Genomic DNA, 115343 nt, shown 5'->3' with positions numbered 1-115343 from the left:
TGTATTGCTGGCGGTGTGCTGTGCCATTAACAAAATTTCGGTTGCACAATTTCGAACCGGTGTACCAGGCGATAGCCTAAAGCGAGTACCAAAGTTCGGGTTTGGCCGTACTGTAGGAAAGGCAGAAATAGCCGAATGGGATATCGACGTGAGACCAGATGGAAAAGGCCTGCCTGCGGGAAAAGGTGATGTGGAAACGGGGCGTTTGATTTTTGTTAAAAAATGCACTGCCTGTCATGGAGCAGAAGGTAAGCAACCCCCTGGTGTAAAGCTTTTAGGCGGAGTGCTGGTGAGTGACACACTAAGCACCGGCAGGGTAAAAACTATCGGCAACTATTGGCCTTACGCCACAACGCTTTTCGATTACATCAGGCGGGCCATGCCTTATAATCTTCCGGGCTCACTGAGCAATGATGAAGTTTATGCGCTGAGCGCCTACCTGTTGCATGCCAACAAAATTATCGGGCAGACCGCAGTAATTGATGCGGGTAACCTCCCCAAAATTATTATGCCAGCAAGGAAAATGTTTGTGATGGACGATAGAACAGGCGGAAAGGAGATCAGGTAGTGCAAGAAGAGGATAAAATGTCCCAAAAATCAGGGAAGATAAGCAGGAGAACCTTACTTGGTGGAGTTATCGCTGCTGCGGTATTGCCCGTGGGCAACTTACTGGCTATCGGAAATTCAAAACCGCAACTACCTGCGGTTGCAGATGATCCGACAAAAACCCCCGGACCCGGGCCAAGTCCTCTTGGCAGGCGTTCGCCTTTTGAAAACCCGGTCAGAAAACCCTCGGATATCTCTTCACGAACGCCCCTGCAGGATATGCACAGTACCATTACGCCGGCCGATTTACATTTCGAACGGCATCATGCCGGTGTTCCAACGATAGATCCGGCAAAACATGAGCTGCTGATACATGGCCTGGTAGGTACAGCTATGAAATTTACCCTGGCTGATTTAAAAAAGTTTCCTTCGGTTACCCGAATCTGCTTTATTGAGTGTGCGGGTAATTTCAGAACAGGAAAAGAAGAAATGACCCCTCAGGATATACTCGGCCTTACCAGCCAGAGTGAATGGACCGGCGTAATGTTATCTACTATATTCAATGAAGTCGGGATCGATCCCACTGCAAAGTGGTTTCTGGCAGAAGGTTCTGATGCAGCGGTGATGACCCGAACCATTCCGCTTGCAAAGGCATGGGATGATGCGATGATTGTGTATGCGCAGAACGGCGAAGCCATCCGCCCCGAGCAAGGTTACCCGATGCGTTTGTTACTGCCTGGCTTTGAAGGGAATATGAACATTAAATGGCTTCGCAGAATCGAACTTTCTGAGGAGCCATATATGACCAGAGAGGAAACTTCAAAATACACTTATCCGGTTAAGGATAAAATAAGAATGTTTAGCTTTGAGCTAGATGCCCGTTCCATCATCACGTATCCATCGTATCCGGCAAAAATTGCTAAAGGTTATGTCCAGATACGTGGGCTTGCCTGGAGCGGCAGGGGTAAAGTGAATCAGGTTGAGGTTAGTACCGACAAGGGGCAAAGCTGGCAGAAAGCTGTGCTCCAGGAACCGGTTTTGAGCAAAGCCCATACCTATTTCAGATTCGACTGGGACTGGAATGGGGAGGCCACAGAAATACTGAGCCGGGTTACCGATGAAACAGGTTACCTGCAACCAACCTTAAAACAGCTAATTGAGGCTCGTGGGCCAAATATTGGTGGCTATCACATGAATCCGGTTACGACATGGCAAATTAAACAAGACGGTTCGGTATTATTTAAGCCCGAACCTTTAAAATAATTAAATGAAACTCGAAAAGCGTGATTACGATGCGGTGGTTGTTGGCTCTGGGCCGAACGGTTTAGCGGCTGCGATTTTAATGCAGCAACAAGGCTTGTCTGTGCTCATCATCGAGGGTAAAGATGATATCGGAGGGGGTCTGGCCTCGAGGGCGCTTACCCTACCCGGTTTTACCCATGATGTGTGTTCGGCTATTCATCCTATGGCCTTGGCATCCCCTTTCTTTAAAACGCTACCGCTAACTGATTATGGTTTGCAATACATTAATCCCCCGCTTTCTGCGGCACATCCATTTGATGACGGAAGCGCAGCAATACTCGATAAATCCATAGAAAATACGGCTAAGTACCTCGGGGAAGATGCCGGCATTTACGGTAAGCTGATGCAATCACTGCGCCGTACCTGGCCGCTGATTGATAAAGATGCCCTCGGGCCCCTGCATTTTCCCGGACATCCGCTTGAGATGGCAGGCTTTGGACTAAAGGGATTAACCAGCGCCAGCCATTTTGTTAACCGGTTTAAAGGTAAGCATGCCCGCGGGCTTTTTGCCGGGATGGCAGCACATTCGATTCAGCCCTTGAATAATCTGAGTACCACAGCCATTGCCCTTGTGTTAATGACGACCGGTCACTTACAGGGCTGGCCCATCCCCCGGGGTGGGTCGGTTGCTATAGCCAATGCCCTGGCAGGTTACTTTCAGGCTATCGGCGGTAAAATCGAAACAGGAACGTATGTTTCTTCGCTTGCCCAGTTACCCGCTGCTCATGCGCTGTTATTCGACGTTACTCCAAGGCAGTTGCTAAAAATTGCCGGACATCAGTTCTCTTCGATTTATAAATGGCAGCTCGAGCGTTACAGATATGGAATGGGCGTATTCAAAATTGATTGGGCACTGGATGGCCCGATTCCGTTCAGAGCTGAAGCCTGCAGGCAGGCCGGAACGTTACACCTCGGCAATACGTTCGAGGAAATTGCAGAAGGCGAATTGCAAACCAGTCGCGGAAGACAGTCTGAAAAACCTTTTGTACTGCTGGCTCAGCAGAGTCTTTTCGATCCCTCGCGCGCTCCCGATGGCAAGCAAACAGGCTGGGCCTATTGTCATGTTCCAAATGGCTCCACCCAGGATATGACCCAAGCGATAGAAAAACAGGTAGAACGATTTGCACCGGGATTCAGGGACCGGATCATCGGCAGGCATACTTTCAATACGAATCAACTGGAAACTTATAATCCTAATTATGTTGGTGGCGACATCAATGGCGGCGTACTGGATATCGGCCAGCTGTTTACCCGTCCGGTATTGCGTTTATCACCTTATAAAACCTCAAAAAAAGGTATATACCTCTGCTCATCTTCAACGCCCCCGGGTGGTGGCGTTCACGGAATGTGCGGCTATCATGCAGCCAAAGCTGCTTTAAAAGATATTTTTAAAATTAAAATCAGATAAAAACAAATCACATGTCAACAGAGAACACTGCTTTAAACAATTCGGCGGCACTTACAGATTCAGGAATTGTATCAGATAAGAAAACTTTTTTTCGGTCTATTACAGAAGACTGGTGGGCGTTAATCCTTGGATTTATCATTATCGGAGTGGTACTTTATTTAACCCGGAACGGAACCAATATCAGCTTGCCTGCTTATAAATGGACTAGCCAAACGGACCTGTTTGAGAAAATCCTGTCACCGGCAAACCTGCTGCTGATATTGGAAACTGGAATCGTTTTTTTGGTGCTGGCTGGTTTCGCCATATTTCTTTCAGGTGGAAATGTACTGCGTTTTACAGCAGGTTTTCTTTTTATTTACCTGCTTGCCACCATTTCCTTTATTATCGGGGGCAATAAGAATGTAGCATATTATGGCCTGGAATACGTGGTATTTGCCCTGCTGATTGGTATTCTGCTGGGTAACCTGATCGCCTTACCTGCCTGGCTAAAAGAGGCCGTGCGATCCGAATTTTACATCAAAACCGGACTGGTTATCCTGGGTACCAGCATTCTTTCTGCAGATCTAATCAAAGCAGGTTTGCCGGGCGTTATCCAGGCAGTTATCGTGGTGAGTGCCGTTTGGTTCTTTTCGTTATGGCTAAGCCGAAGATTAAAAGTCGACGATGAATTCGGGATTATCCTGGCTTCGGCGGTTTCCATTTGTGGGGTTTCGGCGGCTATTGTTGCCGCGGGTGTAATCAATGGCGATAAGCGTAAGTTATCATATGTTACAACTTTGGTGCTGATTATGGCCATTCCAATGATGGTGATATTGCCCTGGGCTGTTAAATATTTTCATATTCCGGAAGTCATCGGAGGTGCCTGGTTAGGGGGGACCTTAGATACCACCGCTACTGTTACTGCGGCAGGCGACCTGGTTGGTCCGGTGGCAGTAAAAGCTGGTGTTATTGCCAAGTTCTCACAAAATGTATTTATTGGTGTTGCGGCGTTTTTTATTGCCATCTGGTGGGCATATAAGAAACCCAAAAATAATGGTGAGCTTGCGGCATCCATTAAAGTAGAACGCCCCGGATTAAAAGTAGTTTGGGAGCGTTTTCCGAAATTCGTTTTGGGTTTCATCGTCGCGTCGCTTGTGTTCTCCTTTCTGTTGTCTGTAGATACGGCAAAGAGTGTAGCACCTGCACTAAATGGTCTTCGTACCATCTGGTTTGCTATTGCCTTTATCTCTATAGGTATGGAAGCTAAGTTTTCGTCGCTGGTAAAACTGCAGGGAGGTAAGCCGGCATTAACTTTTGTGGTTGCCCAGATTTTCAATATCTTCTGGACTTTGTTATGGTCATACATTCTCTTTGGTGGATATCTTTTACCTGTTCCGGACTTTAAATAGCAAGGATGCTATTATTCTTGAGGGAATAAAAGGAACAGCTTATAAAGAACTTTCTTATTTCACTTGCAAAAGGTCAATCACAACAAGTCGACCAAGCGTGAGATTATATAATCAAGAGAGCAGGCGTGAATTAAATACCTGCTCTTTTAATAATATTAATAAAGCAATGTTGTGCTTACTAACTAAATATAAATGCTTAATATGTAACCTAAACTGTCTGTCAGTTAATTCCCTCTGTGAGTTTTTGCATCAATGGTTTTACTTTTGAGACATACAAAGCTGACTTTTTTACAGTATAAATCCTATCTCAGAATACTTTACCCGATAAAAAAGGATGGGATACCTTGAACAGTCTGAATTTCGGTGAGCTGATAATCCATTAGGGGCTTTGTTAAAAAGTCCTTTACAAAATCAAATGTCAGCGATTTATGCCGCTCGCTGATGTCTGTAGAAGAAGTGAGCATGATAACGGATATATCCTGACGAAGCGGATGTGTTTCCAAAGCCTCCAGAAATTCCCAGCCGTTCATTCCGGGCATATTAATGTCGAGAAAAATAAGATACCGGCTTTCGCCGCCACCTTGTGTATTCAGGTGTTCAAGGGCAGAAAAAGCACTGTTAAAAGTCTCGGGAGAACTGCTTGCACCGAAGTCGGCAAGTATGGTAGAATGAAGAAAAAGTGCGATGTCATCGTCGTCAACTATAAGGATCTTGTAATTCATGTCTATATACACGTCTCTCTCAAATCCAAAGCCGGATCGTCGCGGCGTGTTGAATAAGAACAAAAATCTGCCTGTCTTGTTTGGCGACTAACAGCCTGATTTTTTACGATTCAGCCTGATTATGGCCTATATTCTCGACAATCTCCCGCACCGTAAGATCCAGTTTGGTGGCACTTTCCATGATCATTAAACATATTTTGCGAAGCTGCTCATCATCGGAACGTTTTTCGAGAATGGCGCTAAGGGAAAGAATGTTTGTTAAGGGCGCCCTGATCAGGTGAGACTGCTGAAAGGATATCTGCGTAAGTAGCGTAGCTGTTTTTTCTATCTTATCGATCGCACCTTCCAGGTTTTGCCTGTCGGCCACAAACTGGGTGATGTTGTAGCCAAGGCAGAATATGCCCTGTGGCATGTTTTCCTCATCGAACATCGCCTGGTATTCCCACTGCGTGTAAAGGTAGCCGCCCTTGCCGTCATGTTTTCTTATAACCGCCGGGAAGAGTTGCCCTGGATTCGCAAAACATTTGAGGGATACCTCCTCACATGTCTTCCGGTCATCTTCGTGCATGGTAATATAGTAAGGCTCGCCTACAAAGTTTTCGTGGATATAGGCAAATTCATCTGCATAATGCTGGTTAACATAGGAATAGTTTCCATTCATATCCGAAATTATGATGTAAAAGTATTTCGAAGATTCGAGCAGTGCTCTAGTTTCCTGCATATGTTTCATAGTCGAGGGAAATGTGCCTTAAATAATTCCGGCGTCTTAATATTCTGTTTCGATAATTATCTGTTTCGGGGAATGCCGAAATTTTTTAAACTTAACGAAAGTATTTCAGGAGATCAAGAAAATTGAAGCCCCTTAACAAAATGCTAAGAGGCTTCTTTGTAATTTAGACTATAAGGACTTTAACCAATCTACAACCTGTTCACGGGTTTTACCTGTTTTTTGTTGCAGTTTTCCATAAAGCTCATCATCTTTTCCTTCTTCGTACTTTAAATCATCTTCCGTCAAATCTGCGTAGGCCTGTTTAACTTTTCCTTTAAGTTCATTCCAGGCGCCTTTTAATTCTAATTTGTCCATTGTTATCTTATTTAATTGTATAATAATGTAATGCTGTTTTTTAACAGGAGCATTTAAGCCTGTGCTTCTATAGCGAAACTTAGCTCTTTTCAGTGTTCAGTTTCGTTTTATCAGGGTATTTCCTTCGAAGCATAAATACTGTCTACGACATACTTGCTAAACCCTCTCCAAGGAAGACCATGCTTATATTCCTTGTAATGCAGCTCGAAAAATTTTCCGCTATTGCCCATTAGCTGTTCTGTAATCTTAGCATCAGCTACCGAGAACTCAAACTCATTGTTTTGGAGTGTTCCTGTTTGTTTAGAGCGGACTCCGCTTTGAATCAGTTTTCCCTCATCAGTTTTGAAAATATAACCTTTCTTTACGATGTAGTTCAACTCCCCGGCTTTTACGCCCTCTCCAAAAATAAAAAAGTAGTTAAAGTAAATTAAGCCTGCAACCAGCAAAGTACCAATTATTGCAGCAATGGTTCCAATTTTCTTTCCAGTAGTCATCTTTTTTATTTTAATTAAATACCATTAAATTCTTTCTTCTGGCCTGTTCTCAATAATTGTAAGACGTTTTTTTGAGGCTACAAGGGCGCCAAAACTCGCGCTTACTGCACCTAATAGCATCCCGATAAAAGAGAAAATTGCGAATTTGGAAAGTGCCGATGCCATTTCATCACCAACTTCTCTTGCTTTATGTTCTGCCTGAGCTTTCACGTCTTTAATCTTTTCTTTAGCCGTCTTCAACGTAATTACCCAGTTTTCTACGATCTGTTTTGATTCTGCCTCACTTTTTCCGGTTCTGTTTTTAACAATGTTTACCAACGCCTCCTGATCTGCAGCATTGAAGGTAGAATCATTTTCAGAAAATAGTTTCGAAACCAAAGCATCAATTTTTTGCTGTGCCTCCTGTGGGTTTTCTAAAACAGCCTTTCCTGCTGATTTGCCCTGACCGGATGCCTGGTCAATTTTTTTATTTAAGGAACCGGGTTGAAGTTCTTTTTTCTCTGTTTGCTTTAATAATAACTCTGCCTCCTGTTTCATTTTTCCAAAGGTGTTTTTATCAATGCCCAATTGGTCTTTAATGAGATTTCCTGCCTCAGGAGCTGCGGCTTTAATCCCTTCACCGGCCAGTGAAAACCCTTTTGTAATTACAGTGCCAACGCCGCCTACAACTTTTCCAACTGATGAGGTAATTAAATACATGTTCAGGAAAGTAAGCAAACACCATGTAAGTAAGCCATGTAGAATCAGATCTGTTTTTTGGATGTGGTTAGAAAACCATCCGGCAACCCATCCTCCGGTAAATACCGAAATAAGCATTGTTACAATCCACCAGATCAATGCGCCCGTACCAAGACCACTGAATGGTTTAGCCTCGTCGAGCGGGTTTATGCTGCCAAAGCCTATCCCGAGACCTAGAAAACTAAGCAGAAGCTGTACGGCGATGGCGATGAATACTCCTGAAATTATTGCACTCCAGGATAGTCGACTGATAAATCCAATAGCGGACTTATCACTTATTTTATGAATTTTGCGTTCCATGTTTTGTTATAATTAATTGGATATTAGATTTCCCTTTTTTAAAAAAAAGAAACTGCTTTCCAGTCGGAAGCAGCTTCTGGATTTGAATAATTAATTGTTGATATCACTTTTAACTTTATTGGCTGTTCTTTTACCTGGAAGGTAGATTTGGAAACCAAATGAAAGGTTTAAATTGCTTTGCGTAGTAGAACTACCGAAACCAACAAGTCCGTTGTACTTTAGTAAAGTTTCTAAACCGATATTAGGTGTAATGAAGTATGCAAAACCAGGCCCAACACTTAGGTTTAATCCATTGGTGTTGCCACCACCTTTGCTCACGTTAACGCCGCCAATTCCTGCTGTTGCCTCTGCAAATAAACGTCCATGGCGAAAAACCTCTACATCTTTACCCGCGTAGTAACGACCCAATGCACCCACACCATAGCTGGTTGTTGTATTTGAATTTTTGGCTGTTTCCAACCCAAAGTTTACATAACCGCCCAGGGCAACATTATCCTGAATAAACCAGGCTGCTTTAGGTGAAATGTCTACGCTGAAGATTTTCGGGTCGTCAAAGCCAAGGTTTATGTTGGTTAAGTTTCCACCTACTAATACGTTTCCCTTCTGAATTTGGGCATTTGCGGCAAAGATTGTTGTTACCGATAAAATAATTGCTGTTAAAATATTTTTCATGATTGATTTAATATGTGTTTAATATAATGTGAATTCTACTCTTCTGTTTTCTTGACGACCGGCTGCAGTTTTATTGGTTGCAATTGGTTGGTCAGGTCCGTAACCAGTTGCTTCAACTCTTGATGCGTTCACACCCTGAGATACTAAATAAGCTTTTACGGATTCAGCTCTGTCTTTCGATAAGCGTAAGTTCAACTCTCTGCCACCTGTATTATCTGTATGGCCGGCTAATTTTAAGCTGAAGTTTTTCTCTACTAAAAGGTTAGCAACCCTGTTTAAAGTAGCATAAGATTTAGCACGGATAGTCGATTTACCTAAATCAAACTCTAAGTTAGAAATTGCATCCCTGACAACTTTGCGGTCTGCTTCGGTAACAACAGTAGTTTCTTTAATTACTTCACGTTGAACTTTGATAGGGCAACCTGCACCATCAACAACAGTTCCCGATACACTTCCCGGGCATTTATCAAATTTATTTGCAACACCATCGCTATCATCATCACCTAAATCTTTTGCATATTGTGCTCTGTCGTTCGCTGCATTTTCTTCTGCAGTTGATAATGCTTTTCTCAATTCCGCACTTTCTTCAGCACTTTGTTTACGTAAATCAGCTATAGCGCTGTAATTTTGCAATTGTGAATTTTCTTTGTTTCCTAAAGCAAATTCTAAACCTGCGTGAGCATAAGAAAATCTGCTTTCGTTGTAAGCACCTTTAACGGTTGGAGATGATTTGATGAAGTTAATGTCATAACCTAAATCGATGTTGATGCCTTTAGCTACACCGAATTTAAATCCGACACCTGTTGGGATATACCAGCCTTCTCTGTCTGAAAAAACCTGCGTATTTCCAACCTGCGAATCAGACGACATGTAACCGGCACCTGCTTTTACATATGGAATTAAAACTGCGTTTTCAGTATTTAAACTGAAGTTAGCAATGTTTAAAACAGCTGTTAACGACCCCGACCAGTTGATGCTATTTTTTTGTTCAATAGTACTGGTTGCATTTAATGTTTTAATCTCGCCACGTAAAAAGTCAGCTTGTAAACCTAAGGCCGGTAAAATCTGCTTTTTAATAAAAGCACCATAACCTATACTTTTAAACTCATCAGCTTTAACACTTCCGCCGCCCAGGAAAGTGTTTTGGCTAAGGATACCTCCGTGAGCACCGATGCTCCATGTTCTTAATGATTGCTTTCCAAATCTACCCGATGTAGTTGGTGTTTCTTGTGCAAATAATTGTGATGATAGGCCTAATAAGGCAATCAACATTGTTGATTTTGTAAATTTGATGTTCATTTTTTCTGTTTTTTGTTTTTCTTTACTTATGCTTCAAAGCAAATTTTACATCCTTTTAGAAAATGTAAATGCGCCCGATAGATTGGTAACCAGCGAAGCAAAATGTGTTCTCGGATCGAATGACTTAGCAGGGCTGAGGATACTTAGGGCTACCTAATTTAGTATGCACTTTTTTCCAGTGCTCCAAGACATTACAGTCACTATTGAATAAATAGGATCCGTTATGATTTATAAATATTTTTTTCATGGTCGTGTTAAATTATTAAGAGGGCTTGTGAGTCCTCTGTTTTAAACACTTCAAAGAAAGTTATTTGTATTTTCAGCAGAAAGTCCGTTCGGCAGAATGCCTTACCTGTCCGATAGAAAGTCAGATGTAAACGTCGAAAAGGAAATGGCGATTTGAAATTATAGCCAGGTTTTAAAATGTGATTTGAACTGCTGCCGATACTGATCGGTGACAGGTATTACTGCTTTTCCGATTTTGACGGTGTAGTGCTGAATGGCATCTATCTTATCTAATGCCACGATAAAGGATCTGTGAATGCGCATAAAACGATCTGCAGGTAATATACGCTCCATTGTTTTCATGGTAGACAGGGCAGTAATCATTTTTCCGCTTTTGGTGAAAACCTTGATGTAATCTTTCTGGCTTTCTCCATAAAGGATTTCATCGATAGGTACCCGGATTAATTCGTGCTCCACCTTAAGGAAGATAAATTCTTCTGCCTCATTTTTCTGAACTGTTGGCAAGGGATAATTTTTAGCTTTAAAAGCAGCTTTGAAAAAATCTTCGTAAGTAAAGGGCTTTAAAAGATAATCGATGGCATCTACTTTATAACCCTCTGAAGCGTGGTCACCTGAGCCGCTGATAAAGATTATCCTTGGCATATCCTTTCCATATTGCTCATAGAGCGTTTTAGCAAAACTCATCCCGTTTATTCCCGGAAGATTAATATCAAGTATAATCAAATCGATACCCGAGTTACCTAAAACATCAATGGCTTCTGCGGGACTGCTGTGTACAGAGACCAGATGGAGGAAAGAAGTTTCGCGAACAAACTCACTGACATAATTACTTACCTCAGGATCATCGTCAATAACAATACAGTTGAGTTTATTCCTCATGGAATTGACGGGTAGAAGTAATCTGAATCGTATAAGACATTTATCGTTATGCGCTTTAATTTTGCCTCAAAGGTAACTTTATCTTAGGGAAAAGGAAAGGTGAGGCTTTAAATATTTTACGGTAAGATAACCCTTACCTGCGTTTGCATACGATGCCGGCGATTGCATTTAATTTATCACAATTGATATTACAAATCGGACTTCACGAAAAAAGAAATGACTAATAATGACTAATAGGGTATCGAAAAACGGACCAAACAGCCCTGACCCTCATCACTTTCGAGTTCAATGGTGCCACCCTGGAGTTTTACCAGCTGGCGGCAAAGGTATAATCCCAATCCTGTTCCCCGCTTCTGGCCACCAGCCTGATAATAAGGAGAAAACAATCCCGCCTGTTTGTTTTTGGGAATGCCGGAACCTGTATCTTTTACGCTTACGGTAAGCAAAAACGAGGCGTTTCCTTTTTCCTGAAGTTTAGCAGATAAATTCACATGCCCTTTGTCGGTGTATTTAATAGCATTGCTTAATAAATTAATGAGCACCTGTTTAAGCCGTAAATCATCTCCATTTACGCTCAAATCATTTATGCCTTCAAATTCAAAATTTAAATCAATCCCTTTCTTTTCAGCCATAAAACGCATTGCCTCAACAGAATCGCTGATGGCCTGGTATGGAAGAAACGGATTTATCTTTAGTTCTGCAACGCTTTGTTCCAGTTTACTAACATCAAGTACATTGTTCACCGTCTCAAGGAGCAGAAAAGAAGATAAGTTGATAGAGCTAATTTTTTTCTCCTGTTCGGGCAATAATGTTGTTCTCTTCAGCATAAACACCGCACCGTTAATAGCCATTAATTTATTGCGGATCTCATGGCTCATAATGGCAAGTATCTCTGATTTTTGACCAGCCAGTCTGACCGCCCTCGAGTTTTCCATGATATACCGCCGCTCCGCGCCGGAAGCCTTTCTTATATAAATTATCAAGATTATGATAAATAACAATATGAACAGAGATGCTATTCCGGTAAATGTGTTTAAATCGCGGGAAGTAGACCGGTACTCCTCAAGTATTTCTTCGCGGCTTTTCTCATATGCTACCCGCTCGATAGCCTGAACATTTAGCAAGAGCTGCCGCAATTCGGTTAGCAGATTTAGATTGGCCAGAATCATTTCCTGGTTTGACTGGCCCAGGGCATCATACTGCTGTCCCAGTTCTTTTAATAGGTTGGTCTGATCGAGTTGAATGTTAGCTTTCTCCTGATTTTTGAGTTGCTTGATTGTGAGTACCTTTACATTAGAAGTATTTTTCACTGCATCTTTTAACCGCTTTATCAGACTACTTTTAGTCGGTTCCTTATAAACAGAAACTGAAGTATCAGTTTGCATATTCCCCCGCTCAAATCCTTTTGCAGACGACCGGTCATTAATTGAGCCTAATGTTGTCTTCTCAAGGAGCGATGTAAATCTTTTTTGAAGGTCAAATAGCTGTTGTGAAACCGCAATTTTTTGTTGAAGTGCAAGTGCAATTTGCTGTTTGCTTTTTGGTATGTTGCTGTTTCCATCGGCTTTATACCGTTGAATGATGTTCCCCATTTTTGCGAAAATATCCTTCAGGTGGTTTTTGTAAGCCTCCAAATCACTTACCTGCCCGTTCGCACTTGCCTGTTGGAAGCTATTTTCAGTCAGGTTCAAATCGACAAGCAGCCTGTTGATTGCCGGTTGCTGCCATGGCTCGTGTAGCTGACTGCTTAACCGATCTAATTTGGTGGTAATGGTATGGCGAAGTATAAATGATCCGGTTGTAACTATGAAGATAAATATCAGAAAAATAACAAATAGTTTTCTGATAATGCCGGTAAAACGTTCAGACTGGCGGTGATTGATCATCAGGGATTTATTTTCTTATTTGATTATGGGTAAAAAATATATGCCTCGCTCAAAAAGGTTTTTTTAAGTTAACGGGATTTAAACCTGAAGGTTTGTTCAAATTTTATCCTTTCGATACCTTAATCCAAATTTGTTTATTTGCTGGCTCTATCTTAAAAGAAAAAAAGTTTTTTTTTGTTTTATATGTACGAAATAATTTTTTAATAAAGGAGTATAACTAAGGTTTAGAAATACGAATTTACTTAGGGCGTGCATAAACATTACGCAAACAGTTTAATTAAGGAGCCTTCCCGTGATATGATCTATTACAAGTTAGCAAGAAAATCCGAAATGTGGAAAGTAAATCCCGCTCAGCGTATTAAAAAGGCATCTGAAAAGAAATATCAGGTGAATTTTTAATCCCATGTATGCAACGGACATAAAACCGGGCCCGGCGTATCGGTTGGGAAGCGGTTCAGAACAATTCAAAGTTTGCGGCGATGTCTGCCGGTAGCGGTTGTTCCGAAGCAATATGAGCCTGGTGCCCAGGGAAATAAGAAAGCGCTTTGTAGTGCCATGCCTTATCCAATACATTTACCTGTGCTTCCCGTATAATGAATGAATTTAAAGGCAATGACATACCGCGGCCATCTGCTTTAATTACCGCCTCTTTTATGGTCCAGTACTGGAAAAATTTTGAAATGGTGTCTTCAGAATCTGTAATATGCTGCCACTCAATTTTGGAAAACTGTGATTCGAAATGATGTAAATCAACCGGTCTGATTAGCTCTAAATCAATACCTACGGTCCCTTGCGTTGATACAGCGCAGGCAGCGTAGTTCCCGGAATGCGTAATGTTGAAATCAGGATATCCTTCAAGAAAAGGTCGTCCGTAAGTATTGTACTGAAGATTGGATAATGTGCTCTCATAACCAGAATCCTGTAAACCTTTTTTTAGAAGCAGTTTACCCAAAAGAGATCGTTGGATATCCTGCCAGTTTCGGAATTTCAGGATTTTGTTCTGAATTTCTGTTGGCAGCTGCCGGAGCATCTGGTGCAGCTTTTCGTCGTTAAATCGCTGTTCGAAACAGGCATAGTAAACTTTAATCATTTAATCATATATTTAAGTGTCCGGGCTTCAGTTCAGTTTTATTTATTACGAAAAATGATATCAATAAAGATTAAATGCTTTAAAATAAACTATTTGTATTAATTTGGATTTGCCAACTTGCAAATTAATTTGATAGCCGATAACTATTCTGAACACATAATTTTGATGAAAATAATTAAAATAACGCTTAAAACCTTAATACTTATCACAAAGCTATTGTTTATAGCAGCATCTTCGATCAGCTTTACCGGCAAAACCAGCATGCAATATTGCTGGTTCAGGATTAATACGCCATAGGGTTCGTAATTACCTTCAGTTTTGTAAAATTTGCAGGCATTATTAAAGCCTAAAACAACCAAATATAATATAGCAATGAATGATAACAATACGTTAGTCAGAGAACACTTTGAAATTCTTGATGGTTTAAGAGGGATAGCTGCAATTTTCGTTGTTGCCTTCCATTTTATGGAGATGACGATTTATGATTACAGTAAAATTTTAATAGGACATAGTTTCCTGGCTGTCGATTTTTTTTTCTGCCTGTCGGGATTTGTTATTGCATATAGTTATGACGGGCGTATCGAAAAACTGGGAACAGCTCGTTTTTTCAGATTAAGGCTCATCAGATTGCATCCCTTAGTCATTCTGGGCACTTTGCTGGGTTTGTTAAGTTTCTTGTTTGATCCTTTTTCAGCACCAGGCAAGCTACCCGGTTATGCGGATATTATACCGATGTTTATCAGTGGTATCCTGCTCATTCCTTTTCCTGTACTGGCAGAACGAGGATTTGCACTTTTTGCTTTTAATGCACCCGCATGGTCTCTTTTCTGGGAATATGTTGCCAATATTTTTTATGGCACCTTATTATACCGGATTAATCGTAAATACTTATCGGTATTAACATTGATTTCAGCAGTCTTGATCGGATGGGTGATTTTTAAATCTGGATCCTTAACCGGGGGCTGGGATAATAAGACTTTTTTGGATGGTGGGGCACGGGTGAGTTATTCTTTTCTGGCAGGAATACTGGTTTACCGCTTTAACTGGATAATAAAGAACCGGCTTGGATTTATAGGTGTGGCAGGTTTACTGATGTTGGCGTTTATCATGCCATTTTCAAAATGGAACTGGATTTCAGAACCTATCGTTGTACTATTTTATTTTCCATTACTTGTAGGTCTGGGTGCAGGGGCCACATTAGCTCCAAATTTCAAAGGCTTGTGTACATTCTCGGGTAAAATTTCTTATCCATTATATATGACGCACTATTCGGTTATCTGGATATTCCTGAATTTTTATAATCAATATAAACCTGTACCCTATATTAACCCTATTATCACACTTGCTGTACTGCTATTAATAGGCTTCGCATATTTGGTTCTGATAGGTTTTGATATACCCGTTAGGGCCTACTTGAAAAGAAAGGCGTCTTAGTCCCGTTTTAATACATCTTATCATATTTTCTATACCATAACGATTAATTCAAATTAAGGGTTTTAACATTACTGCGGTTTCTTAAAAAACTATCAGCCATAATGCTGCGATTATTTAATAAAACTGCTGAATTGTTGACTATTATCAATAAAATAATTGCAAAAAGGGTAATTTTGCTGTATGATTAATTAGCTTAATTTCTACATTTGTTACATGGAAATGCCAAACAGAAAATCTGATTTAAGTACTTTTTTGCAAAAAGTTAAACTATTGAGGGGTTTTGGTGATATGAACTCATATAGCCTGATTACTGAATTTAAAAATCTTGGAAACATTCCTGACTATAAAATAAAGAATATAATCGAAGATATGTCTTCACCACAGACATGGAATAATGGAAAATCAATTTTTATTGAAACTGTTTTAGAAAATATCGGTAGCAATTAGACTTATTACATAACTTACCAAAGGCCTTCATTATTAAATAGTGAAGGCCTTTTTTATGTAATTTTTTTAATATCCATAAAAACGACTACCTTGAATAAAAATTGATTTATATGAAAAAAGTTATCGCTATTTGTTTTTGTTTAACACTTGCATTTGGTGTTAAAGCACAGAGAACAGTACCTGAAATTAAAACGGGTACGGTTATGTATGCAACCGCATTTGTTCAGGGGCAGGAATTTCCATTATTGCTGACCATTAAAAGTACCACTGCACCGGTTAGTATTGGCTGGTCGGTAGATGGTTATGGAGAAGGTGCTTTTGAAATGAGTTCAAAATCTGTCGAAAGCGGAACTCAGCTTTTAGCCGTTTCACAACCGGCGTTAGGCGTTACCAAGATAGCGGATACTGAAACTTTTGGAATAATTTCTAAAGCGGCCTTCAAAACACTCGTTGATACTAAAACCTTTACATATGGCGGCGCAAAATTTAAAATTAAAACACCAGAAACTGCTGCTGTAAAAATCAATGGAAAAGAAGCAGATGTTTTTCATGTAATTAGTGAAGATGGTAAGCAGGAGTTATGGATTTTAAATAACGCTGCATTCCCACTTATCGTTCAATCAATTGGACAAGCAACTGATATCACCATATCAGAAATTAAATAGATTCTGATTATCAAAAAATAAAAAGCCCGAAAGGGCTTTTTTAATTTCAAAGCATTATTTTTACGCCAATTATGGAAAACGACAAAAAAGAAATATTCGATAACGTTGCACAACGTCTAAAAGTTGAAGGTTTTAATGTAGTAAACCGCGATGAAACCCGTCCTTGGGGAGGTTTTTTTGTAATAGATGAAGCACAGGCACAGCAATTTGCAGATACTTATTTTGATGGTTTGGATGTAGAAGGTTTAAAAATAGGCGGGAAGTTAAGCCCTAAAATTTTAATTGTTGCGCCAAATACCCGTCTTTCATGGCAGTATCACCATAGAAGAGCAGAAATCTGGCAGGTGGTTACCGGTACAGTTGGTATTAAAACCAGCCAGACGGATGAAGAAGGTGAACTAAAAAAATATGCACCGAAAGACCAGATCAAACTGCAGCAAGGTGAACGCCACCGTTTAATTGGCTTAGATGATTGGGGCGTCGTTGCAGAAATCTGGCAACATACCGATGCTGCAAACCCATCTGATGAAAGTGACATCGTAAGGGTTCAGGACGATTTCGGCAGGTAATTATTTAATTCAATACAAAAGGTGCGGACAAAATATCGATCGTGCCTTTTTTAACATATCTTTGTTCGTTTCAATAACGAATCTAAATAACGGAGGCAGATAAAAAACTAAAAGCCAATAAATTCCGTTTATAAAGCATATACATCATACATGATCATCCTAATTTTTTTTCTTTGCCATTGGTTTTTATCCTTATTTAGCCAGACTTTTTTCCTGCATCGCTATTCATCGCATAAGATGTTTAAAATGGAGCCATTCTGGGAAAGGGTTTTTTATTTAATTTTATTGATTTCTCAGGGTTCTTCGTTCTTAAATCCCCGGGCCTATGCCATCCTGCATCGTATGCACCATGCTTATAGTGATACGGAGAAAGATCCGCACTCGCCACATTTTTTTAAAGACGTATTTGGGATGATGATTGCCACGAAGAATATGTATATGAATTATTTACACTTCAAGATAGAACCCGAACCTGCTTTTCGGGGAAATTATCCTGAATGGCCTTTAATTGACAGAATTGGAGATTCATGGCTTTGGAGAATTGGCTGTGGTTTATTTTATATTGGTTTTTACCTGCTGTTTGCCAACCATTGGTGGTTATTTATTTTATTACCAATCCATTTTTTAATGGGTCCGTTACATGGTGCAATTGTAAACTGGTGCGGACATAAATATGGCTATTCAAATCATGATAATGAAGATCACAGTAAAAATTCCTTACCCTGGGATTTCTTGCTGATGGGTGAATTGTTTCAGAATAATCACCACAAAAAACCAAATAGTCCGAATTTTGCAACTAAATGGTGGGAGTTTGATCCAACTTATCCGGTGATGAAGGTATTGCATTGGATGAAGATTATTAAGATAAGAAAGGTATAGGTTCGTTTGTCATCCTGAGCTTGTCGAAGGATATACTTCAAATAATTTAATTACGCTTTAAGATTCCCGCCTGCGCGGGAAAGACGTGTTGAGGAGAAAGGTAGCTTTGGGGTGAATCGTTTGGTGTGGGCATTTCGTCATTCCCAACCCGATTGGGAATCCTAAAGCATTAACCATTGGCATTAAAATTCCGCCTGTGCGGGAAAGACGTTTTGAGGGGGAAAAGGGTTTGAGATAGAGCGTAAAGTCTCGGCGTTTCGTCATTCCCAACTTGATTGGGAATCGTAAAGCGTTAAATATATGCATTAAGATTCTGCTCGTGCTGGAATTACCTGGTATAAAAAGAACATTTTTTAAATAAATCTCATCCCATGATAAACTTTCTCAAAATCATTTTCGCTGCACTTTTCGTTTTCATGTGCTACAAAGTAATTTCCACTTCGCTGGAAAGTAATCTTTTCGAGCAATGGGATTTCCTGGGCAGCATTCCGTGGATGCGCGCCACCCTATGGGATTTTTATGCTAACATATTCATCATCACCTTGTGGATGTTTTATAAAGAAAAAAGCATTATTCTTAAAATCTCTATTGTAATTTTGTTCGTATGTTTGGGTAGTATAGCAACTTTAGCTTATGTTTTAGTTCACCTATTTAAACTAAAAGATGGCGAAGGTATTAAAGACTTACTGGTGAAAAGGTAGAAGGCGAAAGGTATAAGGCTAAAGGTAAACCTAAAGCGGAATGCATTTTCCTAAACCCTAAACATTAAACTCTAAACCTAACGATGGATTATAAACATCTGCTTTTTATTGCCCTCATATCCTTAATTGCTTGTTGCACCATTATGGCCTTGGTTTGGTTATGGGCAAAAAAAATAAGAAATGCCGGTGTTGTTGATGTTTTCTGGGCATTGAATTTTCCTGTAATTACCTTAATTACTTTCTTTTTATCAGAAGGATTTGAAACCAGAAAAATTTTAATCTGTACGATTTTCTTACTCGCTGAGTTAAGATTGGGCATCCATTTGTGGCAACGTGTAATTGGCCATTTAGATGAAGAGGAGGGAAGGTATATGCAACTCCGTAGCGAATGGGGCGATAAAGCTGATAGAAACTTTTTTATATTTTTTCAATTTCAAGCCATTTCAAATGTATTGCTGGCGATTCCATTTTTTATCATCACAGCCAATGCGTCAACAGAAATTTCAACTTTAGAATATGTTGGTTTGGTTATTTGGGTAATTGCCTTTACAGGCGAAATGATTGCCGACCAACAGCTTGCTGCCTTTAAAAAAGACCCAAAAAATAAAGGTAAGGTTTGCGATACCGGATTGTGGTATTACAGCAGGCACCCGAATTATTTTTCTGAATGGTTAACCTGGATGGCTTATTTTATTTTCGCACTGGCATCGCCATGGGGAATTTTGGCCATCATCAGTCCGGCAATTATTTTATATTTATTAACAAAAGTAACCGGCGTTCCGAATAATGAAGAACAAAATTTAAGGAGCAAACCAGTAGCTTATAAAAAATATCAACAAACAACTTCCTCCTTTTTTCCTTGGAGGAAAAAGTATGGATGATGGGAAATGTAAAATGGATAATGGGCAAAATCCATTAGTCTTTTTACATCGTAAATTATCCATTTTCCATCTTACATGAATTCCATCTTACATCTCAAAATATGTGGTACGATAAACTTTTAGAAAACGATAAACTTCCTGATACCGCATTGCGTTTAGGGATCAGAAAACTCTGCAAACAGCGCTTAGATGATGAAACTTTAGGTGATGAAGAGTTGCAGCAGGAAAAATTTATGGATTTGGTTGCTGAATTGAAGCAATCGCCTATTGCGGTGAATACGGCAGAAGCCAATGAGCAACACTACGAATTGCCAACTGAATTTTTTCAATATTGCCTGGGTAAAAACCTGAAATATAGCAGTGGTTACTGGAAACCTGGTGTAAAAGATATTGATACATCGGAAGATGATATGTTAGCTTTAACCTGCAAAAGGGCAGATTTGCAAGGCGGTCAGAATGTTTTAGAACTGGGCTGCGGTTGGGGTTCGCTATCATTGTATATGGCTGCAAAATTCCCCGACAGCACTTTTACAGTCGTTTCAAATTCGGCCACACAGAAAGTTTTTATCGACGAAACAGCAAAGCAAAGGGGCATTCAGAACTTAACGGTTTTAACGGCGGATATGAATACGTTTACCATTGCCGATACTTTCGACAGGATTGTTTCTGTTGAAATGTTTGAGCACATGCGTAACTATAAATTCCTGTTGAATAAAGTTGCTGGTTTCTTAAAGCCCGACGGTAAATTGTTCGTCCATATTTTTACGCACAAAACTTTAGCTTATAAGTTTGAGGTTATTGATGAAACAGACTGGATGAGTAAATATTTTTTTACGGGTGGCATTATGCCATCGAACCATTTATTTTTCTACTTCAATGACGATTTAAAAATTGATAAACATTGGGTCGTAAATGGAACCAATTACGGCAAAACTTCTGAGGCCTGGCTGAGTAATATGGATAAGCATAAAAAAGAAATCATGCCGATTCTGGAGAACACTTATGGTAAAGACCAGGCTGTAAAATGGTGGGTTTACTGGAGGTTGTTCTACATGTCTTGTGCTGAACTATTCAATTACAATCAAGGAAACGAATGGATGGTTTGTCACTATTTGTTCGAAAAGATCAAATAGTGATGGAAGAGGTAATGAGGTGAGATGGATGACGGGGACTGTGCGAATAGCCACAAGTTCATGTCAATTTTGCATTGTGCAACCCATCACCCATTTTCCATCTTACATCATCCATCTTTAATACATTTTACATCATGAAGAAGCTCGCCATTATTGGTTCTGGAATAGCAGGAATGGGTTGCGCCCATAAGCTGCAACATCAATATGATATTACAATTTTTGAGGAGGCCGATTATATTGGCGGCCACACCAATACGATTACGCTTGAGGAAGATGGAAAACCCATTTATCTCGATAGCGGTTTCATGGTTTTTAACTACCAGACCTATCCGAATCTAACCGAAATGTTTGCTGAAATTGATGCGCCCGTTATTAAAACGGATATGTCTTTCAGTGTTCAGTTTTTACCTAAAAAGCTCGAATACAGCGGCTCCAGTTTAAATCATTTATTTGCCCAGCGGAAAAATTTGTTTAATATTTCTTATTTAAAAATGCTGATGCAGATTAACCGTTTCAATAAGCAAAGTGTTGAGATTTTGGATAAACCAGCTTACCAGGATTATTCTATCGGCAGGTTTTTCAAGGAGTTTGGCTACAGCGATGATATGCTTTGGCAATACCTGATTCCAATGAGTGCTGCGGTTTGGAGCGCACCAATGGAACAGATTTTAGATTTCCCGGCAGTTACTTTAATTCGTTTTTTTAAAAATCATGGCTTCCTGGGTTTAGACACACAACATCAATGGTATACATTGCAAAACGGAAGTCAGGCTTACCGCGAAAAACTGATTGCGCCTTTTCGTAATCGAATTAAAATAAACAACAAAATCGTTTCCGTAAGAAGACTGGAGAACGGAAAGGTGAAGGTCGAAAATTCAAAAGGTGAACAGTTTGAGTTTGATAAGGTAATTATGGCGAGTCATGCCGACCAGACTTTCGAAATCGTTAAGGATAAAACGCCTTTAGAAACAGAATTGCTTTCCAGGTTTAGATACCAGCTTAACAGAGCCGTTGTTCATACCGATGAAAAACAAATGCCGGAAGCGAAACTGGCCTGGAGCAGCTGGAATTACCGCGTAGAAAAACAGGGTGATAAATTGCTGCCAAGCACGATTTATTGGATGAATAGTTTGCAGGGTGTTTCCAAGAAAACAAATTATTTTGTTTCTATAAATCCTACGGAAACATTAAATCCTGATAAAATTATTAAGGAAATTGATTATCATCATCCGCTTTTTGATGTTCCGGCCATGCAGGCGCAAGAACGTTTGCATGAGCTAAATGAAAATGGTCCCGTGTATTATTGCGGCAGTTATTTTAAATATGGTTTTCATGAAGATGCGTATAAAAGCGCAGTGGATTTATGCTTAATGATGGACGATGGAAGAGGTAAGATGGATGAGGGTAACGGAGGATGTTAAATGGGAGACGGAAAATGGTCGAAATATTTAAGTTCCATCAACCATTTTACATCCTTACATTTTACATTTTTTTTATTAGTTTTATTAAGTCATCCTTGGAGATTTTATGAATTTAATTTTTTTAAGATGAACGAAAAAACAACTCAACTATTAGAACGAACATTTCGCTTTGTCGTTGATGTTTTAAAATTTTTAAGCACACTTCCATATAATTTTATCTATAAGGTGCCAATGTTGCAGTTAAGTAGGTGTTCAACATCTATTGGAGCTAATTATGAAGAGGCGCAGGGTGCGGGGAGTAAAAGAGATTTCAGCTATAAAATTGGGATTTCTTATCGCGAAGCCAGAGAAAGCGTTTATTGGTTGAGAACATTGAATGCGCTTTACACTGACGAAAAATACCGGTCTGATTTCCAAAAATTTACGGAGGAAGCAATTGAACTAAAAAAAATATTTACCTCCATAAAAATATCATCCCGTAAATAGAATATGAAAAATTTGTTTTAGCGAACTAGGCTCCATCATCCATTATCCATCTTACATTTTACATGAATATTCCATCATCCATTCCACATCTTACATCTTGCATCTATACCGCTAAAGTAATGCATAACCGGCTTGCGCCGAAAAAGCACTCATTTTGGTATAATGTATACATGTTTTATATCGATTTGGATGAAATAGATTTGCTGGCAAAAAAGTTGAAATGGTTTAGCAGGGATAAGTTTAACTTGTTCTCTTTCAGAGATGCGGAGCATTTGCAATTGCCAAAAGAAAACCCGGATAAAACAAAAAATACACGCGAACATTTAGGGCTTTACCTCAAGGAAAATGGTATCGACGATTCAAATTTAAAAATCAAACTCCTCACCAACCTGAATGTTTTGGGCTATAATTTCAATCCGGTTTCTTTTTATTTCTGTTTTGACGGAAATGAAAATCCGGTTTGCTGCGTAGCCGAAATCAGCAATACCTATCGCGAAATGAAGCTTTTCTTTTTCGGAAAAGAAGAATTGGGTGGCGATACCTTTAAAAAAATTACCACGAAATATTTTTATGTATCACCTTTTATCGATCACGACGATTTTTTTGATTTCAGTTTGAAAGTTCCTTCCGAAAAACTGGATATTAAAATTGATGACCTGGATAAACATGGAAATAAATTTTTTATCAGTACTTTGAAAGGCGAAAAAAGGCCATTAACAAATGCAAATATGTTAAAATACTTTCTGTCTATTCCACTTATCCCTTTGCAGATAATGGGTATGATTCATTGGCAGGCTTTTAAATTGTGGCTAAAAAAAATACCTTTTCATCCGAAAGCCGAAAACCCTGAACTCCAACGTAACGTATATAAACCATATAAACCTCAAACTAAATAGATATTAAAGATTATGAATACGCTTGTCGCTACTAAAACATCAGCAGGTTTTTTTGAAAAGATTGTACTGAAAGCACTTTCGAAAATGACATTAGGCAAATTGGAACTTTCATTGCCAAATGGCGAAACTTTGACTTTTGGAAATAGTGAAGACAAAATTTCGGCAAATATTCAAGTAAATCATCCTGATTTTTTTAAGTCGCTCGCTTTATATGGCGATATTGGCTTTGGCGAGGGTTATACATCGGGGTTATGGGATACATCTAACATTACCAACGTTATTAAATGGGTAATTTTAAATATCGAGCATGCACCATCTGTTACCGGAAGCAAGGCAAAATCAATTGCCCTTAATTTATTTAAATTTGTAAACAAGTTAAGCCATGTTCGCCGGGCAAATACGCTTGCTGGTTCGCAGAAAAATATAGCTGAACATTACGATTTAAACAACGATTTCTTCGCTACTTTTCTGGATAAAACAATGACTTATTCAAGCGGATATTTTTTGAATGAGGATGTGGGCTTAGAAGATGCCCAATATGCTAAATACGACAGATTAGCCAGGCAACTTAAAATTAAACCAACCGACCATGTGCTGGAAATTGGCAGCGGTTGGGGCGGAAACGCGATCTTTTTAGCGAAGAATTATGGCTGCAGAGTAACTTCAGTTACCATTTCTAAGGAGCAGCAAAAACTGGCTGTTGAACGAGTAAAGGAAGAAAATTTAGAAGACAAGGTTTCCATTATTATTCAGGATTACAGAAATATTGAAGGAACTTTTGATAAAATCGTTTCTATCGAAATGCTTGAAGCTGTTGGTCACCAATTTCTGGAAATTTATTTTGAGAAATGCCAGTCCTTATTAAAACCTGATGGTATTTTCGCTTTCCAGGTGATTACCTCGCCTGATAGCAGGTATGATAAGTTAAGAAATGGGGTAGACTGGATTCAGAAACATATCTTCCCGGGTTCCCTTTTGCCATCAGTTGCCGCTATTAATAAAGCAATTAATAAAACCGGCGATTTAACCATGGTTGATTTAAAGGATATGGGTTTAGACTATGCCAGAACGCTTCATCTTTGGTTTATAGAATTCAACAAGCATCTGGACAAAGTTAGCGCCCTGGGTTTTGATGAAACTTTTATCCGCAAATGGAATTATTACTTAAATTATTGTGAAGCGGCTTTCGCCATGCGTAACATTAATGTTATGCAACTGGTTTACACCAGACCAAACAATACGAATAGGTAATTAAGTAAGATGTAATCAGGTAAGATGGATGATGGAATTATCATTGTTCATGAAATACGGAGGTGGATAATGGTCGAAAGGTCTGTTATCCATTTTTTATTTACACTCCTTTTTATGCCCATCATCCATTTTCCATTATCCATCTTCCATCATCCATTTTCCATCTCCATCTCCCATTTTCCCTCCTACATTTTCCATAACTCATCCTGTTACATCATTTTTACCGGAAAAAGTTGCACCTTTGCCGACCAAACTAACCAGGTCGCGTAAAAACTATTCTTCTGCATTGTAACAAAATGCAACTTGCGCAGACTAATTACTAAAGACTATTATTAACATGAAACGAATTCTACTATTAACCTTTATCCTCGGAATATTTTTCAATGCTCGTGCACAATTCGGAATGGGTGGCGCTCAAAAAACAACTGTCGCAGGTCGTATCAGCATTACTGTTTTAGATTCAGTAAGTAAGAAACCAATAGACTATGCAACAATATCACTATTAAAAGTTAAGGACAATAAATCTGTGAATGGCGGCGTAACAGACGAAAAAGGAAAGTTGACCTTACAAAATATTGCGCCTGATGCTTATAAACTGATGATTGGTTTTATGGGTTACAAAACCAAATCGATTTTAGTTACCACAACGCCTGCAAAGCCAGATTTTAATTTGGGAAACGTTGTTATTTCATCAACAGAAAATAATCTGGCTGATGTGCAAATTACAGGTACTAAAGCGATTATCGAAAATAAAATCGACAGAATGGTTTACAATGCAGAGGCCGATGGAACAAATGCAGGTGGCGATGCAACAGATGTAATGCGTAAAGTACCCATGCTTTCCGTTGATGCTACCGGAAACATTCAACTTCGTGGCGGTGCCGTTCGTGTTTTAATTAATGGCAAGCCTTCGGGTACAATGGCAAGCAGTGTTGCCGATGCATTAAAAATGATCCCCGCAGAGCAAATCAAAACGGTAGAAGTTATCACTAGTCCTTCAGCAAAATATGATGCCGAAGGTTCGGGTGGTATTATCAATATTATTACCAAAAAATCGAATGCTCAAGGTGTAAGCGGTTCGGTAAATGCTGCAGCAGGAACGCGTCAGAATAATGGTTCATTTAATTTAACCGCTAAAACAGGGCGATTAAGCGTAAATACAAGTTTAGGTACGAATTTAGCCTATGCACAAAGATCACAAACTGAATTTATTACGAATACAACTTATTTAAATGGAACCACAAACAATATCTCACAAAGTGGATTTTCTAAGTGGAGCCGCAACGGATATAATGGTAGTGTCGGTTTAGATTACGATTTTAATGCGTATAACAACATCAGCACGACTGCAAAATTTAATAGTTTTTCAAATGGCGGACCAAGTGAAACCAATTATTTAATTAATAACCTGGCGGCGTCTAACATCGGAGATATGGACATGACCTTCAGAAACTTAGACTGGAATGTTGATTACCGGAAAACCAGTAAAAAAGAAGGCGAGGAGTTCTCCATATCTGCACAGTTATCAACGGGTCGTACGCCAACAAGTTTTAGCAATTTGCTTACCTCGGCTGTATACCCATCAGGTTTACTAACCAATAGTAACAACACCGGTAAAAACAATGAATATACTTTTCAAACAGATTATACTTATCCGTTTAATAAAAAAACAACTTTAGAAGTTGGTGCAAAAGCTATATTACGCGATATACAAAGTCAGTTTGATAATACCGCTCAGGATTTCGAATACAACCAAAACGTTGGTGCAGCATATGGTGTTATCAGTTTTGATTTAACAAAAAAATTAAAATTTAAAGGTGGTTTGAGGGCTGAATATACCCGAATAGATTTTAACACACAAAGTAGTGGGATTCAGAAAAATGATTATTTAAACTTATTTCCAAGCGCAATCATATCACAAAGTTTAAAAGGTGGTGCTACTTTAAAGCTTAGCTACAACCGTCGTGTGCAACGACCTTCGCAATCTTACTTAAATCCTTTCCGTAATGAGAGCGACCAGTTTAACATTATGCAGGGTAATCCTCAGTTGAATCCTGAGCTAAGTGATAATTTAGAATTAGGCTACAGCACTTTTATCAAAGGCTCGATAATAAACGCATCAATATTTTATCGCCGTACCAGCGATGTAATCGAAAATTCGATTTCGCCCATATCGGAAAATGGTGTGAACAAAACCTTAACTTCTTATATAAACGTGGGTACTGCACCGGTTTATGGATTTAATGTTTTTGCATCTTACAATCCTAAACCAAAATGGACCCTAATGACCAACTTTGCAGGAAATACATATTCGGTAACCAATAATATAACCAATGTTAATACAGGTACCTTTTTTAACTTCAACTGGTTTGTACGTTCGGCATACGGTTTTGGTAAGGGGTATAATTTTGAGTTATTTAACGTAATTACATCGAAAAGACGTACTTATCAGGGTGTTACTGATCCGTTTTATATTTATGGTGCATCCATCAAGAAGGAAATCTTTAAAAAGAAAGGCAGCATCGGATTAGGCACATTGAATCCTTTTACAAGAGATTTGCATATTAAAACAATTAATAATGCCGTGAATCAAACAGGTACAATTTACCAGAGCCAAAACATTTACTACCCTTTGCGTAATTATACCTTAAACTTTAGCTATACTTTTGGTAAACTTAAATTTACAGAGAAAAAGAAAATTAAAAACGACGATATTAAACAAGATCAGCAACAACAAGGTGGTGGCATGGGCGGCGTTCAACAATAATTTGTCAAACCCAATCTAATATAAAATCAAAGTGGCTGCTTGTAAAGCAATTCACTTTTGAATGTTGTCATGTTGAGCCTGTCGAAACGCTTAAAATTCAGTTTTTATACGTCCTTCGACAGGCTCAGGATGACATGTTTATTATTAGCAGACTCTTTTTTATTTCTTTTTTATCCGTTTCAAAATCATTAAACTCAAGGGATTCATTGGGTAACCGCTGATGTTATTTTGTAACATTACAACCGATTGATCATAAAAAACAGGAACCACAGGAGAATAATCCATTACCATTTGGTCCATTTGCTGATATAGTTTAAAGCGCTTTTCGTTATCAGGCTCGTAGTAACTTTCTTCGAATAATTTATCAAAAGCCTTGTTGTAAAAAGCGGTATAATTAGGTCCGTACGGCACTTTATTTTTAGAATAAAACATCGACAGGTAATTTTCGCCATCGGCATAATCTGCAATCCAGCTTCCTCGGAAAAAGTTTACATTGTTTTTAGACATCAGGTCTCTCAAACTCGCACTCGGACTTACATCAATTTTGGTTTTGATGCCAATAGCACTTAACTCACCCTGAATAAACTCGATTAAATCTTTATAAGTTGTGGTTGTATTTAAAGTAATTTCCGATAAGCCTTTGCCCTCAGGGAAGCCCGCTTCACTTAATAATTTAGCAGCCAGCTTTGGGTTGTAGTGGTAACCATGTACGGCAGCACTATCAAAACCGGGCATCCCCTTTGGAATAAAACCAGAGGTTGCCGGAATGCCAATACCGTTCCTCAAATATTTAATCAGCTTTTCCCTGTCGATGGAATAATTTATGGCCTGTCTGATTTTTTTAAATCGAAGTGGAGAATTTTTAACAATGTCTAACGTTGTGTCGACCAGAATACCAACATATTCGGTGCACAAATACGGGCCTTTTCTGAGTGTAAATTTCCCTTTATATTTAGAAGTCATATTACCGCTTTTCGTCAAAATATCATCCCGGTAACTACCATCAACACTGTAATAAAAATCTAAATCCTTTTTTAAGAAGCTCATAAAGCCACTTTGTTTATCCGTAATAAATGAAGCTTTTAAAGCGTCGATATAGGGTAGCTGATTGCCATTAGAATCCTTTTCCCAATAATGATCATTTTTTAGAAGCACTAAAATTTCGCCTTCCTTCCAGTATTTAAATTTAAAAGGACCTGTACCAACCGGATGACTTCTAAAATCTTTTCCATAATGTTCAACAACTTCTTTTGGTACTACAGAACAGTATTGCGAAGTAAGGAGGCTCATAAAAGGCGGAAAAGGGCGAACCAGCTTTATTTGAAAAGTTGAATCGTTCAGGGCAATGAAATTTTTCTCGTCTTTTACCTTATCACTAAAAATCCAACCGCCGGAGGAGGCAACCTTTGGATCAATTAATCGATAAAAACTATAGGCAAAATCACTGGCTGTAACTTTTCGGCCTTTACCATTTTTAAAAATCGGGTCGTCCTGAAAGTAAACATCATTGCGAAGATTAAATGTGTAAGTTAAAGCATCTTCCGAAATCTGCCAGGTTTTAGCAATGCAGGGAACGGTTTGCAAAGTCGAATCGATTTGGACCAAACCATTGAAAATCTGATTGGTCATCCATATTGCATTCTGATTGCGGGCAAATGCCGGATCTAAGGAGGTTAGGCCCTGGTCTAAGTTTATATTAAAGACTTTCTTGTTTTTGTCATCCGTAGTTCCGTTGCATGAAATGAAAATAATAAAGCAAAAAAACCAAAATATATAGTGAAATGAGCCTCGCATGCGGTAAGGAATGTTATTTTTGCACAAATTAATAAATTTAATGCAGATGTCTTTTTTAAACGATTTATTTATTGGCCTCGATGCCACAAGGCAAGAAGATTTACAGGAACGTTTAGATATTGTAGAGCATAAAATTAAGTTTATGGATAAGATGCCGGTTGCTTTGCTCGATGTAAATAATAGTCCAGGTTATTTTTTAGCAGAAGAGCTAACACTGGCAGGCGGAATGTTGGAATCCGATATTTTTAACGCAGCATTTATCATTTACTACCATCCCGGAAAAACGTTAACCGATTTAATGCGTGAGGTTCCTTCGGTATTAAATCCAGATTGGCCAGCCGTTAAAAATAATCGGATTATTCTTTTAAACGATGATGTGAACCGCCAGCGTGCTGCGGAAAATGTTATTTCTTTAATCGAAGATATGGCAGAGATGATTCACCCCGGCTCATTTATTTTTGGTCACGAAGGTGATAAATGGATTCGGTTTGGCGCTTAAAAAGCTTAAAGCAGAAAGACCAAAGCGACACCAACTCCCCGGTCTGTGTCTTCACAGACCGGAATTATATAAAAAGATGTCATAACCCAGTATGCATTTAAATCTGCGTGAACCTGCAAAATATTCGGGCAAACAGATATTTGCCTAATAAACGAGACTGTCTCATAAATACGAAATGTCATCTTGAGCCTGTCGAAAGACTTACACAAGCTGCCTTTTGAGGCGTTTCGACAAGCTCAACGAGACAATATCCAAAGATAAATTGATTTATGAAATAGCCTCATGGAATCAGATTGGAATTAAAATCCCAAAATCCTGTTCCAATCCTGGTTTAGAAATGAATAAACTTATCTATCTGTTCACTCGTAAACTTGATGGTATCTTCTTTTATCAAATTCCCATCGGTATCCAACTCTGTTTTAATGTTTGGAATATGCAGGCGTAAAGGCAAAACGTTTAAATGGATATAATGGCAAACACCAGTAAAATGATCCACGCCGCGAATATTGCCATACTTGCCGGATGAAATGCCAACCAAAGCCGCTTTTTTATCGTAAAAACTTTCGGGAAAGTTACAAGCATCAATAAGTACTTTTAACACACCCGGATAACTCCCGTTGTATTCGGGCATGATAAAGATAAATTTATCCGTAGTTAAAATTAAATCCTGAATTTTCTGAAAAGCTTCCGACCGTTTACCATACATGTCGGTATTCAAAACATCGGCAGGTAAATGCTCCAGGCTGAGTAAGTTAGATTCTACACCCTTGATTTTAAGTTGTTGCCGGTAATATGCGGCAACTTTTAACGTATTGCTATTGGGTCTGTTCGTGGCAGCTATAATCGTAATCATGGGCAAATTGTTAATAAGATGTTTAAAACGCGAATGCCCTAATTGCTAAAATTACCATATAGTTTGTATCTTAGCTGATTGAGAAAAAGGGCGTAAACAGCGCAAAAATAGAACTTTTAATCGATTAAAAGGCATAAAATAACCTTGCTAAATAAGCGTTAAGTAAATTTCTGATATATAGATGAGCAAAATTATTGCATTAGCAAATCAAAAAGGTGGTGTTGGTAAAACAACCTCATCAATAAACCTGGCTGCGAGTTTAGCCGTGCTGGAATATAAAACATTATTGGTAGATGCTGATCCTCAGGCAAATTCAACGTCAGGTATTGGTTTCGACCCAAGAAATATAAAAGATAGTATTTATGAATGTATCATTAACGATATCGATCCCCTACAGGCGATTCAAAAAACAGATACACCAAATTTAGATTTGCTGCCTGCACATATCGATTTGGTAGGTGCCGAAATTGAGATGATTAACCTGAACAACCGCGAATATAAAATGAAGGCTGTTCTGGAGAAAATCAAAGATCAGTACGACTTCATCATTATCGATTGTTCACCATCTTTGGGCTTAATTACCATCAACGCATTAACAGCTGCAGACTCTGTTATCATTCCGGTTCAATGTGAATACTTCGCGTTGGAAGGTTTAGGTAAATTGTTGAATACAATTAAAATTGTGCAGAACCGTTTAAATCCTGAATTAGAAATCGAAGGCATTTTATTGACCATGTACGATGTTCGTTTGCGCTTATCAAACCAGGTTGTGGAAGAAGTCAGAACGCATTTCCACGAGTTGGTTTTCGATACAATTATTCAGCGTAATACCAGGTTAAGCGAGGCGCCAAGTTATGGTGTATCCGTAATTATGCATGATGCAAATTGCAAGGGTGCCATCAATTACTTAAATCTTGCCCGCGAAATCGTTAAGAAAAACGGCTTATTGAAAGAAGAAGAAAATATTGATACAGCAACTTTATAAATTATAGATGACATCTTTTCAGCGAAAAACAGGTTTAGGAAGAGGGTTAAGTGCGCTTTTAGATGATAGCGAATCTGCTCATCCGCCGAAACAGCAGGTAAATGCGGTAAGTGAAACCGAGCAGATTGGTAACATCAGTCATGTAAGTTTAACTGAAGTTGAAACTAATCCATATCAACCCCGTACTGAGTTTGACCAGGTTGCCTTAAATGAACTTGCCGATTCCATTAAAGTTCAGGGTTTAATTCAGCCCATTACCGTTAGAAAAACCGGCGCCAATAAATACCAGTTAATCTCCGGTGAAAGAAGATTCAGGGCTTCAAAATTGGCCGGCTTAACACAGATTCCTGCTTATATCCGCAGTGCTAACGACCAGCAAATGCTGGAAATGGCACTAATCGAAAACATTCAGCGGGAAAACTTAAATGCAATTGAAGTTGCACTGAGTTTCCAGAGAATGATTGATGAAGTCGGTTTAAAACAAGAACAGTTAGGTGAACGGGTAGGGAAAAACCGCACCACGGTTACCAATTATTTACGTTTATTAAAACTTCCGCCTGCAATACAGGCATCCATTCGCGACCAAAGAATATCAATGGGGCATGCCCGTGCTTTAATTAATGTTGATGGTGTTGATAAGCAATTGTTTATACACCAGGAAATTTTAGAAAAAGGTTTATCCGTTCGTAAAGTGGAGGAATTGGTTCGCAACCTGCAGCATACACCCCTTAAAATTGAAGATAAACCAAAAGCAAAAGGTGTATCTTTTCAATATCAAAAACTGCAAGATGATTTAGCGTCAAAATTTGCAACTCGTGTAAAGTTAAAAGTTACTCAAAACGGTAAAGGTGCAATAGAAATTCCTTTTGTAAGTGACGACGACTTAAACAGAATTTTAGAGTTATTAGATTGGTAATGCTAAAGGCGACACATTTAACACTATTTTTAGTATTTACATTTTTATTTGTAAATCTGGCATCTGCGCAGGTTAAGGATACTGTTTTAAAGCCTTTAGATACAACCCGGGCAATCCCACAAAAAGCCGTTAAAATCGATTCTTCTTCCAGAAGACAAGATACAGCGAAAGTAAAATATATTAACCCTGGTAAAATTGCCGGTCGGAAAGCCATTTTTAAATCTTTAATTATTCCGGGTTGGGGCCAGCTGTATAACAATCAGTTGTTACGAGATAAGCTTAATGCACGTGGCGAAAAAACAGGGCATTTCTGGCAGAAAACATATACCTTAGGTAAGGTTGGTCTTATTTATGGCGGATTTACTTTGCTCACGATATCTTATATCGATAATCGAAACAGCTATAAGATTTTTTTAAAGGAGGCCCAGGTTAGGGCATTTAACAGGCTGGAGACAGACCCAACGAAGAAACAACCTGTAAATCCTGATCTTGTCAGATATGGAGATACCAACGTTACTGAAGCTCAGGCGATTTTCAAAAGAAATACACAGATTGTTATTTTCTCCTACTTTGCCGTTTATGCCGTACAGGTTATCGATGCGTATGTTGCTGCAAGGTTAAATTTCTTTAACATAGATGATTCTGTTGCATTGAAAGTAACGCCATCTTTAATGAGCAATCCGAATTCGATGTATGGTTTTAATACCATGCCGGCTTTAAAAGTCTCGTTAAGATTTTAATACATAAAAATAAACCTCATCACAATTAAAACAAATTTAAATAGATGAAAATTGCGCTTTTAGGATATGGTAAAATGGGGCAGATTATCGAAAAATTTGCATTGGAACGTGGCCACGAAATCGTTTTAAAAATATCAATTGATAATCAGGACGATTTAACACGTCAAAATCTGAAAGCTGCAGATGTAGCGATTGATTTTAGTACACCGGATTCGGTTTTGAAAAATATTTACACCTGTTTTGATGCCAATGTACCGGTAGTGGTTGGCACAACAGGTTGGTACGGCAAATTACAGGAAGTTAAAAATGAATGCAACAGCAGTAACAATACCTTGTTGTATGGGTCTAACTTTAGTATCGGCGTTAATTTATTTTTTAAGCTAAACCAAACTTTAGCCAAGCTGATGAATAATTATCCGGCTTATGAAGTTCAGGTGGAAGAGATTCACCATACGCAAAAGCTCGATGCACCAAGCGGTACGGCGATTACAATTGCGGAAGGTATTGTTGATAACCTGGATAGAAAATCGGAATGGTTAAATGAAGTGGTTGGCACGAACGTAGAATTATTTCCAAAGCCGGAGCAGTTGCTGATTGAGTCGCACCGGATTGAAAATATACCCGGAACGCACACGGTAATTTACAGCAGTGAGGTTGATGAAATTGAGATTAAACATACCGCACATAGCAGGGCAGGCTTTGCGCTTGGCGCAGTTGTAGCTGCCGAATGGCTTGAAAATAAAAAAGGATTCTTCAGTATTACTGATATATTTGAGTAAAGCTAAAAGACTAAAGCGGAAGATCTAAATTAGGAATAAGTTAAATCGGTGGAATCACCTAATCAGTGTAATCATACCGAAGGAAAAAATCAGATAACAGTTAACCGGTTTGCATAATTAAGCCGTTAACCAACTAAACATAAATATGAATTATAAATTCTGGCAGAAAAAAAAGGATGCCAATAAAAAGAAAAAAACTAAAACCCGCGAATGGGTGGATGCGATTGTTTTTGCCGTAATTGCAGCAACCATAATCAGGGTGTTTTTTATCGAAGCTTACACCATTCCTTCAGGTTCAATGGAGCGTTCGTTGTTAATAGGTGATTTTCTTTTTGTAAGTAAGGTAAATTATGGTGCCCGTATCCCGATGACACCGGTTGCCTTCCCTTTCGCACACCATACCATGCCCTTAACGACATCAACAAAAGCGTATTGGGATGGCGTTCAATGGAAATATCGCCGTTTGCCGGGCTTATCCGATGTTAAAAGAAACGATGTGGTGGTATTTAACTTTCCTGAAGGTGATACCGTAGCAGTAGAAAATCAGGTGCCAAGTTATTATGATTTGGTCAGGCAGTATGGCAGGGCATCTGTTCACAGCCAGTTTACGATAACCAGCAGACCGGTTGATAAACGCGAAAACTTTATTAAACGCTGTATTGGCATCGCCGGCGATGTAATCAGCATGAAGAATGGTATCGCCAACGTAAACGGTAAGGATGAACCATTGAAAAGTACAGGTATGATGCCTTATCGGCTGGAGTTTAAAACAATGGATTTTAATTATTCGGCCCTTGACGAATTTAAATTAGACCTTGGCAATACACCTGCAGTAGCTACGAATACTTATGTGGTAAACATATCTCCTGAAATGGCCGACGAACTCAGGGCTTTAGATTTTGTTAAATCTGTAAATATGGATGCAGCTCCGGCCAGCGAAATTGAGACTGGCGGCTTGTTCCCGCATGATCCTAACCGGGTTTGGAACAGGGATAATTTCGGTCCGATAAAAATTCCGGCTAAAGGATGGACGGTTAAGATCGACAGCAATACCATGCCTTTATATTACAGGGCCATCAGAACCTATGAAGGTAATAAAGTTGAACAAAAAGGAAAAGACTGGTATATCAATGATAAAATCGCAACATCATATACTTTTAAAATGAATTATTACTGGATGATGGGCGATAACCGCCATAATTCTGCAGATTCACGTTACTGGGGCTTTGTGCCCGAAGACCATATCGTAGGTAAAGCCTTATTTATTTGGATGAGTTGGGATAGTGAAGCATCTTTCCTGCATAAAATACGCTGGAGCAGATTGCTGAAGGGAATTCATTAGAAATAATTAACAAACTGAAAAACGACTTACATCACGATGTAAGTCGTTTTTTTTTAGTTAGTTAATCTTTTTAATTTTTTTAAAAAGATTATAATTGTTTTATTTTTTTTTATTAAGTTTGTTTTAGAAACCAAATAAAAATGTCGGCTATAGTAAAAAAAAGTGAGCAGCTAAAAGCTGATGTTATAAAGCATTTATATTATAAGAAGGTATTATCCCTAACTGATTTAAGCAGGCTTACTCAAAAAAGCCTGCCATTAGTTACGTCTATTGTTAATGGATTAATAAAGGAAGGACAAGTTATTGAGCAGGGTTTTGCACCTTCAACAGGTGGCAGAAGGCCGGTCATGTTTCTTTTAAACCCGGATTATAAAAAATATACTGTTGCGGTAGCGATGGATCAATTTATTACCAGGCTTACAATTTATGATTTGTCCAATAAAAAGATTCTGCCGACGCAATTAGTTGATTTAAACATGTCTGCCGAAGGTAGTGCTGATTTATTAGTAAAATTTATCAACGAGTGTATAGCCAAATCTGATATAAATAGAGAAAATCTGTTAGGTGTTGGTATAGGGATGCCGGGATTTGTAAATGCAGAAAAAGGAATGAATTATTCTTTTATGCCAATTGAAGATGGGAATAGTCTTCAAGGTTATTTGTTCCGGAAATTGAATTTACCAGTCTTTTTAGATAACGATTCGAGTTTAATTGCATTGGCTGAACTTCATTTTGGTGAAGCGGCTGATTTAAAAGATGTTCTCGTATTAAATATTGGTTGGGGAACCGGTTTAGGCATGATTGTAAATGGAAACTTATATCGTGGTAGCAGTGGTTACGCAGGTGAATTCAGTCATATTCCTTTATCTAATTCTGATACACTATGTTCTTGTGGTAAAAGAGGGTGTCTTGAAGTTGAAACTTCATTACTGGTAATGGTAAATAAAGCGGAAGAGGCTGTAAATAAGGGTGAACCAACAATTATGACGGAGCTTTTTAAAGATAAGAATAAGCATCATGCAGATCATTTTCTTGATGCGGTTGTAAAACAGGATCCGGTAGCCATATCGATATTGTTTGATGCTGCATTTCAGATCGGTAAAGGCTTAGCGACTTTAATTCACATCATGAACCCGGAAAGAATTGTTTTAAGCGGGCGGGGTGCAAAAGCAGGTAAGATGCTTTTACCGCCAATACAACAGGCCATAAATAAGTTTTGTATACCCAGGATAGCAGAACAAACAAGTATAGTACTTTCTCAACTTGCAGAGCAGGCAGAACTTTTAGCAGCAGCAAGCCTGGTTGTAGAGCACAGTAATTTCGATTAGTCAAAAAAATAATTAACAAAAACATATAATTATGGAGAAATAAAAGACCTGAACTAAACATCACTTACTCAACAACTAATTAATAGATAACTACTAACAACAAAAAAATGAATAAAATTTACTTAAAGTGCTTAAGTACGTTATTGTTTACCTTAATAACAATAGCAACTTTCGCACAGAAAACTGTTACAGGAACAGTAAAGGATGCAACCGGCGTTGTGCCTGGTGTTAACGTTTCTGTGAAAGGGACAACTAAGGCAACACAAACCGACGGTAATGGAAAATTTTCTATTTCTGTTAACCCTAATGAGGTTTTGGTGTTTTCTGCCATTGGATTTACCAAGCAAGAGGTTGCGTATAGCGGGCAATCGACTTTTAATATTACACTTAAAGAGAACGCAAGTCAGCTGGACGAGGTCAATGTTGTAACGACTGCACTCGGTATTAAACGCCAGGAAAAATCGTTAGGTTATGCTGTAAGCACGGTAACGGCTAAGCAATTAACTGAAGGTGGTAATACAAATTTTGCATCTGCATTATATGGTAAAGCTGCGGGTGTAAAAATTACAACTGCTCCGGGTGGCGCAAGTAGCGCTGTAAATGTTCAGATTCGTGGTATCAACTCCATCAATTACAATCAACAACCACTTTATGTTGTTGATGGTGTGATGATTAGAAATGACGGACAAAATGGCGCTGCCGGCGCCAACAATAATAACTATTGGGATGACCAGCGTGTTAGAGGTAATGGTATTTTAGACATTAACCCGGCTGATATCGAAACCTTAACAATATTGAAAGGTGCAAGTGCATCTGCATTGTATGGTTCTGATGCGGCTAGCGGTGTGGTTGTTATTACAACCAAAAAAGGTTCTAAAAACAGAGGTTTAGGCGTCGACTTTAATTACCAGGGTTCGGTTGATAAAGTTGCGTTTCTTCCAAATTTTCAAAACACTTATGGTCCTGGGTACGATAGAGAAACAAACGTAGCGAATGGTGCTACGGAAGAAGGATGGATTCCTGATGCACAATCTCCAAGTGGTTTCAGACCATATTTCAGAGCTTATGCGAATTTTGGACCGAAAATGGAAGGCCAGCAAGTAAGGTGGTGGGATGGCTCAATCCGCTCTTATTCTCCTCAACCGGATAATTACAGAGATGTTTATCAAACCGGTTATACATCAAATGCTAACGTTGCAATTTCCAATCAAACGGAAGGCGTTAATTATCGTTTTTCAGCGTCTAGACTCGATTATAAAGGTACTCAGCCAGGAAATACAGGTACAAGAAATACGTTTAACTTAAACTCTACAATTAAGTTAGCGCCAAAGTTAACCGCTGATGTTATTGTAAGTTATGTAAATACCCTGACAAAAAACAGACCTTATCAGTTAGGTCAGGTATTAGGTTCTTTTGGTGGTTTCTTTAGCAGAGCGGAGGATATGGATTTAATGAAGCAGAAATACCAAACCAGTAACGGTTATAAATATGCTACTTTCGATCAAACAGCTCGTCCTGAACCGTTTATTTTTAATATCAGAGCAACAAATTTACTGGATTTTTACTGGCAGCAGCTTAAAAATAAATATGATGAAAACGAGAACAGGTTATTATCCAGTTTTACTTTAAACTATGATGTTGCCAAAAACTTAAAATTCAGAGGCCGTATTGGTAACGATTACACCAGTGCTAAAACGGAAAACCGTCAGTATACTGAAATTCCAAGTGCATTAAATGGCAATACAAGTACAGGTTCTTATACCACAACCCAGGGACAGTATTCAGTGTTGTATGGAGATGCATTATTAACGTATTCTAATAAAATAGGACAAGATTTTGCAGTTTCATTAAGTGGCGGTTACCAGGGCAGAAAAGAAACCTATAAGGATTTAAGATCGAATACAAGAGATGGACTGGTAACAGAGAATTTCTTCGCACTTTCAAACTCTTTCGGTATTGCAGAAACTTCAGAAGCGCGTAAAGAACAATTGAAATATGCTTATCTGGGTTTATTAAATTTGAGTTATAAGGATTTCTTATTCGTTGAAGGTACAGCCCGTCAGGAATATGTGTCAACTTTACCTCCGGGAAATAACCAGTATTCATACTATTCAGTAAATAGTGGTTTTGTATTCAGTGATTTGGTTAAGTTACCGTCATTCTGGACTTATGGTAAATTAAGAGCCTCTTATGGTGTTGTGGGTAACGCCCCTCCGATTTATGAAGCAAACGTTTCTTATACACAAAATTCATTACAAACCATTAATGGTTCTGTACCATCTATCGTTTCAGCAAGTGCTTATGGAAACTTAGGTTTAATGCCTGAGAAAAAACACGAAGCAGAGTTCGGTTTAGAAACTCGTTTTCTAAAAGGACGCCTGGGTTTAGATGTAAGTTATTATGATAACAAAATTAAAAACCAGATTTTACCACTTGATGTAACTTCCACGAATGGTGCAAAAAGTCAGATTGTAAATGTTGGTGAGATTGGTAACAGAGGTTTTGAAGTTGCGCTTAATGCGACCCCAATTGCAGGTAAATTCAGATGGGATACCAGATTGAACTTCTCTACAAACAAATCTAAAGTAAACTCATTAAAAGATGCGAACTCAGAAATAAACTTCTATTCTTCAGATCAGGCCACATCAAAAATTGTTGCAAGAGCAGGAGAAGAGTTGGGTAACATCTACATCCGTCCGCGTAAAACAGATGCCAATGGTAATTACTTAATCAATGATGATGGTTTTTACGTAATGGACAATACCGTTTATGTAAAAGCAGGTAACATTATGCCTAAAGCAGTTGGTGGTTTTTCAAATACATTAAGCTATGGTAATGTTGCTTTAGATTTTACGATTGATTATCGTTTAGGTGGTAAAATGATTGCGCCTAACCTTAAATACATGCGTGGTGCAGGTATGTTAGAAAATTCAATGGAATACAGAGATGCTGCCAATGGCGGAATTGCCTATACCGTTAATGGTAAAACTTATAATGATGGCGTAATATTACAGGGTGTAAATCAAACGACAGGTTTAACGAATACAAAAATTTTATCTGCAGCGGATTATTATTTAACAACTTATAACTGGGGTGAGGGTTCATTAACCGAAGGTGAAATTTTTGATAACAGCTATATTAAAATGCGGGAAATCACTTTAAGTTATAAAATTCCGGCATCGTTTACTAAAAAACTAAACATTACAAACTTAAGGTTTTCGTTAATTGGGCGTAATTTGTTCTACATCTATCGTACCCTTAAAGATTTAGATCCTGAAGCGCCACTTGGTAACAAATGGTGGTCGCAAGGTGTTGATGTAGGTTCTACAGCAGCATCAAGAAACTTTGGATTCTCTTTAAGCGCAAATTTTTAGCCAACTAACAAATAAAATATTATGAAAAAGTTAATCATAAAAGCCAGTTTTCTTTTACTGTCACTAACTGCTTTGGTTGGTTGTAAAAAAGAGGTAGATGATAAGTTTAACAACCCTGAAAAAGTCCTGGATCCAAATCTGCCGGGATTGTTTACCGGAATGTTAAACAATGATAGGGTAGCTCAAAAATACTGGAATGTTCGTACTTTCCTGACCCAAATGCCTGGTGTGTATGCACAAACGTCTTACATTTCAAATGGCAATACGGTTTATCAGCAAAGTGATGGTTATTCTCAACAATATTGGGATGATTTTTACAGCACTGGTGGAAATGGAAGCGGACCAATGGCGCTTTACCGGGTAATGGAAAGTAAATATAACTCGCTGTCGGCTGGAGAACAAACCAGTCAGAAAGTAATTATGCAGGCTGCAAAAGTTGTATTAATTGAACAAGCTGCAAAAATGGTCGATTTGTGGGGTGATATTCCTTATTCAGCAGCAGGAAGCTTGCCTACAAGCAGCACCATCACCAATCCTAAATACGATGAGCAAAAAGCATTATACACCTTGTTTATTTCAGATTTAGCTGCCGCGGCAACCTATTTTAAATCGGCTACAACAACAAGTGCATTTTCTAAAGCTGATATTCTTTTAAAAGGTGATGTTTCAAAATGGACACGTTATGCAAATTCATTAAGACTTAGGTTGTTAATGCGTATTTCAAAAACAGATGAAGCAACTGCTAAAACGGCTGTACTTGAAATGTTAAACAACCAGGCAAATTACCCTTTGGTAGACGGAGGAAACATTGCGCTTTACAGCCCTGCAAGTTCTGATGTTTTACTTTCTCCACTAACAAACAGTACAAGTGATTTACATGATGCATTTTTTGAAGGCGCATGGTATGCGACTGATTATATGTTAAATACCGTAATGGTACCCGCAAACGATCCGCGTATTCCTGTAATTTATGATAAATTCGGACGTACAGTAAGTGGTAAATTTGTTCAAAACGCTACATACAGAGCGATGCCAATTACCTTTACAACCGCGCAGCAAGAATCAAGTTTCGCTGATTATTCTGTTTTAGATTCTGCAACTTTTCTATATAATCAGAAGTTACCGGGAATTTTAATAACCGCAACAGAGGTAAATCTATTAAAGGCTGAGGCTTATGAAAGATGGGGAAGTACAACAGATGCAAAAACTGCTTATGATAATGCATTAAAGCAATCGGTTTCTTTTTACTATTATTTAAATAATCTAAACCAGGGTGGTGGGTTTAAAAATGAAGCTTTACCGGCAACATCGGTTACCGATGCATGGGTTAATTCTTCACCTGCTGCTTATTCAGGTTCATCTGCTGTGAAATTGCAAAAAATTGCAACGCAAAAATGGGCCCATTTCGGCGTCTTGCAATCGACAGAAGCCTGGTCAGAATATAGAAGAACAGGCTATCCTGTACTCACCTTCCCTACAAATGGTAAACTTGCAGGTTTTGAAACTCCGCCTAATCGTTTGCTTTATCCTGCAAAAGAGAAAACTTTAAATAGTGCAAATTATCAGGCTGTAGTGAGTAAAGATACCCGTACAGGCAAAATCTTCTGGATGCCCTAAATTATATCCATAAAATTTGATAAAGTATTATCCCGGCCAGCTTTGGCCGGGATTTTTTATAATTAAAGATGAAAACTGCTGGTTAGATATTAAAATCATGTAAGCTTCATTATCTTTAAGCTTCAATTAATACCATAATGAAAATAAAAATTTCCCTCATTTTTTGTTTTATTCTGTTCGCTTATCATTCTTTCGCCCAGCAAAATGATATTATGCCTCAATCAACGCATTATGAGGCACCAACCGACCCACTTGTTAAACAAAAACTGGACAACTGGCAGGATAAAAAATTTGGAATGATTATCCACTGGGGTCTGTATGCAGTTCCCGGTATTATTGAATCCTGGTCTATTTGTTCGGAAGATTGGATAGAACGAGATACGACTATTTCTTACGAAGATTATAAAAAATGGTACTGGGATTTTAGCAAACAATTTAATCCTACCAAATTCAATCCCGAGCAATGGGCAAAGGCAGGTAAAAATGCCGGTATGAAATACCTTGTTTTTACGACCAAACACCACGATGGTTTCGCAATGTTTGATACGAAACAGTCTGATTTTAGTATAGCCAAAGGGCCTTTCGCCAATAACCCAAAGGCTGATGTTGCTAAATATGTTTTCGACGCTTTCAGGAAAGAAGGTTTTATGATTGGTGCCTATTTTTCAAAACCTGATTGGCACTCCCAATATTATTGGTGGCAGAAATATGCCACAGCAGATCGAAACAACAATTACGACATCAGAAAATATCCCTGGAGATGGAATAAATTTAAAGATTTTACCTACAACCAGATTGGGGAATTAATGCACAATTATGGAAGTGTAGATATTTTGTGGTTAGATGGTGGTTGGGTTCGTCCGCTGGAAAGCGTTAATGCTGAGGTTTTATCCTGGGGTGCAAATATTCCAAAGTGGAGCCAGGATATTGATATGCCAAAAATTGCAGCAATGGGCAGAAAGGCGCAACCCGGGTTAATTATAGTGGATAGAACCGTTCATGGTCCTTATGAAAATTACCAGACACCTGAACAGAAAATCCCTGAAAAGCAATTGGATTATCCCTGGGAAAGCTGTTTGACACTAGGTGGTGCCTGGGGTTTTGTCCCGAATGATAATTACAAACCCGCTGCTGAAGTGGTTCATAAATTGGTCGAAATTGTTGCAAAGGGCGGAAGCTTACTTTTGGGTGTTGGTCCGAAACCAGATGGAACTTTCCCTGAAGAAGTAGTTACGAAGTTGAACGATATAGGTAAATGGACTGCTGTAAACGGCAAGGCAATTTACAATACCAGAATAACAAAAGACTACAATAGTGGCCAAACCTGGTTTACCCAAAGTAAAGATGGCAAAAAGCTTTTCGCAATTTATTGCTTAAAACCCGATGAAAAAACAATTGATTCAATAACCTGGAACGGAAATATGCCAAAAAAAGGGACTGATATAATTTTAATCTCAACCGGCCAGAAAGTTAAGTGGAAAAGTGTTAACGGAGCAACCACCTTACAGTTGCCTTCAAAAATGAATAATCAATATGCGTTGGCTTTCGAAGTTGTTCCTCAGGGTTAACCATATTTTAATTGTCCCCAAATGATTTCAAAAAATAGTATCATTACCTTAGTTCTTACGCTTGCCAGTACCAACATATTATTTGCACAAAATATCAAAAGCAAATCAGATAAGAATCTACAAATACCGGCATATAAAAATGCAAAACTAAATATTGATGACAGGGTAAAAGACCTGTTGTCAAAAATGACGGCTGAAGAAAAATTCTGGCAATTATTTATGGTGCCCGGCGATGTGGATGGCATCAAAAACGGAAATTATAAAAACGGCATTTTTGGCTTGCAAATCAGTGCCCAGTCTGGCGGGGCAGGCGATGCGCAACAGATGCTGAGTTATAATACAACAGAAAATGCATTAACGCTTGCCAGGAAAGTAAATCAGCTACAAAGTTATTTCGTTAACAATACCCGGCTGGGCATACCAATGATGGTTTTTGACGAAGCGCTGCACGGTTTGGTTAGACAAGGGGCAACAGCTTTCCCACAGTCTATCGGACTTGCGGCAACTTTCGATACCTTAATGCTGGCCCAGATTGGTAAGTCGATAGCCAAAGAAGCAAAAATCAGGGGAATCAGAGATGTATTGGCACCGGTGATTAATATGGCTGATGACGTGCGTTGGGGAAGGGTTGAAGAAACTTATGGCGAAGACCCTTATCTCACTACGGTAATGGGACTGGCCTTTATGAATGCCATCGAAAAAGAAAATATTGTGGTAACGCCGAAACACCTTATCGCTAACGTAGGGGATGGCGGAAGAGATAGCTATCCGATTGATAAAAATGTTCGCTTTTTGGAAGAAATTCATTTTCCTGCATTTAAAGAGGCGGTGAAAAAAATCGGCATCCGTTCGGTTATGACTTCCTATAACAGCGTTGATGGAACACCTGCAACGTCGAATCACTGGCTTTTAACACAGGTTTTAAAAAATGACTGGGGATTTAAGGGTTTCGTGATATCTGATGCCGGGGCGGTTGGTGGCGCAAATGTTTTGCATTATACAGCTGCCAATTATCATGAATCGACCGTACAAGCCATGAATGGCGGACTGGATGTAATTTTCCAGGTTAAATACGACCATTACAAACTATTCAGGCCAGCGTTTTTAGATGGCAGTATCGCTCAAACCCGAATTGACGACGCGGTATCAAGGGTTTTAAGAGCAAAATTCGAATTGGGTTTGTTTGAAAATCCATATGTTTCTGAAGTTGAAGCAAAAAAATCTTTAACCGATTTTTCAAATAAAAAATTAGCTAAAAAAGCAGCTTTAGAATCATTCGTACTCCTTAAAAATAAACAAAATACGCTTCCGTTAAAGGGTGTAAAAAATATTTTGGTGCTGGGCGAAGATGCAACCGAAGCACGTTTAGGTGGCTACAGCGGAACAGGTAAAGGAACAATTAATATTTTAGAAGGTATTAAAAAAAGGGCAGGCAACGCTACGGTGGTTAATTACACCAAAGGCAGTGAGCGAAGTGATGTAAAGTATACCGTGATTGATTCCTTGTATTTATTGTCAAAATACGGAAAAGGGTTAGCGGCAGATTATTTTAACACCATTGATTTGTCGGGAACTCCTGTGATGAGCAGGGTTGATAAACGATTGGATTTCATGTGGACGCTTTATCCGCCAAATGAAAAGATAAAAAATGATAACTATTCCATAAGATGGCAGGGTGAGGTTAAAGCTCCAAAATCTGGTACTTACAAAATTGGCCTGGAGGGTAATGATGGCTATCGTTTATTTATTGATGGTAAATTGATTATCGACCAGTGGGAAAAAAGTTCTTATCATACGCGTTTGGTTGATTTTAATTTCGAAGCAGATAAAAATTATCCGGTTAAAGTAGAATTTAAAGAACCTAAGGGCAATGCGCACATAAAACTGATTTGGAATTATGGCGTAGAAAATCATGCTGCAGAAGAACTGCAGAAAGCGAAGGATTTTGCTAAAACAGCAGATGCAATTGTAATTACTGCAGGCATAAAGGAAGGCGAATTTTTGGATAGAGCGATGCTTAATTTGCCAGGAAACCAGGAACTGCTGATACAGGAAATGGTTAAAACAGGTAAACCGGTAGTTGTTTTATTGGTTGGAGGTAGTGCCATAAATATGCAGAATTGGGTAGACGATGTTGATGCTGTTTTAAATGTATGGTATCCCGGCGAAGAGGGTGGTAATGCCGTGGCCGAAACGCTGTTTGGCGATTATAATCCGGCAGGAAGGTTGCCAATTACCTATCCGGTTCACGAAGCGCAATTGCCATTGGTTTATAACCATAAGTCAACCGGGCGGGGTGATGATTACAATAATTTAAGCGGCGAAGCTTTATTTCCATTTGGTTATGGCTTGAGTTATACCAAATTCAAATATTCTGATTTAAAACTGCAAAAAAGTAAAATTAAGGTTGGTGAAACAATATCGGTTAGCTTTACATTAAAAAACGAAGGAAAATCTGATGGCGAGGAGGTGGTACAACTTTATATTCGCGATGTATTGGCGAGTGTTTCGCAACCTGTTCTGGCGCTTAAAAATTTTAAGCGTGTTCATTTAAAAGCAGGGGAGGAAAAGGAGGTTGTTTTTGAATTAAAACCCGAAGCTTTCCAAATGCTGAATAAAGAATTGAAATGGGTGATAGAGCCGGGAGATTTCAGAATTATGGTTGGCTCATCCAGCAAAGAACTACAGCTTAAAGAAACCTTAACTGTTGAACCGTAAACTTCACAAGTTTTAGGGGCTCAGCTTTGACAACTTTGTTTTGATTACTCCGGGGATAAAGTTGTCAAAGCTTTCCCGGATCCGTACTAGCGAACAGAAGCGTTAGGCTTTGTGTTAGCGTGAAGCAATCTTTTTTAAGAGGAGTAAATAAGTATATCAGAAAGATTGCTTCGTTGTTCCGCCTCGCAAAGACGAGTGATTGATTACCTCAGCTTTGACAACTTTGTTTTGAAATCTATCGCTAAAGTTGTCAAAGCTATTTTGTTATTTCAATTTATCAATTCCTAGCTTTTCAGCCAGTTCATTTAAATCATTAACCACAACATCGATAATCGGAATTCCGTTTATTTTTCTTTCCTGTTCAAATTCATGTTCCGGTTCGCCGGGGATGATTACTTTCTTTTCAGGATCTATTGTTTTTGCACTTTTAAAACGTTCAACCCAGTTATCCAGGTGATTTTTAAAGTCCTCCGCAGGGCGGAAACCGTCTACCCGCATGGCGCCCAAAAAGTGGCCTAAACCTTCGCCAACAGGATTTGCCGAAGGTTCTAAAAACGCAACAAAAGGCGGCACCCAGGGGCCATAATTTGCGCCTGAGAGTACTGCAGATAAAATATCTACCGTTGCACTCAATCCATAACCCTTATGACTTCCATGGTCTTTATCGCTTCCTAATGTCAAAAGTGAACCGCCACTTTTTAATTCGTTAGGGTCGGTAGAATTTTCACCGTTCTTATCCTGAACCCAACCGTCAGGAATACTTTTATTTGCTCTTTGTGCAATTTCCAACTTACCGTTTGCCGCCGCCGCAGTGGCCATATCTACAATTACCGGCGGATATTTTCCTGCCGGAAAAGCATAACACATCGGGTTGGTTCCAAGCAACCTTTCATTAGCATAAGTCGGTGCAACCAGCGGACTCGCATTCGTCATGCTGATGCCAATCATATCTTTTTCAACGGCCATCAGGGCATGGTAACCGGCAATACCAAAGTGATTGGAGTTTTTTACTGAAACCCATCCACTACCATATTTTTCGGCTTTTTCAATGGCAACTTTCATTGCAAAAGGTGCAACGACTAAACCTAAGCCTGCATCGCCATCAATTGTAGCGGTGGTTGGCGTTTCATGAACGATTTTAATATCCGGCGTAGCATTAATTCTATTTTTTTCCCAAAGGCGAACATAACCACTTAAACGTGCAACGCCATGCGAATCAATTCCACGTAAATCAGAACGGACTAAAACATCAGCAGCGAGTTCGGCATGCTCATTTGAACACCCTATTTTCTTAAAAACGTTGTAGGTAAAAGTTCGAAGGGTCGTTTCGGTAAAGGTTATGAAGTTCATTTTTTAAAGGTTGCCTCGCATCCGATAGTTATCGGATGACGAGTTGTCTAAGGCAAAAGTAAAGTAAAATCGCCACCCAAAGGTTCAAAATTTTCTATGCAGGAAGAAAGAAAATCTTCACCATAATTAACATACATGGGCGCAATATTCAAAATGCGTTCCTGTAATGTGCCGTTTGGAAAAAGTCTTCTCTTCACATTCTCAATCTGTATTAATGCCGTTTCGTGTTTCCGTTTTTCAGCCCTGAATAGTTTCTTCTCCAGGTTAGCTAAAAGACGATTTGTTTTTTGCTTCGCGGTATCTGTTGAAACGGAAAGCGTTTTGTCAATTTTATAAGCATTCAGCTTTATCTGGTCGAAAATGCTGTTAATGGCCCTGGTTTCATCTGCCAAAATCAATTGAGCTGTAGAATTTCGTCTCACCCAAATGTTTTTCAACTCTTCAACAGGCAGAAAAATGTCTTCCAGTGCGAAACCTAAATTATATAAGTTTTCTGCACTTCTTTTATCAATTAGTAATGCAGAATTGCGAAGCAATAAAACCGGGAAATCTACTTTGTAAAAATCAAAGTTAGCTTTCAATTGCATCCAGTAAGCGACTTCGGCCCCGCCTCCAATGTAAGCAATGTTTGGTAAGATAACCTCCTGGTACATCGGTCGCATCACGACATTCGGACTAAATCGTTCCGGATGTGCATCAATTTCTGCTTTGAGTTCTTCTTCTGTAAATTGGATTTCGGTATGGTTAACCAGGTATTTACCATTTTCGAAAATCAGGCGTTCCCGTAAATTATCCTTAAGGTAAAAAAAGTTTATATCCCTTCCGTTAACCTGGGTTTTGTAACCTAAAGATTCCAGATTTTTTGAACTTTCCTCAATGTTTTTTGAACTATTATGTTCTGTAATATCAGCCGTGATAATTCCGGAGAATAATTTTTTTAACGAAGCATTGTCGGCGTTGACGATGACCAATCCGTATTTCTCAAACAAATTATTAACTAAGAATCTGGTTGCATCGGCTAAATTATCATGTTGTAAATAAGCCTGCTGAACCAATTTTGCAATGCGCTTTCCATTTTTAGAAATGCCTAAATAACCTTGGTAGGCCAAAACAGCTGCGGCAACGGTTTTGGTACTCAATCTTCCGGTTGCACCATTAGTATTCTGAATCCAGCTGATGTTTTTTTCATCAACACTAACGTGGTTGATTTCATCAAAATCATGGTCTTCGGTGGCCATCCAGTAAACAGGAACAAAGTTCTTATCGGGATGCGCCATCTTCAGTTCGATGGCTAAATTAATGGTTGTTACGATTTTATAGATGAAGTAAAGTGGTCCGGTAAAGAGATTAAGCTGGTGGCCTGTTGTAACAGTGAAAGTATTGTCTGAGCCTAAGAGTTCTATGTTTTTAGTAACCGATTTATTGGGCTGTAGGTGTTTATACTGACTTTTTAAAACCTCAACCAAGGTGTTGCGATTACCTAAAAAATTACGATTTTCGATTGCTTTAGTCAAGCCATCCATATCAGGGCGATAACTGTAGAAAGCTTTCAGCTTTTCTTCGTTATTGATATAATCTAAAACCAGTTTTGAAAAGGAACCGGTTTCCTGATAAGAGATGTATTTTGCCTGCATAATTAGCGAAAGTAGTGCAATTTAGGGATAATCATAAAGGCGAATACCAATTTTACAATTGTTAAATAATTTTTTACTGCGAAAGCATCAGAAATCACGGAATTTCCGTATGATCGTCATTGGTCTCCAAGTTGAATGATCTTAAGGATAAAAACTAATCACATATTGCTTTCAATCGCAGCAACTTTTTCGCGGTACAAATCAACCGGACCATCCAAAAGTACCGCAATAACCGTTAATTCTTTATCCAGTTTATCTTCCGGAATTGGTATATAAACAATGCCCGGAACTTTACTCCAATACAATTTATTATAAATTTCGTGAGGAAGCATGGTTCCTTCACCAACCACCCTGATCCTGCTGATGTTATTCTTTAGTCCTTTTATCGCAATCGGGCCGGTTGGTTTACCTTCTACAAACAAATAAAGCGTTTGCTTATCAGCTGATAGAGTTGTTCTGCCCTGATAATGACCTTCTGGTATTCCGGCAGTGGTTTTATATAAGGCTTCCGCATTTTTTATGACCCAATCGTTTACTTTTGGATTAAAATTTTTAATCCCGGGTTTAAAATCGAAACCGTCGGCTGCCAAATTGGTATTCTTGAAGATGTTTATGCCTGCATTAAGGTTGTCAGATAGTTTTCTTAAATTTAAGTTCGTTAAATCTATATCCTGTGTCGCAGCGAATAAAGTTTCAGGCAGAATGGTTTGTTGTTTATCTGCCGATAATTGAATCGGCTCATTTAACGAAACTTTTATAACCGTTGCATCACTATCGAAACCACGATTATCAATATCAAAGAAGTAATCTGTTTCATTTAATTTTACAGCAGTTACCGGCGTTTTATTTCCAACAATTTCTACCTTATTTATTTTAGATTTTATCCCCGTTAGCAAAAGACCGTGATTTGTTTTGTAATCGATATACAGGTATAAAATGTCTTTGCTTTTCGATAATGCTGTTTTTCCTGTAAAATGTCCGTCTGGAATCCCGGCTTGTGTTTCATAAACGGCTTCGGCGTGTTTATTTGTCCAGCGGCCTAAATCCTTCAAAATTTTTACCTGTTCGGGCGCAATGGTTCCATCTGCTTTCGGACCGATATCCAGCAATAAATTTCCACCCATACTGATGCAATCAATAAGCGTCCGGATAATCATATTTGAAGATTTGTAGTGATTATCGAAAGGTTGAAATCCCCAGGAATCGTTCATCGTATAACACAACTCCCAAAATTTGGCTGCCGGTTTTACTACGGGAACGCCTTGTTCCGGCGTTTCGTAATCACCGTGTTCATCCAACCGCGAATTGATAATGATGTTTGGATTGGTGCCGGTTAAGATGTTTCGCACTTTATCGGTTTGCCATTCGGTATGGGTATGCTCCCAATCGCCATCGAACCAAACTAAATCAGGATTATATTGAGTAGATAATTCTTTAAGCTGACTTTGGTAATAGTTTAAAAAAGTATTCCAGCGTTGAGGTTCTTTTTTAATTTCATAACGAACGCGCTCTCTGGTAAAAATATTATAATCAGGATAACTCCAATCGGGTAAGGAGAAATATAAACCGGTTTTTAATCCGGCCTTTTTCAACTCTTGAACAAAAGGTGAGATTAAGTCTTTCTTTGCAGCACTGTTGTTAATTGTGGTTGTTGCCTTCGGCGCTTTAGTATCCCAAAGGGAAACGCCGTCGTGATGTTTTGTGGTGATAACGGCATACTTTGCACCACTTTCTTTTATCAGGTTAACCCATTCCTGCGGTTTATATTTTGATGCATTAAAACCATCCAGCTGTTTCATGTAAGCATCGTGGTTGATGTAGTTGTTGTAAAAAGCCCAGGATTCGGAAATGCCGTTTACGGAATAGATGCCCCAATGGATAAAAATTCCAAGTTTGGCATCAGCAAACCATTGCATTTTTTGATCACGTGGATTTTGTTGTGCAGAAAGGTTATTTCCTGTAAGGAACGGAAATAATATAATTAGAAACCTTAAATAACGCATGATAATGTTTAGTATGTATAAACGTTAAATATAATATTTCATATTCTGTTAATACTGATATTTTTTTGATTTTGTATCGGATAAAATACCTGACACCATAACCAAATTTCGATAAAAATGCTCGTCATTGCGAGGCACGAAGCAATCTCTTGATGCATATGCTGGTAGCAATCGTTTTAAGATTGCTCTGTTGGTTGAAAAAACCTTCTTGCATCCGATAACTGCGCTTAAATAAAAAAAGCCGCCCCGATAAAATCGAGACGGCTTCTATACTATTTGGTTTTAGTGATTTACCATTTTTTTCTGCGTTCGCCACTTCCACCTTCACGATTTCCACCTTCTCTGCGTCCGCTTCCACCTTCTCTGTTTCCACCTTTTTCATCACGGCTACGTCCAGAGAAATCTCTGAAACCACCACTGCTGCTTCCACCTTCACGTCTGCCGCTACCGCCAGAACTTCTTCTGTCGCCACCGCCACGGTAACCACCGCCACCGCCGCTTCTGCGTTCGCCGCCGAAACCACCGCTACGTCTTTCACCGCCACCGCGTCTTTCACCAGCGCCTTCACCGCGACCACCATCTCCGCTTTTTTCAATGCGAACCTGGCGACCATTAAACTCAACAGCTTTAAAGCCTTCGAAAACTTTATCGGCAACAGCATCTTCTACTTCAAAGAAAGAGAAAACACCTTTTAAGTCGATTTTACCAACGCTTTTACCAGCAATTTTACCATTGTTACAAATAAATGATAACATATCGCCACGGGTAAACTCATCTACCGAACCTAAGTTGATAAACAAACGGGTATAACCTTCGCTGCCGCGTCCGCGTCCTGCTCTATCGCCACGTTCACCTCTTTCTCCACGGTCATCGCCAACAGCTGCATTTAAATCAGGTGCTTTAGAATAGTAATCCAGGAAACGGTTAAACTCTAACGAAGCAAAACGTTTAATTACATCCTCTTTAGATAAATCTTTAAATTCATCCATGATACGAGGAATGTATTGATCAATTTGCTCTACATTAACTTCTACATTATGTACTTTATGCACTAAAGAGAATAATTGTTTTTCACAAACATCAAATCCTGTCGGCAATTCCGCTTTGGTAAATTGTTTACCGATAATTCGCTCCAGCTGACGGATTTTTCCTAATTCTTTAGAGTTGATGATACAGATTGAAATACCTGTTTTACCTGCACGACCGGTACGGCCGGAACGGTGGGTATAACTTTCAATTTCATCAGGTAATGAATAATTGATTACGTGTGTTACGTTATTTACATCGATACCACGGGCAGCAACATCAGTAGCAATCAGCAATTGCATGTTACGCTCACGGAAACGTTGCATTACCTTATCACGTTGTTGTTGCGATAAATCGCCGTGTAAAGCATCCGCATTGTAACCATCTTTGATTAAATGCTCGGCAACATCTTGTGTATCCAGTTTGGTTTTACAAAATACGACAGCAAAAATTTCAGGGTTGAAATCTACAATACGTTTTAAGGCAGCATATTTATCACGGGCACGAACAATATAATATTCGTGTTCGATATTTACGTTACCTGTATTTTTTGTGCCCATCGTTAATTCTACAGGGTTATCCATATAGTTTTTAGCGATACGGCGAACTTCTGCCGGCATGGTAGCCGAGAATAACCAGGTTTTTTTGTCATCAGGAGTAGTCGATAAAATGTCGTTAATGTCATCCTGGAAACCCATATTTAACATTTCGTCAGCTTCATCAAGCACAACATATTTAACATTTGAAAAATCGATGGCTTTACGGCCAATGATATCCAACATACGGCCGGGCGTGGCCACTACGATTTGAACGCCTTGGCGTATTTCACGTAGTTGTTGCATAATGTTCGCGCCACCGTAAACGGCAACAACGTGGGCATTAGCAACGTTTTTAGAAAAGTTTTTAAGGTCGTTAGCGATTTGTAAACATAACTCGCGCGTTGGGCATAAAATTAGTGCCTGTGGTTTTGTTACTTTAAAATCGATTAGTTCTAACAGCGGCAAACCAAATGCGGCTGTTTTTCCTGTTCCTGTTTGGGCCAAACCAACAAAATCATTAGTGCCTTCTAACAGTACAGGAATACTTTGCTCCTGAATAGGCGTTGGAGTTTCAAATCCAAGGTCCTTTACGGCATTAACGACGTCATCACTTATCCCCAATAATTGAAATGGGTTTGTCATTCGTCTTTTATTTATTTAAGCCGCAAAGGTAAGGTTAATATTTTGTATTTTACTGATAGTTAAGTAAATAGTTTTTTAAGCTAAATATTTGAAAATAAGGAAGAAACAGAAGGTGTAAGATGGAGGATGGGAAATGGATGATAGAGATGACTAAAATTGAATGCAGTTTTCAATTAAAGGATTTAATTTTTGTTCTAAACCTATAAGGTTTTTAAAACCTTACGGGTTTAATAAAATAGGATCAAAGATTACCTCAATCGCTCGGCAGAACGAATCAATCTTTCATCCTTATTAATTCCTAAAATAGCCAACACACAAAATAAAATAGAAAGTGCTGGTAAGTATGCACCGAAATCGAAATGTGCACCCTCAATTCCGCCCGGAAGTTTCTGAGCAAAAACGCTGCACCAAAAGGCAAAACCTATAATTAACAATATAGAGATTAAAGCAATACGCTTTTGTAACACTCTTCTTTTAAAATTAAAAATATTCACAAAACACATGAATGCAACTGCGATATTGGTAATTAAAAGCGGCGTAAAAGTTTCTTTCAGCACGCCCGGACCTGGTTTATTCACGACGTCCTGGTATAAGCCTACCGTATGGATACTTAGTTCTGTAGTTTGATTTTCTTTGGTTACAATGGGTAAGAACAACATTAACACCAATATGGCGGCCGCTAAAAAAAGCCAGATGGATTGTACTCTTTGTATCATGTTAATTTAATAAATTGTACAAATATATATTTAATTCCATTTTCCAAGCTTATCTAATAAAAGGAAAAAGTATTTTTGCATCGCTTTGAGTAAAAAAAGGTATTTCATACAAATCGCTTACGATGGCAGCTTATACCATGGCTGGCAAATTCAACCCAATGCGGTAACCGTTCAGGAATTATTGGATAAGGCCATGTCAACTTTTTTCAGGCAAGACATAGAAACCTTAGGTTGCGGAAGAACGGATGCAGGTGTGCATGCCACTGAATTTTACGCCCATTTTGATGTGGAAAATATTGCAGAAGAAAAGGTTCTCGCTGCTGTTGCAGGCATAAATGCGATGATGCCTTATCAAATTGCTGCGAAAAGGATTATTCCTGTTGCCGATGATGCGCATGCCAGGTTTGATGCAACGGCACGGGCTTATAAATACTATATCCATTTTGAAAAAGACCCTTTTAAGTTAAATCGTTCATGGTTGGTAAAAGATAAGCTGGATGTGGACCTTATGAATCAGGCGGCGAAAGAATTATTAAATTACACAGATTTTTCTTGTTTCAGTAAATCGAATACGCAAACTTTTACCAATAATTGTAAAATTGTAAAAGCAGAATTTGAAGAATTAAAAGATGGTTTGGTTTTTACCATTGAAGCCGACCGTTTCCTTCGTAATATGGTCAGGGCTATTGTTGGTACTTTAGTTCGGATTGGAAAGAAAGAAATTACTGTACAGGATTTTAAAAATATAATTAATAGCAAGAACAGAAGTAATGCAGGTCAATCGGTACCCGCCTGCGGCTTGTATTTGGTGAAAGTGGAATATGCGTATTTATAGTTACGAGTTAAAGGTTGCGGGTTACAGGTTTGGATGCACCAAAATTCAACAGATTAAACCTTTTTCCAAAACAACTTCTAAACCCATAACCCATAACCCATAACATATAAAATGGCAGTAACAGGCGAAGTATACAACACAGGATTGCTGAAACGTATTTTTCAATACGTAAAGCCTTATCGTGCTGTTTTTGTATGGTCGGTTATTTTAACCATTTTGCTTGCTGCAATTTCGCCCGTTCGTCCGTTTTTAATTAAATATACTTTAGATAATTATATCCTCACCGGGAAATACTCAGGTTTAGTAAACATGACCGTTCTGATGATTTTCATGCTGCTGCTTCAAACCTTGATTCAATATAATCACACCTTACTAACCAATACGCTGGGGCAATCGGTTATCCGCGATTTGCGAATTAATGTTTTTAACCACATTACTAAACTTAGGTTAAAGTTTTTTGATAGAACACCAATCGGACAGTTAATTACCCGTACGGTGTCGGATCTGGAAACTATTGCCGATATTTTTTCAGAAGGTTTAATTTCGATGATTGGCGATACGCTGCAGGTTATTGTAATCATCGGTGTGATGCTTTACACCGATTGGAAATTAAGTCTTGTGGTGCTTCTGCCGGTTCCTTTATTAATTCTGGCTACCCGGAAATTCCAAAAAGCCATTAAAGTCGCTTTCCAGGAAATTCGTAACGAGGTATCTAACCTGAATACCTTTTTGCAGGAACACATAACAGGTGTTTCAATAGTACAATATTTTGCCAGGGAGCGCCAGGAATACAAGAAATTTTATGCGATAAATAAACGCTATCGCGATGCCAATATCCGTTCAAACTGGTACTATTCAATCTTTTTTCCGGTTGTCGAGTTAATTTCTGCAATGTCTTTAGGATTGTTAATTTGGTTTGGCGCAAACAGCATTCTTTCCAATCCGGTTGATGTAACACCGGGAACCATCACACAGTTTATCATGTATTTAGGGATGGTTTACACACCCATCCGCCAGCTGGCTGATAAATTTAATACGCTGCAAATGGGCATGGTTGGCGCCGAACGTGTGTTTAAGGTTTTAGATACCGATGAAAGAACGCCCGATTCAGGAACCCTGGCACCTGTGAAACTCGAAGGAAATATAGAATTCAAAAATGTTTGGTTTGCTTATAACGAAGATAATTACGTTTTAAAAGATTTAACTTTCGAAGTTAAGGCTGGTGAAACTGTGGCCTTGGTCGGCGCAACGGGCGCGGGAAAATCATCAACGATAAATATTTTAAACCGTTTCTACGAAGTTAAAAAAGGGAAAATTACCGTTGATGGAATTGATATTCATGATTTTCAACTTGATTATCTTCGAAGCCACATCGCAACCGTTCTTCAGGATGTCTTCCTTTTTTCGGATACCATTTTAAATAACATCACCCTAAACAATCCTGAAATTAAAATTGACGAAGTTGTGGATGCAGCCAAAAAAGTTGGTGCGCACGATTTTATCGAACGTTTACCAGGTGGCTACCAATACAACGTAATGGAACGCGGTGCAACCCTTTCTGCCGGACAAGCGCAGTTAATTTCTTTCATTCGTGCTTTGGTTCACAACCCGGCCATCTTGGTTTTGGATGAAGCCACTTCGTCAGTTGATACCGAAACAGAATTACTGATTCAAAAAGCCATTGATAATTTAATGGAAGGCCGGACATCTATTGTGATTGCGCACCGGTTATCTACCATTCAAAAAGCTAATCAAATTATCGTTTTAGATAAAGGTGAGATTAAAGAGAAAGGAACCCATCAGCAATTGTTAAAGCTAAATGGCTATTACAAAAGGCTGTACGATTTACAATTCTCATCAGAAGGTATTGCTAAAGCTTAACGCTTAATTATCCGAAGGAATTTCTTAATTTAACATCTTCTTAAATCAATTCGAAGATGAAGTCTATTAAACGATTTGCAATTCTGCTTTTTTCATTATTTGCGCTAAATGTTGCTGCACAGCAAAAAAAATATGTTATGGTTATTCATGGCGGTGCCGGAACCATTCTGAAAAAAAATATGACACCTGAAAAAGAAGCCGCTTATATTGCTGTGTTAACACAGGCCTTAAAAACCGGTTACGCAAAAATTCAGGAAGGAAAAACCAGCCTTGATGCCGTTGAAGCCACCATTCACGTTTTAGAAAACGACCCGCATTTTAACGCCGGTAAAGGTGCCGTTTTTACGCACGATGGTCGTAATGAACTGGATGCCGCCATTATGGATGGAAAAACCCTAATGGCTGGTGCTATTGCGGGTGTGACTACAATTAAAAATCCAATTTCGGCGGCGAGAGCCGTGATGGAAAAATCGGAGCATGTAATGCTGGTGGGTGCAGGTGCCGACCAGTTTGCAAAAGATGCCGGATTGGAAATTGTAGACCCAAAATATTTCTGGACTAAAGAGCGTTGGGATGGTTTGCAACAGGCAATAAAAGAAGATTCGACCAAAGCGGTTTTAGATCATGGAAGTAAAAAATCAGAACTTTTGGGTATTAAAAACCACGATTATAAATTTGGAACCGTTGGTTGTGTCGCTTTAGATAAAGCCGGGAATCTTGCCGCAGGAACCTCTACAGGTGGCATGACGAACAAAAAGTATGGTCGTGTTGGTGATGCGCCGATTATCGGTTCAGGAACGTATTGCAACAACGAAACGGCGGGGATTTCCTGCACAGGCTGGGGCGAGTATTACATCCGTAACGTAGTTGCCAAAACGATTTCCGATTTAATGGAATATAAAGGTTTGCCTGTTGCCGAAGCATCGAAAATTGTGTTGGATAAAGTCGGTAAAATGGGCGGCGACGGCGGCTTAATTGCGTTGGATAAAAAAGGAAATATGACCATGCCTTTTAATACCGAAGGCATGTACAGAGGAGCCATTACAGCTGATGGAAAAATTGAAGTTAGCATTTATAAATAATGAAAAAACTCCTCGCTTTTTGCGCTTTAATAGTTTTTTGCTTTGCAGCAATTGCTCAGAATAAAGGTAATCTGTTCATAATAGGCGGTGGAAACCGCTCCGATGAATTGATGAAGGAAATGCTGCAAACGGCTAAATTAAAATCTGGTGATTACATTATCGTTTTGCCAATGGCAAGTACCATTCCCGATTCAGGTTTTAAAAGTATTTCGGCACAATTAAAAAAACTCGATAGTCACCCGGTTAAGAATTTTAATTTCAGCAAACATGATGTAAATGATAGAAAATGGATTGATTCTTTATCGGCTGCAAAACTGATTTACATTTTAGGCGGCGACCAAAGCCGTTTTATGAAAGCTGTTTTAAATACACCTGTTTACAACGCCATTCGCCAGGCTTATAAAAATGGCTCTACCATTGCCGGTACCAGTGCCGGCGCTGCGGTAATGAGCAAGTATATGATTACCGGCAACCAACTTTTAGACACCGTTTATAAAGAAACCTTTAATAAGCTTTGGGATAAAAACATCGAGTTTGAAGAAGGAATGGGTTTGTTGGAAAATACAATAATCGACCAGCATTTTTTAAAGCGCAACCGTTACAACAGACTAGTTTCAGCCTTGGCAGCTCATCCTGATTTAATTTGTGTTGGTATTGATGAAAGTACAGCCATCATCGTTCATGGCAATAAAGCAACCGTAGCAGGTGATAGCCAGGTTATTCGATTGGCGAAGCCAAAAGATTTAAAGAAAACAAATAAGGGTTTACTGAAGTTTAACCAGGCCGATTTTGGAATTTTTACAGCCGGCGATGTAATCGATATCTTACCATAATTTATTTCAACAACAGAAAAAATAATTCTATTTTTCATGCTCTAAATTGAGGAAATGATATCTATAAAATTTATAAAGCAAGTATTTTCTAATTTAACATTTCAGGTTATTATAGCGATAATCCTGGGTATCTCCATTGGAACATATTTTCCGGGGTTTGCGCCAACGGCGAAACTAATCAGTCAGGGTTTTATCAACCTGATTAGCATGTTAATTGCCCCGATTATTTTCTTTACAATTGTTTTAGGTATTGCTCACATGGGCGATATGAAAAAAGTGGGACGAGTTGGTGGCAAAGCACTGTTGTATTTTGAGATCGTGAGTACTGTTGCAATTGCGATTGGTCTGGTGGTTGCAAATGTACTTCAACCTGGCGCCGGGATGGTTGCCAAAGCCGGCGACACCACAAAGATTGCGGGTTATGCAGAACAAGCGAAGGATATGAACTGGGCAGAGTTTTTTCTGCATATAATTCCACATAATGTTATTGCAGCTTTTGCCGAAGGAAATATTTTGCAAATTTTATTGTTTGCCATTCTTTTTGGCTATGGTCTGAATAAACTTGGCGGTGAAGGCACATCAGTTTTAAATGCTTTCGACAAAATTTCCAAGGTTTTGTTTAAAATTATGAAAGTAATTATGCGTTTAGCACCAATCGGTGCCTTCGGCGGTATGGCTTTCAGCATCGGTACCCATGGTTTGCAAAGTATTGTGGGTATGGCAAAGCTGATGGGTTCGGTGTATCTGACCTGCATTTTATTTATTTTTGTGGTGCTGAACGGAATCTGCAGGTATTATAATTTTAGCCTTTGGCAATACCTCAAATTTATCCGCCAGGAGATTTTAATTGTGTTGGGTACATCTTCTTCAGAATCGGCTTTGCCAAGTATGATGCAGAAAATGGAAGCTATTGGTTGCGATAAATCAGTTGTGGGTTTGGTTATCCCGACAGGTTATTCGTTTAATTTAGATGGAACAGCGATTTATTTGGCTATGGCTGTAATTTTTCTTTGTCAGGTTTTCCACGTCGATTTATCCATCGGGCAACAAATTACGGTTTTGGGTGTGCTAATGGTCACTTCAAAAGGTGCAGCCGGTGTTACAGGAAGTGGTTTTATTGTTTTAGTTTCGACATTAACCGCTTTAAAAATAATGCCGATTGAGCACATCTCCATTTTAATAGGCGTTGATAGATTTATGAGCGAAGCCAGGGCGATAACAAATGTAATCGGCAATGGCGTGGCGACGATTGTTATTGCCAAGAGTGAAAATCAATTTGACGAGGAAAAGTATTTAAATGCGGTAAAATAGGTTGGGGTTAAAAGTTGCAGGGGGACTGGAAAAAACAAATTAAATCTTTCAACTGATTAAACCTATCCTCAAGACAACTTCTAAGTCCATCGTCCATCGTCCATCGTCCATCGTCCATCGTCCATCTTCCATAAGCTCAACTCTTTTCTGTACCTTTGCATTAGAAACAAGCACACAGCTTGTTTAATTAAAACATAGCACATTGGCTCAAAAAGAAAATAACCGCTCAGAAAAAAGCGAGTTACATCCACGCAACAAACATCGTTCGCGTTACAATTTTAAACAACTTATTGGCACATCTAAAGAATTAAAACGGTTCGTTTTTAAAAATGAGCATGATGATGATTCAATTGATTTTGCTGATCAAAGCGCTGTTAAAGCTTTGAATAGGGCATTGTTGAAACATTTTTATGATATACCGCAATGGGATATTCCGAAGGATTATCTTTGTCCGCCAATACCCGGCAGAGCGGATTACATCCATTATGTTGCCGACCTTTTAGGTTCGAGTAACAAGGGGAAACTTCCGAAAGGAAACAATATTAAAGTTTTGGATATTGGTGTAGGTGCAAATTGTATTTATCCGATTATCGGGCATCAGGAATACGGCTGGAACTTTGTCGGCTCTGAAATAGATCCACTTTCAGTTGAATCTGCAAAGCGTATTGTTGATGCTAATAAATCTTTGCAGGGTGCCATCGAAATTCGTTTGCAGCCATCAAAAATGGGTATTTTCAGAGGTATTGTTGGTGCGAAAGAAAAATTTGATGCAGTAGTTTGTAATCCTCCATTCCATGCATCTTTAAAAGAAGCAGAGCAGGGAACGCGTCAGAAATGGCGTAATTTAGGCGGCACAGAAAAGGAAGTAAAACATGTATTAAACTTCGGTGGAAACAAAGCCGAACTGTGGTGCCCGGGTGGTGAGCGTGCTTTTGTAGAGCAAATGATTATTCAAAGTGCGCAGATTTCCAACCAATGTTTGTGGTTTACATCGCTGGTTTCTAAAAGTGCAAACCTGAAAAGTATTTACAGTGCTTTAATTAAAGCAAAGGCCTTTGAAGTTACAACCGTTCAAATGAATCAGGGGCAAAAAGTTAGTCGGTTCGTGGCCTGGACATTTCATGACGAAGCTGCGCAGGCTGAATGGGTAAAGGGATGGAAAGTAAAAGCATAAACCACAAGGTTTTAAAAACCTTAGGGGTTAGACTGAAGCAGCCCTGAATGAATTCCTTACATTTTCCTGAAAAAACGGGCCAAATAATATGCTTTTCGGTTTGACTTTCCAGTCAATAATATTAGCTTTGCACAAAAAAAAATGATACATGAGCGTTTTAGTAAATAAAGATTCTAAGGTTATCGTTCAGGGTTTTACCGGAAACGAAGGAACTTACCATGCAGAGCAGATGCTTGCATATGGTACAAACGTAGTTGGTGGTGTAACACCTGGCAAAGGTGGGCAATCGCATTTAGATAAGCCTGTTTTTAATACTGTTAAAGATGCCGTTGATAAAACGGGTGCAAATGTATCTATCATTTTCGTGCCGCCGGCTTTTGCTGCTGATGCGATTATGGAAGCTGCCGAAGGTGGTATTAAAGTGATTGTTTGTATTACTGAGGGTATCCCGACTAAGGATATGATTCAGGTTAAAGAATATATTTCAGACCGCGATGTTACGCTTATTGGTCCTAATTGCCCGGGCGTAATCACTGCTGATGAAGCTAAAATTGGTATCATGCCAGGTTTCATCTTCAAAAAAGGTCATGTAGGTGTGGTTTCAAAATCAGGAACTTTAACCTACGAAGCGGTAGACCAGGTTGTTAAAGCCGGGTTAGGTATTACAACAGCTATCGGTATCGGTGGCGACCCAATTATTGGTACACCAACAGTTGAAGCGGTTAAATTATTAATGAACGATCCTGATACACACGGTATCATCATGATTGGTGAAATTGGTGGCGGAATGGAAGCGGAAGCTGCCCGTTGGATCAAAGAAAACGGTACCAAGCCGGTTGTTGGTTTCATCGCTGGTCAGACTGCGCCTCCGGGACGTAGAATGGGTCATGCTGGTGCTATCGTAGGCGGTGCTGACGATACGGCTGCGGCTAAAATGAAGATTATGCGTGAATGTGGTATTCGTGTGGTAGAAAGCCCTGCTGAAATCGGCGCTGCAATGGCAGAAGAATTAGCTAAGTAAGATTTAAAATTTACATAAATGAAAGCGTTTCGATTAGTTTCGGGGCGCTTTTTTATTTAACCACAAAGGCGCAATGAACACAAAGCTGTTTTCTTCTTTTTAATAAGTCCGTCAGTCTCGCGCAGGCGGGAATCTTAAAGCTTTTAGTAAATTTAAGTTTAGGAATAACCTTTGTTTTCTCTCCTATAGCATACAAAACAAAAACCGACAAACTCTATCGGAATAAAGTTTAAAAAACCATTTATCATTATTCTGTAAATAGAGCATTAAACCCTTAAACCGACAAACCAAAAAGAAGTCTGTAGCGTATATTAGACTATGAAAACAATGTTAAATAAACTATTTTTAATTTCAGCTGTTATTTTAACTACAGGTTTTTCCGCCTGTGCACAGAAACAGGAAAAAAATGATGTAAAACAATCGCAGGGAACAGAAAAAATATCGCAAAAGAATAAAATGAACTGGAATCCATTAACCCCCGAAGAAGAGAGAGTAATTGTAAATAAAGGAACCGAGTACCCTGGTACCGGTAAATATGAGCATACAACAGATAAGGGCACCTATACTTGCAAGCGTTGCAACGCAGCACTGTATCGTTCCGAAAGTAAGTTTGATGCCCATTGCGGATGGCCGGCCTTTGATGACGAAATTAAAGGCGCTGTTAAAAGAATTCCTGATCCGGACGGATCACGTACAGAAATCGTTTGTGCCAATTGTGGTGCACATTTAGGTCACGTATTTTTAGGTGAAGGATTTACCAATAAAGACACCCGTCATTGTGTAAATTCCATCTCGATGAATTTCGTGCCTGATAAAAAGTAAGGTGGGTATAGTTGGGTTAGGTTAAGGCGTACAGCGTAAGTTGTACGCCTTTTTTTATTTATACTTAATTAATTTTACCGCTCTTTCTTTAGAGGCAAGTCTCATTTCACATCGCTGATTTTGCGTTTTTAGTCGTCGTACTTTGAGCTTCAGACCTGCAAATTTTCCACAATTTATTGATTATAAACTAAATGCTTATATTTGCAGGCTCGACAAAGAAATTTTAGCCTATGAAGTATGTTCTGTTATTAAGTTTTTGTTTGTTGTTTTTAAAGGGTAAGGCACAAAATTCGGATTCAACAAATCAGCCGGATAGCATCAAAAAAACAGTTCTCGCAACTTATTACCACAGAAAATTCGAAGGTCGCCGAACCACCAGCGGCGCCAAATACAGGGCAAAAAAGTTAACGGCGGCACACCGTACCCTCCCAATCGGAACAATGGTTACCGTAACCAATCCGGACAATGGAAAATCTGTTATCGTTAAAGTAAATGACAGGGGCCCATATTCAAAAAAACTTGCTATAGATTTATCAGAACGTGCTGCAAAACAGATTGGTATCTATCAAAAGGGAATTGCCAGAGTGAAGCTTAGCTATACGGTTGAGTAATATTTATTATACAGTAATGCAGGCTATTTTTTCAGCTAAAATTAAGTTATTAACACTCTTACTGGTTTATTAAACCCTTAAAAAGAAATGATTAGCTTTTTTTTTGCCTGAAAATGATATTTAACTAATGGATTTATCCACCTGAATCGATATAGTGTTAACAACTTTGATCAACGAAAAAGTATCATCGTATATATATTTGTTATAACAAAGTTCTTTAACTTCTTTCGCTTTAAAACATATATAAAAGCTTAATTTTTAGGATTTTACAAATGCATTGCTCTAGTGCAGATGTGAAATTTCCCTAACTAAAAATAAGTTGTTTAAAAGGCGAAGGCGTTAACACTTTCACTACAAGAGTTTTGATAAAAGACATTACAATCATCATATAAAATTGGTGGATGTGTGGTTTTGTCGGCTCTGTTTATAATGAGGTTAAAAAATATCAGCGTATGGAACAGGAATTACTACTACAGGAAAATAAAGATCGGTTTGTGCTTTTACCCATAAAATATCCAAAAATATGGGAAATGTATAAAAAGACCGAAGCAAGTTTTTGGACCGCAGAGGAAATTGATCTTTCTGATGATCAAAAACACTGGGATAATTTAAATGATGGCGAAAGACATTTCATTTCTCATATTCTTGCTTTCTTTTCTGCCAGCGATGGTATTGTAAACGAAAACCTTGCTGTAAACTTCATGAGTGAGGTACAATTGCCTGAAGCGCGTTGTTTTTATGGTTTCCAGATTATGATGGAAAATATTCACGCCGAAACTTATGCTTTATTAATTGATACGTACATTAAAGATCCGGAAGAGAAAGACCGTTTATTCCATGCTATTGATACTGTTCCGGCAGTGAAAAGAAAAGCAGAATGGGCTTTGCGCTGGATTGAAAACGGAACTTTTGCGGAACGTTTAGTTGCATTTGCCGCAGTTGAAGGTATTTTCTTCAGCGGAAGTTTCTGCTCTATTTTCTGGTTAAAGAAACGTGGCTTAATGCCGGGTTTAACCTTCAGTAATGAATTAATCTCGAGAGATGAGGGTTCTCATTGTGAATTTGCCTGTTTATTGTACAGCATGCTGAGCAATAAATTAAGTGAAGAACAAGTTCATGGAATCATCAGCGATGCTGTAGAAATCGAAAAAGAATTTGTTACCGATGCTTTACCGGTTGCTTTAATTGGTATGAATGCAAAATTAATGAGTCAGTATATCGAATTTGTAGCGGATAGATGGTTACAGGAATTAGGTTACAAAAAAATCTACAATGCAACTAATCCATTCGATTTTATGGAAATGATTTCATTGCAGGGAAAAACCAATTTCTTCGAAAAACGCGTTGGCGATTATCAGAAAAGTGGTGTACTAACTTCTGCTGATAATAATAAACAGGCGTTTTCTTTAGATGAAGATTTTTAAGAAAGCTTAAAGCAAAAAGGCTAAAGCTGAAAACCTCCACATATCATCATGGCGAGGCACGAAGATAACTGAACAAAGAGCGTTCATTAATGCCCTTTAAAAATAAAAGCATGAGGTAAAAATCTGATGCGAGAAAAAAGATAAACAGAAATTATTAAATCGATGAGCAGGTCTTGATACTTGATACTCGGTACTAAATACAAAAAATAAATCTCATAAATTATGTTCGTACTAAAAAGAGATGGCCGCAAAGAAGCGGTGCAATTTGACAAAATCACAGCCAGGATTCAAAAACTGTGCTATGGCTTAAATGCAGACCTTGTAGACCCAATCGATGTTGCCAAAAAGGTAATCGAAGGTTTATATGATGGTGTAACGACATCAGAACTGGATAACCTTGCAGCAGAAACGGCCGCGTCGTTAACGACAAAACACCCTGATTACGCTTTGTTGGCATCGCGTATCGCAGTTTCTAACTTACACAAAAACACCACCAAGTCATTCTCGGGTACGATGAAAATGTTGTACGAATATTTCGACCCGAAGGCGCAGAAAGCAGCTCCGCTTATCGCCGATGATGTTTATGAGATTATTGCAAAAAATGCAGATATTTTAGATAGTTCTATCATTTACGATCGCGATTTTGGTTTCGATTATTTCGGTTTTAAAACCCTGGAAAAATCGTACCTGTTAAAAGTTAACGGCAAAATTGTTGAGCGTCCTCAGCATTTATTTATGCGTGTTTCTGTTGGTATCCACAAAGAAGATATTGAAAGCGCAATCAAAACCTATAACTTAATGAGTGAGCGTTGGTTTACACATGCTACGCCAACTTTATTCAATGCGGCTACACCAAAACCTCAAATGTCGTCATGTTTCTTGTTAACCATGCAGGATGACAGCATCGAAGGTATTTATGACACTTTAAAACAAACGGCCAAGATTTCTCAAAGTGCCGGTGGTATTGGTTTAAGTATTCACAACATCCGTGCAACCGGTTCATACATTGGCGGTACAAATGGTACAAGTAACGGTATTATTCCAATGTTACGGGTATTTAACGATACTGCGCGTTATGTAGACCAGGGCGGCGGTAAACGTAAAGGGGCTTTCGCAATTTATTTAGAGCCTTGGCATGCCGATGTTTTCGAGTTCTTAGACTTGCGTAAAAACCACGGTAAAGAAGAAATGCGTGCCCGTGATTTGTTCTATGCGCTTTGGATAAACGATTTGTTTATGCAACGTGTTAAAGATAATGGCGACTGGACCTTATTCTGCCCGCATGAAGCACCAGGTTTAGCAGATTGTTTCGGCGCGGAGTTCGAAGCTTTGTACACTAAATACGAAGCTGAAGGTCGCGGTCGTAAAACGATTAAAGCACAAGAACTTTGGTTTGCCATTTTAGATTCTCAAATTGAAACCGGCACGCCTTATATGTTGTTTAAAGATGCCGCAAACAGCAAATCTAACCAACAGAATTTAGGCACAATAAAAAGTTCTAACTTATGCACGGAGATTATTGAATACACGTCTAAAGATGAAGTTGCAGTTTGTAACTTAGCATCATTAGCATTACCTCGTTTCGTAATCAACGGTCAGTTCGACCACCAAAAATTATATGATGTAACTTATCAGGCAACGCTAAACCTGAATAAAATCATCGACCATAACTATTACCCGGTTCAGGAAGCTGAAAACTCAAATATGCGCCACAGACCGGTTGGTTTAGGTGTACAAGGTTTGGCTGATGCATTTATCTTATTGCGTTTACCTTTCGAGAGCGATGAGGCGAAACGTTTAAATAAAGATATCTTCGAAACGATCTATTATGCATCAATGTCTGCATCTCACGATTTAGCGGTGAAAAATGGCCCTTATCAATCTTTCAAAGGTTCGCCTTTATCCAAAGGCCAGTTCCAGTTCGATTTATGGAATGTAACGCCGGATAGCGGTCGCTGGGATTGGAATGCTTTACGCAAAAAAGTAGTTAAAGATGGTGTGTACAACTCCTTACTAGTTGCACCAATGCCAACGGCATCTACTTCTCAAATTCTGGGTAATAACGAATGTTTTGAACCATATACTTCAAACATTTACACACGTCGTGTATTAAGCGGAGAGTTCGTGGTGGTAAACAAACACTTATTGAAAGATTTAGTTGCATTAGGTTTATGGAACAACGATATGAAAAATCAGATCATATTGGCTAACGGTTCAATCCAGGGCATTGCAGCAATTCCTGATTACATTAAAGAATTATACAAAACGGTTTGGGAAATTAAGATGCGTAACATCATCGATATGGCTGCAGACCGTGGCGCGTACATCTGCCAGTCGCAATCGTTAAACTTGTTCGTAAATGCACCAAATACATCAAAATTAACGTCAATGCACTTCTATGCATGGGAAAAAGGTTTGAAAACCGGTATGTATTACTTACGTACACAGGCAGCATCTCAGGCCGTTAAATTTACCGTGGAAAATCAAGGTGGTAAAGCCATTGAAGCAGTTATTCCTGCTGAAATGACACCAGACCAGGTTGCAGAGGAAATCGTTGACGGACCAGTTTGTTCAATGGAAGAAGGCTGCATCAGTTGTTCAGGTTAGATTAGTTCAATAGTTCATTGGCCAATGGTTTATTAGTTTCTAAAGCGTCATATACCAATCAACAAACGACTGATGAACCAATGAACATTCTAAAGCAATAAAATCTATAAGGTTTTGGGCAAACGCTCAAAACCTTATTTTTTGTCCTTACTTTTGTGCTTAGTTCAATAGTTCATTAGCCATTGGTTCATTTTTTCTAAAGCGCCATATACCAATGAACGAATGACCAGTGAACCAATGAACAATACCTTAAAACATAGCAAACACGAAATCATTCCCTGTGAAAGATGCGGAACAGCTATTGAATGCAAGGCCAATTCTTATACGAAATGCCAATGCAGCGTGGTGCAACTCAGTATAAATGAAGTTCAGTATATCTCAGAACTTTACGATGGCTGTTTATGTGCCAAATGCCTGTTCGAATTGCAGCAGGAATACCGGGAAGAAATAGGCGTATAGTTCAAGGTATTTACAGCTTTATAATAGCTGAATCAAGGCTTGGTCTTATGTAGCATCTTTGCTTTTAATTGAAATTCTTCCAATTTTTTATCTAAACTTTTTCTCCGGTGTTTATAAAGAATCTTCATTGCGAAATGTGAGTAACCTCTCTTTATTCTGTAGAATCATTTTTATTATATTTACTGCTGCCAATTTTTGTAAATAGATGAGTGAAGAATTAAACCAAAACGTAAACGAAGAGCACAAACACACCATAACGCCAATTAATGGTTTATATGAAAACTGGTTTCTTGATTATGCATCGTACGTAATTCTGGATCGCGCTGTTCCGCATATTCATGATGGATTAAAGCCTGTTCAGCGACGTATTATGCATTCGCTAAAGGAAATGGACGATGGACGTTTCAACAAAGCGGCGAACGTTATTGGTAATACGATGAAATACCACCCGCATGGTGATGCCTCTATCGGCGATGCGATGGTGCAAATTGGTCAGAAAGATTTGCTGATCGACATGCAGGGTAACTGGGGCGACCCGATTACCGGCGATAGTGCTGCCGCGCCGCGTTATATTGAGGCCCGCTTATCAAAATTTGCTAATGAAGTTGTTTTCAACCCCGATACAACCGAATGGCAATTGAGTTACGATGGACGGAACAACGAACCGGTTACTTTACCCGTTAAATTCCCATTGTTATTGGCGCAAGGGGCAGAGGGTATTGCAGTTGGTTTGGCAACGAAAGTAATGCCACACAATTTTATCGAACTTCTTGATGCCTCGATTGAGGCATTGAAAGGTGTTCGCCCCAATATTTTACCCGATTTTTTTACGGGTGGCATGGCCGATTTTTCAAACTATAATGAAGGTCAGCGTGGTGGTAAAATTAGGGTCCGCGCAAAAATTACAGAGAAGGATAAGAAAACGCTGGTGATTACTGAAGTACCTTACAGTACTACAACGAGTTCGGTTATTGATAGTATTTTGGCGGCTAATGATAAGGGCAAAATTAAAATCAAGAAGATTGAGGACAGTACCGCGGCGCATGTGGAAATTATCGTGCATCTGGCGCCGGGCATCTCACCCGATGTAACCATCGATGCCCTTTACGCATTTACAGCTTGCGAGGTTTCCATTTCACCAAATACCTGTATCATTCAGGGCGATAAGCCACACTTTTTGAGTGTGAACGATATCCTGATTGAAAATACAAAGCATACCAAAAGCTTATTAAAAAAGGAACTGGAAATTCGCCTGCACGAGTTGCAGGAGAAAATTTTCTTCAGTTCGCTATTAAAAATATTTATTCAGGAGGGTATGTATAAAAACCCTGAATATGAAAATTCTGCCAATTTCGATACGGTAGTAGAGGTTTTACATCGATTGTTCGAGCCTTTTAAACCGTCGCTTTACCGCGAAATTTTACCGGAGGATTTCAAAAAGCTAATCGATAAGCCGATGAGCAGCATCACCCGTTTTGATGTAAAAAAAGCGGATGAGCAGATGAAAAACCTGGAAGATGAAATCAAGGTGGTTAAAAATCACCTGAAACATTTAACGGATTATGCCATCGCCTGGTTTCAAAAACTGAAAGATAAATACAGTAAAGGAAGGGAACGTAAAACTGAAATTCGCTTGTTTGACCGGGTGGAGGCATCGAAAGTAGCCCTGGCCAACGTGAAGTTATACATGAACCGCGAAGATGGTTTTATAGGAACAGGTTTACGTAAGGATGAATTTATTGCCGATTGCTCTGATATTGATGAGGTAATTGTTTTCCGCGAGGATGGGAAATGCATCATCACGAAAGTTGCCGATAAAACATTTGTTGGTAAGGGCATTATCCATGCGCAGGTTTTTAAGAAAAACGATGAGCGGACGATTTACAATATGGTTTATAAAGATGGTTCCTCAGGAACCTCTTACATTAAGCGTTTTGCGGTTGTTGGCGTAACCCGCGATAAGGAATACGATTTAACTAAAGGCTCAAAAGGGTCGAAAGTTTTATATTTTACGGCTAACCCAAATGGCGAAGCCGAGGTGGTGAATGTGGCTTTGAAGCCGCATTCTAAGTTGCGCAAACTACAATTCGACCAGGATTTTGCAGAAGTAGCTATTAAAGGTCGTGGTTCACAGGGCAATATCATTTCGAAATATCCGGTTAAAAAAATTATATTGAAGAATAAGGGTGTTTCGACTTTATCAGGACTGAAAATCTGGTATGATGATTTGCTGAAACGCCTGAATGTCGACGGCCGTGGAAAATACCTTGGGGAGTTTGATGGAGATGACAGGATTCTGCAGGTTCACGCAGCTGGTTATTACGAATTAAGTTCTTTTGAGTTGAGTAATCACTTTGACGACGGCTTGATTTTAATCGAGAAATTTAACCCTGAAAAAGTTTTTGCTGCGGTACATTTCGATGGAAAAGCACAGAATTACTTTATCAAGCGCTTTGTTTTTGAAACACAATCTATAGGTAGAAAAACCATTTTCATCAGCGAAGAGCAAAAATCGAGGTTATTATTTTTAACATCGCATCCTGCCGCTAAAATTATTGTTGATGTTTTAAAAGGCAAAACGCAAATACCGGAAACATTGGATTTAGTGTTATCTGAATTGATTGATGTGAAAGGTTTGAAAGCAAATGGTAATCGTTTATCACCTCACGATGTTCAGAAAGTCGTATTGGAGGAACCGGAAATTGAGTTAGAAGTTGAAGAAAATGAAGACGGTGGAGAAAGTGAAACTTCAGAAGAAGACGATAATTTAGAATCAAATGCAAATGAGGAAGATACAATTGCTGAAGAAATAAAAACTGAAAAGGTCGAAGAAATGCCGGCTGAAGAAAAGCCGAAACCAAAATTCGAGCGAAAAGCTGAACCATTGACGGAGGAAAAACCGGCGCCGGTAGAAAAGCCGGTTGTTGAAAAGCCAATTGCCGAAAAAGTGATAGAGGTGCCAAAGTCAGAACCTGTAAAAAAAGAGCAGCCAAAAGCGGAGGAAAAATCTAAAACAGAAGAAAAACCAATAAAGAAAGTTGATTTCGAAATTACAAATCCAGACGATATTGAAATTGATGATAAAGGCCAGCTGGGCTTATTTTAGTGCAAAGCGTTATCACAATGAATTTATTTTATAAAAAGAACGAAATTTATAAATATATCGGAAATGGGTTTGAAAACAAAGCGCCTGTTTGACTGTTAGTTAGGAAGTTTATTATTTAAATCAATACGATACGATGACTGGCCTGCGTCTGCTGTTTTTTCTGTTGTTTTCAGTTTATTCTTATGCCAGTGTTTCTGCGCAAATACGACCAAACAAGCCGGCTGTTGCAAAATCTGCAAATGCACAGGATGCCGAAATTTCCAACATCCGTAACCTGTACAATCAAATTAATGCATCGACTTTAAAAAAGGAAAAATTTAACTATGAAGCCAGCGGTTGTGTAGAGGAAGGCGAGGTAATTTACTTTATGAATGGAAAGACGATTGTAAAGATTACTGAATCCGGCAGTATAGGTGATGGTAGCTGGAAAAGTGAGTATTATTATCAATCCGGCAAAGTAATTTTTTATTTTGAGAGCATGACAGGCGGTCCGGCGATTGGTAAAGTGACTAAAACCGAGCGCCGTGTTTACATCGAAAACGACCGGCCAATTCGTAATATGGAAAATAAAAAAATTATCAAGGTAGATGCCAGATCAGCCGAAGTTATACAAACAGCCTATAAATTATTGATAGCTTATCAAACAAAAGATTTTGCTGCTGCATTGTGTAATCCTAATTAATGATGATGTGGAATCTTAAGCCCCGCCCATCCTTCTCCGAAAGAGAGGGAGCAATTTCTGAAGCAATTAATGTTTAGGTGTAATGCGTTGGTTTCATAAGCCTCTATCCGCCTGACGGCAACTTTCTCTTTCGGAAAGGGTTCAAGAGTGGATTTTAACTTATCTGTTCAAATCGTCCTTCCAGCGCCTGTCTACCGCAGGCACAATGTCATTAAGTTAAAAAATGCTGTCAGTATGAGCCTGTCGAAGACCTTTTGTAATCGACAACAAAAATATTTGTCCTTCGACAAGCGCAGGATGACAATTATTTTTTTTGTTATCTCTTTAATTTAATGACATTGACCGCAGGCAGGAATCTTAATCCTTTAGCTATAAATTCTAATCCTGGTCTGTGGCACGCAGATCAAAAACTCAAATGCAAATCAGCCATCTTAATTTACAGGGGCTGTATCTGGTCATTTAATCTGCTTTGAAAATCCTGTTTCATTTATGCTAACGACCTTTGGTACACTGAATTTATAGTTTTTCCTTTCATAATCCCTATATTAGTAAAAGAATTGTTTTTTCATGTTAATTTCTGACAACCTAAGCGATAATGAACTATATAGCTTGCTGAAGCAGGATAATGAGGAGGCTTTTGACCGGTTGTACAACAGATACTGGAAAAAAATGTTGTTTAAGGCGGTATTAAAACTTCAGTCTGAAGCGGATGCAGAGGAAGTTGTTCAGGATGCTTTTATTGATCTCTGGAAAAGCCGGCATACAACAACCATTAAAAATACTTTCCATACTTATCTGGCAGCCATCATCCGCTATAAAATTATGGCAAAAATTGCTGATAGAAAGAAAGTTATTCATCAAGGGGTTGAAGATATTTATCAGCTACAGGTGGTTGATAATTCGACGCAGCAATGGCTTAGTTTTACTGATTTACAGGCCGAAATAGAAGCAAGTGTTGCAGCATTACCGGAAAAATGCCAGCTGGTGTTTCGAATGAGTCGTGAATCCGGTTTGAGCGATAAACAAATTGCAGATAGTTTGGGCCTTTCGCAAAAAACAATTGAAGCCCATATCAGTAAGGCACTTAAGGTATTAAGAACCTCAATTGGCCAGTTTTTAGGTGCTTTTTTATCTTTTCTCCTTGTACTTCTATTTATTTCATAAAAAATAACAGTTCGCTAAGGGTAATGCTGCATAATTACACACTATGTAATAAAAGCATGCCTGATGAAACAGCAACCAAGCAAAGAAACCTTATCGGAACTCGCAGATAAATGGCTTAAAGGTACTATTACGCCAGAAGAGCGGACATTACTGGATGAATGGTATAATTTGGATATTGCGGAAGAACTTAACTGGACCCGCGATTATGCCGAAAATGAGTTGGGTAATCGTTTATTGGCAGAAATAAAAAGTACAGCATTCAGGGCAAAACAAAATAATCGTAATTGGTGGGTCGCAGCTGCGGCTATGATTGCACTAACTGCAGGCATTTTCACCTATAATTTTCTTAAGCCGGTAAATCCTCCAGGTGATAACATCAGTTATGCCGCCGACATTGTGCCCGGTCGTAATAAAGCTTTTCTGACCTTGGCTGATGGCAAAAAAATAAGCCTCACCGAAGCACCTGATGGAACACTTGCTGAACAGGAAGGTATTAAAATAAACAAAACTGCTGACGGGCAAATAATCTATATTTCGCCGGTATCAAATATTGAAAATATCGCTAAAAATGCCTTTAATTCCGTTGAAACGCCAAAGGGCGGCCAATGGCAGTTAAGCCTCCCTGATGGCACCAGAGTATGGCTTAATGCGGCTTCTTCGTTAAAATATCCGGCTTCTTTTGCTTCAAAGGCTGTAAGAAAAGTAGAATTAAAAGGGGAAGCTTATTTCGAGGTGGCTAAAGATAAACACCATCCTTTCCTGGTGAAAACAAATACGCAGGAGGTCGAAGTACTGGGCACACATTTCAACATTAACAGCTATTCAGATGAACAGTTTGTCAGGACAACTTTACTGGAGGGTAGTGTGCGTATAAATTCATCTGTGAAAAAAGGACAGGGTACTTTAAAGCCTCAGCTTTTAAAACCCGGGCAACAGGCTGTAAATGATGGCTCAGTTATACGTCTTAGCAAGGTAGATACCGAATTATCAGTAGCCTGGAAAAACAATAAGTTTATTTTTGAAAACGATAATATCCGGTACATTATGAGGATGATTGAGCGGTGGTATAACGTTGAGGTTGTTTATGATGGCGAGGTGCCGAAAGATAAATTCGGTGGAGCAGTATCCAGATTCGGAAAGGTATCTGAAGTTTTAAAATCATTACAATTAACCGGAAAAGTTCATTTTGAAATTGAGGGAAGGAGGATTACTGTGCGTAAATAATACACCACAGTAATGCAAAAACCAGAAGTGCGCTAACACCCCTGGCTTAATTTGGCATTACATCAATAAAAATAAAATTTTATCAATTAACCGGCTGCATGCTTTTAGCTTCGAAACACAAGGCATTGCAGCAATAAACCAAACCAAACAAACTTAGCTAAAATTGCTTGCAAAAGCAATTTAACGGTCTGTTACCGACCTGCCGGGAATGTTTATAAACCAAACAAAATGTATAAAATTTATGCAAAGAACAGAGGCGTACTTAAAAAATATGTCCGTAAAACCCTGCTGATTATGCGATTAACTACCGTTATTATAATAGCAACCATGATGCAGCTCAGTGCAGCAACCTTTGCACAGAAGATTAGTCTTTCGAAATCTAATACCCCTTTGAAAGCGGTTTTAAAAGAAATAAGAACACAAAGTGGTTACGATTTTGTGTATACGGAAAGCCTCTTGAACGCTGCAAAACCCGTAAACATACAGGTAAGTAAAGAAAACCTGGAGGATGTATTAAATAAGGTATTTGCTGAACAACCTTTAACTTATGTTATAAATAAGAATACGATTACCATTAAGGAAAAAGAAAAGAGCTTTATCGATCGCGTTCTGACCGTTTTTGCGAAATATGATATTAAAGGAAGCGTAACGGATGAGAATGGAAAGCCATTGGCAGGTGCAACTATTCAATTAAATGGTAATGACAATAAAATCATTACATCAATATCAGACGAATATGGACAATTCAGGTTTTCTGGTCTGCCTGAAGGAACTTATGGTTTAACCGTCAGTTACCTGGGTTATGTTACGCAGCAATTTAGTGTATCTCTCGACAAAAAAGATTTAAAACTCAATATAAAATTAGTAAGTACCAGCAAGGAGTTGGAAACAATAAGTGTGGTAAATACCGGTTACCAGCAATTATCTGCCGAACGTGCAACCGGTGCTTTCGATTTAATTAAAAAAAGCCAGCTGGAAAAACCAAATCAAAGCCTTGCCCAGAGATTAATCGGTGTGGTGGCCGGCATGCAGGTAAAACAAGATGTTGATGGTACACCCAGTATTCAGATTCGCGGGCAGACTACCCTCTATGCAAATGATGGAAATAACGAACCATTGGTTGTGGTAGATGGTTTTGCAATTCGAAATACCAGTTTCAATTATTTCAATTCTGTTAATCCCAACGATATTGAAAGTGTAACCGTTTTAAAAGATGCGGCGGCCTCTTCTATATGGGGTGCTCGTGCTGCGAATGGCGTAATTGTAATTACCACAAAACAAGGCAGCAAAAATACCCCGCTTAAAATAGAATTATCTGCCTTTACCCAATTCTCGCCAAAATTTGATGTTGGCTATGCAATCGCACACGCATCATCTGCAGAAACCGTTGAATACGAAAAACTCGCTTTTAATAAATGGGGCGCTTTTCCGAATTCAGGCTCATTTTACGAAAATTACAGAACTTCGGAAGCGTCAGTTGCTTTAAATGAAAACCGGCTTGGCTATTTAACTGACCAGCAACTTAACAACAGGTTGGCACAGTTGAAAACAATGGATAACAGTGGGCAAATTTCTGATTATTTGTTAGCCAATCCAACCACAACGCAATACAACCTTACACTTTCTGGCGGTTCCGGCAAAATGAACAATTTCGCATCTTTTTTGGCAGAACAAAACCGGGGGAATTTTAAGGGAAGTGAAAACAAAAAATATTCACTTAATTACCGGACAACTGCAAATGTTTTTAAGTGGCTCGATTTTTATTTATCGACCAGCTTAACCTATCAAAAAAACAAAAACAATGGTATTGGTTTATATTACATCCAGTCGCTGTCGCCATATGAAATGCTGAAAAACCCTGATGGCTCATTAACCGATATCCATCAATATTACCAACCCATTCTTGATCGCCTGGTACCGCTTTCAAAATTTCCATATGCTTTTTCTTATAATCCCATTCAGGAAATTGAAAACCAGGACTTAACAGCCAATAACATTACCGCACGCTTACAGGGCGGGCTTACATTTAAGATTTTACCTGGCTTAACTATTGATTCTAAAGTACAATATGAAAATTTAAGTATAATTAACAGGGCCTACCGTAACGATCAAACATTCTATGTTCGAAATTTGGTAAATTCCAGTTCAACCTGGGATCAAACCCTTAACGGAACGGTAACACCAAACCTGCCTTTAGGTGGTATACTGGATCAGTCGCGCAATACCCTTGAAACCTATAACTTTAGAAACCAGGTCAACTTTTCAAAAATATTTTCTGATAAACATGAAATTAATGTGGTGAGTGGTATAGAATTCAATAACGCCCTTTCACAAAGTTTTAACAACCCCACAACTTATGGTTACAATGAAAATACCCTGAATGTTGGTAATTTTCCTAACGGACCTACCGGCACAACTGGCTGGTATGGTTATGGCAACTATTTTAACTATACAAATAGCTTTAGCTATTCTACACGCCGGTTTTTTTCTTTGTTTGCCAATGCATCGTACACGTATTTGAATAAATATACGGTTTCGGGAAGTTACCGTACAGACGCATCAAACCTGATTAGTAAAGAACCGAAATACCGCTATTCTCCATTTTATTCCATGGGTGTGGGTTACGATTTAACGAAAGAAAAATTTATGCAGCACATTGGCTGGCTGAATCGTTTGAATCTGCGTGCCACTTATGGTTATACAGGAAACGTAGATAATCTGTCCAGTGCTTATACTTTAATAAGTTATGCGACCAGGGTAAATGATTACACTAAAGATTATACAGCAAGCATAGTTGATAATGGCAATCCAACGCTTACCTGGGAAAAAACAGGTACGCTGAACCTGGGCATTGATTACGCCATGTTAAACAATAAGCTGTATGGTAAAATTGACGTATACAATAAAAAGGGGAAAGATCTCCTGGCACAAATTGCGATACCATCTATAAATGGAACATCGTTGCAGCGTTTTAACAATGCTGAAATGACCAATAAAGGTATAGAACTTACGCTTGGAACAACAATTCCGGTTAAAGGAAATGATATTGTGTGGAACGGTAGTTTTAATGCATCCTTTAACAGAAGTAAAATCACCCAACTCTTTAACCCGAACAGCCCTGCGTATGCCTTGGTGTCAACAGGTCAGGGTTCTTACCGGGAAGGGTACGATCCGAATACAGCATGGGCTTTTGAATATGCGGGGCTTGAAAATGGAAGTCCGGTTGTTGCAGGACCAGATGGTACAAAGCTTCAGCTTTCAAATTTTCCATCAATTGATGGTTTAGGTTTTCTCAAAAATGTAGGTACAATTAATCCTCCTTATATTTTAGGGATGACCAATGCCTTTAAGTTTTATGATTTCAACGTATCTTTTATCATCATTGCAAAATTAGGTGCCGTATTTAAAGGGCAATATTTTAATTACCCGCAATCAGGTGGCGTAACTTTGCCAAACAGTAAGCTTTCAAATGTACTTAATGGCGACCCTGCTACCATGCTTACACTGCCTTCAAACCCGAACGATTACAGCTACGGCAACTGGATTGGCTACTATCCTTATTTGAGCTATAATTACCTTAATGCCAATTTAGCCCGCTTACAGGAGGTAAATCTGAGTTATAACCTGCCAAAACGTTTTACATCTAAGATAAACGTTCAAAATATACAGCTAACCATTCAGGGCAACAACCTTTACACCGTACTGGCCAATAGCACAGGTGAAGATCCTGAATACCCGATCGGTACGATTAAACCACGTGCGCAATATACGTTCGGTATCAAAGTAGAATTATAATCAAACCATGATGAAATCAAGCAAAATATTGTTAATTACCATCCGGATGGTTTTAACAGCCTTACTCCTGTCGAATACTTCGTGTACTAAATTTTTAGATGCCAAGCCATCAAAAGGGACTTCAATAGAGGTTCGTACAACGGATGATTTAAATGCATTGTTAAATAATTTTGGAACATTTAATAGTGAAAGTAACAATGCAATAATCTACGGAACAGATGATAACGGATTATCCTCAAATTTATATGATGCACAACCTTTTATTTTTTCTTCGTTAGCCATTCAGTATTCTTTATGGGATGTAAATTATTTGCCAAAAACTGATCAGTCTAACTTTAGCGGACCTAATTTTTGGAGTAATGAATACATAAAAATCTTCAATGCAAATGTTGTACTGGCTAATGTTGACCAGGTAAGTGGCTCGGCCGCGGATAAAGCAGCATTAAAAGCAGATGCACATTTTATCAGGGCCTATAGCTATTGGGAACTCGCAAATACCTACTGTTTGCCCTATACGAATGCGAACCGCAGCGAACCTGGTTTACCGATTAAAACAACACCCGATTACAACGCCGTTACCCGCCAAAGCCTGGATGCTACCTATCAGCAAATCGAGGCTGATTTGATGGAAGCACTTAAAACAAATGTTCCGTTAGTTCAAAATGGGATTAACCGGAATTGGCGTGCCAACTCGGCAGCCGTGAATGGTTTTGCGGCAAGATACTATCTGAATCGTAATGATTATGTGAACGCCCTTAAATATGCCAATGCGTCGCTGGCCTTATACAATATTCTAATTGATTACAACACGGATATGAGGTATGGCACGCCCACAAGTACAACCATTAATGTAGGAATGCCAAATGAGCAAACGGTAACCCTTAACTTTCCCTATACGCATGACAGAAATGTTGCTTTTGACCCCGTGGATGCTTTGGGATGGAAGGAATTTCTTTACTATAGATTATTAAATAATGCAGATAGATGGTACATTCCAAGTCAGGAACTCATCAGCTTATATGATAAGAATAATGACCTTCGCTATAAATACCATTACGTTCAGAATTATTCGTATAAAAAAGGGTTGAACAATCCGGCTTTAAGCTATCCTGGTTATGTGTTTTTTTATGAAGATAATGTGCCTGAAGGGCCAACTGTAGCTGAAATGATATTGATTAAAGCTGAATGTCTGGCCAGAAGCGGTGATGTTGCAGGTGCTATGACAACTGTAAACCAGTTATACAACAAACGCACTTTAACGGGTACAGCACCACTTGCGGCAGGTACTCAAGACCAGGCTATTGCTATTGTGCTGCAAGAAAGGCGCAGAGAAATGCCTTTCAGCCAACGCTGGTTTGATATCCGCAGATTTAACAGCAACAGTTATTCGAATGATGATATACCAGTGCTCAGCCGGGTGTTTTACCCATACACAGCTACAAGTGTATCAAATACAGAGCCTTTAAAAACCTATTCGTTAAGGGCAAATTCAAGGCGTTTTGCTTCGCCATTGCCGCAAAGTGATATCACCAACAGTAATGGTGCTATTATTCAAAACATCTATTAATTAATTCTGCGAGTGATATACTTACCCGGTTTTTAAAATCGGGTAAGTATTAATTACGCATAAATCTCCTATATCATAATAATGAAAATATTAATAAGCTTGCTAACCATTTTGCTTCCTTTTATTTTAAGGGCACAGGTTAATAATAATTACACTATTGAAGGGAAAACAAGTAACCCGGCAACTTTTATAGTTCAATATACTTTAGATGGTAAAGCCTTTAAAAATACTGCAGAAGTTAAAAACGGTGAAATTAAATTGTCTGGAAGTGTTGATGGAAAATTGCAGGCTACTTTGATGATTACACCAAGTGAAACCGGTAATGCCAAGGATACACCGATGGGTACAATGGTACATTTCTGGCTCGAACCCGGAAATATTAAAGTAGATAACCTGGATTCTATACAAAAAGGAATACAATTTTCAGGTACAATACTTAACGATGAAACCAACGAATTAAGCCGTGCAAAAATGGCCCTTGCTGTTTTACCACAAGGAAAACAACAGGATGATGCCATTAAAGCACTTGTCGTTAAATTTATCAGGGCACATCCAGGTTCATTGGTTAGCTTTACTGAATTAAATTATACTTTATCTCGCGGCATACCCGATCTGGCCCTTGTAGAGCCTTTGTTCAATAGCCTTTCAGCAGATATCAAATCTTCTCCGATGGGGTTGGAGTACCAGAAAAAACTGATTAAATGGAGAACTGTTGATATAGAATCTATGGCTCCTGAGTTTACACAGCCTGATCAATTTGGGAAAACAATAAAACTTTCAGATTACAAGGGCAGATATGTACTGATAGATTTTTGGGCCTCCTGGTGCCATCCTTGCCGTGATGAAAATCCGAATCTGGTTAAGCAATATAACCTGTACAAAAACAGAAACTTTACCATTCTCAGCGTTTCGTTAGATGAAAGAAAAGAAGACTGGCTGAAGGCCATTAAAGAAGATAAACTGCCCTGGAAACAAGTTTCTGATCTTAAACGGAATAATGAAGCAAAAGTGAAATATGGCGTTCAGTCTATACCTGATAATTTTCTGGTCGATCCGGATGGGAAAATAATTGCCAAAAATCTTCGCGGAGAAGAACTCAATAAAAAGCTGGCAGAAGTACTTGGTAAGGGACATTGAAATAACTGTCTGAATAAACTTTCTATCTTATAAAGGCTGTAGCCTTAACAATTAAATATCATTATGCGAATCAAAATAATATATAAAATATACCTGGCAAGCTCCCTGCTGTTGGCATCCATCATAAGCACAAGTGCGCACGGCCAAATCAGGAAGGCATCAATAAAAACAAAAGAAAAAAGCAGTTTTCCGATAACCACAAACCTGCCGCTTGATCCAAATGTCAGAACTGGTAAGCTCAGCAACGGGTTTACTTATTTCATCAGGCGTAACACCCACCCTAAAGACAGGGTTATCATGTACCTGGCGAATAAAGTGGGGTCATTATTGGAAAATGACGACCAGCAGGGCTTGGCGCATTTTATGGAACACATGAATTTTAACGGAACCACGCATTTTCCGAAGAATGAGCTGGTGGATTACCTGCAAAAATCCGGTGTCAGGTTTGGCGCTGACATTAATGCATATACCGGTTTTGATGAAACCGTTTATCAATTGCCACTACCAAGCGATAAACCGGAAATTTTGCGTAATGGCATTCAAATTATGCGCGATTGGGCGAAAGGAGCCATACTTGACCCGGTTGAAATAGATAAAGAAAGGGGCGTAGTACTCGAAGAAAAAAGATTGGGTAAAGGCGCATCACAAAGAATGCAGCAAAAGATTTTTCCGGTATTATTCAATCAGTCGCGTTATGGGCAGCGTTTGCCAATCGGATTGGATACGATATTGAACAACTTTAAACCGGCAACATTAAAACAGTTTTATAACGATTGGTACAGGCCCAACTTACAGGCTCTTATTGTTGTTGGCGATATCGATGTGGTTGAAATGGAAAAGGAGATTAAACTGAAATTTTCTGACTTGAATAATCCTGCAAACGAGCGTTCCAGAACAAAATATACGATTAATTTAACGAATAGTAACCACTTCGTAAAAGCAACCGATCCGGAAGAAACAGCCACACAGGTTCAGGTTTTGGTTAAACGCGAAGGACTGGTTGTAAAGACAAAGAAATACTACCAGGATTACATCGTCCGAAAACTATTTAACTCCATGTTAGGTAACCGTTTTCAGGAGTTGATGCAACAGAAACAGCCACCATTCATTGCAGGTAATGCTGGCATAGGTGCATTTATTGGTAATATCGATGCATTCAATATTAATGTTGCAGCCAATCCGGGGGAGATAGAAAAAGGCTTTAAGGCTGCATGGCGGGAAATTGTAAGGCTAAACCGATATGGTTTTACCGCAGCGGAATTTGATAAAACAAAAGCTGATTATATAAAGAATGTTGAAAATGCTTACCGCCAAAAGAACACTAATTATTCAGATTTATACATCGGCGAATATTTAGATTATTTTTTACGCGGCAATGCAGCGCCGGGAACTGAATGGGAGTATCGCTTTACGAAACTGATTATGCCAAAAATTACATTGGCAGATGTAAATACATTATTGAAAGAATTTGATACAGATAAAAACCGGGACATTATTATTACCGCACCTGAAAAAGATAAAGCAATTCTGCCTGACGAAACCAGTATAAACGGTTGGATGAAATCGGTTCAGCAAGAGCAGCTGGCAATTTATAAAGATGCTTTTGTAAATAAACCTTTGCTCGAAAAAATACCTGTGGGTGGTAAAATTGTAAAACAAACGGAGTTAAATGAAATAAAGGCTTCCGATTTGGTTTTAAGCAATGGAGTCAGGGTAATACTGAAGCCGACCAAATTCAGCGATAATGACATATTGGTAAAGGCAGTTGCTCCTGGAGGAACCTCGCTTTACAGCGATGCAGATTATGAATCGGCTAATGTAGCCGCTTATCTGGTTACAAGTTCAGGACTGGGCACCTATGATTATAACCAGTTAAATAAGTATCTGGCAGGAAGCACCATCGCATCCGGTCCTTATCTTGCAGATTACAATCAGGGGATTCAGGCTGCAGCATCTCCCGCAGATTTGGAAACACTTCTGCAGATGTTCTACTTGTATTTCACTAACCCAAAAAAAGACTCAACAGCTTTTGAAAAATTTATTTCGCAATCTAAAGGCAGTTTAGCCAACAGGAAAAATAATCCTGAAAATGCTTTTTACGATACCCTTAGTTTGGTTATGGGTAATTACAGCCCCAGGAGAACGCCGCCAGGTATAGAAAAATTGGAACAGATAGATCTGGATAAAAGCTATAATATCTTCAGACAGGCGTTTTCTGATGCTTCTAATTTCACCTTTACTTTTGTAGGTGATTTTGATATTAACAAAGTAAAGCCACTGGTTGAAAAGTATCTGGGTGCTTTACCTTCTGCCTATAAACATGAAAAGGCAAAAGATTTAGGCATCCATCCGCCTTCGGGAAAGATTACAAAAATTATATCGGCAGGTCTTGAACCTAAAGCAACCGTCAGATTAACTTTTAGTGGCAATTACGATTTCGGCTATGAAAATAATTTAAATATGGATGCCATAGCGGAGGTGTTGCAAATTAAGCTTATTGAACGGTTAAGAGAAGAGGAGAGCGGGGTTTATGCACCATCGGTAAATATCCGTTACACTAAACTACCTGCTGCACGCTACAGTTTAAATATTTCGCTCGGCTGTGCACCATCAAATGTTGATAAACTGATTGCCTCCACATTGGACGAAATCAATACGTTAAAAAAAGCAGGTCCTTCGGTTACAAATATTGAAAAGTTTAAAGCAGAAGAGATGAGAAATCATGAAACACACTTAAGGGCAAATGATTTTTGGTCGGAATATCTGGATCAACAGGCTTTGAATCAGGATGACCTGACTGAAATTACAAAATTTGATAGCGTTATGAAAAATATGACTGCCGAAAGTGTTAAAAATGCTGCCCGGAAATATTTAAACGAAAGTAATCTCATACGTATAATACTCTATCCGGAAGGCTTTAAACCGGAAGTTAATCCTTAATAATTTAATAGTTAGTGATGATGATACTTAAGCCCGATGGATGTCGGGCTGAGTATTTTTTAAGGTCACTGATTCTGAGCATACGGTATGGCTATAGCTAACACATCGCGTTTGCCTCTGCTGATACGGCTATGAATACAAATTGGTTCAATCCCCTAGAACTTACACCTTACAATTTATTTGTAGGCTCGTCAGCGCTGAATGGCTTCCCGGAAAAATAATTCCGCTCCTTCTTTCCTGTTAATTCATGCCATGTTAACATGATGTTAAATTCAATACGAATAATATTATGCCAAATGTTGGTGTGTTTTATTATTTAAAATGAATTTACCCGGCTTTACACCTGATATAAGCAAAATAATATCAAAAATTAATCAATTTAGGAAAAAAAAGTATATGCTTTTAATAAGTGTAATATGATGTAAATTCATTGATAATGATTGTTTTAGGTTAATTATACTTTTTCTGTTGTGTTTTTTAGATTATCATAAGTTAAAATAATATTATAAAAGCCTTTAACAATGCTGTTAAATTTGAATTAATAAAAAATAACTAAATATAAATAATTATGAGTAGAACTTTACGAGCGGTAATTCTGTTTGTTCTATGCTTTGTAATACTGTCTCCGGCAATGGCGCAGAATACAACAACAAGGCAAATTACAGGAACTGTTTCAGATGAAAAGGGCACCACTTTACCTGGCGCCAGTGTATTAATTAAAAATTCTCAAACAGCAGTTTCCACAAATTCAGACGGTAAATATGTAATAAATGTTCCGGCAGGTTCGGCAACAACATTAGTATTTTCGTTCATAGGTCTTAACAAACAGGAAATTACTGTAGGTGAAAAAAGTGTAATAAATGTTGTGCTGAAGTCTGCATCAACGGATTTATCAGACGTTGTTGTGATTGGATACGGTAACCAGAAGAGAGGTGACGTTAATGGCGCAATTTCTTCTGTCAAAGCCGCTGATATTGCAAATGTACCCCAGGTAAGTATCGACCAAATGCTGCAGGGTAAAGCTTCCGGACTTACCATTACACAGAACTCTGGTGCACCAGGAAGTTCAACATCGGTACGGGTTAGGGGTGTAACATCATTAAGCCTTTCAAACGAGCCTTTATACGTAATAGATGGTGTTCCTATTTCTGGAGATGCAACCAATCAATCAACAAGTGGTAGAACAGTTGGTTTATCGGCTAATAATGGCGAATCTGCGGTAAGTCCGCTGTCGTTAATTAATCCAAGCGATATTGAATCTATTGATGTATTGAAAGATGCATCGGCAACTGCTATATATGGTAGTCGTGCGTCAAATGGGGTAATTATCATCACAACTAAACGCGGTAAAAATGGTTCAGCCAGAGTAACTTATGATGGCTACGGCGCCGTTTCGCAGCAAGGCAGATTTCTTGATGTAATGAATCTTCAGCAATATGCCGTATTAGAAAATGCTTTGGCAGATGTTACAGGCGTTCAAAGAAGGGGTGAGTTTGCCGATCCAACATTGTTGGGTGAAGGTACCAACTGGCAAGATGAGGTTTTTAGAAATGCGGTAATGCAAAACCATCAATTGGGAATTTCTGGTGGTAAAGATGGGCTGGATTATTACATTTCTGGCGGTTACCTAAAACAAGATGGTACCATTTTAGGCAGCGATTACAAACGATATACTTTCAGAACAAATACTAACAGTCAGGTTAAGCCATGGTTAAAAGTGGGTCTGTCATTATCTGGTAGTCGCTCAAACGAAAATCAGGGTTTATCAAATAATACTGGTATAGTTTATAATGCATTATTGAGTGCTCCAGATCAGGCCGTTAGAAACCCTGATGGAACATTTGCCGGACCAATTCCAAATTCAAATCAACAAGGCGGGCAGATTAACCCGGTAGCGCAATCTTTAGAAATTACAAATGTATTAAACAGAAGTAATTTAAACGGTGCGCTTTATGGCGAGATCAAATTTTCAAAAGATTTGACCTTAAGATCAGAAGTGAATGGTGATTTTAATTATTCTGCAGCAAGAGTATTTGTTCCTACTTATCAGTACGGAATTTATGGTAATGCAACGGCCAGATTACAGGAATACAATTCAAACACTACATTTTGGGGTTGGAAAGAATATTTAACCTACGCACATACGTTTAATGAAAAACATAATTTAACAGCATTATTAGGCTATGAGGTTAATGAATCAAGCTGGGGCGGAACAGATGCTTCGGTTCAGAACTTTTTAAGTAATGATTTGCAAACCCTTGGCTTGGGCGACCTTAAAACTGCCGTAATTGGCGAATACAAAGATAGCCAGTCTTTAGAATCATTTTTTGCTAGGGGAATTTATACCTATAACAATAAATATAGTATAACAGCAACCATCCGTTCAGATAAATCATCAAAATTTGTTGAAGGAAAGCAAACGGGTTATTTTCCGGCATTTGCAGTTTCATGGCGTTTATCTGATGAATCTTTTATGTCAGGCATAAAAGATGTTGCAGATAATATCAAAGTAAGGGTAGGTTATGGTGAAGTTGGTAATCAGAATCTTCCAAATTATCAGTACGGCTCGGCTTTAACACCAGTTGTTACAGGTTTGGGTACCGGCTTTGCGGTTGATAAAGTGGCCAATCCAAATTTAACATGGGAAAGCGCTGTGCAAACCAATGCAGGTATTGATTTTAGTCTTTTTAAAGGAAGAATAGATGCTTCATTTGATTATTTCAATAAAACATCAAAGGATTTCCTTTTCCAAAAACCACTTCCGGCTTATTTGGTTGGACAAGCGGCAGCTTATTCGAGTACAGGTGTAATTAGTCCGCCTTACATTAACGGTGGTAAAGTGAGCAACAAAGGGTTTGATTTTACCATAAACAGCAAAAACTTAACGGGTAATTTTAAATGGAATACAACAGTAATTTTCTCTAAATACAACAATAAGGTACTTTCTTTAGCAGATGGTGTTCCATTTATCGATGGAAAAATAAATGTAAGTTTCCTTCAGATGACGGTTACCAGAACTCAGGTTGGCGGCTCAATAGGTGAATTTTATGGTTATAAAGTAAAAGATATTTTCCGTACAGATGACCAGTTAAGAAATGCTCCTGTTCAATTCGGTCGACCAATAATCAATAATAATGCAGGTACATGGTTGGGTGATATCCAATTTGAAGATGTAAATGGCGATGGTAAAATTGATGAATCCGATCAAACATCATTAGGAAATCCAAATCCTAAATTTACTTATGGCATTACCAATAATTTCTCTTACAAATCTTTCGATTTATCTATCTTTTTAAATGGTTCATATGGTGCTAAAGTTCTAAATGCGCTTAACTATCAACTAAAAGGATTATCAGGATTATATCAAAACCAATTGGCTTCTGCTATTGATTTCTGGAGTCCAACCAATACAGGTTCTAATATTCCTGCACCTCGTAGTGGAGATAACCCAAACCTTAAAAACTCCGATCGTTTTATAGAATCAGGATCTTTTCTGCGTGTTCAGAACGTAAACTTGGCCTATAATCTTCAATCAGAATTTATCCGTAAAATAAAGCTGAATAGATTAAAAGTTTTTGCCAGCGTACAAAACCTATACGTATTTACTAAATATAAAGGTCTTGATCCGGAGGTTGGAAACCAAAACTACAACGTGTTTTTAACAAATGTAGATAGCGGAAGATACCCAACACCACGAACTTACACTTTTGGTATTAATGCAGAATTTTAATAAAAGAAATATGAAAACATATATAAAATATTCATTTGCAATTGCTGTTCTTCTAATGAGTACAGTAACCAGTTGTAAAAAAGAATTTTTCGATCGCCCACCCCAAAGCTCAATTACGCTTGATAATTTCTATCAAACGGCAGATCAGGTAAAATCAAGCACCAATGTACTTTATAGTGCCCCTTGGTTTGGATGGGTAGCAAAAGGAGGATGGGCCATTACAGAAATGGCTAGCGGAAACGGTCGTTCATATTCATCAGATGTAGTAAATTTTGGAAATTTCTCAGTAACTGATGGAAACACCGAACTTGCAAATGCTTATAATTCATTATGGATTGTTGTGGCACAATCCAATGCCATATTAAATAATTTACCTGCAAAAGTTCCTGCAACGATAGATGCCAAAGTTGTTAATAATGCTTTAGGTGAAGCGCATTTGTTTAGAGCTTTGGCTTATTTTCATTTGGTTAGGTTGTTTGGAAATGTGCCTATCATCGAAAATACGTTAGATTATGTAGAAAATTTTCAGGTTAATACCAATCCGGTAACTGATGTTTACAAATTTATTCTTAACGATTTAAAATTTGCTGAAGCCAACCTAACGCCTCAAATCAGAAGTGGAAATTCTATTGCACAAGGTCGTGTTTCTAGTGGTTCAGCAACAGCTTTAATGGCCAAAGTTTATTTAACCATGCAAGATTACAATAATGCCAGAATTTCTGCTCAGAAAGTAATTAGCAGCGGTGAATTTAAACTTTATGGTAGTGATATCCAAGGTAAGGAGTTTAAAGATTTATTTTTAACAGCCAATAATAATAACGAAGAATCTGTAATCGCACTTCAATGGTCTGGAGCAGGCGGTTATGGTAGAGGCAATCCATTGCAAGCATCTTGGGCAGCAAGTACTGTAATTACCGGAACCGGAGATGGTTATGGTGTTTTGGGTGTAACTTTTGATGCCTTATATAGTTTTCAACAAGATGATAAGCGTTTTAAACCAACCATAATGGTAGTTGGATCTAATTATCCTGAGCTTAATCAAGCTACAGGTGGTTACACACAATTGGCCAACCAGGGACAAGGTACAAGCACATTTGTTAAAAAATATGTGGTTGGTACGCCTGCTGATAATGGAGGAGTTGGTTCAGCTCAATCATCAGCAAATAATGTGTATATGATGCGTTATTCGGAAGTTTATTTAATCCTTGCTGAAGCAATAATGGCTGGTGCAAGAACTAGTACAGATGCACAAGCATTAGCAGCAATTAATAAAATCAGAAATCGTGCGGGTTTGGGTAATTTAACAGAAATCAGACGTGGCTATTTCACACCAAACAATACGCCAGGCAAACCTACTAACGCACCAGCTCAATTATATCGTGATGATATTTTAGAAGAACGACGCAGAGAATTTATGTTCGAATTTGATTATTGGTTTGATTTATGCCGTTTAGATGGATTTAATGTTACCAATCATCCAAATGCAATTACCATTATCAATCAACAAGATCGTGGAGCGGGCGATGCTAGTGTACCATCTAACAGTTATGGAAACGGATATTCTACCATGACGAATGCGAAATTCTTATTCCCTTTTCCGGCTACAGAAGTTGCATCAAATCCTAAATTACTACAACCACCAGTACCTTATGTTTTTAAATAAAATGAACATGAAAAAGATAAACAAACAATCGAAATTTGCACTGCTTTTATTGTTTATGGCAGTAGCAATGGGTTATTCTTCATGCAAGAAAACCGATGAGGGTGCAGGCGGAGCACCTGTAATTACCAAAGTAAGGCTTATAAGTAAATCAGATACGCTACCAAATGTAGTGCACAGAGTTACGTTAGATTCTAATTCTATATATGATGAAACCAGACAGGTAAAGTTCGATTCTACCGTTGTTGCCGGAAGATTAAATAATCAATATGCCATTGTTGGAGAAAACCTTTTAACCACACTTTCAGTTTCATTTAATGGGGTGCAGGTTAATTATAATCCCGCTTTGTTAACCGATAAAAGTATCATCATTTCTATACCTGCAACAACGCCTTACGGCGCAAGTCAGAGCAATAAATTAGTTGTTACCACAAAATTTGGTACAGCAAGTTTCAATTTTCCTATTTTACAACCACCGCCAATAATTACTTCTTTTAGTCCGGTTGCTGCAGGTTCAGGCGAAATTGTAACATTAGTTGGAACCATTTTCGAAGGCGTTACAAAAGTTACTTTCGATTCTATCCCGGCACAAATTGTTGGTACGCCCACCAGTACACAGATACAGGTAAGAGTACCAGCCGGTGTTGTTCAATCGCGTATTTTGGTAACTACTCCAGGTGGTACAACCCGCTCAACAGGATCTTTTGGTTTTAAAGCTTTGCTTTATGATGATGTTTTTGCAACAGGCTGGGGTTCGTATTTAGGTTATAACAGTACCATAAACTTAGTAAATACTGTAAATGTGAAACGTGGCACCAATGCCATTGCAACAACTTTTACAGATGGATATGGCGCATTGCAGATAGGCTATAATGGATCAACCATAGATGTCGTGAAATCAGGGCTAACCGCTATAAAATTTTCTATCTATGGTGGCGCAGGCATAGTAGCCGGAAGCAAAGTTCAGTTGGTTATTAATGGTAATTATGGTAACGCAGTTCCCATAACATTAACACCTGGCGTTTACACAGACTATACCATTCAGCTAAAAGATTTAGGTAACCCAACGGTTATAACAGAATTTGTGCTGCAAAGCTTAGGCAACGCAGTGCCGAGCACAATCTATGTAGACGATTTAGGATTTATATAGCGTTCAATTAATTATTGAGGTTGTATCAATATCGTAAATGTCGTACTGAGCCTGTCGAAGACCATTTTAAAAACTGATTTTAAATGTTTCGGCGGGTCCAGTGCGATAATATTCAAAAATAAGTTAATTAAAGACGCAACCTCTTTTAAAATAGAAATGATTAAAAATACCACGCTGCTAATTGCGATTTTATTTTCATCCTTTTTTGCAAGCGCTCAGCAATTTTTCGTACAGCAAAAAGGTCGGCAATTTCAAATTAACGGAAAACCTTATTACTACATCGGCACAAATTATTGGTACGGCGGATTGCTGGCTTTACAAAGAGACCCGTTACGTGGCAAACAGCGGTTGGTAAAAGAACTCGATTTTTTAAAGGCACAAGGCATAAATAACTTAAGGGTTTTGGTTGGTTCAGAAGGCAAAGGGAAGATTAATGGTGTAGATCGTGTTGAACCTTCGTTACAACCTGAACATGGCGTTTTTAATGAAGCGCTTTTAAAGGGTTTAGATTTCCTGTTAATGGAAATGTCTAAACGAAAAATGTATGCTGTTTTATTTCTAAGCAATAACTGGGAGTGGAGCGGAGGATTTTTGCAATACCTGAACTGGAACGGGCAACTGGATAATGAGACATTAAAAAGAAAATTAACCTGGGATGAGCAACGCGATTATACCAGTAAATTTTACAATTGCGAAAGCTGTAAAGCAGATTACAACAAACAGTTAAATTATATTTTTAAGCATAAAAGCATTTATTCGGGTAAAACCTATGCTTCGGAAAACGCAATTATGGCCTGGGAACTGGCGAATGAACCGAGGGCTATGCGGGCAGCAACTGTTCCTGCGTATAAAGCCTGGATAGATAATACGTCGGCATTAATAAAATCGATGGATAAAAATCACCTCGTTACGATTGGTAGTGAAGGTATAATGGGTACCGAAGAAAATGCGGAATTGTTTACGCAAATCCATCAGCTTAAAAATATTGATTACCTGACGATTCACATCTGGCCAAAAAACTGGTCTTGGTTTAAAGAAACGCCTACGTCAGAAAACCTGCAACAGGTTATTGATAAAACCAGCGAATACATTAAAATGCATGAAGCCATTGCAAAAGCTTTGAATAAACCAATGGTTATAGAAGAGTTTGGTTTACCCCGGGACGGCCATTCTTTTGCCATTTCAAGTTCAACAGCCCTACGCGACGCTTATTATAAAAGCATTTTCAATGCTTGGAAAGAAAGCAAGAAACAGAACGGCGCAATCGCCGGGTGCAATTTCTGGGCATTCGGGGGTAGCTCAAGGCCGGTAAAAAACCAGGTATTTTGGAAAAATGGCGATGATTTCTCCGGCGATCCGCCTCAGGAAGAACAAGGCTTAAATACTGTTTTTGATAGCGACGCTTCTACCTGGAAAATAATTAAATCTTTTTTGAAGTAATAGTCCTAACCCGATATAATATGAGAAAGATATTTATTGCTGCTTTACTCGCACTTGCATCATTACAGGCCAATGCACAAAAAAACCTGATTCGTAATGGTGGTTTTGAGAATGAGCTGGAAAGCTGGAATGCCGGAAATGCAAAAGTTTCAACTTTTGTTCATAAATCCGGAACCGCAAGTCTGGCCATAGTTTCTTATGTAAAGGGCAAATGGGAAGGAATAGATCAAAAGGTAAATTTGCCAAAAAATACAAAAGCCATCAGCATTACAGGTTTTTATAAACGGATGATGTAGCGCAGGGAAAAAACACCTGGAATACCGCGGTAATTATTCTGGAGTTTACCAGGGGCGATAAAAAATTGGGAGATGGAATTCCATTGATTGAAAAAACCGGAACCGAGGACTGGACTGCCTTCAGGAAAAATTTGAGCGTACCTGATGAGGCAACCGGTTTTAGATTAATGATTGCTCTAAGTGAAGCCTCAGGAACTTTTTTTATTGATGATCTCGCTGCTAAAGTAATCTCTGTTTAAGAATTTGAAAAAGAAAATATACCTGCAAAAACGAAATGACTATGAAAAGCAAAAGAATATTTCTCGGAATCCTACTTTGTCTAAGTGTATCCTTTTCTTGTAAGAAAAGTAATGAGGCGATAATTGAAACAGTTACGCCACCTGTTGTAACGCCCCCTGATGCTGTGCCGAGTTTAGCTACCGTTAAAACCTGGCTGGTTGATAAGAATGCAACGGATGAAACTGCCTCACTTTTTTATAACCTGAAACAAAGTGCAAAGAAAAATGTACTTTTTGGCCATCAGGATGACACTAAACGTGGTGTTACAAATGCAACAACCCAATGGGCTAACGAGCAACAGTTTTCAGGTGTTTCCACTACACAAAGTGATGTTAAAACCATTACGGGTGCCTATCCTGCAGTGTATGGACATGATTTCATCCATATGACTAATTTTTCAACCGGGAACTGGTTTGATTACGAAAAAGCAATTGCCAGGACACTAACCATCGAGGCCTATAATCGGGGCGGTATTAATACGTATGCATGGCATTACGCCAATCCGGTTTCTAAAGGAAATTTTTACTGGTCTGATTCTCCGGTTACGGCGGTTAATCAGGTGTTACCCGGCGGAACCGCAAATGAAACTTTTAAGGCTTCATTAAAAATTGTTGCAGATTATGCCAAAACGCTTATTGGTGCCGACGGTAAATTAGTTCCGGTTATCTTTCGACCCTTTCATGAGATGGATGGCGGTTGGTTTTGGTGGGGAAGTGGCCATTGTACACCAGCTGAATATATTGCCATGTACCAATATACGGTTAAATATTTAAGAGATGACCTGGGCGTGAGGAATTTTCTTTTTGCCTGGTCGCCGGATAGAAATTTCAATTCTCAATCGCAATACCTAACCTATTATCCCGGCGATGAATATGTGGATTTGGTTGGAACAGATAATTATGAAGATATGAAAGCCAACGTTTCGCCTAACGTCGCTGCAACCAAATTTAAAATCGTTTCGGATTATGCAAAGGCCCATAATAAATTGGCCGCATTAACTGAAACTGGTTTACAAAATTTAAGCAGAAGCGATTGGTTTACCCAACAGCTGTTAAAATCACTAAAAAATCAAAATCTGGAATTTGCCTACGCCTTGCTCTGGGCAAATACTAAAGACGCCTATTGGACACCTTATGCCGGGCATCCGGCTGCAAATGATTTTATAAATTTTAAAAATGACGGATATATTTTATTTTCGGATAAAATGCCATCTGTTTATAAATTAAACTAATGTTAGCATCAAAAAAAGAATATCTTATAAAGAAGCTTACTTCATTACTGCTGCTTTCTATTTTTGTGGTTTCTACTGCGCTGGCGCAAAAAGTAACACCTGTGGAAAAGTATGGAAAATTGAAGGTAGATGGAGCTAAAATTTTAGATGCATCTGGTCATGTTGTACAATTGCGTGGCTTAAGCCTGTCGTGGAGCATTTGGGATGGTCGCAAATACTATAATCCTGCCGTTGTAAAATGGCTAAAAAACGATTTTAACATCAGTCTTCTGCGTGTTTCTATGGCCATTGAACCTGATAAAGGATATCTCCAGGATCCGATGGGGCAGGAACAACTTATTACAAACACAATTGATGCAGCTATAAAGCAGGGAATGTATGTGCTTCTGGACTGGCATGATCACCATGCCAATCAGCATGTACAGCAATCGAAAGATTTTTTTGGTAGAATGGCCAAAAGGTATTCAGGTGTTCCGAACCTCATCTATGAAATATGGAATGAACCCGAACGTATTGACTGGGCAATTATAAAAAACTATGCACAGGAAATTATTCCTGAAATTCGTAAATACGATGCCACAAATATAATTGTTGTTGGCAGTTCCGCCTGGGATCAGGACGTTGATGTTACGGCAAAAAGTCCAATTCAGGGATTCCATAATATTGCATACTCATTTCATTTTTATGCGTCCGATCCGGCTCATCAGGAAAGTTTAATGCGTAAAGCAGATGAGGCAATTGCTTTAGGTTTGCCACTTTTTGTTACCGAATGGGGCGTGGGCGAAGCCACCGGCGACGGCGTATTTGACCTGGGCAAAACAGATAAGTGGTTTGCCTGGATGGAAAAAAATAAGCTTTGCTGGGCAAACTGGAATATAACCGATAAAAAAGAAACCACCGCCTTGCTCATGCCGGGCGCATCCATTTCCGGTAATTGGCGTAAAGCTGATTTAACACCTGCCGGAACTTTTATCAGAACAAAATTAATATCCCTGAATCAAAAATAATTTTTACGATGAACCATTATTCAAGCAAAATACCAGCGACAATACTTTTCTTTATTTTGATTACTTTAAATGCATTCGGTCAGGGCAATAATTATGTTCAGAATTACAGTAAATTCGATGGTCTGGCATTAACACCGCCAATGGGCTGGAACAGCTGGAATAAATTTGCCTGCAATGTTGATGAAAAATTAATCAGGGAAACCGCTGATGCATTAGTGAGTTCGGGGATGAAACAAGCTGGTTATACTTATATAAACATTGATGATTGCTGGCATGGCGATCGCGACAGCCTGGGTTTTATCCATCCCGATTCAAAAAGATTTCCTTCCGGTATGAAAGCATTGGCCGATTACATTCACAGCAAAGGCTTAAAATTGGGTTTGTATTCTGATGCCGGCTCACAAACTTGTGGTGGTCGTCCGGGAAGCAGGGGTTATGAGTTTCAGGATGCACTAACCTACGCCAATTGGGGTATTGATTACCTGAAATATGACTGGTGCAATACCGAAGGATTAAAAGCGGAAGGTGCATATAAAACAATCACAGCGGCCCTGCGTAAAGCCGGAAGACCGATGGTATTAAGTATCTGCGAGTGGGGAAATGATAAACCCTGGATTTGGGGTCCGGCGGTTGGGCATTTATGGCGTACAAGCGGCGATATTTTTAACTGCTTCGATTGCGTGGAAGATCATGGTACCTGGAAATCGTGGGGTGTAATGCAAATTTTAGATAAGCAGGATGGTTTGCGTCAATATGCAGGCCCTGGACACTGGAATGATCCTGATATGTTGGAAATTGGTAATGGAAAATTGACACCGGGCGAAGACCGGGCACATTTTGCCATGTGGGCCATGTTAGCCGCACCGTTAATTGCCGGAAATGATTTACGAAATATGAACCAGGAAACAATTGACGTTTTGACCAACAAAAATATTATTTCCGTCAATCAGGATTCATTAGGTATTCAGGGTTTCAAATATTCGAAAGCAAATGGATTTGAAATCTGGTTCAAGCCTTTAAATAAAGGGAAATGGGCGGTTACTTTTTTAAACCGTTCTGCTGAAAGTAAAGAGATAGATTTTAACTGGAAAGCCGAAAACGTTAAAGATGAAGTTTTTCAAAAGGAATTAAATGCCGCATCTGTTTTATACAAAATCAAAAATGCATGGACAGGAAAATCACTGGGAAATACAAAAAACAGTTTCAAGTCTGAAGTTCCATCTCATGATGCTTTGACCTTGATTTTGGAGCGTTCTTAATTTTATGTCAATTACCGGCAGGCTCAACAACCCGTCATTCGATAGCTATCGGATGACGTCTCGAAAAATCGTCATTGCTAAGCCGATTCTTCATCGGCTGTAGCAACCTTTCTTGCGATGAGTTATACTGTAAGATTCCCTGCCCGCGATAGGAAGGCTTTACGCTTTCCCGCATCCCCTGTTTCAGTTCGCATCCGAAACCTGTCGGATGATGGTCCAATGACCAATAATAATTCAACAGTTAACCAACTTAACAATTCAGCAATTAACCACCTAAATGAAAACCCTTGTTCCTGAAAAATTCTCCCTGAACTCTTTAGGCGTACAATGTTTTTTCTTCTTAAATAAGCGGTTGAAATTAGAAATGTTATTAAAGCCGCAATTGTAAGAAATCTCTGCAACGGAGTGCGTGGTTTCGATAAGCATTCTCGTTGCATGCCCTAAACGGATTTCATTCAAACTATCAATAAAGGTATTTCCCGTACGTTTTTTTATAAACCTGCTGAAAGAAACCTCCGTCATACTCACCAGTTTGGATAAATCCTTTAAAGTAATCGGCTTATCAAAATTGGCATTCATAAACTCAAATGCTTTATCAATTCTTCTGCTATTGTAGTTTAAAACCTGGTCATTGTTAAACGTTGCATCCGATAAAACCCGCATGCTTTTCGACGTGGATAAGTCGTGAAGAATGCTCATCAACTCCAGAACAGAATCAAAACCCTGCAGCTGGTTTATCGCCAGAATGCGGTTGTAAACTTTTTCAATGGTTTCCCTCGGAAAAAGAATCCCCCTAACAGAACGTTCGAACATTTTACGGATAAAACTCAGCTGGTTTCTGCGCAACATTTTATCATCAAAAAGATCCTTATGCCACTGAATCGTAACCTCGGTTATTTCTTCACTTTTACAATTATGAGTGGTCCATACATGAGAAAGATTCGGCCCGACCAATACCAGTTCCATATCGGCAATTTCTTCTATATTGTCGCCAACAATCCGTTTTGCGCCCGGGGCATTCAGGATTAAATTGAGCTCGAATTCTTCATGGAAATGAAGTGGGAAATCGAAGTCTTTTTTTACTCTTGAAAAAATGGTAAAACAATCGTTCTGAGTAAGTGGCGTAATTTCTTTAATGATGTTATTCATAACTAATTCGTTCGAAAAAAATATCTTTAAGATAAAAGAACATTGATGCAATGTAATAAAAATATATTTGTTTATTAATACATTAAGGCATAATTGATGCATAAATAATGTATATTATATACGAAATGGTTAAAATAGTATTATTGTTTAAGAGAATTACATCGGTAATTTAGATAATTATTATATGAGCCGGACTACTAGCCAAAATTAATTAGAATGATTAAAAAAACACTTCCATTTTTCCTGTTATTTTGTTTGCCTTTCGTTGCTGTTTTTGGTCAGTTAATTGATGATAAAGCAACTCCACAAACCAGTAATTTGTACAATAATTTACTCCGTCTTTCAGGCAAAGCGGTGCTGTTTGGGCATCAGGACGACATGGCTTATGGTGTTGGCTGGAAATATCAGAACGGACGGAGCGATATTAAGGATTTAACCGGCGAATATCCGGCAGTTTTTGGTTGGGATGTTTCCGGTTTAGAAACCAACAAAAAGCAAAATATTGATGGTGTTCCATTTGAAAAACTAAAACAGTATATAAAAAAGGCATACGACTTAGGAACAATAAATACCTTAAGCTGGCACATGGATAATCCGGATAACGGAAAAACTTCCTGGGATACCACGTCAATGGCTGTTAAGTCTATCCTGCCAAAGGGTTCAAAACATTTGCTTTATAAAAGCTGGCTCGATAAGTTTTCTGTATTTGTAAAATCATTAAAAGGAACTGATGGAAAGGCAATTCCGATTTTATTCAGGCCCTTTCATGAAAATGGTGGAGGCTGGTTCTGGTGGGGTTCTAAATCCTGTACCGCTGAAGAATATAAAGCGTTGTGGCAATTTACCGTGCGGTATTTGAGAGATGATAAACAATTGCATAACCTGATTTACGTGTTCAATCCATGCGATTTTAATACCGAAGCGCAGTACCTGGAACGCTATCCGGGAGACGATTTTGCAGATGTATTGAGCTTCGACAGTTATCAGTACGGAGGAGTAAGCAAAGGTGCATCTTTTGCAAAGGATGTTGCTAAAGCTTTAGCCATTCAAAATAAGGTTGCCATTCAAAAGAAAAAATTAAGTGCCATTGCAGAAACAGGTTTTGTAGAAATTCCGGATGCCAGTTGGTGGACCAACGTTTTTGCAAAGGCAATTGAAGATAATAAGCCTTCTTATGTATTGTTCTGGCGAAATGCCGGATACCGCGAAAGAGAAAAGGATAACCATTATTATGCACCCTATCCCGGACAAGTTTCTGCGTCGGATTTTTTGAAGTTTGTAAAAAATAATAAAATTCTCCTTCAGAAAGGTTTAAGAAAATACTCAATCTATAAATAACAGACATGAAAAAAATCATTTCCATCTATTTTTTCATGTTCTGTATAACGCTTTCCGTTTGCTATGGGCAGAAGTCTGTTGTTCAAAACCATACGATTGATGCCAAAGCAAGTAAAGAAACAAAAGCACTGTTTTTTAACCTTAAAAATTTAGCTGGTAAGGGGGTACTGTTTGGTCAACAGGATGCTTTAATGTATGGCATTGGCTGGAAAGGGGAATACGATAGAAGTGATGTTAAGAACATTACCGGCTCGCATCCGGCACTTTTTGGATGGGATCTGGAAGCAATTGCAAAAAACGATAGCAAAGAAAATGAAACTCGAAGTGCTGAAAAAATTAAAAGTTATTGTTTGCAAGCGTACAAAATGGGCGGTGTAAATACGTTAAGCTGGCACGTTCAGAATTTTGTAACCGGAAAGAATTTTTACGATACGACGAGGTGTGTTTCAGCGATTTTACCGGGTGGAGAAAAGCATCAGGAATTTACCAGCGCGCTGGATAAGATTGCATTATTCATTAAATCTTTAAAAACCGAAAACGGTGTCGCGGTTCCGGTTATTTTTCGCCCTTTCCATGAGCATACAGGCAACTGGTTTTGGTGGGGAAAACCATTTTGTACGGTTGAAGAATATAAGGCATTGTGGCAATTTACCGTTCAGTATTTACGCGATAAAAAGCAGCTGCACAACATTATTTATGCTTATTCTCCCGACCGGATTTCCGGTAATTTCGATAATTATATGGAACGTTATCCCGGCGATAATTATGTAGATGTACTGGGTTTTGATGATTACCATGAACTTAAAGATATAAATGACGAAAGATCGATTAATCTAGCAGTTAAATCAATCGGACAGATCTGCGACTATGCCATGTCAAAAAATAAAATAGCGGCATTAACAGAAACCGGTCAGGAAAAAATTGTACAGCCCAATTGGTTTACAACAATTTTTAATAAAATAATGGGCGATGCAAGTGCATCCCGTATTTCTTATTTAATGGTATGGCGAAATGCCCATACCGGGCATTTTTATGCACCTTACCCGGGGCATCCTGGTGAGGCCGATTTTAAGGAATTTTACAATAATCCAAAAACACTTTTTATGATGGATGTTGGGATGGACTTATACAAAACAAAATAACTTATACACGAAACCAATAATTACAGCGCAATAAACCAAACAATGAAGTTACAATTAATAGACGTTTTAATCATCATCCTGTACCTCGCTACCATGATTTTCATTGGATTTTGGTATCGAAAAAAGGCTAAGCAAAACAAGGAAAGTTATATGATGGGCGGTAAATCGCTTCCATGGTATAAACTTGGATTAAGTGATGCATCTGATATGTTCGACATCAGCGGAACCATGTGGATGGTGGCTTTATGTTTTGTTTATGGCTTAAAAAGCATCTGGATTCCCTGGCTCTGGCCGGTATTCAACCAGGTTTTTATGATGATGTTTTTAAGCAAATGGTTACGCAGAAGTAATGCAAATACCGGGGCAGAATGGTTGCAAACACGGTTTGGTTCAATTGGTAAAGGTGTAAAAGGTTCTCATATAGTGGTGATTGCATTTGCGCTTATCAGTTGTTTCGGCTTTTTGGCTTATGGCTTTATTGGTTTAGGCAAATTCATGGAAATTTTCATTCCCTGGGATTATGTAAAAGGCTATGTACCATTTGATGTTCCCGCCCGCTTCGTTCCGCATTTCTATGGAATCGTATTTACGCTGTTTGCCATGTTCTATTCTATTTTGGGTGGTATGCACAGCATTGTATTAGGCGATATGATTAAATATGCCTTTATGACGGTTGGTTGTATTGCCATAGCCGTTATTGCAATGAATCACCTGCATGGGCAAACGCTGAACGTTCCGAAGGGTTGGGATAATCCGTTTTTCAGCTGGAAACTGGAATTAGACTGGAGTAAAATTGCAGCCGATGCCAATAAAAAAATTGCCGATGATGGTTTCAGCCTGTTTGGAATTTTCTTTGGAATGATGCTCCTTAAAGGTGTTTTTGCATCACTTGCAGGGCCAGCGCCAAATTATGATATGCAAAAAGTGTTGAGTACCAGAAGCCCTAAAGATGCAAGTAAAATGACCGGTTTTGTCAGCATCATATTATTGCCAATTCGCTATTCAATGGTGATTGGTTTAACTGTCCTCGCGCTTTTATACTACAACCAGATTTATTTAAAAGGGCCTGATGGTGTTACTGATTTCGAACGGATTTTACCGGCTACCATTAATAATTTTCTGCCCGTTGGTATATTAGGCATCGTGCTTACCGGCTTGCTTGGCGCGTTTATGGGTACTTTTAGTGGAACCTTGAATGCCGCTCAGGCTTACATTGTGAATGATATTTATTTAAAATACATTAACCCGAATGCCGGCACCAAAAAGGTAATCAACATGAATTATCTGGTTGGGATAGTGGTTGTTGCGATTGGTGTAATCCTGGGTTTTTTCGCCAATAACGTAAACGATATTCTGCAATGGATAGTTGGTGGTTTATATGGTGGCTATGTGGCGGCCAATTGTTTAAAATGGTACTGGTGGCGCTTTAATGCCAATGGGTTTTTCTGGGGAATGGCCGTTGGTATTGCAGCCGCGTTGGCAATGCCATATGTTACGCAAGGCCTGCCGTTATATTGGTGGCCATTATTATTTGTGCTTTCGATGATTGGCTGTATTGCAGGTACTTATGCTGCACCTCCGACTGAGGAAACCGTGCTGAAATCGTTTTATAAAACGGTAAGGCCCTGGGGCTTCTGGAAACCAATCCATACTTTGGTCGTGGCTGAAGATCCATCCTTTCAGGCCAATAAAAGATTTAAACTCGATATGTTTAACGTTGTATTGGGTATTATCGCCCAGCTTTGTTTAACCATTTTACCAATGTATTTCATATTAAGTATGCATACCCCACTTTTTATTACGATTGCCGTTCTGGCCTTAATCGTATTTATTTTGAAAAAAACCTGGTGGAATAAATTAGAAGATTAAAAAGATATAGAATATTTTTATGATAGATTTTGAAAAAAGAAAACAGCAATTAGAAGAAGCTTATAAGAACCTGGTGGCGCTTAAAAATAAAAAGGCAGTCTTGGGGAACGGCATTTTCGATAGATATGAGCATCCCATTTTAACCGCTGGTCATGCGCCGTTAAACTGGAAATACGATTTTAACCCTCAAACAAATCCCTATCTATTAGAAAGGATTGGCATTAATGCTACTTTCAATGCAGGTGCAATCAAGTTTAATAACAAGTATATTTTAGTAGTCAGGGTGGAAGGAACCGACCGGAAATCTTTTTTTGCAGTTGCGGAAAGTGATAACGGAATTGATAATTTTACTTTCTGGGAGGAGCCTGTGATACTTCCCGAAACTAATGAGCCAGACACAAATGTTTACGATATGCGTATTGTAACCCATGAAGATGGCTGGATGTATGGTTTATTCTGCACCGAAAGAAAAGATCCAAGCGCACCTGCTCATGATCAATCTATGGCTGTAGCACAATGCGGAATTGTACGTACCAAAGACTTAAAAACCTGGGAACGTTTGGCCGATTTAAAAACACCGTCGCCACAGCAAAGAAATGTGGTTTTGCATCCTGAGTTTGTAAATGGGAAATATGCTTTTTACACCCGTCCGCAGGATGGTTTTATAGAAAGCGGAACCGGCGGTGGAATAGGCTTCGGGTTAAGCGATTCGATAGAAAATGCCGTTATCGAAAAAGAATTGATTGTTGACAATAAAAACTATCATACCGTTTATGAAGCAAAAAACGGAATGGGTCCGGAGCCTATTAAAACGGCACATGGCTGGTTATTTTTAGCCCATGGGGTAAGAAATACTGCTGCGGGATTACGCTATGTACTCTATATGTTTATGACAGATTTGCATGATTTGACAAAAGTGATTTACAAACCGGCAGGTTATTTCCTGGCGCCTGAAGGTGCAGAGCGCATTGGTGATGTATCGAATGTAGTATTTAGTAACGGATGGATTTTAGATGAGGATGGTACTGTATTTATCTATTACGCTTCTTCCGATACCAGAATGCATGTTGCAACCAGCTCATTAAACATTCTTCTGGATTATGTGATGAATACCCCTGCAGATGAATTACGTTCTGCAGCTACAGTGAACAGGATTTTAGCCAATATAGAAAAGAACAAGTTGAGTTCAGTAATTTCAGGATAGTTTGAAATTAGATTTACAACAATATAAAAAAGAATTAAGCTCAGAATTGGAAAATATTCTGAGCTATTGGAAAAATTTCACTATTGATGAAATTAATGGGGGTTTTGTCGGGAAAGTTGATAATGATAATCATATTGACTACGCTGCGCCAAAAGGCAGTGTGTTGAATGCCAGAATTCTATGGTCTTTCTCTGCGGCATATAATTTACAAGCAAATCCGGAATACCTGGCGGTTGCGCATCGTGCTTTTCAATACATTACAGAATTTTTTATTGATAAAGCATTTGGCGGCGTTTATTGGCTGCTTGATGCAAAAGGGAATCCTGTTGATACAAAAAAGCAAGTTTATGCCATAGCTTTTACAATTTATGCGTTAAGCGAATATTATTTAGCAAGTAAAGATGAAGCGGCAAAAGAAAGGGCAATTAAGCTATACATTAATTTAATTGATCACAGTTATGATCAGGTTAAAGGCGGCTATTTTGAAGCTTTTACCAGAGACTGGAAATCGCTGAACGATTTGCGTTTAAGTGAAAAGGATGCAAATGAAAAGAAAACAATGAACACGCATTTGCATGTTTTGGAAGCCTTTACAACGCTTTACCGCATCTGGCCAAACGAACGCCTGAAGAACAGGATTATTGAATTAGTTGAAAATTTTAAGGTGCATATTGTCGATCCGGAAACCGGAAATTTAATTCTGTTCTTTGATGAAAACTGGAAAGCAAAATCAGCTATAATTTCTTACGGACATGATATTGAAGCGGCCTGGTTATTACTCGAAGCTGCCGGAGTTGTTCATGACGAAACATTGATTGAATCCATAAAATCTATCTCCTTAAAAATGGCCGGTGTTTCAAAAAACGGCCTGGATGCAGACGGGAGTTTGTGGTATGAATATGACCCATCTGAAAACCATCTGATTAAAGAGAAACACTGGTGGGTACAGGCAGAAGCTATGGTTGGTTTTTTTAATGCATGGCAAATATCAAACGATGAAGATTTCTTGAAAATCAGCTTAAAAAACTGGACTTTCATAAAGGATAATATTATCAATTACAAAAAAGGCGAATGGTTCTGGGGTATAACGGCGCAAGGTGAAATTATGCCAAACGAAGATAAAGTCGGGATTTGGAAATGCCCTTATCATAATAGCCGGGCCTGTATAGAATTAATCAGAAGAATTGCGTAGGTTTCATCTTCAATTCGTCTCCTGTACCCATGGCCTGTGTCTCAAAGATTAAGTGCAAGCCCATGGTCGATGGCGCACCGACCATCATCATTATTCTTGTTCCGGTCTGTGAGCCAAAGGCCGGGAAGTTAGTTTAGTTTCGGTCTGTAAGACACAGACCGAGGAATTATTGGAGTTAGCTACCTTTTCATTACATATACATGGTCGTCTTTTCGAGCGAAGTACAACGGAGTCGAGAAATCTTTGTAATTAGGAAAAAGAGTTCGTTTCAAAGATCTCTCCATTTCGCTGCGCTTCATCCGATAGCTTATCAGATCAAGATGACGTTAAGTCAACCCCATGGTCGGTGGCGCACCGACCCATCATGATTATTCTCGTTCCGGTCTGTGTTTCACAGGCCATAAACATTAAGTTTAGTTTCGGTCTGTAAGACACAGACCGAGGAGCTATGGGAGTTAGCTACCTTTTCATTACATATACATGGTCGTCATTTCGAGCGAAGTACAACGGAGTCGAGAAATCTTTGTAATTAGGAAAAAGAGTTCGTTTCAAAGATCTCTCCATTTCGCTGCGCTTCATCCGATAGCTATCGGATCGAGATGACCTTAAGTCAACCCCATGGTCGGTGAAACACAGCCGAGGAGTTAGACGTTAAAATATCGGTTTATTTCTTCCCATAGGTAACCCCATTCCAATCATCCGTTCGGAAAGGGAATAGCGGAAAACCTTTCGAGTTGATAACATTAGCATCGGCCGGATTGTCTTCCCAGGCATAGCGTACCGCCACTGGTTTTTCAACCTTTTCACTTGAAACTTCAATTGTATTTTTAGCAGTAATTTTAGCCGTAGCCCAATACCAGATTTTGTCTGCTCCTGCTATCTGAAAGTTTCCAGGTGTACCTGATTTTGATTTAAGTCCATCGTAAACAGTTTTAATTTGGATAATAATCGATTTGTCTTTCACCGTAAAACTTTCGTATGCAGCACTTAAAGAATCTACAGGTAAATGGTATACCTGTTTTTCTGCCAGCAAAGCCAATCTCCGGCCTACTTCCTGTTTATTTTTAGGATGAATATTTGCCGGATCACCAACATCTATTGCTGTAACCATTCCGGTGTTATTAACCTTTTGGGTTAAATCTTGTGCTTCCCTAACTTCTGCCCAATAAGAATCGGCAGGACTATCGTTTTTTTTATGGTAATTGGCCAGTTGTACAAATAAAAAGGGGAAATTTTTATCTTTAAATTTTGTTCTCCAATCTGAAATCATTCTTGGAAAAAGCGCCCGGTATTGATAGCCTCTGTCCCAATTGCTTTCACCCTGATACCACAAAACACCTTTAATACTAAAATTAACAACCGGGCTAATCATATTATTATACATCAGCGTCGGTAAGGTGTTCGGACTAATTTGTTTTTCAGGCCGGTTATAGTTGCTTAATTTATAGCCAATTTTATATTTCCATGCGCCAGCCAGAGTCGTTTTTCTTTCATTGGTGTTTAAATAAAATAAATCTGCTTTACTCATAAAACCACCGTCACCCCCGTAATTTTCTATCCGAACGGTAATTACATTTTTTCCGATTTTTAAAAGTTTTTGCGGAATGGTATAATTACGGATTTTACCCCAGGAATCTCCGGTTTTACCTATCAATTCTCCGTTGAAAAAGGTCTCATCGGCGTTTAAGATTACGCCTAAGTTGAGTAAAGCATCGTTTTTTAGGTCATTCTCATTAAGTTCAATCTCTTTCTTAAACCAGACAATGCCATCCATTTCCCATAAATCAGGCTTGCCGGTAAACTCCCATCCGCTTGGTAAGTTAATGCTGTTCCAGTTCGAAGCATTCTCATTTGCCCAAACATATTCGCCATTTTTTAGACCGTCGTCTTGTTTATTAAAATCTTCTACCCATTGTTTGTTCAGTAGCCGTTGTTTTTGATTGTAAGCGGCTGTATCAAATTTTGAAACTTCCTTTGCTTTTTCGCCAAAGGTTTCTTCGCCAGATAATCCCTCACTGCTTATCCAGCTTTCGATTACGGTACCGCCCCAGCTTGCATTAATTAAACCAACGGGCACCTTTAAATCCAGGTTAATCCTTCTTCCGAAAAAGTAACCAATAGCCGGAAAGTATTTTGCATTTTCCGGTGTACATAAATTCCAGTTTCCCTTGCTATCGTCTTTCTGGGTAAGTGAAATCTGTTTATCAATGCTGTATAATCTAATTTGAGGATAGTTTGCCTGCCTAACCTCATTATCCGAATTTAATGCATCCTGAAGGTTAAACTCCATGTTGGATTGACCTGAACAAAGCCATACATCGCCAATTAAAATGTTTGATAGCGTGATTTTATTTTCACCTTGCAGAACCATCTCGAAAGGACCTCCAGCCTGCATTTTAGGTAAAACAACCTGCCATTTACCATTAGCGTTAACAACGGTTTTTACATTTTTACCTGCAAATGCAATTTGAATTTTTTCTCCGATTTTTCCATAACCCCAAAGTTTAATTGGCTTATCGCGTTGCAAAACCATATTACTGCCAACCAGATTTGGGAGTTTAATTTCTGCCTGACTTGCAGTACTTAGAAAAAAGAGGAAGATTAAGAATTTAATTTTATACATCTCGAAAATTACGAAAAGCACGGTACATTAGCTTTGAGTATTTTATCTAAAATCAATGTTTTTTTTCTGGACCTTAGTTGCATTTGTAAGTTTTACTTGTAGCATTTATTAGCGGATGCTTATGTGGGTCAGCTAATTTTTAAATTATAAAAATGTTCTTCCAAAGAAAGTCGGTTTGATTTTTTATTGTAAATAATATACCTGCTTACTGAATATTATGTATTTACAAAAAAGATATTCACAAAATGAATTCAAATAAAATGAAGGTAATGAGCGACAGCTTATTACCTCAGTTTTTTGAATTATAAAACCCATTAAATTCAGGATGAAATCATAGTTTTTCTATATGATTAGTAAGTTTTTGAGGAAATAGATGCTAAAAACTATTTTGTGCAGTAGAAACCCATTATCTTTATATGTGATGAAAAACGAAAAGAAGATAAGCTGTATCATTGTTGATGATGAACCCCATGCTATAGAAGGGTTGAAGCGTTATATGACTGCTATACCAGCGCTGGAGGTTGTTAAAACATATACAGATCCTGTAAGAGCAATGCTTGATATCTCATCTGGAAATAATGTGGATTTAATTTTGTTAGATGTAGATATGCCGGGAATTACGGGGATTGAGCTCGGAGAATCTGTAAAACCTAAAACTAATAAACTTGTTTTTACTACTGCACACAGTAAGTACGCCTACGAAGCATTCGAGGTAGAGGCAGATGATTTCCTGCTTAAACCTTATTCTTTAGCAAAATTTATTAAAACAATAAATAAACTCTTTCCACAGAAAATTATAGAAACAGAAAGTGAAGACAGCGGAGATTACATGTTTATTAAGAGCAAAGAAGATAACCTGCGCCTGGTAAAGATTCGCTATAAAGATATCGTTGCGGTAGAAAGCCGTTTAAATTATGTACAGATACATACATTAAGTAAAAGTATTACTACTTATATGTCTCTTTCAGAAGTATCAAAAAAATTAAACCAGTTCGATTGGTTTATGCAGTTTCAAAGAAGTTTTATCATCGCTCCCGAATATATAGAATACATTGAAGGAAGTGCCATAAAGATGCAGAACGGAACGCGCATTACGGTAGGGGAGTATTATAAAAAGTATTTTAACGATTTTGTTGATTCGAAACTGATAAAAGCCAGGCGTAAATAATTTTTCGCCTGGCTCGATAATTTAGTAATCAATGCATACTGCACTGCTCACGGTAATGGTTGTTGTATTGGTTAATGGATCAGTTGCTTTTGTAGCTCTGAAATCAGAAGTAGTTTTTACTGATTTATAAACGAAAACTGTTTTTTTTGTTAATGTGATTGCTGGCTTTTTCATATTGTTTTTTTAATGAAAATTAGCCTTGCACGAAATGATTTAATAAGTTGTTATACAGTATGTTATGTTTTCTATATAAAATATTTATATCTCATGAATAAAAGTAGTTCAGGTGATTACAGAAATTACTGGCTCCATATATTGGCCTGGTCATTATTTATTGCTTATGAAGTTTGGGTGGTTTGGGCCATGAATGGAACTTTAAGTACATTCCTGAATTACGGCGTGCATTACGCTTTACTTATCACCTGGTTTTATTTTGCCGGAGACCTCGTATTTCCATGGACTTTTAAGAACCTGATTTTTTCTATCTGGAAATTTCCATTAGCTGTGGCTGCATTATTCGTTATTTTTACACTTGCTAATTACTGGATAGACACACTGCTTATCCATTTTAATCTGGTTGGGAAAAAAATTGAAATAGCCCTCAACTCAAATTACATTGCCAAAATCCTTTTCCGCTTCGTATACATATTTGGAATAGCAGTGGCATATTTTTTTATCAAAAACTTTATTAAACAGAAAAATATTAGTCTGGAGCTCGAAAAGCAGCGGCTTCAATTGATAATAGAAGATGAACGGACAAAAAGAGCACTTTCAAAAGCTTATAACGATTTTCTTAAAGCACAGATAAATCCGCATTTTCTTTTCAACACCCTCGATTATGTTTACCACAACATTAGTGTACAATCGCCGGATGCGGCAGATGCGATTATGAATTTATCTGAAATGATGAGGTATGCGGTAGATTCTGCGGAGCAGGAAGAATTTATACTGCTTTCGGCGGAAATGGAACAAGTTGAAAAACTCATACGCCTCTATCAACTGAGAAAAAATCAGGAACTGAATATCATTGTCGATTTCAATAAAGAAGCCGGAACCCTGCAATTCGTTCCCCTCATACTGATGACCCTGGTCGAAAATATTTTTAAGCATGGAAATGTGGCGGACAAAGAAATTGGCGTTCAGATTTATGTTGGGATAGAAAATGATAACCTGGTTATGGAAACCCTGAACGGCCTGAACCTCAATTCAAAAAGTGATTCCAGTAAAGCAGGGCTTCGCAATGTGACCGAACGCCTGCATTTTGCCTATGGCGAAGATGCACGTTGTAGTTTCGAGGCCGATGAGCAGGTTTTTCGTGCCAGGGTAGAAGTTCCGGTTAACACCATACAATATGAATCTACCGGAAAAGCGCATCTGGGCCTGGCTTTATATTAAACAAAAAACTATTTCCTGAAAATAACAGGTTTGATATAGAAAACCATAGGTTCTGTATAACGCAGTATTAACTTTTGTGCTTTTTACTCAACTTTGTGTTATCTCTAAATTTGAAAATGGTAATATGATGTTGGGTGAAGCTTTATACACTTATTTATTGGACACTGCTATTAAAGCACGTTCTTTACGAGAGGTATTTGACCGTTTTTGGAGAAATGAGCAAACAAGAAGACTGGAAGCACACCATGCGTATTTCATACGCCATGTATCACTGATTAATGCATTTGATAACTTTTTATTTCTGTTCTGCTCCAAAGAAATTTGGAATGCAGGTGGTACAGGTGCCTGGGCAACGCACTGTAAGGTAAGCGGTCCGCTCAAAGCCCTTTCAAATGGCGATCAAATAGATAAAATCATAATCCTGCTTTCAGAACATAAAGAATCCGTTATAGAAATATTTAACATTCACCAGGCTCAGGTAGAATTTAAACACCTGAATTACGAAATTGAACACATCTCGAAAATTATACAGCTATTTATAGATAGCATGAAAGAAATACAGATTTGATCTGCGCCTCAACCGGAGGCTGTATCAAAAATACGAATTGTCATCCTACCCATCTCGAAACTTAGCTTAAGCCGAGTGCAGCGTGGCCATTCAGAATTAAAGTATTTATGATACAGCCTCTTTTTATTTAAAGGATGCTAATCAGCGGTGTAAGCAGATACTGAACCCGCCATACAATGAAAAGTTCCCCATCCTTCATCGTTGATATATACTTCCTGCTCGACATTCCCTAACCGGTCTCTAAATACTTTACCCGCAAATTCTTTTCCTATTTCCATATCTTTAACACCTGCATCGCCGTTAGAAAGGATTACGGCAATACCCGAACCACCTTTTTCCGGAATTCCGCCAGCTGTCCATCCGATACAATTAGGATGATCGAAATAATCCTGCTGTTCGCCATAAACGTTGTTTTTCCGCAGACCTAAAAGGGTTTGAATCTGAGGAACAGGTTCGAGCGTGATTTCATGTGCTGAACCATCATTTCCTTTATCGCAATAATTCGCGCCATATAAATCAGGATAAAATATACATGGGTATCCGGTTGTCCTTAATAAAATTAAAGCATATGCAAGCGATCGAAACCAGTAGTCTACCGTTTGCTCCAGCGATTGAAGGGGCTGGGTATCGTGGTTTTCGACTAAAGTAACCGCCAATTCAGGTTTCACCTGTACCAATGTGCCATCAAAAATCTTCGTTAAATCAAAACCATTACCTTGTTTAGAAGCAATTGAAAAATTGTTTTGAAGGCATGCATCAAACAACGACATTCTTTCTCCGGTCGCTTCTATATATTTAAGCATGTCATCCAGCTTTCCAGGCGACCAATATTCACCTACCGTGAAAAGTTCTTTTCCGGTAACTGAGCGCATATGGTCAAGCCAATCGTTAAAAAAGCCCGGTGGCATATGCTTAATTGCATCTAACCTGAAACCATCAAAATTTACTGTGTTATGAAACCATTCGCCCCATCTTTTAAGTTCCTCGGTAACACTCGGGTTTCTAAAGTCTACATCAGCAAGCATCAAATAATCATAATTGCCATTTTCTGTATCGAGCACATCCTGCCATGCATCGCCATATTGGTTTTGGATGCTGTATATTGCCGACTCTCCCGTAGCTTCATCAAAGTCTACACCTGTAAAGCATTGAAAATCCCATTCAAAACCGGAATATTTTCCATTTCGGCCGGGAAATGTAAATTTCGTATATGCGTTAATTTCATACGCCTCAGAAATGAATTCAAGCCGGTTTTCCGGATTTACCTTTCTCGCCAATACCTTTTCTGTCTCATCAGCACCACCCAGGTGGTTTAATACAATATCCATGTAAACCTGAAGTCCCGCTTGCTGAGCAGCCTTAATTGCCTGAAGTAATTCTTCTTTGGTTCCATATTTGGTTGCAATACTACCTTTTTGATCAAATTCACCTAAATCATAATGATCATATACATCATAGCCAGGAGATTGTTGTCCCTCCATTCCCTTGTGTGCAGGGGGTAGCCATAAAGTATCAATGCCAAAGGCCTTAAGTTGGTTAGCCTCTTTAGTCATTTTATTCCACAGGCTGCCATCAGCAGGATAGTACCACTGAAAATATTGTAACATTGTAAAGTTTTCCATTTCTATTTCTATGTTGAACGTTAATAGCTTCCTTGCTCTGAAAAAGGTAAGCTGGAAGATTTGTTAATTAATTATGAAAAGAATTGAGTCCATTAGTAAAACAGAACACTTCAACCAAAGTATTTGGCATCGGTTTATCAGCATTTCTGGCAAAGATAAAGGCGTCAGCCATTTCGAAATGCTCTTCGTTTATTAGCGAGAACAGACTATTATTCATAATTTATGATTTGTAGGTTTTACATCCGCAAGGCGGTACGCTTTTATATTTTTCTTATTGCTTTTACAAATTAAAATTAATAATGTTTGGGCCGTAATCATTTATTTTCGTTTTTTAAAGTGCTGCTCAACTACTTAAACAGCTGTTAGCGTATTAGTTGCAACGGGATTTAGTCTTTATGAAAATGCGCACCAGATTTGGTGAGATTGAGGAAAAATTAGTACGAAAGCTCAAATTGGCAGGGGTAGCACTTTTTGATTAACGCTGCAATTGTGGTATAATATTTAGCACAACAGACTGAATGAGTACTTTGTAAGATCATTTGTAAAAGTCAAAGGCTAGTTTATTTATGCAAATTAAATTTGTAGATTAGCGCAAATCATTTTCCGTTATTGTCCAGATTTCTTAATTTTTTTAAGGCTAATTATCGTACGATATTTGTTGTTGCTTTTCTAGTGCTGTTATTTCAATTCAGCAAACAGTATGGCTACATACTTTTTCACACCCTGGTAGAATTGTTTTCAATCGTTATTGCTTTTGCGGTGTTCATTGTAGCCTGGAATTCGCGTTACATGCAGGACAATAAATACCTTCACCTGGTGGGTATTTCCTATATTTTTATTGGCGCGCTCGATCTGTTGCATACCCTTACCTATAAAGGTATGAACATCATCCCTTTGCAAGGTCACCCGGCTAATCAATTCTGGGTATCTACCCGTTTTCTGGAAGCCGTAACGTTGCTTGCAGGTTTTACTTTAATAGAGCGGACCAAAAAAATTAATACTGACTTAATTTTTATAGCCTATTTTTTTACAACCCTGTTAATTATTTTTTTAATACTTATCTGGCAGGTATTTCCGGTATGCTTTATTGATGGCGTTGGGCAAACTCCATTTAAAATATTTGGAGAATATGTAATAATTGCCATTCTGCTGCTTTGTGCTTTTCTGCTCATAAAAAAACGGTTGCATTTCAGCCCCACTGTTTACCGCTTGCTGCTGGCATCCGTTATATTTACCATTTTAAGTGAATGCTGTTTTGCAACCTATATTTCTATTTATGGTCCGGTAAATGAAATGGGTCATTACGGTAAATTGATAGCATTTTTTCTCATTTATAAGGCAAACGTTGAAACAGGTTTTGTTAAACCGACGGATTTTATTTTTAAAAATCTGAAAGAAAATGAAGAGAAATACCGGACCCTGGCAGAGAACCTGCCCGGTTTAATTTTACGTTTTGACCGGGAATTTAAATGTATTTACAGCAATAAAGTTGTTGTCGCAGATGAGTTGACCAGCCAGGAAAATGCATTAATTTTTGCGAAAGGTGATGGTTTAGAACAGGCAATCATCCCCAGGATTATCCGGGCCAAGGATACCGGTGTTATTCAGCAAACCAACTATCAACAAAAAAACGGCGATAATGAAAAATTTTATTCTATTCAGGTTATTCCGGAATATGGCGCCAATGGTATTGGTAATACTTTTTTAGTGATATGTCAGGATATTAGTGCATTGAAGCATACCGAAAAGCAACTTCAGTTGATTAACCACACCAAAGATAAATTGTTCTCTGTAATTGCGCACGATTTAAAAAATCCGTTCACCTCATTAATTTCATATAGTGAATTAATTGCCAATAACGCGGACCGTTTAGGCCCTGAAAAAATTGGGCATATGGCACAAAGAATGAATGAATCGGCGAAATTAGTTTATACACTTTTAGAAAATTTGTTGAGCTGGTCGCGGGTACAAAGCGGATTGCTTAAGGCCAGGTTAGAATCCGTAAACCTGGATCTTCTTTTGGAAAGCGTAAAAAAACACTGTACTCCGCAGGCACAGGCAAAAGATATCCTGATTAAAATTGACACGAGGCCGGGATTAACTTTACTGGCTGACAATCAAATGTCTGCCACAATTCTGCGAAACCTGATTTCGAATGCGATAAAATTTAGTTTTCCGGGAAATGAAGTACACATAAAAGCCGAGCAAAATAACAGCGTGGTAAAAATATCGGTTCACGATTGTGGTACAGGCATTAGTGAAGAGCATAAAGGTAAATTACTTGAGCTAACGAATACTTTTTCTTCTCCGGGAACTGCAGCAGAAGTTGGTACAGGTCTTGGCCTTGTCCTCTGCCGTGAATTTGCAGAGCTCAATAATGGTACCATCTACCTGGAAAGTGAATTGGGTGTAGGCACAACTTTCTTTTTATTACTGCCAGCCAATTAATTCCATATTGTTTAATCCATACCGTATTTCATAATTCATTATAGATTTCAGCGGGTAATTGAAGGTTTATTTGATTAATTAGAACCATTGCCGGCTATTGTTGTTGTTCTAATGGAAAGGCTTACCGTAACAACAGATAAAAATTTATGAAAAGGTTAGATCAAAAGTTTTTAGATAAACTCAGACAATATCAGCGTGTTAAGTCCAAACCCGTTTTATCAGAAAAATATTTCAGCGAACTTATAGAGAGCTTTGTTAAAGCTTACAAAAAAATCAGAAGTCCGAAAAAATAAATCTGTATTAAAGGCTTATTTTTTTAGAGGAATAAAATTAAATTTTTTTAATCGTGCTTAATGCAAAATCGACAGTGCCTGGCACTATATACAATCTGAATCGTTTGCATAATTATCTGCTATCTCTTTTTCAATTTGTTGAATTAAAGCACTTTTTGCGCCATTATAAGTTTCCGGGGTAGAGAAACCCTGTATTATTTTATTAAGTTCATATTCGTTTTTGTGGCCAAGGTCTTCTAATTTTTTTACGTATTTATAAGAGTCCATATCACCATATCCCCTTAAACCTTTTACCTTTCTTAAAAATACAGAAAGTTCCGTTTGTATCTTATTCATAATACATAACTAACAGTAAAAAGCATCATTAGTTTATTAAAAAAATGTTAAAAATATTTAAATTACTTAGACAATCAGGTAATTTAAATTTTAGTATGGCCTTCAGATAATGTCTGTAAAAATGTAGCCATTACAGTCTATAATGTATGGAATCGTATATCAGTTAAAGTTAAAAGCAATCGTTTATTCTTAGCCTTTATTCAAAAACATTGCAGATCTGCCAACGACAAAACCATAATCATTGTTTATCTGACAGAAAAAAAGAATTACAGGTTATTCTTCATCAAAAACCTGAACTTTCATAGCTGCATTGAATTTACCGGTATAAAAATTACAGTTAAGACAAACTATAAATACAATAGGTGTTTCGTTTAAAATCGAAAATTATGAAATACAAATTTTTCCTTTTTCGCGTTTTGCTGTTCGTTATTGGTCGGAACTGATATAAACAATGGTTACAGGCGTGCAACAAATTATGTTTATCCGAAAAACACCTGGTTTTATTGCAGTTTCATTATTTCAAATACGCTTACGCCCAAGGCTTCACAAACTTCCAGTAAGGTAGAATGCATATAATCTCTCCGTGCATTCTCAATCCTGCTGATTTGTTCCCTGTTTACACTGCATTTATTTGCGAGTTCTAATTGAGTTAATTTTTGAGCATTCCGTAATTTTTTTACGTTTCTTCCAATTGTTTTATAATGCTCTTCAAACTTTTCCTTCATACTGAAAAGTCCGATATTTAGAATTTTTATAAGTGTCAGTATTGACACATATAAAAATTATTACTATATTTATTAAAATTTTATAAATGACTGGAATAATAAAATTTATATAATTAACAAGCCTCATGGCCAAAAATGGTTAACTATTTTAAAATAATTCCTTGGTTATCTGGAAAGACACAATGTGAATTAATTAAAAAAGTCGGAGAGGCTTATTATTTAAGATAACAATGGAAAACAAAGTTAACGCCAACTCAAAATTTAGTGTTTACAGAGAAGCATTCTGCTGCAAAAAAAGACCAGCTGTAAATCCTTTCCCCCTTCAAAATCCCATTAAAAATATTATCAAAGCCCCGGATTGATTGTAAACATGGCAACTGGTAATCTAACAGGTTAATGCCGGAAGCCATATTTGCTGTAATAGTGTCGAATTTTGCCCTAAGCTTAGGCAATAACGAATACGGATAACACTGGAACCATCAATTGATGCATCTTCCTATCCATAATCAGGAAGATTCAATTGTGAAAAACACCTGC

The 115343-nt window shown here is 38.5% G+C and carries 92 protein-coding genes (1 of these 92 only partly in view); 67 read left to right on the top strand and 25 right to left on the bottom strand.

The genetic code is table 11. From position 1 onward, the window contains the following. The 4 genes in view from O0931_RS16550 to O0931_RS16535 are tightly spaced (at most 17 nt apart) and all read left to right on the top strand, a layout consistent with a single transcriptional unit that may run on beyond the window. Positions 1–568 carry the 3' portion of a c-type cytochrome gene (locus O0931_RS16550; RefSeq protein WP_269416589.1) on the top strand. The gene continues 17 nt to the left of window position 1, outside the view, so the window shows 568 of its 585 coding nt (coding positions 18–585); its start codon lies off the left edge, out of view; the stop codon is at positions 566–568. A 17-nt stretch (positions 569–585) separates the two neighbouring features. Beyond that, entirely contained in the window at positions 586–1809 is a 1224-nt protein-coding gene (soxC, locus tag O0931_RS16545; protein WP_269416588.1) for a sulfite dehydrogenase, read from the top strand. A gap of 4 nt (positions 1810–1813) precedes the next feature. Next, the gene (locus tag O0931_RS16540; RefSeq protein WP_269416587.1) at positions 1814–3256 is read left to right on the top strand and encodes a phytoene desaturase family protein; all 1443 of its coding nucleotides are present in this window, start codon (positions 1814–1816) and stop codon (positions 3254–3256) included. An 11-nt stretch (positions 3257–3267) separates the two neighbouring features. Continuing rightward, positions 3268–4644, top strand: a complete 1377-nt coding sequence (locus tag O0931_RS16535) for a YeiH family protein (protein WP_269416586.1) — start codon at positions 3268–3270, stop codon at positions 4642–4644. Positions 4645–4961: 317 nt separating this feature from the next. Here the strand turns inward: O0931_RS16535 and O0931_RS16530 are convergent, their stop codons facing one another. The 10 genes from O0931_RS16530 to O0931_RS16485 form a co-directional block, all read right to left on the bottom strand. Then, entirely contained in the window at positions 4962–5366 is a 405-nt protein-coding gene (locus O0931_RS16530) for a response regulator (protein ID WP_269416585.1), read from the bottom strand. A 103-nt stretch (positions 5367–5469) separates the two neighbouring features. Further along, on the bottom strand, positions 5470–6087 hold the full coding sequence (locus O0931_RS16525) for a PAS domain-containing protein (protein ID WP_269416584.1): 618 nt from the start codon (positions 6085–6087) through the stop codon (positions 5470–5472). 177 nt (positions 6088–6264) lie between these two features. Further along, complete coding sequence (locus tag O0931_RS16520) at positions 6265–6450, bottom strand: CsbD family protein (RefSeq protein WP_055909662.1); 186 nt, start codon at positions 6448–6450, stop codon at positions 6265–6267. A 110-nt stretch (positions 6451–6560) separates the two neighbouring features. Continuing rightward, complete coding sequence (locus tag O0931_RS16515; RefSeq protein WP_269416583.1) at positions 6561–6944, bottom strand: hypothetical protein; 384 nt, start codon at positions 6942–6944, stop codon at positions 6561–6563. Positions 6945–6968: 24 nt separating this feature from the next. Beyond that, positions 6969–7982 (bottom strand): hypothetical protein, encoded by a 1014-nt coding sequence (locus tag O0931_RS16510; protein ID WP_269416582.1) that lies wholly within the window; start codon positions 7980–7982, stop codon positions 6969–6971. A gap of 90 nt (positions 7983–8072) precedes the next feature. Then, positions 8073–8654 carry a hypothetical protein gene (locus tag O0931_RS16505; RefSeq protein ID WP_269416581.1) on the bottom strand — a complete coding sequence of 194 codons (582 nt, stop codon included), beginning with the start codon at positions 8652–8654 and terminating at the stop codon, positions 8073–8075. Between the two features lie 18 nt (positions 8655–8672). Then, on the bottom strand, positions 8673–9953 hold the full coding sequence (locus tag O0931_RS16500; protein WP_269416580.1) for an OmpA family protein: 1281 nt from the start codon (positions 9951–9953) through the stop codon (positions 8673–8675). 405 nt (positions 9954–10358) lie between these two features. Further along, positions 10359–11078, bottom strand: coding sequence for a LytR/AlgR family response regulator transcription factor (locus O0931_RS16495; protein ID WP_269416579.1), 720 nt, complete (start codon positions 11076–11078; stop codon positions 10359–10361). A 230-nt stretch (positions 11079–11308) separates the two neighbouring features. Then, positions 11309–12964 (bottom strand): sensor histidine kinase, encoded by a 1656-nt coding sequence (locus O0931_RS16490; RefSeq protein ID WP_269416578.1) that lies wholly within the window; start codon positions 12962–12964, stop codon positions 11309–11311. A 454-nt stretch (positions 12965–13418) separates the two neighbouring features. Then, on the bottom strand, positions 13419–14054 hold the full coding sequence (locus tag O0931_RS16485; RefSeq protein WP_269416577.1) for a 4'-phosphopantetheinyl transferase family protein: 636 nt from the start codon (positions 14052–14054) through the stop codon (positions 13419–13421). 372 nt (positions 14055–14426) lie between these two features. Here O0931_RS16485 and O0931_RS16480 point away from each other — a divergent pair, with 372 nt between their 5' ends. The 13 genes from O0931_RS16480 to O0931_RS16420 all read left to right on the top strand — a co-directional run bounded on the left by O0931_RS16480 (position 14427) and on the right by O0931_RS16420 (position 27584). After that, on the top strand, positions 14427–15488 hold the full coding sequence (locus O0931_RS16480) for an acyltransferase family protein (RefSeq protein WP_269416576.1): 1062 nt from the start codon (positions 14427–14429) through the stop codon (positions 15486–15488). Positions 15489–15707: 219 nt separating this feature from the next. After that, positions 15708–15935 carry a hypothetical protein gene (locus O0931_RS16475; RefSeq protein WP_269416575.1) on the top strand — a complete coding sequence of 76 codons (228 nt, stop codon included), beginning with the start codon at positions 15708–15710 and terminating at the stop codon, positions 15933–15935. A 110-nt stretch (positions 15936–16045) separates the two neighbouring features. Next, positions 16046–16600, top strand: a complete 555-nt coding sequence (locus O0931_RS16470; protein ID WP_269416574.1) for a hypothetical protein — start codon at positions 16046–16048, stop codon at positions 16598–16600. Positions 16601–16671: 71 nt separating this feature from the next. Next, the gene (locus O0931_RS16465) at positions 16672–17169 is read left to right on the top strand and encodes a cupin domain-containing protein (protein ID WP_269416573.1); all 498 of its coding nucleotides are present in this window, start codon (positions 16672–16674) and stop codon (positions 17167–17169) included. A gap of 150 nt (positions 17170–17319) precedes the next feature. Beyond that, positions 17320–18048 (top strand): acyl-CoA desaturase, encoded by a 729-nt coding sequence (locus tag O0931_RS16460; RefSeq protein ID WP_269416572.1) that lies wholly within the window; start codon positions 17320–17322, stop codon positions 18046–18048. Between the two features lie 371 nt (positions 18049–18419). Further along, on the top strand, positions 18420–18749 hold the full coding sequence (locus O0931_RS16455) for a DUF1475 family protein (RefSeq protein ID WP_269416571.1): 330 nt from the start codon (positions 18420–18422) through the stop codon (positions 18747–18749). An 83-nt stretch (positions 18750–18832) separates the two neighbouring features. After that, entirely contained in the window at positions 18833–19630 is a 798-nt protein-coding gene (locus tag O0931_RS16450) for a DUF1295 domain-containing protein (protein ID WP_269416570.1), read from the top strand. A gap of 101 nt (positions 19631–19731) precedes the next feature. Beyond that, positions 19732–20763 (top strand): SAM-dependent methyltransferase, encoded by a 1032-nt coding sequence (locus tag O0931_RS16445; protein ID WP_269416569.1) that lies wholly within the window; start codon positions 19732–19734, stop codon positions 20761–20763. Positions 20764–20897: 134 nt separating this feature from the next. After that, complete coding sequence (locus tag O0931_RS16440) at positions 20898–22184, top strand: NAD(P)/FAD-dependent oxidoreductase (RefSeq protein WP_269416568.1); 1287 nt, start codon at positions 20898–20900, stop codon at positions 22182–22184. A 126-nt stretch (positions 22185–22310) separates the two neighbouring features. Then, positions 22311–22670: a four helix bundle protein gene (locus O0931_RS16435; RefSeq protein WP_269416567.1), complete on the top strand. Its 360-nt coding sequence runs from the start codon at positions 22311–22313 to the stop codon at positions 22668–22670. A gap of 62 nt (positions 22671–22732) precedes the next feature. Further along, on the top strand, positions 22733–23566 hold the full coding sequence (locus O0931_RS16430) for a DUF1365 domain-containing protein (RefSeq protein WP_269416566.1): 834 nt from the start codon (positions 22733–22735) through the stop codon (positions 23564–23566). A 12-nt stretch (positions 23567–23578) separates the two neighbouring features. Beyond that, positions 23579–24817, top strand: coding sequence for an SAM-dependent methyltransferase (locus tag O0931_RS16425; RefSeq protein WP_269416565.1), 1239 nt, complete (start codon positions 23579–23581; stop codon positions 24815–24817). Between the two features lie 337 nt (positions 24818–25154). Next, positions 25155–27584 (top strand): TonB-dependent receptor domain-containing protein, encoded by a 2430-nt coding sequence (locus O0931_RS16420; RefSeq protein ID WP_269416564.1) that lies wholly within the window; start codon positions 25155–25157, stop codon positions 27582–27584. A gap of 159 nt (positions 27585–27743) precedes the next feature. Here O0931_RS16420 and O0931_RS16415 read toward each other — a convergent pair whose 3' ends face one another. Further along, complete coding sequence (locus O0931_RS16415; RefSeq protein WP_269416563.1) at positions 27744–29213, bottom strand: ABC transporter substrate-binding protein; 1470 nt, start codon at positions 29211–29213, stop codon at positions 27744–27746. 211 nt (positions 29214–29424) lie between these two features. Between O0931_RS16415 and O0931_RS16410 the strand changes: the two genes are divergently transcribed. Continuing rightward, a complete protein-coding gene (locus tag O0931_RS16410) occupies positions 29425–29877 on the top strand; it encodes a substrate-binding domain-containing protein (RefSeq protein ID WP_269416562.1) in 453 nt (150 codons plus the stop codon). A gap of 331 nt (positions 29878–30208) precedes the next feature. Here the strand turns inward: O0931_RS16410 and O0931_RS16405 are convergent, their stop codons facing one another. Further along, on the bottom strand, positions 30209–30730 hold the full coding sequence (locus O0931_RS16405; RefSeq protein WP_269416560.1) for an NADPH-dependent FMN reductase: 522 nt from the start codon (positions 30728–30730) through the stop codon (positions 30209–30211). Between the two features lie 181 nt (positions 30731–30911). Here O0931_RS16405 and O0931_RS16400 point away from each other — a divergent pair, with 181 nt between their 5' ends. From O0931_RS16400 to O0931_RS16355, 10 genes are all read left to right on the top strand, one after another. Beyond that, complete coding sequence (locus O0931_RS16400) at positions 30912–31715, top strand: ParA family protein (protein ID WP_056870038.1); 804 nt, start codon at positions 30912–30914, stop codon at positions 31713–31715. A gap of 7 nt (positions 31716–31722) precedes the next feature. After that, the gene (locus O0931_RS16395) at positions 31723–32631 is read left to right on the top strand and encodes a ParB/RepB/Spo0J family partition protein (RefSeq protein WP_269416559.1); all 909 of its coding nucleotides are present in this window, start codon (positions 31723–31725) and stop codon (positions 32629–32631) included. Then, complete coding sequence (locus tag O0931_RS16390; RefSeq protein WP_269416558.1) at positions 32631–33371, top strand: DUF5683 domain-containing protein; 741 nt, start codon at positions 32631–32633, stop codon at positions 33369–33371. The genes O0931_RS16395 and O0931_RS16390 overlap by 1 nt, the downstream gene beginning before the upstream one ends. 44 nt (positions 33372–33415) lie before the next feature. Next, positions 33416–34150 (top strand): 4-hydroxy-tetrahydrodipicolinate reductase, encoded by a 735-nt coding sequence (gene dapB / locus O0931_RS16385; RefSeq protein WP_269416557.1) that lies wholly within the window; start codon positions 33416–33418, stop codon positions 34148–34150. A gap of 145 nt (positions 34151–34295) precedes the next feature. Then, on the top strand, positions 34296–35492 hold the full coding sequence (gene lepB, locus O0931_RS16380) for a signal peptidase I (RefSeq protein ID WP_269416556.1): 1197 nt from the start codon (positions 34296–34298) through the stop codon (positions 35490–35492). Between the two features lie 140 nt (positions 35493–35632). Further along, positions 35633–36820: an ROK family protein gene (locus O0931_RS16375; RefSeq protein WP_269416555.1), complete on the top strand. Its 1188-nt coding sequence runs from the start codon at positions 35633–35635 to the stop codon at positions 36818–36820. Positions 36821–36927: 107 nt separating this feature from the next. Beyond that, complete coding sequence (locus tag O0931_RS16370; RefSeq protein ID WP_269416554.1) at positions 36928–40194, top strand: SusC/RagA family TonB-linked outer membrane protein; 3267 nt, start codon at positions 36928–36930, stop codon at positions 40192–40194. Positions 40195–40215: 21 nt separating this feature from the next. Beyond that, positions 40216–41811, top strand: coding sequence for a SusD/RagB family nutrient-binding outer membrane lipoprotein (locus tag O0931_RS16365; RefSeq protein WP_269416553.1), 1596 nt, complete (start codon positions 40216–40218; stop codon positions 41809–41811). 212 nt (positions 41812–42023) lie between these two features. Then, positions 42024–43379, top strand: a complete 1356-nt coding sequence (locus O0931_RS16360; protein ID WP_428982696.1) for an alpha-L-fucosidase — start codon at positions 42024–42026, stop codon at positions 43377–43379. A 21-nt stretch (positions 43380–43400) separates the two neighbouring features. Next, positions 43401–46097, top strand: a complete 2697-nt coding sequence (locus O0931_RS16355; protein ID WP_269416551.1) for a glycoside hydrolase family 3 N-terminal domain-containing protein — start codon at positions 43401–43403, stop codon at positions 46095–46097. 264 nt (positions 46098–46361) lie between these two features. On the opposite strand, the gene O0931_RS16350 is transcribed toward O0931_RS16355, so the two are convergent. The 5 genes from O0931_RS16350 to O0931_RS16330 form a co-directional block, all read right to left on the bottom strand. Further along, positions 46362–47447, bottom strand: a complete 1086-nt coding sequence (locus O0931_RS16350; protein ID WP_269416550.1) for an Ldh family oxidoreductase — start codon at positions 47445–47447, stop codon at positions 46362–46364. A gap of 47 nt (positions 47448–47494) precedes the next feature. Further along, entirely contained in the window at positions 47495–49081 is a 1587-nt protein-coding gene (gene bshC, locus O0931_RS16345) for a bacillithiol biosynthesis cysteine-adding enzyme BshC (RefSeq protein WP_269416549.1), read from the bottom strand. Between the two features lie 158 nt (positions 49082–49239). Further along, positions 49240–51084 (bottom strand): alpha-L-fucosidase, encoded by a 1845-nt coding sequence (locus tag O0931_RS16340; protein WP_269416548.1) that lies wholly within the window; start codon positions 51082–51084, stop codon positions 49240–49242. Positions 51085–51374: 290 nt separating this feature from the next. Then, complete coding sequence (locus O0931_RS16335; RefSeq protein WP_269416547.1) at positions 51375–53291, bottom strand: DEAD/DEAH box helicase; 1917 nt, start codon at positions 53289–53291, stop codon at positions 51375–51377. Between the two features lie 248 nt (positions 53292–53539). Next, positions 53540–54007 (bottom strand): DUF4293 domain-containing protein, encoded by a 468-nt coding sequence (locus tag O0931_RS16330; RefSeq protein WP_269416546.1) that lies wholly within the window; start codon positions 54005–54007, stop codon positions 53540–53542. Between the two features lie 85 nt (positions 54008–54092). Here O0931_RS16330 and truA point away from each other — a divergent pair, with 85 nt between their 5' ends. The 5 genes from truA (at position 54093) to dctA (ending at position 59949) form a co-directional block, all read left to right on the top strand. Continuing rightward, on the top strand, positions 54093–54842 hold the full coding sequence (gene truA, locus O0931_RS16325; protein ID WP_269416545.1) for a tRNA pseudouridine(38-40) synthase TruA: 750 nt from the start codon (positions 54093–54095) through the stop codon (positions 54840–54842). Between the two features lie 111 nt (positions 54843–54953). Beyond that, entirely contained in the window at positions 54954–56723 is a 1770-nt protein-coding gene (locus O0931_RS16320) for an ABC transporter ATP-binding protein (protein WP_269416544.1), read from the top strand. 56 nt (positions 56724–56779) lie between these two features. Then, positions 56780–57805 (top strand): isoaspartyl peptidase/L-asparaginase family protein, encoded by a 1026-nt coding sequence (locus O0931_RS16315; RefSeq protein WP_269416543.1) that lies wholly within the window; start codon positions 56780–56782, stop codon positions 57803–57805. Continuing rightward, a complete protein-coding gene (locus O0931_RS16310) occupies positions 57805–58638 on the top strand; it encodes a cyanophycinase (RefSeq protein WP_269416542.1) in 834 nt (277 codons plus the stop codon). The genes O0931_RS16315 and O0931_RS16310 overlap by 1 nt, the downstream gene beginning before the upstream one ends. 54 nt (positions 58639–58692) lie before the next feature. Continuing rightward, complete coding sequence (gene dctA / locus O0931_RS16305; protein WP_269416541.1) at positions 58693–59949, top strand: C4-dicarboxylate transporter DctA; 1257 nt, start codon at positions 58693–58695, stop codon at positions 59947–59949. Positions 59950–59997: 48 nt separating this feature from the next. Here the strand turns inward: dctA and O0931_RS16300 are convergent, their stop codons facing one another. Beyond that, the gene (locus O0931_RS16300) at positions 59998–60123 is read right to left on the bottom strand and encodes a hypothetical protein (RefSeq protein WP_269416540.1); all 126 of its coding nucleotides are present in this window, start codon (positions 60121–60123) and stop codon (positions 59998–60000) included. 28 nt (positions 60124–60151) lie between these two features. Here O0931_RS16300 and rlmF point away from each other — a divergent pair, with 28 nt between their 5' ends. From rlmF to O0931_RS16180, 24 genes are all read left to right on the top strand, one after another. Continuing rightward, positions 60152–61123 (top strand): 23S rRNA (adenine(1618)-N(6))-methyltransferase RlmF, encoded by a 972-nt coding sequence (gene rlmF, locus O0931_RS16295; protein ID WP_269416539.1) that lies wholly within the window; start codon positions 60152–60154, stop codon positions 61121–61123. A gap of 148 nt (positions 61124–61271) precedes the next feature. Next, on the top strand, positions 61272–62144 hold the full coding sequence (sucD, locus tag O0931_RS16290; protein WP_269416538.1) for a succinate--CoA ligase subunit alpha: 873 nt from the start codon (positions 61272–61274) through the stop codon (positions 62142–62144). A gap of 318 nt (positions 62145–62462) precedes the next feature. Beyond that, positions 62463–62966: a methionine-R-sulfoxide reductase gene (locus tag O0931_RS16285; protein WP_269416537.1), complete on the top strand. Its 504-nt coding sequence runs from the start codon at positions 62463–62465 to the stop codon at positions 62964–62966. A 230-nt stretch (positions 62967–63196) separates the two neighbouring features. After that, positions 63197–63577, top strand: a complete 381-nt coding sequence (locus O0931_RS16280) for a septal ring lytic transglycosylase RlpA family protein (RefSeq protein ID WP_269416536.1) — start codon at positions 63197–63199, stop codon at positions 63575–63577. A gap of 452 nt (positions 63578–64029) precedes the next feature. After that, positions 64030–65001: a ribonucleoside-diphosphate reductase small subunit gene (locus O0931_RS16275; protein ID WP_056097474.1), complete on the top strand. Its 972-nt coding sequence runs from the start codon at positions 64030–64032 to the stop codon at positions 64999–65001. A gap of 222 nt (positions 65002–65223) precedes the next feature. Further along, positions 65224–67608, top strand: a complete 2385-nt coding sequence (locus O0931_RS16270) for a ribonucleoside-diphosphate reductase subunit alpha (protein WP_269416535.1) — start codon at positions 65224–65226, stop codon at positions 67606–67608. A 222-nt stretch (positions 67609–67830) separates the two neighbouring features. Then, the gene (locus O0931_RS16265; RefSeq protein WP_269416534.1) at positions 67831–68067 is read left to right on the top strand and encodes a cysteine-rich CWC family protein; all 237 of its coding nucleotides are present in this window, start codon (positions 67831–67833) and stop codon (positions 68065–68067) included. Between the two features lie 205 nt (positions 68068–68272). Further along, positions 68273–71173, top strand: a complete 2901-nt coding sequence (locus tag O0931_RS16260) for a DNA gyrase/topoisomerase IV subunit A (protein WP_269416533.1) — start codon at positions 68273–68275, stop codon at positions 71171–71173. Between the two features lie 133 nt (positions 71174–71306). Then, positions 71307–71855 carry a hypothetical protein gene (locus O0931_RS16255; protein WP_269416532.1) on the top strand — a complete coding sequence of 183 codons (549 nt, stop codon included), beginning with the start codon at positions 71307–71309 and terminating at the stop codon, positions 71853–71855. A gap of 567 nt (positions 71856–72422) precedes the next feature. Next, positions 72423–73019 carry an RNA polymerase sigma-70 factor gene (locus tag O0931_RS16250; RefSeq protein WP_269416531.1) on the top strand — a complete coding sequence of 199 codons (597 nt, stop codon included), beginning with the start codon at positions 72423–72425 and terminating at the stop codon, positions 73017–73019. 63 nt (positions 73020–73082) lie between these two features. Beyond that, positions 73083–74243, top strand: coding sequence for a FecR family protein (locus O0931_RS16245; protein WP_269416530.1), 1161 nt, complete (start codon positions 73083–73085; stop codon positions 74241–74243). Positions 74244–74471: 228 nt separating this feature from the next. Continuing rightward, entirely contained in the window at positions 74472–78038 is a 3567-nt protein-coding gene (locus O0931_RS16240; RefSeq protein WP_269416529.1) for a SusC/RagA family TonB-linked outer membrane protein, read from the top strand. A 7-nt stretch (positions 78039–78045) separates the two neighbouring features. Beyond that, complete coding sequence (locus tag O0931_RS16235; protein ID WP_269416528.1) at positions 78046–79605, top strand: RagB/SusD family nutrient uptake outer membrane protein; 1560 nt, start codon at positions 78046–78048, stop codon at positions 79603–79605. A gap of 81 nt (positions 79606–79686) precedes the next feature. After that, on the top strand, positions 79687–80742 hold the full coding sequence (locus O0931_RS16230; RefSeq protein ID WP_269416527.1) for a TlpA disulfide reductase family protein: 1056 nt from the start codon (positions 79687–79689) through the stop codon (positions 80740–80742). A gap of 63 nt (positions 80743–80805) precedes the next feature. Then, a complete protein-coding gene (locus tag O0931_RS16225) occupies positions 80806–83682 on the top strand; it encodes a M16 family metallopeptidase (protein WP_269416526.1) in 2877 nt (958 codons plus the stop codon). 568 nt (positions 83683–84250) lie between these two features. After that, positions 84251–87412: a SusC/RagA family TonB-linked outer membrane protein gene (locus O0931_RS16220; protein ID WP_269416525.1), complete on the top strand. Its 3162-nt coding sequence runs from the start codon at positions 84251–84253 to the stop codon at positions 87410–87412. A 10-nt stretch (positions 87413–87422) separates the two neighbouring features. After that, positions 87423–89075, top strand: coding sequence for a RagB/SusD family nutrient uptake outer membrane protein (locus O0931_RS16215; RefSeq protein ID WP_269416524.1), 1653 nt, complete (start codon positions 87423–87425; stop codon positions 89073–89075). A gap of 7 nt (positions 89076–89082) precedes the next feature. Continuing rightward, positions 89083–90222: an IPT/TIG domain-containing protein gene (locus O0931_RS16210; protein ID WP_269416523.1), complete on the top strand. Its 1140-nt coding sequence runs from the start codon at positions 89083–89085 to the stop codon at positions 90220–90222. Positions 90223–90378: 156 nt separating this feature from the next. Beyond that, a complete protein-coding gene (locus O0931_RS16205) occupies positions 90379–91662 on the top strand; it encodes a glycoside hydrolase 5 family protein (protein ID WP_269416522.1) in 1284 nt (427 codons plus the stop codon). Between the two features lie 20 nt (positions 91663–91682). Further along, positions 91683–91958, top strand: a complete 276-nt coding sequence (locus O0931_RS16200; RefSeq protein ID WP_269416521.1) for a hypothetical protein — start codon at positions 91683–91685, stop codon at positions 91956–91958. 65 nt (positions 91959–92023) lie between these two features. Then, positions 92024–92197 carry a hypothetical protein gene (locus O0931_RS16195; protein WP_269416520.1) on the top strand — a complete coding sequence of 58 codons (174 nt, stop codon included), beginning with the start codon at positions 92024–92026 and terminating at the stop codon, positions 92195–92197. Between the two features lie 41 nt (positions 92198–92238). After that, complete coding sequence (locus O0931_RS16190; RefSeq protein ID WP_269416519.1) at positions 92239–93468, top strand: glycoside hydrolase family 26 protein; 1230 nt, start codon at positions 92239–92241, stop codon at positions 93466–93468. Continuing rightward, positions 93468–94475 carry a glycoside hydrolase family 5 protein gene (locus O0931_RS16185; RefSeq protein ID WP_269416518.1) on the top strand — a complete coding sequence of 336 codons (1008 nt, stop codon included), beginning with the start codon at positions 93468–93470 and terminating at the stop codon, positions 94473–94475. Before O0931_RS16190 ends, O0931_RS16185 begins: the two co-directional genes overlap by 1 nt. A gap of 8 nt (positions 94476–94483) precedes the next feature. Further along, positions 94484–95734, top strand: a complete 1251-nt coding sequence (locus tag O0931_RS16180) for a glycoside hydrolase family 27 protein (RefSeq protein WP_269416517.1) — start codon at positions 94484–94486, stop codon at positions 95732–95734. Positions 95735–96007: 273 nt separating this feature from the next. Here O0931_RS16180 and O0931_RS16175 read toward each other — a convergent pair whose 3' ends face one another. Next, on the bottom strand, positions 96008–96883 hold the full coding sequence (locus tag O0931_RS16175) for a helix-turn-helix domain-containing protein (RefSeq protein WP_269416516.1): 876 nt from the start codon (positions 96881–96883) through the stop codon (positions 96008–96010). A 216-nt stretch (positions 96884–97099) separates the two neighbouring features. On the opposite strand from O0931_RS16175, the gene O0931_RS16170 reads away from it, so the two are divergent. From O0931_RS16170 to O0931_RS16150, 5 genes are read left to right on the top strand one after another with little or no spacing between them, the layout of a single operon-like run. Beyond that, positions 97100–98221, top strand: a complete 1122-nt coding sequence (locus tag O0931_RS16170; RefSeq protein ID WP_269416515.1) for a glycoside hydrolase family 26 protein — start codon at positions 97100–97102, stop codon at positions 98219–98221. Positions 98222–98226: 5 nt separating this feature from the next. After that, entirely contained in the window at positions 98227–99363 is a 1137-nt protein-coding gene (locus tag O0931_RS16165) for a glycoside hydrolase family 26 protein (protein ID WP_269416514.1), read from the top strand. Positions 99364–99405: 42 nt separating this feature from the next. Beyond that, entirely contained in the window at positions 99406–101232 is a 1827-nt protein-coding gene (locus tag O0931_RS16160) for a sodium:solute symporter family protein (protein ID WP_269416513.1), read from the top strand. 19 nt (positions 101233–101251) lie between these two features. Further along, positions 101252–102436, top strand: a complete 1185-nt coding sequence (locus tag O0931_RS16155) for a glycoside hydrolase family 130 protein (RefSeq protein WP_269416512.1) — start codon at positions 101252–101254, stop codon at positions 102434–102436. A 1-nt stretch (position 102437) separates the two neighbouring features. Beyond that, entirely contained in the window at positions 102438–103628 is a 1191-nt protein-coding gene (locus O0931_RS16150) for an AGE family epimerase/isomerase (RefSeq protein ID WP_269416511.1), read from the top strand. 664 nt (positions 103629–104292) lie between these two features. Here O0931_RS16150 and O0931_RS16145 read toward each other — a convergent pair. Further along, positions 104293–106251 carry a sialate O-acetylesterase gene (locus O0931_RS16145; protein WP_269416510.1) on the bottom strand — a complete coding sequence of 653 codons (1959 nt, stop codon included), beginning with the start codon at positions 106249–106251 and terminating at the stop codon, positions 104293–104295. A gap of 421 nt (positions 106252–106672) precedes the next feature. Between O0931_RS16145 and O0931_RS16140 the strand changes: the two genes are divergently transcribed. After that, the gene (locus O0931_RS16140; RefSeq protein WP_269416509.1) at positions 106673–107419 is read left to right on the top strand and encodes a LytR/AlgR family response regulator transcription factor; all 747 of its coding nucleotides are present in this window, start codon (positions 106673–106675) and stop codon (positions 107417–107419) included. 21 nt (positions 107420–107440) lie between these two features. Here O0931_RS16140 and O0931_RS16135 read toward each other — a convergent pair whose 3' ends face one another. After that, a complete protein-coding gene (locus O0931_RS16135) occupies positions 107441–107593 on the bottom strand; it encodes a hypothetical protein (RefSeq protein ID WP_269416508.1) in 153 nt (50 codons plus the stop codon). A 93-nt stretch (positions 107594–107686) separates the two neighbouring features. On the opposite strand from O0931_RS16135, the gene O0931_RS16130 reads away from it, so the two are divergent. Together O0931_RS16130 and O0931_RS16125 are read left to right on the top strand one after the other, a co-directional pair. Then, positions 107687–108814 (top strand): sensor histidine kinase, encoded by a 1128-nt coding sequence (locus O0931_RS16130; protein WP_269416507.1) that lies wholly within the window; start codon positions 107687–107689, stop codon positions 108812–108814. 76 nt (positions 108815–108890) lie between these two features. Continuing rightward, complete coding sequence (locus tag O0931_RS16125; protein WP_269416506.1) at positions 108891–109382, top strand: hypothetical protein; 492 nt, start codon at positions 108891–108893, stop codon at positions 109380–109382. 137 nt (positions 109383–109519) lie between these two features. On the opposite strand, the gene O0931_RS16120 is transcribed toward O0931_RS16125, so the two are convergent. Both O0931_RS16120 and O0931_RS16115 read right to left on the bottom strand, forming a co-directional pair. Then, the gene (locus O0931_RS16120) at positions 109520–111004 is read right to left on the bottom strand and encodes an alpha-amylase (protein WP_269416505.1); all 1485 of its coding nucleotides are present in this window, start codon (positions 111002–111004) and stop codon (positions 109520–109522) included. A gap of 67 nt (positions 111005–111071) precedes the next feature. Further along, a complete protein-coding gene (locus tag O0931_RS16115; protein WP_269416504.1) occupies positions 111072–111221 on the bottom strand; it encodes a hypothetical protein in 150 nt (49 codons plus the stop codon). A 392-nt stretch (positions 111222–111613) separates the two neighbouring features. On the opposite strand from O0931_RS16115, the gene O0931_RS16110 reads away from it, so the two are divergent. Next, complete coding sequence (locus O0931_RS16110) at positions 111614–113452, top strand: sensor histidine kinase (RefSeq protein WP_269416503.1); 1839 nt, start codon at positions 111614–111616, stop codon at positions 113450–113452. Positions 113453–113598: 146 nt separating this feature from the next. Beyond that, the gene (locus tag O0931_RS16105; protein WP_269416502.1) at positions 113599–113745 is read left to right on the top strand and encodes a hypothetical protein; all 147 of its coding nucleotides are present in this window, start codon (positions 113599–113601) and stop codon (positions 113743–113745) included. An 84-nt stretch (positions 113746–113829) separates the two neighbouring features. On the opposite strand, the gene O0931_RS16100 is transcribed toward O0931_RS16105, so the two are convergent. Both O0931_RS16100 and O0931_RS16095 read right to left on the bottom strand, forming a co-directional pair. Further along, a complete protein-coding gene (locus O0931_RS16100; protein ID WP_269416501.1) occupies positions 113830–114081 on the bottom strand; it encodes a hypothetical protein in 252 nt (83 codons plus the stop codon). A 500-nt stretch (positions 114082–114581) separates the two neighbouring features. Further along, positions 114582–114806, bottom strand: a complete 225-nt coding sequence (locus tag O0931_RS16095; protein WP_269416500.1) for a helix-turn-helix domain-containing protein — start codon at positions 114804–114806, stop codon at positions 114582–114584. Positions 114807–115343: the final 537 nt, after the last annotated feature.

Origin of the sequence: Pedobacter rhodius, from assembly GCF_027213645.1 — a bacterium.
GTDB classification, from domain to species: Bacteria; Bacteroidota; Bacteroidia; order Sphingobacteriales; family Sphingobacteriaceae; genus Pedobacter; species Pedobacter rhodius.
Note: the sequence above shows the minus strand (reverse complement) of the source record. Positions and strands in the feature narration are given on the sequence as shown.

Bases quoted from the DNA above. Each gene is read 5' to 3' on its own strand.
- soxC (WP_269416588.1), top strand. From the start codon at position 586: ATGTCCCAAAAATCAGGGAAGATAAGCAGGAGAACCTTACTTGGTGGA.
- O0931_RS16425 (WP_269416565.1), top strand. From the start codon at position 23,579: ATGAATACGCTTGTCGCTACTAAAACATCAGCAGGTTTTTTTGAAAAG.
- O0931_RS16210 (WP_269416523.1), top strand. From the start codon at position 89,083: ATGAAAAAGATAAACAAACAATCGAAATTTGCACTGCTTTTATTGTTT.
- O0931_RS16095 (WP_269416500.1), bottom strand. From the start codon at position 114,806: ATGAAGGAAAAGTTTGAAGAGCATTATAAAACAATTGGAAGAAACGTA.
- O0931_RS16420 (WP_269416564.1), top strand. From the start codon at position 25,155: ATGAAACGAATTCTACTATTAACCTTTATCCTCGGAATATTTTTCAAT.
- O0931_RS16120 (WP_269416505.1), bottom strand. From the start codon at position 111,004: ATGGAAAACTTTACAATGTTACAATATTTTCAGTGGTACTATCCTGCT.
- O0931_RS16235 (WP_269416528.1), top strand. From the start codon at position 78,046: ATGATGAAATCAAGCAAAATATTGTTAATTACCATCCGGATGGTTTTA.
- O0931_RS16520 (WP_055909662.1), bottom strand. From the start codon at position 6,450: ATGGACAAATTAGAATTAAAAGGCGCCTGGAATGAACTTAAAGGAAAA.
- O0931_RS16185 (WP_269416518.1), top strand. From the start codon at position 93,468: ATGTTAGCATCAAAAAAAGAATATCTTATAAAGAAGCTTACTTCATTA.
- O0931_RS16225 (WP_269416526.1), top strand. From the start codon at position 80,806: ATGCGAATCAAAATAATATATAAAATATACCTGGCAAGCTCCCTGCTG.
- O0931_RS16540 (WP_269416587.1), top strand. From the start codon at position 1,814: ATGAAACTCGAAAAGCGTGATTACGATGCGGTGGTTGTTGGCTCTGGG.
- O0931_RS16435 (WP_269416567.1), top strand. From the start codon at position 22,311: ATGAACGAAAAAACAACTCAACTATTAGAACGAACATTTCGCTTTGTC.
- O0931_RS16275 (WP_056097474.1), top strand. From the start codon at position 64,030: ATGGAACAGGAATTACTACTACAGGAAAATAAAGATCGGTTTGTGCTT.
- O0931_RS16205 (WP_269416522.1), top strand. From the start codon at position 90,379: ATGATTAAAAATACCACGCTGCTAATTGCGATTTTATTTTCATCCTTT.
- O0931_RS16390 (WP_269416558.1), top strand. From the start codon at position 32,631: ATGCTAAAGGCGACACATTTAACACTATTTTTAGTATTTACATTTTTA.
- O0931_RS16525 (WP_269416584.1), bottom strand. From the start codon at position 6,087: ATGCAGGAAACTAGAGCACTGCTCGAATCTTCGAAATACTTTTACATC.
- O0931_RS16240 (WP_269416529.1), top strand. From the start codon at position 74,472: ATGTATAAAATTTATGCAAAGAACAGAGGCGTACTTAAAAAATATGTC.
- O0931_RS16370 (WP_269416554.1), top strand. From the start codon at position 36,928: ATGAATAAAATTTACTTAAAGTGCTTAAGTACGTTATTGTTTACCTTA.
- O0931_RS16115 (WP_269416504.1), bottom strand. From the start codon at position 111,221: ATGAATAATAGTCTGTTCTCGCTAATAAACGAAGAGCATTTCGAAATG.
- O0931_RS16510 (WP_269416582.1), bottom strand. From the start codon at position 7,982: ATGGAACGCAAAATTCATAAAATAAGTGATAAGTCCGCTATTGGATTT.
- O0931_RS16465 (WP_269416573.1), top strand. From the start codon at position 16,672: ATGGAAAACGACAAAAAAGAAATATTCGATAACGTTGCACAACGTCTA.
- O0931_RS16445 (WP_269416569.1), top strand. From the start codon at position 19,732: ATGTGGTACGATAAACTTTTAGAAAACGATAAACTTCCTGATACCGCA.
- O0931_RS16350 (WP_269416550.1), bottom strand. From the start codon at position 47,447: ATGAACTTCATAACCTTTACCGAAACGACCCTTCGAACTTTTACCTAC.
- O0931_RS16140 (WP_269416509.1), top strand. From the start codon at position 106,673: ATGAAAAACGAAAAGAAGATAAGCTGTATCATTGTTGATGATGAACCC.
- O0931_RS16490 (WP_269416578.1), bottom strand. From the start codon at position 12,964: ATGATCAATCACCGCCAGTCTGAACGTTTTACCGGCATTATCAGAAAA.
- O0931_RS16285 (WP_269416537.1), top strand. From the start codon at position 62,463: ATGAAAACAATGTTAAATAAACTATTTTTAATTTCAGCTGTTATTTTA.
- O0931_RS16170 (WP_269416515.1), top strand. From the start codon at position 97,100: ATGATTAAAAAAACACTTCCATTTTTCCTGTTATTTTGTTTGCCTTTC.
- O0931_RS16480 (WP_269416576.1), top strand. From the start codon at position 14,427: ATGAATGATAACAATACGTTAGTCAGAGAACACTTTGAAATTCTTGAT.
- O0931_RS16455 (WP_269416571.1), top strand. From the start codon at position 18,420: ATGATAAACTTTCTCAAAATCATTTTCGCTGCACTTTTCGTTTTCATG.
- O0931_RS16165 (WP_269416514.1), top strand. From the start codon at position 98,227: ATGAAAAAAATCATTTCCATCTATTTTTTCATGTTCTGTATAACGCTT.
- O0931_RS16315 (WP_269416543.1), top strand. From the start codon at position 56,780: ATGAAGTCTATTAAACGATTTGCAATTCTGCTTTTTTCATTATTTGCG.
- O0931_RS16180 (WP_269416517.1), top strand. From the start codon at position 94,484: ATGAACCATTATTCAAGCAAAATACCAGCGACAATACTTTTCTTTATT.
- O0931_RS16470 (WP_269416574.1), top strand. From the start codon at position 16,046: ATGAAAAAAGTTATCGCTATTTGTTTTTGTTTAACACTTGCATTTGGT.
- O0931_RS16155 (WP_269416512.1), top strand. From the start codon at position 101,252: ATGATAGATTTTGAAAAAAGAAAACAGCAATTAGAAGAAGCTTATAAG.
- O0931_RS16190 (WP_269416519.1), top strand. From the start codon at position 92,239: ATGAAAAGCAAAAGAATATTTCTCGGAATCCTACTTTGTCTAAGTGTA.
- O0931_RS16405 (WP_269416560.1), bottom strand. From the start codon at position 30,730: ATGATTACGATTATAGCTGCCACGAACAGACCCAATAGCAATACGTTA.
- O0931_RS16255 (WP_269416532.1), top strand. From the start codon at position 71,307: ATGACTGGCCTGCGTCTGCTGTTTTTTCTGTTGTTTTCAGTTTATTCT.
- O0931_RS16220 (WP_269416525.1), top strand. From the start codon at position 84,251: ATGAGTAGAACTTTACGAGCGGTAATTCTGTTTGTTCTATGCTTTGTA.
- O0931_RS16535 (WP_269416586.1), top strand. From the start codon at position 3,268: ATGTCAACAGAGAACACTGCTTTAAACAATTCGGCGGCACTTACAGAT.
- O0931_RS16215 (WP_269416524.1), top strand. From the start codon at position 87,423: ATGAAAACATATATAAAATATTCATTTGCAATTGCTGTTCTTCTAATG.
- O0931_RS16145 (WP_269416510.1), bottom strand. From the start codon at position 106,251: ATGTATAAAATTAAATTCTTAATCTTCCTCTTTTTTCTAAGTACTGCA.
- O0931_RS16430 (WP_269416566.1), top strand. From the start codon at position 22,733: ATGAATATTCCATCATCCATTCCACATCTTACATCTTGCATCTATACC.
- O0931_RS16365 (WP_269416553.1), top strand. From the start codon at position 40,216: ATGAAAAAGTTAATCATAAAAGCCAGTTTTCTTTTACTGTCACTAACT.
- O0931_RS16500 (WP_269416580.1), bottom strand. From the start codon at position 9,953: ATGAACATCAAATTTACAAAATCAACAATGTTGATTGCCTTATTAGGC.
- O0931_RS16175 (WP_269416516.1), bottom strand. From the start codon at position 96,883: ATGAATAACATCATTAAAGAAATTACGCCACTTACTCAGAACGATTGT.
- O0931_RS16530 (WP_269416585.1), bottom strand. From the start codon at position 5,366: ATGAATTACAAGATCCTTATAGTTGACGACGATGACATCGCACTTTTT.
- O0931_RS16135 (WP_269416508.1), bottom strand. From the start codon at position 107,593: ATGAAAAAGCCAGCAATCACATTAACAAAAAAAACAGTTTTCGTTTAT.
- O0931_RS16505 (WP_269416581.1), bottom strand. From the start codon at position 8,654: ATGAAAAATATTTTAACAGCAATTATTTTATCGGTAACAACAATCTTT.
- O0931_RS16100 (WP_269416501.1), bottom strand. From the start codon at position 114,081: ATGAATAAGATACAAACGGAACTTTCTGTATTTTTAAGAAAGGTAAAA.
- O0931_RS16360 (WP_428982696.1), top strand. From the start codon at position 42,024: ATGCCTCAATCAACGCATTATGAGGCACCAACCGACCCACTTGTTAAA.
- O0931_RS16230 (WP_269416527.1), top strand. From the start codon at position 79,687: ATGAAAATATTAATAAGCTTGCTAACCATTTTGCTTCCTTTTATTTTA.
- O0931_RS16260 (WP_269416533.1), top strand. From the start codon at position 68,273: ATGAGTGAAGAATTAAACCAAAACGTAAACGAAGAGCACAAACACACC.
- O0931_RS16200 (WP_269416521.1), top strand. From the start codon at position 91,683: ATGAGAAAGATATTTATTGCTGCTTTACTCGCACTTGCATCATTACAG.
- O0931_RS16355 (WP_269416551.1), top strand. From the start codon at position 43,401: ATGATTTCAAAAAATAGTATCATTACCTTAGTTCTTACGCTTGCCAGT.
- bshC (WP_269416549.1), bottom strand. From the start codon at position 49,081: ATGCAGGCAAAATACATCTCTTATCAGGAAACCGGTTCCTTTTCAAAA.
- O0931_RS16310 (WP_269416542.1), top strand. From the start codon at position 57,805: ATGAAAAAACTCCTCGCTTTTTGCGCTTTAATAGTTTTTTGCTTTGCA.
- O0931_RS16330 (WP_269416546.1), bottom strand. From the start codon at position 54,007: ATGATACAAAGAGTACAATCCATCTGGCTTTTTTTAGCGGCCGCCATA.
- O0931_RS16270 (WP_269416535.1), top strand. From the start codon at position 65,224: ATGTTCGTACTAAAAAGAGATGGCCGCAAAGAAGCGGTGCAATTTGAC.
- O0931_RS16415 (WP_269416563.1), bottom strand. From the start codon at position 29,213: ATGACCAATCAGATTTTCAATGGTTTGGTCCAAATCGATTCGACTTTG.
- O0931_RS16335 (WP_269416547.1), bottom strand. From the start codon at position 53,291: ATGACAAACCCATTTCAATTATTGGGGATAAGTGATGACGTCGTTAAT.
- O0931_RS16320 (WP_269416544.1), top strand. From the start codon at position 54,954: ATGGCAGTAACAGGCGAAGTATACAACACAGGATTGCTGAAACGTATT.
- O0931_RS16280 (WP_269416536.1), top strand. From the start codon at position 63,197: ATGAAGTATGTTCTGTTATTAAGTTTTTGTTTGTTGTTTTTAAAGGGT.
- O0931_RS16395 (WP_269416559.1), top strand. From the start codon at position 31,723: ATGACATCTTTTCAGCGAAAAACAGGTTTAGGAAGAGGGTTAAGTGCG.
- O0931_RS16105 (WP_269416502.1), top strand. From the start codon at position 113,599: ATGAAAAGGTTAGATCAAAAGTTTTTAGATAAACTCAGACAATATCAG.
- O0931_RS16460 (WP_269416572.1), top strand. From the start codon at position 17,320: ATGATCATCCTAATTTTTTTTCTTTGCCATTGGTTTTTATCCTTATTT.
- O0931_RS16265 (WP_269416534.1), top strand. From the start codon at position 67,831: ATGACCAGTGAACCAATGAACAATACCTTAAAACATAGCAAACACGAA.
- O0931_RS16250 (WP_269416531.1), top strand. From the start codon at position 72,423: ATGTTAATTTCTGACAACCTAAGCGATAATGAACTATATAGCTTGCTG.
- dctA (WP_269416541.1), top strand. From the start codon at position 58,693: ATGATATCTATAAAATTTATAAAGCAAGTATTTTCTAATTTAACATTT.
- O0931_RS16340 (WP_269416548.1), bottom strand. From the start codon at position 51,084: ATGCGTTATTTAAGGTTTCTAATTATATTATTTCCGTTCCTTACAGGA.
- O0931_RS16410 (WP_269416562.1), top strand. From the start codon at position 29,425: ATGTCTTTTTTAAACGATTTATTTATTGGCCTCGATGCCACAAGGCAA.
- O0931_RS16245 (WP_269416530.1), top strand. From the start codon at position 73,083: ATGAAACAGCAACCAAGCAAAGAAACCTTATCGGAACTCGCAGATAAA.
- O0931_RS16475 (WP_269416575.1), top strand. From the start codon at position 15,708: ATGCCAAACAGAAAATCTGATTTAAGTACTTTTTTGCAAAAAGTTAAA.
- O0931_RS16495 (WP_269416579.1), bottom strand. From the start codon at position 11,078: ATGAGGAATAAACTCAACTGTATTGTTATTGACGATGATCCTGAGGTA.
- O0931_RS16440 (WP_269416568.1), top strand. From the start codon at position 20,898: ATGAAGAAGCTCGCCATTATTGGTTCTGGAATAGCAGGAATGGGTTGC.
- O0931_RS16485 (WP_269416577.1), bottom strand. From the start codon at position 14,054: ATGATTAAAGTTTACTATGCCTGTTTCGAACAGCGATTTAACGACGAA.
- O0931_RS16400 (WP_056870038.1), top strand. From the start codon at position 30,912: ATGAGCAAAATTATTGCATTAGCAAATCAAAAAGGTGGTGTTGGTAAA.
- lepB (WP_269416556.1), top strand. From the start codon at position 34,296: ATGAATTATAAATTCTGGCAGAAAAAAAAGGATGCCAATAAAAAGAAA.
- O0931_RS16160 (WP_269416513.1), top strand. From the start codon at position 99,406: ATGAAGTTACAATTAATAGACGTTTTAATCATCATCCTGTACCTCGCT.
- O0931_RS16130 (WP_269416507.1), top strand. From the start codon at position 107,687: ATGAATAAAAGTAGTTCAGGTGATTACAGAAATTACTGGCTCCATATA.
- O0931_RS16375 (WP_269416555.1), top strand. From the start codon at position 35,633: ATGTCGGCTATAGTAAAAAAAAGTGAGCAGCTAAAAGCTGATGTTATA.
- O0931_RS16515 (WP_269416583.1), bottom strand. From the start codon at position 6,944: ATGACTACTGGAAAGAAAATTGGAACCATTGCTGCAATAATTGGTACT.
- sucD (WP_269416538.1), top strand. From the start codon at position 61,272: ATGAGCGTTTTAGTAAATAAAGATTCTAAGGTTATCGTTCAGGGTTTT.
- O0931_RS16450 (WP_269416570.1), top strand. From the start codon at position 18,833: ATGGATTATAAACATCTGCTTTTTATTGCCCTCATATCCTTAATTGCT.
- dapB (WP_269416557.1), top strand. From the start codon at position 33,416: ATGAAAATTGCGCTTTTAGGATATGGTAAAATGGGGCAGATTATCGAA.